The sequence below is a fragment of the Paenibacillus macerans genome (assembly GCF_900454495.1).
Classification (GTDB): Bacteria; Bacillota; Bacilli; order Paenibacillales; family Paenibacillaceae; genus Fontibacillus; species Fontibacillus macerans.
The window spans coordinates 1,614,350-1,729,692 of the sequence record NZ_UGSI01000001.1 but is presented as its reverse complement, the minus strand read 5'-3'; the positions used below and the strand labels follow the sequence as shown (position 1 = coordinate 1,729,692).

Annotated in this window: 99 protein-coding genes and 5 pseudogenes (2 of these 104 running past the window's edge); 75 read left to right on the top strand and 29 right to left on the bottom strand. The window is 45.3% G+C overall.

The annotated features are described in order from the left end of the window. The 3 genes from DYE26_RS07900 to DYE26_RS07895 all read left to right on the top strand — a co-directional run. Window positions 1–3,213: the 3' portion of an RCC1 domain-containing protein gene (locus DYE26_RS07900; protein ID WP_051985477.1), read on the top strand. 1,623 nt of this gene lie to the left of the window's left edge; the window shows 3,213 of its 4,836 coding nt (coding positions 1,624–4,836); its start codon lies off the left edge, out of view; its stop codon occupies window positions 3,211–3,213. Continuing rightward, window positions 3,214–3,339, top strand: a complete 126-nt coding sequence (locus DYE26_RS34510) for a hypothetical protein (RefSeq protein ID WP_255309993.1) — start codon at window positions 3,214–3,216, stop codon at window positions 3,337–3,339. 84 nt (window positions 3,340–3,423) lie between these two features. Next, entirely contained in the window at window positions 3,424–6,462 is a 3,039-nt protein-coding gene (locus tag DYE26_RS07895) for an S-layer homology domain-containing protein (RefSeq protein WP_051985476.1), read from the top strand. Between the two features lie 322 nt (window positions 6,463–6,784). Here the strand turns inward: DYE26_RS07895 and DYE26_RS07890 are convergent, their stop codons facing one another. Then, window positions 6,785–7,411: a TetR/AcrR family transcriptional regulator gene (locus DYE26_RS07890; protein WP_051985475.1), complete on the bottom strand. Its 627-nt coding sequence runs from the start codon at window positions 7,409–7,411 to the stop codon at window positions 6,785–6,787. 284 nt (window positions 7,412–7,695) lie between these two features. Between DYE26_RS07890 and DYE26_RS34105 the strand changes: the two genes are divergently transcribed. Next, window positions 7,696–12,066, top strand: coding sequence for an RCC1 domain-containing protein (locus DYE26_RS34105; protein ID WP_051985474.1), 4,371 nt, complete (start codon window positions 7,696–7,698; stop codon window positions 12,064–12,066). 34 nt (window positions 12,067–12,100) lie between these two features. On the opposite strand, the gene DYE26_RS07880 is transcribed toward DYE26_RS34105, so the two are convergent. The 5 genes from DYE26_RS07880 to DYE26_RS07860 form a co-directional block, all read right to left on the bottom strand. Beyond that, window positions 12,101–13,126 (bottom strand): ABC transporter substrate-binding protein, encoded by a 1,026-nt coding sequence (locus DYE26_RS07880; protein WP_036623429.1) that lies wholly within the window; start codon window positions 13,124–13,126, stop codon window positions 12,101–12,103. Between the two features lie 58 nt (window positions 13,127–13,184). Continuing rightward, window positions 13,185–14,204, bottom strand: a complete 1,020-nt coding sequence (locus tag DYE26_RS07875; protein ID WP_036623427.1) for a FecCD family ABC transporter permease — start codon at window positions 14,202–14,204, stop codon at window positions 13,185–13,187. 5 nt (window positions 14,205–14,209) lie between these two features. Next, window positions 14,210–15,250: a FecCD family ABC transporter permease gene (locus DYE26_RS07870; RefSeq protein WP_036623425.1), complete on the bottom strand. Its 1,041-nt coding sequence runs from the start codon at window positions 15,248–15,250 to the stop codon at window positions 14,210–14,212. Continuing rightward, window positions 15,222–15,431 carry a hypothetical protein gene (locus DYE26_RS07865; RefSeq protein WP_036623424.1) on the bottom strand — a complete coding sequence of 70 codons (210 nt, stop codon included), beginning with the start codon at window positions 15,429–15,431 and terminating at the stop codon, window positions 15,222–15,224. The genes DYE26_RS07870 and DYE26_RS07865 overlap by 29 nt, the downstream gene beginning before the upstream one ends. Before the next feature lie 113 nt (window positions 15,432–15,544). Further along, window positions 15,545–16,147: an ABC transporter substrate-binding protein gene (locus DYE26_RS07860; RefSeq protein WP_051985473.1), complete on the bottom strand. Its 603-nt coding sequence runs from the start codon at window positions 16,145–16,147 to the stop codon at window positions 15,545–15,547. Between the two features lie 292 nt (window positions 16,148–16,439). Here DYE26_RS07860 and DYE26_RS07855 point away from each other — a divergent pair, with 292 nt between their 5' ends. From DYE26_RS07855 to DYE26_RS33830, 4 genes are all read left to right on the top strand, one after another. Further along, window positions 16,440–17,000, top strand: a complete 561-nt coding sequence (locus DYE26_RS07855; protein WP_051985472.1) for a hypothetical protein — start codon at window positions 16,440–16,442, stop codon at window positions 16,998–17,000. A gap of 620 nt (window positions 17,001–17,620) precedes the next feature. Continuing rightward, entirely contained in the window at window positions 17,621–18,040 is a 420-nt protein-coding gene (locus DYE26_RS07845; RefSeq protein WP_036623422.1) for an RNA polymerase sigma factor, read from the top strand. Window positions 18,041–18,158: 118 nt separating this feature from the next. Continuing rightward, a complete protein-coding gene (locus tag DYE26_RS07840) occupies window positions 18,159–18,566 on the top strand; it encodes a DUF6075 family protein (protein ID WP_036628247.1) in 408 nt (135 codons plus the stop codon). A 32-nt stretch (window positions 18,567–18,598) separates the two neighbouring features. Next, complete coding sequence (locus DYE26_RS33830; protein WP_213509920.1) at window positions 18,599–20,584, top strand: C40 family peptidase; 1,986 nt, start codon at window positions 18,599–18,601, stop codon at window positions 20,582–20,584. 231 nt (window positions 20,585–20,815) lie between these two features. Here DYE26_RS33830 and DYE26_RS07830 read toward each other — a convergent pair whose 3' ends face one another. Genes DYE26_RS07830 through DYE26_RS07815 form a run of 4 tightly spaced genes read right to left on the bottom strand, consistent with a single transcriptional unit; the run spans window position 20,816 to window position 27,093 of the window. Next, complete coding sequence (locus DYE26_RS07830) at window positions 20,816–23,362, bottom strand: tetratricopeptide repeat protein (RefSeq protein WP_036623421.1); 2,547 nt, start codon at window positions 23,360–23,362, stop codon at window positions 20,816–20,818. Between the two features lie 29 nt (window positions 23,363–23,391). Continuing rightward, window positions 23,392–25,365 carry a DUF3732 domain-containing protein gene (locus tag DYE26_RS07825; protein WP_036623420.1) on the bottom strand — a complete coding sequence of 658 codons (1,974 nt, stop codon included), beginning with the start codon at window positions 25,363–25,365 and terminating at the stop codon, window positions 23,392–23,394. Between the two features lie 2 nt (window positions 25,366–25,367). Next, the gene (locus tag DYE26_RS07820) at window positions 25,368–25,865 is read right to left on the bottom strand and encodes a three component ABC system middle component (RefSeq protein ID WP_036623419.1); all 498 of its coding nucleotides are present in this window, start codon (window positions 25,863–25,865) and stop codon (window positions 25,368–25,370) included. Continuing rightward, on the bottom strand, window positions 25,849–27,093 hold the full coding sequence (locus tag DYE26_RS07815; protein ID WP_051985471.1) for an ABC-three component system protein: 1,245 nt from the start codon (window positions 27,091–27,093) through the stop codon (window positions 25,849–25,851). The genes DYE26_RS07820 and DYE26_RS07815 overlap by 17 nt, the downstream gene beginning before the upstream one ends. A gap of 727 nt (window positions 27,094–27,820) precedes the next feature. On the opposite strand from DYE26_RS07815, the gene DYE26_RS07810 reads away from it, so the two are divergent. Both DYE26_RS07810 and DYE26_RS07805 read left to right on the top strand, forming a co-directional pair. Beyond that, window positions 27,821–27,967 (top strand): hypothetical protein, encoded by a 147-nt coding sequence (locus DYE26_RS07810; protein WP_036628241.1) that lies wholly within the window; start codon window positions 27,821–27,823, stop codon window positions 27,965–27,967. Between the two features lie 71 nt (window positions 27,968–28,038). Next, on the top strand, window positions 28,039–29,157 hold the full coding sequence (locus tag DYE26_RS07805; protein WP_227872718.1) for a recombinase family protein: 1,119 nt from the start codon (window positions 28,039–28,041) through the stop codon (window positions 29,155–29,157). Window positions 29,158–29,233: 76 nt separating this feature from the next. Here the strand turns inward: DYE26_RS07805 and DYE26_RS34100 are convergent, their stop codons facing one another. From DYE26_RS34100 to DYE26_RS07795, 3 genes are all read right to left on the bottom strand, one after another. Further along, window positions 29,234–29,677 (bottom strand): hypothetical protein, encoded by a 444-nt coding sequence (locus tag DYE26_RS34100; protein WP_240534142.1) that lies wholly within the window; start codon window positions 29,675–29,677, stop codon window positions 29,234–29,236. A 102-nt stretch (window positions 29,678–29,779) separates the two neighbouring features. Next, window positions 29,780–30,100: a cupin domain-containing protein gene (locus DYE26_RS07800; RefSeq protein WP_036623409.1), complete on the bottom strand. Its 321-nt coding sequence runs from the start codon at window positions 30,098–30,100 to the stop codon at window positions 29,780–29,782. Next, window positions 30,097–32,856, bottom strand: a complete 2,760-nt coding sequence (locus DYE26_RS07795) for a heparinase II/III domain-containing protein (RefSeq protein WP_036623402.1) — start codon at window positions 32,854–32,856, stop codon at window positions 30,097–30,099. The genes DYE26_RS07800 and DYE26_RS07795 overlap by 4 nt, the downstream gene beginning before the upstream one ends. A 240-nt stretch (window positions 32,857–33,096) precedes the next feature. Here DYE26_RS07795 and DYE26_RS07790 point away from each other — a divergent pair. The 5 genes and pseudogenes from DYE26_RS07790 (at window position 33,097) to DYE26_RS07770 (ending at window position 40,117) form a co-directional block, all read left to right on the top strand. Beyond that, window positions 33,097–34,009 (top strand): annotated as a pseudogene (locus tag DYE26_RS07790) (carbohydrate ABC transporter permease). 18 nt (window positions 34,010–34,027) lie between these two features. Beyond that, on the top strand, window positions 34,028–34,855 hold the full coding sequence (locus DYE26_RS07785) for a carbohydrate ABC transporter permease (RefSeq protein ID WP_036623400.1): 828 nt from the start codon (window positions 34,028–34,030) through the stop codon (window positions 34,853–34,855). A 386-nt stretch (window positions 34,856–35,241) separates the two neighbouring features. Then, on the top strand, window positions 35,242–37,023 hold the full coding sequence (locus DYE26_RS07780) for a sensor histidine kinase (protein ID WP_036623398.1): 1,782 nt from the start codon (window positions 35,242–35,244) through the stop codon (window positions 37,021–37,023). Next, a complete protein-coding gene (locus tag DYE26_RS07775) occupies window positions 36,986–38,635 on the top strand; it encodes a response regulator transcription factor (protein ID WP_036623396.1) in 1,650 nt (549 codons plus the stop codon). The genes DYE26_RS07780 and DYE26_RS07775 overlap by 38 nt, the downstream gene beginning before the upstream one ends. Before the next feature lie 90 nt (window positions 38,636–38,725). Then, window positions 38,726–40,117 carry an ABC transporter substrate-binding protein gene (locus tag DYE26_RS07770; protein ID WP_036623394.1) on the top strand — a complete coding sequence of 464 codons (1,392 nt, stop codon included), beginning with the start codon at window positions 38,726–38,728 and terminating at the stop codon, window positions 40,115–40,117. Between the two features lie 441 nt (window positions 40,118–40,558). Here DYE26_RS07770 and DYE26_RS07760 read toward each other — a convergent pair whose 3' ends face one another. Continuing rightward, window positions 40,559–40,777 carry a helix-turn-helix domain-containing protein gene (locus DYE26_RS07760; RefSeq protein WP_082207799.1) on the bottom strand — a complete coding sequence of 73 codons (219 nt, stop codon included), beginning with the start codon at window positions 40,775–40,777 and terminating at the stop codon, window positions 40,559–40,561. 349 nt (window positions 40,778–41,126) lie between these two features. Next, complete coding sequence (locus tag DYE26_RS07755; RefSeq protein WP_036623392.1) at window positions 41,127–41,345, bottom strand: helix-turn-helix domain-containing protein; 219 nt, start codon at window positions 41,343–41,345, stop codon at window positions 41,127–41,129. 151 nt (window positions 41,346–41,496) lie between these two features. Here DYE26_RS07755 and DYE26_RS07750 point away from each other — a divergent pair, with 151 nt between their 5' ends. The 7 genes from DYE26_RS07750 (at window position 41,497) to DYE26_RS07720 (ending at window position 47,420) form a co-directional block, all read left to right on the top strand. After that, window positions 41,497–41,784, top strand: a complete 288-nt coding sequence (locus DYE26_RS07750; RefSeq protein WP_036623390.1) for a DUF6809 family protein — start codon at window positions 41,497–41,499, stop codon at window positions 41,782–41,784. A 276-nt stretch (window positions 41,785–42,060) separates the two neighbouring features. Next, window positions 42,061–42,909, top strand: coding sequence for an HNH endonuclease (locus tag DYE26_RS07745; protein WP_036623388.1), 849 nt, complete (start codon window positions 42,061–42,063; stop codon window positions 42,907–42,909). Between the two features lie 265 nt (window positions 42,910–43,174). Then, window positions 43,175–43,960: a hypothetical protein gene (locus tag DYE26_RS07740; protein WP_036623386.1), complete on the top strand. Its 786-nt coding sequence runs from the start codon at window positions 43,175–43,177 to the stop codon at window positions 43,958–43,960. A gap of 204 nt (window positions 43,961–44,164) precedes the next feature. Further along, window positions 44,165–44,785, top strand: a complete 621-nt coding sequence (locus tag DYE26_RS07735; protein WP_036623384.1) for a hypothetical protein — start codon at window positions 44,165–44,167, stop codon at window positions 44,783–44,785. A 378-nt stretch (window positions 44,786–45,163) separates the two neighbouring features. Continuing rightward, on the top strand, window positions 45,164–45,637 hold the full coding sequence (locus DYE26_RS07730) for a hypothetical protein (RefSeq protein WP_036623382.1): 474 nt from the start codon (window positions 45,164–45,166) through the stop codon (window positions 45,635–45,637). Further along, window positions 45,637–46,659: a serine/threonine-protein kinase gene (locus DYE26_RS07725; protein ID WP_036623380.1), complete on the top strand. Its 1,023-nt coding sequence runs from the start codon at window positions 45,637–45,639 to the stop codon at window positions 46,657–46,659. The genes DYE26_RS07730 and DYE26_RS07725 overlap by 1 nt, the downstream gene beginning before the upstream one ends. A 227-nt stretch (window positions 46,660–46,886) precedes the next feature. Then, window positions 46,887–47,420: a hypothetical protein gene (locus DYE26_RS07720; RefSeq protein ID WP_036623378.1), complete on the top strand. Its 534-nt coding sequence runs from the start codon at window positions 46,887–46,889 to the stop codon at window positions 47,418–47,420. A 354-nt stretch (window positions 47,421–47,774) separates the two neighbouring features. On the opposite strand, the gene DYE26_RS07715 is transcribed toward DYE26_RS07720, so the two are convergent. Beyond that, entirely contained in the window at window positions 47,775–48,002 is a 228-nt protein-coding gene (locus tag DYE26_RS07715) for a hypothetical protein (RefSeq protein WP_036623376.1), read from the bottom strand. Further along, complete coding sequence (locus DYE26_RS07710; RefSeq protein WP_036623374.1) at window positions 48,002–49,804, bottom strand: DEAD/DEAH box helicase; 1,803 nt, start codon at window positions 49,802–49,804, stop codon at window positions 48,002–48,004. The genes DYE26_RS07715 and DYE26_RS07710 overlap by 1 nt, the downstream gene beginning before the upstream one ends. Before the next feature lie 535 nt (window positions 49,805–50,339). Here DYE26_RS07710 and DYE26_RS07705 point away from each other — a divergent pair. The 5 genes from DYE26_RS07705 to DYE26_RS07685 all read left to right on the top strand — a co-directional run bounded on the left by DYE26_RS07705 (window position 50,340) and on the right by DYE26_RS07685 (window position 55,517). Next, window positions 50,340–50,891 carry a TIR domain-containing protein gene (locus DYE26_RS07705; protein ID WP_036623372.1) on the top strand — a complete coding sequence of 184 codons (552 nt, stop codon included), beginning with the start codon at window positions 50,340–50,342 and terminating at the stop codon, window positions 50,889–50,891. Between the two features lie 20 nt (window positions 50,892–50,911). Then, window positions 50,912–52,783, top strand: coding sequence for an SLOG domain-containing protein (locus DYE26_RS07700; RefSeq protein WP_036623370.1), 1,872 nt, complete (start codon window positions 50,912–50,914; stop codon window positions 52,781–52,783). A gap of 52 nt (window positions 52,784–52,835) precedes the next feature. Further along, entirely contained in the window at window positions 52,836–53,444 is a 609-nt protein-coding gene (locus DYE26_RS07695; RefSeq protein WP_036623369.1) for a TIR domain-containing protein, read from the top strand. A gap of 115 nt (window positions 53,445–53,559) precedes the next feature. Further along, window positions 53,560–54,969, top strand: a complete 1,410-nt coding sequence (locus DYE26_RS07690) for a hypothetical protein (RefSeq protein ID WP_036623368.1) — start codon at window positions 53,560–53,562, stop codon at window positions 54,967–54,969. A gap of 14 nt (window positions 54,970–54,983) precedes the next feature. Further along, window positions 54,984–55,517 carry a TIR domain-containing protein gene (locus tag DYE26_RS07685; RefSeq protein ID WP_051985469.1) on the top strand — a complete coding sequence of 178 codons (534 nt, stop codon included), beginning with the start codon at window positions 54,984–54,986 and terminating at the stop codon, window positions 55,515–55,517. 89 nt (window positions 55,518–55,606) lie between these two features. On the opposite strand, the gene DYE26_RS07680 is transcribed toward DYE26_RS07685, so the two are convergent. Together DYE26_RS07680 and DYE26_RS07675 are read right to left on the bottom strand one after the other, a co-directional pair. Further along, complete coding sequence (locus tag DYE26_RS07680; RefSeq protein WP_036623367.1) at window positions 55,607–56,005, bottom strand: retropepsin-like aspartic protease; 399 nt, start codon at window positions 56,003–56,005, stop codon at window positions 55,607–55,609. A gap of 1 nt (window position 56,006) precedes the next feature. Continuing rightward, window positions 56,007–56,249: a hypothetical protein gene (locus DYE26_RS07675; RefSeq protein WP_036623366.1), complete on the bottom strand. Its 243-nt coding sequence runs from the start codon at window positions 56,247–56,249 to the stop codon at window positions 56,007–56,009. A 350-nt stretch (window positions 56,250–56,599) separates the two neighbouring features. On the opposite strand from DYE26_RS07675, the gene DYE26_RS07670 reads away from it, so the two are divergent. Beyond that, the gene (locus tag DYE26_RS07670; RefSeq protein WP_036623365.1) at window positions 56,600–57,103 is read left to right on the top strand and encodes a hypothetical protein; all 504 of its coding nucleotides are present in this window, start codon (window positions 56,600–56,602) and stop codon (window positions 57,101–57,103) included. 378 nt (window positions 57,104–57,481) lie between these two features. Here DYE26_RS07670 and DYE26_RS34095 read toward each other — a convergent pair whose 3' ends face one another. Continuing rightward, window positions 57,482–57,772: a hypothetical protein gene (locus tag DYE26_RS34095; RefSeq protein WP_227872988.1), complete on the bottom strand. Its 291-nt coding sequence runs from the start codon at window positions 57,770–57,772 to the stop codon at window positions 57,482–57,484. A 701-nt stretch (window positions 57,773–58,473) separates the two neighbouring features. Here DYE26_RS34095 and DYE26_RS07650 point away from each other — a divergent pair. From DYE26_RS07650 to pgmB, 16 genes and pseudogenes are all read left to right on the top strand, one after another. Continuing rightward, on the top strand, window positions 58,474–58,713 hold the full coding sequence (locus DYE26_RS07650; RefSeq protein ID WP_036623350.1) for a hypothetical protein: 240 nt from the start codon (window positions 58,474–58,476) through the stop codon (window positions 58,711–58,713). 74 nt (window positions 58,714–58,787) lie between these two features. Then, a complete protein-coding gene (locus DYE26_RS07645) occupies window positions 58,788–59,108 on the top strand; it encodes an aspartyl protease family protein (RefSeq protein ID WP_240534141.1) in 321 nt (106 codons plus the stop codon). A gap of 197 nt (window positions 59,109–59,305) precedes the next feature. After that, the gene (locus DYE26_RS07640; RefSeq protein ID WP_036623348.1) at window positions 59,306–60,121 is read left to right on the top strand and encodes a hypothetical protein; all 816 of its coding nucleotides are present in this window, start codon (window positions 59,306–59,308) and stop codon (window positions 60,119–60,121) included. Beyond that, a complete protein-coding gene (locus DYE26_RS07635) occupies window positions 60,090–62,186 on the top strand; it encodes a restriction endonuclease fold toxin (RefSeq protein WP_036623347.1) in 2,097 nt (698 codons plus the stop codon). Before DYE26_RS07640 ends, DYE26_RS07635 begins: the two co-directional genes overlap by 32 nt. Window positions 62,187–62,209: 23 nt before the next feature. Then, window positions 62,210–62,614, top strand: coding sequence for an Imm7 family immunity protein (locus DYE26_RS07630; protein WP_036623346.1), 405 nt, complete (start codon window positions 62,210–62,212; stop codon window positions 62,612–62,614). Between the two features lie 249 nt (window positions 62,615–62,863). After that, window positions 62,864–63,115 carry a hypothetical protein gene (locus DYE26_RS07625; RefSeq protein WP_036628237.1) on the top strand — a complete coding sequence of 84 codons (252 nt, stop codon included), beginning with the start codon at window positions 62,864–62,866 and terminating at the stop codon, window positions 63,113–63,115. A gap of 112 nt (window positions 63,116–63,227) precedes the next feature. After that, window positions 63,228–64,121 carry a GIY-YIG nuclease family protein gene (locus DYE26_RS07620; protein ID WP_036623344.1) on the top strand — a complete coding sequence of 298 codons (894 nt, stop codon included), beginning with the start codon at window positions 63,228–63,230 and terminating at the stop codon, window positions 64,119–64,121. 309 nt (window positions 64,122–64,430) lie between these two features. Next, the gene (locus tag DYE26_RS07615; protein ID WP_036623342.1) at window positions 64,431–66,020 is read left to right on the top strand and encodes an N-6 DNA methylase; all 1,590 of its coding nucleotides are present in this window, start codon (window positions 64,431–64,433) and stop codon (window positions 66,018–66,020) included. 25 nt (window positions 66,021–66,045) lie between these two features. Next, window positions 66,046–67,569 (top strand): class I SAM-dependent DNA methyltransferase, encoded by a 1,524-nt coding sequence (locus DYE26_RS07610; RefSeq protein ID WP_036623340.1) that lies wholly within the window; start codon window positions 66,046–66,048, stop codon window positions 67,567–67,569. Further along, window positions 67,559–68,770, top strand: coding sequence for a restriction endonuclease subunit S (locus DYE26_RS07605; RefSeq protein WP_051985467.1), 1,212 nt, complete (start codon window positions 67,559–67,561; stop codon window positions 68,768–68,770). Before DYE26_RS07610 ends, DYE26_RS07605 begins: the two co-directional genes overlap by 11 nt. A gap of 44 nt (window positions 68,771–68,814) precedes the next feature. Beyond that, window positions 68,815–71,943: a type I restriction endonuclease subunit R gene (locus tag DYE26_RS07600; RefSeq protein WP_218032583.1), complete on the top strand. Its 3,129-nt coding sequence runs from the start codon at window positions 68,815–68,817 to the stop codon at window positions 71,941–71,943. Window positions 71,944–72,018: 75 nt separating this feature from the next. Then, complete coding sequence (locus DYE26_RS33785) at window positions 72,019–76,323, top strand: sigma factor-like helix-turn-helix DNA-binding protein (RefSeq protein WP_036623333.1); 4,305 nt, start codon at window positions 72,019–72,021, stop codon at window positions 76,321–76,323. 554 nt (window positions 76,324–76,877) lie between these two features. Then, window positions 76,878–77,741 (top strand): AraC family transcriptional regulator, encoded by an 864-nt coding sequence (locus tag DYE26_RS07585; RefSeq protein WP_036623328.1) that lies wholly within the window; start codon window positions 76,878–76,880, stop codon window positions 77,739–77,741. A gap of 152 nt (window positions 77,742–77,893) precedes the next feature. Continuing rightward, window positions 77,894–79,851, top strand: a pseudogene (locus DYE26_RS34805) (beta-glucoside-specific PTS transporter subunit IIABC). Between the two features lie 16 nt (window positions 79,852–79,867). Further along, window positions 79,868–81,565 carry a glycoside hydrolase family 3 protein gene (locus DYE26_RS07575; protein WP_036623326.1) on the top strand — a complete coding sequence of 566 codons (1,698 nt, stop codon included), beginning with the start codon at window positions 79,868–79,870 and terminating at the stop codon, window positions 81,563–81,565. A 2-nt stretch (window positions 81,566–81,567) separates the two neighbouring features. Then, window positions 81,568–82,218, top strand: coding sequence for a beta-phosphoglucomutase (pgmB, locus tag DYE26_RS07570; RefSeq protein WP_036623324.1), 651 nt, complete (start codon window positions 81,568–81,570; stop codon window positions 82,216–82,218). A gap of 742 nt (window positions 82,219–82,960) precedes the next feature. Here the strand turns inward: pgmB and DYE26_RS07565 are convergent. Beyond that, complete coding sequence (locus tag DYE26_RS07565) at window positions 82,961–83,539, bottom strand: NAD(P)H oxidoreductase (protein ID WP_036623322.1); 579 nt, start codon at window positions 83,537–83,539, stop codon at window positions 82,961–82,963. Window positions 83,540–83,778: 239 nt separating this feature from the next. Here DYE26_RS07565 and DYE26_RS07560 point away from each other — a divergent pair, with 239 nt between their 5' ends. The 13 genes from DYE26_RS07560 (at window position 83,779) to DYE26_RS34505 (ending at window position 92,904) form a co-directional block, all read left to right on the top strand. Continuing rightward, window positions 83,779–84,129 carry a winged helix-turn-helix transcriptional regulator gene (locus DYE26_RS07560; protein WP_036623320.1) on the top strand — a complete coding sequence of 117 codons (351 nt, stop codon included), beginning with the start codon at window positions 83,779–83,781 and terminating at the stop codon, window positions 84,127–84,129. 253 nt (window positions 84,130–84,382) lie between these two features. Next, entirely contained in the window at window positions 84,383–84,802 is a 420-nt protein-coding gene (locus DYE26_RS07555) for a hypothetical protein (protein WP_227872983.1), read from the top strand. A gap of 140 nt (window positions 84,803–84,942) precedes the next feature. Continuing rightward, window positions 84,943–85,038 (top strand): competence inhibitor ComI, encoded by a 96-nt coding sequence (comI, locus tag DYE26_RS34670; RefSeq protein WP_221928471.1) that lies wholly within the window; start codon window positions 84,943–84,945, stop codon window positions 85,036–85,038. A 459-nt stretch (window positions 85,039–85,497) separates the two neighbouring features. Next, complete coding sequence (locus DYE26_RS07550) at window positions 85,498–85,845, top strand: GNAT family N-acetyltransferase (RefSeq protein WP_051985465.1); 348 nt, start codon at window positions 85,498–85,500, stop codon at window positions 85,843–85,845. Continuing rightward, the gene (locus DYE26_RS07545; RefSeq protein ID WP_036623314.1) at window positions 85,823–86,599 is read left to right on the top strand and encodes a class I SAM-dependent methyltransferase; all 777 of its coding nucleotides are present in this window, start codon (window positions 85,823–85,825) and stop codon (window positions 86,597–86,599) included. The genes DYE26_RS07550 and DYE26_RS07545 overlap by 23 nt, the downstream gene beginning before the upstream one ends. A gap of 299 nt (window positions 86,600–86,898) precedes the next feature. After that, window positions 86,899–88,341, top strand: a complete 1,443-nt coding sequence (locus DYE26_RS07540) for a HAMP domain-containing sensor histidine kinase (protein ID WP_036623313.1) — start codon at window positions 86,899–86,901, stop codon at window positions 88,339–88,341. Further along, complete coding sequence (locus tag DYE26_RS07535; protein ID WP_036623312.1) at window positions 88,338–89,051, top strand: response regulator transcription factor; 714 nt, start codon at window positions 88,338–88,340, stop codon at window positions 89,049–89,051. Before DYE26_RS07540 ends, DYE26_RS07535 begins: the two co-directional genes overlap by 4 nt. A gap of 11 nt (window positions 89,052–89,062) precedes the next feature. Further along, entirely contained in the window at window positions 89,063–90,187 is a 1,125-nt protein-coding gene (locus DYE26_RS07530; RefSeq protein ID WP_036623311.1) for a glycosyltransferase family 4 protein, read from the top strand. After that, a complete protein-coding gene (locus DYE26_RS07525) occupies window positions 90,187–90,660 on the top strand; it encodes a GtrA family protein (RefSeq protein WP_036623310.1) in 474 nt (157 codons plus the stop codon). The genes DYE26_RS07530 and DYE26_RS07525 overlap by 1 nt, the downstream gene beginning before the upstream one ends. Window positions 90,661–90,688: 28 nt before the next feature. Then, window positions 90,689–90,973, top strand: a complete 285-nt coding sequence (locus DYE26_RS07520) for a patatin-like phospholipase family protein (RefSeq protein ID WP_082207794.1) — start codon at window positions 90,689–90,691, stop codon at window positions 90,971–90,973. Further along, window positions 90,970–91,509 (top strand): patatin-like phospholipase family protein, encoded by a 540-nt coding sequence (locus tag DYE26_RS34665; protein WP_082207793.1) that lies wholly within the window; start codon window positions 90,970–90,972, stop codon window positions 91,507–91,509. The genes DYE26_RS07520 and DYE26_RS34665 overlap by 4 nt, the downstream gene beginning before the upstream one ends. Window positions 91,510–91,526: 17 nt before the next feature. Then, window positions 91,527–92,759 carry an NAD-dependent epimerase/dehydratase family protein gene (locus tag DYE26_RS07510; RefSeq protein ID WP_036623309.1) on the top strand — a complete coding sequence of 411 codons (1,233 nt, stop codon included), beginning with the start codon at window positions 91,527–91,529 and terminating at the stop codon, window positions 92,757–92,759. 13 nt (window positions 92,760–92,772) lie between these two features. Continuing rightward, entirely contained in the window at window positions 92,773–92,904 is a 132-nt protein-coding gene (locus tag DYE26_RS34505) for a hypothetical protein (protein WP_255310033.1), read from the top strand. A gap of 178 nt (window positions 92,905–93,082) precedes the next feature. On the opposite strand, the gene DYE26_RS07505 is transcribed toward DYE26_RS34505, so the two are convergent. Continuing rightward, window positions 93,083–93,481, bottom strand: coding sequence for a nuclear transport factor 2-like protein (locus DYE26_RS07505; RefSeq protein WP_036623308.1), 399 nt, complete (start codon window positions 93,479–93,481; stop codon window positions 93,083–93,085). A 157-nt stretch (window positions 93,482–93,638) separates the two neighbouring features. Here DYE26_RS07505 and DYE26_RS07500 point away from each other — a divergent pair, with 157 nt between their 5' ends. Then, window positions 93,639–94,103: a MarR family transcriptional regulator gene (locus DYE26_RS07500; protein WP_036623307.1), complete on the top strand. Its 465-nt coding sequence runs from the start codon at window positions 93,639–93,641 to the stop codon at window positions 94,101–94,103. A gap of 356 nt (window positions 94,104–94,459) precedes the next feature. On the opposite strand, the gene DYE26_RS07495 is transcribed toward DYE26_RS07500, so the two are convergent. Then, window positions 94,460–95,908 carry a molybdopterin-dependent oxidoreductase gene (locus tag DYE26_RS07495; protein ID WP_144245270.1) on the bottom strand — a complete coding sequence of 483 codons (1,449 nt, stop codon included), beginning with the start codon at window positions 95,906–95,908 and terminating at the stop codon, window positions 94,460–94,462. Here DYE26_RS07495 and DYE26_RS07490 point away from each other — a divergent pair. Next, entirely contained in the window at window positions 95,885–96,544 is a 660-nt protein-coding gene (locus tag DYE26_RS07490; protein WP_036623305.1) for a PTS sugar transporter subunit IIA, read from the top strand. The two genes, DYE26_RS07495 and DYE26_RS07490, sit on opposite strands and share 24 nt — an antisense overlap. Before the next feature lie 201 nt (window positions 96,545–96,745). On the opposite strand, the gene DYE26_RS07485 is transcribed toward DYE26_RS07490, so the two are convergent. The 5 genes and pseudogenes from DYE26_RS07485 to DYE26_RS07465 all read right to left on the bottom strand — a co-directional run bounded on the left by DYE26_RS07485 (window position 96,746) and on the right by DYE26_RS07465 (window position 101,556). Then, entirely contained in the window at window positions 96,746–99,064 is a 2,319-nt protein-coding gene (locus DYE26_RS07485) for an ATP-binding cassette domain-containing protein (RefSeq protein ID WP_307719319.1), read from the bottom strand. Then, complete coding sequence (locus DYE26_RS07480; protein WP_036623304.1) at window positions 99,061–99,639, bottom strand: TetR/AcrR family transcriptional regulator; 579 nt, start codon at window positions 99,637–99,639, stop codon at window positions 99,061–99,063. The genes DYE26_RS07485 and DYE26_RS07480 overlap by 4 nt, the downstream gene beginning before the upstream one ends. 24 nt (window positions 99,640–99,663) lie before the next feature. Further along, a complete protein-coding gene (locus DYE26_RS07475) occupies window positions 99,664–99,978 on the bottom strand; it encodes a DMT family transporter (RefSeq protein ID WP_036623303.1) in 315 nt (104 codons plus the stop codon). Then, entirely contained in the window at window positions 99,979–100,320 is a 342-nt protein-coding gene (locus tag DYE26_RS07470) for a DMT family transporter (RefSeq protein WP_036623301.1), read from the bottom strand. Window positions 100,321–100,455: 135 nt separating this feature from the next. After that, window positions 100,456–101,556, bottom strand: a pseudogene (locus DYE26_RS07465) (MFS transporter). On the opposite strand from DYE26_RS07465, the pseudogene DYE26_RS07460 reads away from it, so the two are divergent. From DYE26_RS07460 to DYE26_RS34800, 8 genes and pseudogenes are all read left to right on the top strand, one after another. Then, a pseudogene (locus DYE26_RS07460) lies at window positions 101,528–102,105 on the top strand (TetR/AcrR family transcriptional regulator). The pseudogenes DYE26_RS07465 and DYE26_RS07460 sit on opposite strands and share 29 nt — an antisense overlap. Before the next feature lie 477 nt (window positions 102,106–102,582). Next, window positions 102,583–102,813 carry a DUF6933 domain-containing protein gene (locus DYE26_RS07455; RefSeq protein WP_371860983.1) on the top strand — a complete coding sequence of 77 codons (231 nt, stop codon included), beginning with the start codon at window positions 102,583–102,585 and terminating at the stop codon, window positions 102,811–102,813. 213 nt (window positions 102,814–103,026) lie between these two features. Beyond that, window positions 103,027–103,809, top strand: a complete 783-nt coding sequence (locus DYE26_RS07450; RefSeq protein WP_036623299.1) for an SDR family oxidoreductase — start codon at window positions 103,027–103,029, stop codon at window positions 103,807–103,809. A 38-nt stretch (window positions 103,810–103,847) separates the two neighbouring features. Continuing rightward, complete coding sequence (locus DYE26_RS07445; RefSeq protein WP_036623297.1) at window positions 103,848–104,528, top strand: serine/threonine protein kinase; 681 nt, start codon at window positions 103,848–103,850, stop codon at window positions 104,526–104,528. A gap of 86 nt (window positions 104,529–104,614) precedes the next feature. Beyond that, window positions 104,615–104,836 carry a DUF6756 family protein gene (locus DYE26_RS07440; protein WP_036623295.1) on the top strand — a complete coding sequence of 74 codons (222 nt, stop codon included), beginning with the start codon at window positions 104,615–104,617 and terminating at the stop codon, window positions 104,834–104,836. A gap of 101 nt (window positions 104,837–104,937) precedes the next feature. Then, a complete protein-coding gene (locus DYE26_RS07435) occupies window positions 104,938–105,600 on the top strand; it encodes a class I SAM-dependent methyltransferase (RefSeq protein ID WP_306308133.1) in 663 nt (220 codons plus the stop codon). Between the two features lie 390 nt (window positions 105,601–105,990). Beyond that, the gene (locus DYE26_RS33095; RefSeq protein WP_124332202.1) at window positions 105,991–106,263 is read left to right on the top strand and encodes a hypothetical protein; all 273 of its coding nucleotides are present in this window, start codon (window positions 105,991–105,993) and stop codon (window positions 106,261–106,263) included. A 249-nt stretch (window positions 106,264–106,512) separates the two neighbouring features. Next, window positions 106,513–106,650 (top strand): annotated as a pseudogene (locus tag DYE26_RS34800) (DUF5071 domain-containing protein); the annotation flags it as partial. Window positions 106,651–106,751: 101 nt separating this feature from the next. Here the strand turns inward: DYE26_RS34800 and DYE26_RS07425 are convergent. Continuing rightward, on the bottom strand, window positions 106,752–107,123 hold the full coding sequence (locus tag DYE26_RS07425) for a hypothetical protein (protein ID WP_240534138.1): 372 nt from the start codon (window positions 107,121–107,123) through the stop codon (window positions 106,752–106,754). Window positions 107,124–107,175: 52 nt separating this feature from the next. Here DYE26_RS07425 and DYE26_RS07420 point away from each other — a divergent pair, with 52 nt between their 5' ends. The 8 genes from DYE26_RS07420 to DYE26_RS07385 all read left to right on the top strand — a co-directional run. After that, complete coding sequence (locus DYE26_RS07420; RefSeq protein ID WP_218032582.1) at window positions 107,176–107,448, top strand: response regulator; 273 nt, start codon at window positions 107,176–107,178, stop codon at window positions 107,446–107,448. Then, window positions 107,420–108,457 (top strand): sensor histidine kinase, encoded by a 1,038-nt coding sequence (locus DYE26_RS07415; protein ID WP_036623292.1) that lies wholly within the window; start codon window positions 107,420–107,422, stop codon window positions 108,455–108,457. The genes DYE26_RS07420 and DYE26_RS07415 overlap by 29 nt, the downstream gene beginning before the upstream one ends. Window positions 108,458–108,521: 64 nt before the next feature. Then, window positions 108,522–109,205 (top strand): ABC transporter ATP-binding protein, encoded by a 684-nt coding sequence (locus tag DYE26_RS07410; protein ID WP_036623290.1) that lies wholly within the window; start codon window positions 108,522–108,524, stop codon window positions 109,203–109,205. Continuing rightward, entirely contained in the window at window positions 109,202–111,508 is a 2,307-nt protein-coding gene (locus DYE26_RS07405) for an ABC transporter permease (protein WP_036623288.1), read from the top strand. Before DYE26_RS07410 ends, DYE26_RS07405 begins: the two co-directional genes overlap by 4 nt. Window positions 111,509–111,603: 95 nt before the next feature. Further along, complete coding sequence (locus DYE26_RS07400) at window positions 111,604–112,470, top strand: AraC family transcriptional regulator (protein ID WP_036623287.1); 867 nt, start codon at window positions 111,604–111,606, stop codon at window positions 112,468–112,470. A gap of 161 nt (window positions 112,471–112,631) precedes the next feature. Then, the gene (locus DYE26_RS07395; RefSeq protein ID WP_036623285.1) at window positions 112,632–113,705 is read left to right on the top strand and encodes a Gfo/Idh/MocA family protein; all 1,074 of its coding nucleotides are present in this window, start codon (window positions 112,632–112,634) and stop codon (window positions 113,703–113,705) included. A gap of 30 nt (window positions 113,706–113,735) precedes the next feature. Beyond that, window positions 113,736–114,704, top strand: coding sequence for a sugar phosphate isomerase/epimerase family protein (locus tag DYE26_RS07390; RefSeq protein WP_036623283.1), 969 nt, complete (start codon window positions 113,736–113,738; stop codon window positions 114,702–114,704). Window positions 114,705–114,717: 13 nt separating this feature from the next. After that, window positions 114,718–115,343, top strand: the 5' portion of a protein-coding gene (locus DYE26_RS07385) for a Gfo/Idh/MocA family protein (RefSeq protein WP_036623282.1). The gene runs 412 nt beyond the window's last position; the window shows 626 of its 1,038 coding nt (coding positions 1–626); it begins with the start codon at window positions 114,718–114,720; its stop codon lies off the right edge, out of view.

Here is a 115,343-nt window from a genome sequence, read left to right as displayed (position 1 = left end):
CTTGCTTTAACGAAGTCAGGAGACGTATACTCGTTTGGACGCGGTATGTATGGCCGATTAGGACATGGCAATACGGAAAATCAACCCAAGCCAAAGAAAATCGAAGGTTTGTCAGACATTCAAGCGATTGCGGCTGGCGATTTCCATTCCCTTGCTTTAACGAAGTCAGGAGACGTGTACTCGTTTGGAAGGGGGAGGTATGGTCAATTAGGACATGGCGATACGGAAGATCAATACACGCCAAAGAAAATCGAGAGCTTGTCAGACATTCAGGCGATAGCTGCCGGGGATAATCATTCCCTTGCTTTAACGGTGTCAGGAGATGTGTATTCGTTTGGATATGGTAGGTATGGCCAATTAGGACATGGCAATACGGATAGTCAACTCATCACGCCAAAGAAAATCGAGGGTTTGTCGGACATTCAGGCGATAGCTGCCGGGGATAATCATTCCCTTGCCTTAACGAAGTCAGGAGACGTGTACTCGTTTGGACGCGGTATGTATGGCCAATTAGGGCATGGCGATAAGGAAAATCAACTCACGCCAAAGAAAATCGAGGGTTTGGCGGACATTCAGGCGATAGCTGCCGGGGAAGATCAGTCCCTTGCTTTAACGAAGTCAGGAGACGTGTACTCGTTTGGACGCGGTATGTATGGCCGATTAGGACATGGCAATACGGAAGATCAATCCACGCCAAAGAAAATCGAGAGCTTGTCGGACGTTCAGGCGATCGCTGCCGGGGGGAATCATTCCCTTGCTTTAACGAAGTCAGGAGATGTGTATTCGTTTGGATATGGTAGGTATGGCCAATTAGGGCATGGCGATACGGAAGATCAACCCACGCCAAAGAAAATCGAGGGCTTGTCAGACATTCAGTTGATTGCGGGTGGCGATTACCATTCCCTGGCGCTTATCGTTGAAGCCCCCCCAACCGGCCTGCAGGCGACAGCGGGAGACGGGGAAGTGGAGCTAAGTTGGACGGCAACCGATGCGGTCGATGGCTATAACGTCTATAGGCAAGAAGCTGACGAAGGTACGACTCCCGTTGTCGACCGATGGATGGTTGACAATGATGAGGGACCGGTAACAGGAACGTCCTATACGGTCGACGATTTGACTGCCGGAAAGTTGTATTGGTTTGCTGTAACGACCGTGAAGGATGAGAGCGAAAGCGGCTATTCGGATCCAACATCCGAAACGCCGTATACAACGGTTGCGGCTGTCGCATCTCCCGTTGCGATCGGGGTTGGCAAGGGAGTTGCACCAGAAATGCTGGAGGCATACCTTCCCGAACATATTCCAATTCAATTATCGAGCTTGCCTGGCACGATGGATGCAGATGTGAAATGGGATCTGAAGCATGCCGATTATAACCCGGATCAAGCCGGAACGTACGAGATTACAGGGGAGTTGCAATTGCCGGGATATGTTCGCAATCCACAACAGTTGCAAGCCAAAATCGCTGTTCATGTATGGCCGAATACGAATGCGAGCCTGAGCGGCATTACTCTGAACGGAGAACCGTTGGCACATTTTGATCCGGATATTTATACCTACGATGTTGTGGTTCCTTATGCAACGGAGCAAGTGACCGTAACAGCGGCACCTTACGATCCGGCTGCGAACTATGAAGTCGTCGGCGAGGTTGTGCGTGGCGGAGTACAACCGCTGCAGGTCGGCTCAAATCGAATTGACATCCTGGTAACGGCAGAGGATCAACAAGAGCAAGCCACCTATACCCTTCATGTGAAGCGTCTCTTACAAGCAGAACAGCCAGAGCAAGTATCGAAGCCGGCGGCAAGTCCTGCGGGCGGTGCGGTTCCGTCTGGCACAAGGGTGACATTGAGCACGGCGACCGAGGGAGCAACAATCTACTACACGACGGACGGCAGCGAACCAGCGAGCAGCAGCACCGAATATTCCGTGCCCATCGAAGTGACAACAGAGATGACGCTCAAGGCAATTGCCGCGAAGGACGGTATGCTCGACAGTGATGTAATGGAAGAGCAATATACGATTGCAACGATACCTGCACCGGCGAATTTAACAGCTTCGTCGGCTGATCGTTCCGTTACATTAAAGTGGGAGGCTGTCACGGGAACAGGCAGCGTGACTTATGCGGTTTACCAAGCGGAAGGCACATCAGCTCCGGTCGATCCGGCGAACTGGAAGCTCATTCAATCGAATGTTCCAGCGAACTCCTATATCGTCACCGGATTGACGAACGGAACAACGTATGTATTCGCAGTGAAGGCTGTCTCTGCAGAAGGAGCCAGCGATTTCTCCAACGCAGCGACAGCGACACCAAGAGCACCAGGAGGTAACAGAGGTTCCGGTGGTGGCGGGGGCGGTCGTATGTTATCCAACAATGCGGATCTTGCGGATCTGCAAGTATGGGCGGGGGGCAAACAGTTGAAGCTCAGTCCCTCATTTGCGTCGGAAACAACGGAATATACCGCTCGTACAGAAAGCGAACGAATTGAGATGGTGATCAAAGAAGCCCACTCCGCGGCGAAAGTGGTATGGAAGGACAAGGTGGTTGCGGATAGAATTCAGGTCGATCTGGAGGAAGGCGACAATAAAATTGTGCTCACGGTACAAGCAGAAGACGGCACGAAGAAAACCTATACGCTGACCGTATATCGTGAAATGCCAAAGACAACCGAACCGGTTATTGCATTTACAGACATCGCCGGACACTGGGCGGAGGACTACATCAAGCGCGCCACAGCGAAAGGGATCGTCAGCGGTTATCCGGATGGCACCTTCAAGCCGAATAACCCGGTCACTCGCGCCGAGTTTACTGTGATGCTGGCAGGCGCGATGAAACTGGAAGGTACCGGTGCTGCGCTAACATTCACGGATCATGACCAGATTGGCAGATGGGCCAGGCAAGCCGTTGCGCAGGCCGCACAAGCGGGCATCGTGATCGGATACAGCGATGGCAGCTTCCGGCCAAATGCGCAGATTACCCGTGCGGAGATGGCGATGATGATCGCTCGGGCGTTAAAGCAGCAGCTTAACGATAATGCGTCAACCGGTTTTGCCGATGATGAAGCGATTCCGCAGTGGGCGAAAGGGGCGGTTGAAGCCATCCGCAAACTTGGCATTGTCGATGGCCGCGGCGCAAACCGTTTCGTACCGGACGAAAAGGCCAGCCGCGCAGAAGCGGTTGTAATGCTGGTCAGAATGTTGGATAGGTGGGAAATATAAATGGAGAAAAAGAAAACATTCAATCTGTTATTCGCTATTTTTTGTTGTATGGCCATTATGCTTGTCGATGGCGGCGTTGAAGTATCTGCAGTTGAGCCGTTTAAACAAGGCTCTGGATATGAGTAAGGGAAATATGACCTGGAAGCGATTCAACCGACGGCGTTTAACTGGACGAGACAGTCGAGGTTTTCCGGCAGCGAAGCGTTTGATATGAAATGGTCATTTAAAACTGAAGGTCGTGTACGTTCATCACCGGCGATCGCTGCAGACGGTACAATTTATGTCGGCTCAGACGACGGGCATTTGTATGCGTTGACGGCGAGTGGCGAGCAGAAATGGAAATTTGCGATCCATGGCAGTGATTTTGGCAACCCCGGCATTTATTCGTCGCCATCCATCGGAGCCGACGGGACGATCTATGTCGGGGGGGATGACAGTTATTTATATGCGATTCATCCAGACGGTACTTTGAAATGGGATTTGAAAATGGGGTCACCGGTTTTCGTGTCCCCTTCACCAGCCATCGGGGCGGACGGGACGATTTATGTCGCAACCCAGGGCGGTACTTTTCATGCAATTTCCGACGATGGAGACACGGGAAGGGAAAAGTGGGCATACAAAATATCAGCATTTTGGCCGATGATCAGGTCGTCCCCGGTAATTGCAGCTGATGGCAAGATCTATGTGGCGGATTCCGACGGTATTCTCTATGCATTTGAACCGGAGCAAGATGCGGATGATGTCAAGCCGAAATGGACCTTTGAAACTGAAACGGGCAGCGGGATCAGAGCGACACCGGCAATCGGAACTGATGGGACGATCTACCTGGGTTCAGAGGATGGGAATTTATATGTACTGGATTCGTCGGGTCAATTACAATGGAGGTTTGATGCAAAAGATTCTATCTACAGCACTCCGGTTATCGGAGCTGACGGTACGATCTATTTAAAGACTGGTTTGGCGCTCTATGCATTTGCGCCGCAACAAGCGGCGGATGACGTTAGCCCCGAATGGTCAGCGGAATTTGGATATGTTACTTATGCTACGCCGATTGTCGATGCCAATGGCATCCTTTATGTCGGAACTCACGACAGCAATTTGTACGCGATAGATTCAGCGGGCAATTTGCGTTGGTCATTTCAGGCTGAAGGTTCGATTACTTCATCAGCGGCCATCGGTGCCGATGGTACGATTTATGTGGGCTCTTACGATGGACATTTATATGCGATCGGGCAGGTTGATATAGATGCTCCGACTAACGTAACGGCAAATGCTGGAGAAGGGTCTGTGCAGCTTGAGTGGGAGGCGGTTTCTGATGCCTCCGCTTACGCAATCTATATGGCTACAGGATCAGAGCCGCCGGATACGAAGGATTTATCGAACTGGAAGCCATTAAATGACGAGCCGCTTAAGGACACATCATGGCTGGCCGATGAGTTAAAGGCAGGGACAACATATTGGTTTGCTGTGCAAGCCGTTACCGAAGGGAATAGCAGAAGCCAGTTGTCAGAACCGGTTAGCGCAACGCCGTATGCTGTGGTAAAAGCGGTGAATGATCTCAATACGCTTGAAGTAAGCAAGCATATCACGAGCGAGCAACTAGCGCAATATTTGCCAACCGAGGTTTCTTTACAACTGCACAACGAGACATTGGAGCCGGATGTGGGAGTCAATTGGGAAATAGAGAATTCTGATTACAATCCGGATCAATCCGGGACATATTGGATATCTGGAAGCTTGCAATTGCCCGAATATTATCTGAACCCGGATAAATTGAAGGTAAAGCTGCAGGTTCGTGTTTTGCCGGGGTCGAATGCCAAGTTGTCTGAGATTCGAATCAATGGTAAAATTTTAGAAAATTTCAATCCGGATCTGTTTACTTATTATTTGACGGTACCTTATTCAATGGATCGCGTGACAGTAACAGCTTCGACTTACGACTCATCGGCATCGTATGAGGTGATTGGCGGGCAAGAAGCGGTGCTCGAGATTGGTGACAATTCGATTTATATCCAAGTCATATCAGAAAATGAACAGGAGGAGCGCACTTATTCTTTATACATTGAGCGCCTGCTAACGATTGCGGAAATTCAAAGGCCAGATACGATATATGTGCCTTATAACACGAAGTTGCAGGATGTTTCCGTACCCGATTCGGTGTATGTTACGTTGGACGATCTTCGCACGATTGAGGTGCAAGTGAGCTGGAATGAAGTTCACCCTGAATACAATGGCAAGGTGGCTGGTCGTTATGAATTTATAGGCACCTTGCAATTGACTGAGTGGGTGAACAATCCGCTGAATATCAAGGCGAAGGTAAGTGTGATCGTGCTGGACGAGCGCAAGCGAAGATCATCGTCATCATCGTCTTCCCGTACGGATCGTGTTTCCAACGATGCCACGCTTTCATCACTGGAAATAGTGGCAAACGGTCGGATGTTAACTTTACAACCTTCGTTTGTTCCTGATGTGTATGATTACACCGTATTTACAGATGCAGAGGAAATGGTATTTACTGCTCAAGCAGCGCACGATGCGGCCGAAGTGTACGTTGATGGTGTACGTTTGTCACGCTCGGCGCCGATCAGCAAGAAGCTGGCAAGCGGCAACAATGAGTTCACGTTTGTCGTTCGTGCGGAAGACGGTACCGAGAAGCGATATACGCTGACCGTGATTCGAGAGACGGCTGCTCATGAATCGTCGATGCCATTTTCTGATATTGCCGGGCATTGGGCAGAAAGCGCGATTCGACGCGCTGTGGAACTGGGGTTCATCAACGGATATCCGGATGGAACCTTTCGCCCTGATCGTTCCGTTACGCGAGAGGAATTTATCGTTATGGTGATCAACGCGTTGCAGCTTAACGGAGAGAACAAGGACAACAATTCCCTTTCGTACAGCGACCGGGAGCAAATCGGAGAATGGGCCAAACGGGCTATCGCTATAGCGACTGAGGCAAACATCGTGAAAGGTTTTGCAGATGGCAGCTTTCGGCCACAGCGACTGATGTCCCGCGTGGAGATGGCGGCGGTGCTTGCACGAATGATCGATGAAGACTTGCCGGTAACGGAACGAACGAGCTTTGCCGATGATCATCTGATTGCCGATTGGGCGAAACAAGCTGTTGAAACGCTTCATTCGCACGGCATCCTGATCGGCCGGAGTAACAACTATTTTGCACCGAATGAGCCAGTGACGCGTGCAGAAGCAGTGGTCAGCCTGTTAAGATTGTTAGATCAACAAACATAACATTGGTATTCATGGTTGACAGGAGCCGCGCCCACCAAGGCATCTTATTGGTGAGTGCGGCTATTATGTATGTCAGGCACTTCAATGAACGCTCTGCTGAACTATCTCAGGCTATTCCTCGTACTCCATCATAGCCAAGGTAGTTGAAGCTATGGTCATCCAACAACAGAAAACCGCAAGATCGTACGATTTTATTGATGTTATTTACTACGGCCGGAGCATGTATGATACATCCGTACCATCATCATGCGATCCCCGTTGAAATTGAGAAGCGGAGGAAGCGATCGAGAGAAGCGCAGGAGATGCTTCCCCGCGCAACGAATCAAGTAACAGACTCCGCATAAATTCGGCACAGCCGCTTCAGATCCTCCTCCGGCATAGGCTCTGGCGCGGAAGCGCCGCCGAGCAGTCCAACGAAGAAGGCATGGCCGATCATCGGCCCAATGAACATTCGCATCGACATTTCCACATCTCCGTCTTCCAGCTTCACCAACCCCGTTTCCTTGCACTTCTTCAGCAGGTCCGTCAATATTCCGGTGCTTTTAGGAAAGGAATCAAGGAGCAGCTCCCCGAGCTCGGGGAAGCGGACCGATTCCGCGAAAACAATGCGAAGAATCGATAGATACAGCGGGTCGCTCAGCTTTATGGCGATGACCCGGGCCATCATCAGCAGAATATCGAAGAGCTGTTCCCGGTTTTCGGGCAGGGGCAAGCTCGCCAGCGACGGCTGCTTCTCCTCCGTAAGCTCGTGGATCACCTGGCTCAGCAGGTCGGAGAACAGCGCTTCTTTGGTGGCGTAATAGCGATACAGCGTCTGCTTGGATATACCGGCTTCCAGGGTGACGAGATCCATGCTCGTTCCGGCGTATCCCCGGGTCAGGAACAGGCTGCGGGCAGCCGTCAAAATTTGTTTGCGCTTTGCCGCTTCCCGCGGCGACAGATTTGCCATAGGGTCCAGATCACTCCTCCCTGTTTTGTTTGGCTTGTTCAAATTATTCCACATCGCACAAGTCAGGTCAATGCGGCGCGCTAATGCTGTCGTCTTGACAGAAAGTGTAACTCCATTTATAGTGATAATCAAACCGTACCGTACAGTATGATTTTGTTCCCGACGGCACGCGGAGTCTGCTTCAAAACCGCTATACTGGATTGATACGATGCACAGGGAATGGACCAGAAAAATCCGGAAGAATGATACAAGCTAACCGGTATACAGAATGCGGGGTGTCGATTATGTTGTTTTTTAAAAGTCGAAAGCTCATTTCTCTTATTCTATCTTTCATGTTGCTGCTGATTTCGGCGATTCCCTACGGTGTCGGGGCGGCGCAAGCGGGCAAGGGAAGCCCGTATGTGAAAGTCTCGGGGGGACTCGGGCATTCACTCGCGCTGAAATCTAACGGCACTGTCGTCGCCTGGGGATATAATAACTTTGGTCAGTTGAACGTGCCGGCCGCGCTTGACGGAGTGACGTCAATTGCCGCGGGATATTATCATTCACTGGCTTTAAAGTCGGACGGATCCATTGTTGCTTGGGGATATAATAACTCTGGTCAGTCGAACGTGCCGGCCGGGCTTGACGGGGTTGTAGCCATCGCGGCCGGATTGGATCATTCGCTGGCGCTTAGAGCGGACGGCACCGTCGTCGTCTGGGGATCGAATACCGATGGTCAATTGAATGTGCCGATCGGGCTCGACGGGGTTGTGGCAATCGCGGCGGGATCTCATCATTCACTGGCTTTAAAGTCGGACGGATCCATTGTTGCCTGGGGACGTAATAACACTGGTCAGTTGAACGTGCCGGCCGGGCTTGACGGGGTTGTAGCAATCGCGGCGGGAATGAATCATTCGCTGGCGCTGAAATCTGACGGCACCGTCGTCGTCTGGGGATCGAATGTTAATGGTCAGACGAGCGTGCCGGCCGGGCTTGACGGGGTGACGGCCATCGCGGCGGGCGGGTATCATTCGCTGGCGCTGAAATCGGACGGAACCGTCGTCGCCTGGGGACGCAATGCCTATGGTCAATCGAACGTGCCGACCGAACTTGACGGGGTGGCGGCGATCGCAGCGGGAGATCAGCATTCATTGGCTTTAAAGTCAGATGGAACTATCGTCGCTTGGGGATATAATAGCTATGGTCAGTCGAACGTTCCGGCCGGGCTTGCCAAGCCTGTCAAGGGAACCGGGATTGCGGCGGGATACTCTCATTCGCTGGCTTTAAAGTCGGACGGAACCGTCGTCGCTTGGGGATACAATTATTATGGTCAGACGAACGTCCCGGCCGGGCTTGAAGGGGTGACGGCGATCGCGGCTGGAGTGGATCATTCGCTGGCGCTGAAAGCGGACGGCACCGTCGTTGTCTGGGGAGATAACAGCCGGGGGCAGAGGAACGTGCCGGCCGGTCTTGACGGGGTTGTGGCGATCGCGGCGAATGGGTGGCATTCGCTGGCGCTGAAATCGGACGGCACGGTCGTCGCCTGGGGATATAATAACTCTGATCAGTCGAACGTGCCGGCCGGTCTTGAAGGGGTGACGGCGATCGCAGCGGGCATGCATCATTCGCTGGCTTTAAAGTCGGACGGCACCATCGTCTCCTGGGGATCGAATTCCTATGGACAGAGGAACGCGCCGGCCGGTCTTGACGGGGTGGTGGCCATCGCGGCGGGGGAGAGACATTCTTTGGCGCTGAAATCGGACGGCACCGTCGTCGCCTGGGGCGAGAATTTCCTCGGCCAGGCGAACGTGCCGGCAGGGCTTAACGGGGTGGCGGCGATCGCGGCGGGAGAGGTTCATTCGCTGGCGCTGAAATCGGACGGCACCATCGTCGGTTGGGGCGACAATAATTTCGGCCAGGCGAACGTGCCGGCCGGTCTTGACGGGGTGGTGGCCATCGCGGCGGGCATGCGGAATTCGATGGCGCTGAAAGCGGATGGCACGGTCGTCGCCTGGGGATCTGGTAACTATGGTCAGTTGAACATACCGGGCGATGACCGTCTGAGCGGGCTGACGGTGCAGCACGGAGGTCTGAATCCCGCATTTTCCCCTTCGGTCACCGCTTATACCTGTTACATCGATCCGTCTGTATCGAGCGTGCAGATGACGGCAACGCTGGCGGATACGGCTCATGCCGAGTTATACGTCGTCAACCAGCCGCATGCCAGCGGGACTGCGGCAACGGTCAACGTCCCGGGAGCGTCGACGGTCATTCCTGTTCGGGTTGAGCCGTATTTGAAGCCGCCTCGGACGTATACGATCACGGTGTTGCGGGACGATACGCCTCCCGACGTTCAGATCGTCGCGAACGGCAATGCGACGCCTGCTCAAAACGCGGAAAGCACCGTAACCGTGAATGATGCGGAGAGCGGTGTTGACGCGGCCTCGCTGCAATACGCGTGGTCGCAAAGCACGGCCCCTCCCGCAGACGGCTGGAACGTCTTTGCGAACGGCGACACGTTAAGGCAGACAAGCGGAGACGGCAACTGGTATTTGCATATCCGCGCGCAGGATCTGGTTGGGAATGTCACTTACACGGTATCAGACGTGTTCGTGCTGGACAACACGGCGCCGGTCGTCACGCTGAACGGCAGTAATCCGATGCATATCCCGCAAGGCGGGACATATGCAGAACCGGGCGCGTCTGCGCTTGATGTGATCGACGGCGCGATTCCGAGCTCAAGTATCATGATCTCGGGCACCGTGGATACGGCGCGCCTCGGAAATTACACTGTTCAATATACGGCTGCGGACCGCGCCGGGAATACCGCCACGGTGACCCGTGACGTGTACGTGTACGACGGAGACGAACCGGCGATTGAATTAATCGGGCCGAATCCGATGACGGTGGAAGCGAACAGTCCGTTTGCCGATCCCGGCGCAACGGCGTACGATGTGCAGGATGGCGATCTGACCGCGTCGATTCAGGTGACCGGAGCGGTGGAGACATCGGTACTTGGCACTTATTCACTCTCTTATGACGTTTCAGATACTGCGGGTAACGCAGCCGCGACCGTGACGCGCACGGTCTATGTGCAAGATACGCAGCCTCCTGTCCTCACGCTGCTCGGCGATCCCGTCATGAGCGTGCCGTTCGGCGCAGCGTTTGCCGATCCCGGAGCGCAGGCGACCGATGCCTATTACGGGGATGTCTCTCATCTCATTGTCGTGATCGGAATGGTGGATACCGGCAAAGCGGGGGTGTATACGCTACGGTACAGTGTGGAAGATCCATCCGGCAATGCCGCCGAGGAAGTGACGCGCACGGTGACGGTCACGGCTCCTGAAGACGGCTCCAGCGGCTCCGACGACTCCGGAAATCCGGGGGACCCGGGAACGGACGAATCTTCGGGAAGCGGTGGGTCAGCGGGCATTTTCCAGGTGAATGTCAGGATCAACGGTGTGGTCAAATGGGTCGACGCATCGTATGAAACGGCCGGAGGGCAGCGCGTAATCCGGATTTTCCCGACGGCGGAGCAGGTGTCCGAAGCTTTCGCAGCCGATCCCGAAGGCATCCTGATCGAAGCGCAAGACATTGGAGATGCGGTTGAAATGGATCTTCCAGCGGCCCCGCTGCTCAATGCGGTGAAACTTCGTCAGGACGCACGATTGGAATGGAGCGTCAACGGGAACGGCCTGCGCATTCCGCTCCATGTCCTGCAAGGCGTTTCGGAGGAGGAGACCGTTACCTTCATGATCGCGGCGGCTGAGGGTTTCGCCGGAGTCGATTGGAACGATCCGATCGCGAGGGTCGAAGGAGAGTTGCTGCTCCCGCATCCGATCGTTTATATGCTTCAGGCCAAACACGGAGACAGCATCGATTGGACCCCGACGTACGCGCTTCTGACGGCTCATCTGCCCGAACCCGCCAATCCGTACCAGGCGACGGCCGTGCGCATCGACGAAAACGGGCGCATCCGATTTGTCCCGTCCATTTTCTCGAACAACGGTCTGGTGACGATCCGATCGCCTTACGACGGAGCTTATGCGGTGATTGAAACAGATCATTCGTTTGCGGATGTGAACGGGCATTGGGCGCAAGAGGATATCGTCCTGATGGCGAACAAGCTGCTTATTGAAGGGAGAGGGCAAGGCCTGTTTGTGCCGGACGATTCTGTCAGCCGCGCCGAATTTGCCGCTATGCTCGTGCGGGCTCTCGGTCTGGACGATGAACCGAACGGAGCGGCGCCTTTCCGGGACGTGGCTCCTGGTGCATGGTATGCGGGAGCCGTCCGGGCGGCTCATGAGGCGCAGCTGATCGACGGCTTCGAGGACGGGACCTTCCGATCGATGGAACCCATTACCCGCGAACAGGCAGCGGTTATGATCGTCAGGGCGATGGTGTATGCCGGAGCTGCACCGGTTGCGGACGTGACGCCGAAAACGTTCGCCGACGCTGCGGACATCGCGCCGTGGGCGCGGGACGCGGTGAAGCGGCTGGCCGAAGCTTCCGTTATTCACGGTTTGAGTGAGAGGACGTTCGGTCCCCGGGAACATGTGACCCGCGCGCAAAGCGCCGCCCTGCTAAAGCGGACGCTGCAGGCGATGCAATTTATTAATCCGCAGGATCGTGCGACGATCCAGGTTTACAGGAGCTTTCTCCAACCTGGTTGACCAGGGGAGAAGCTCCTTTTCTCGGCTATGTCGTCTATTGTCCCAAGTGTTCGATGATGGCTTGCAGACCAGCGATTTGTCCGAGGAAGAATGTGTCACCGACCAGCGTGTCGACGGAGTACACCTGGCCTTTCTCGACGGCATCAAGATTTTTCCAGACTGGATGATCCACCCAGATGTTGATGAGGCCGTCTTTATCTTCGGGATTCATCTGTCTGCGGTTTTCCGCAATGAAGATGTGATCGGGATTAAATTCGCTCAATGCCTCGATACCGATCCGGCCGCCGATTTTACCGTCCTCCGGCAGTCCCGGCACTGGTGTCAGACCGACACCCTCGTAGAAGAAGGGAAAGTTCACGGGGTGGATAACGGTGAAGTCTTTCCCATTGGAAATCAGAAAAATGACCGTTTCGTCCTTGTGATTTGCTGCCACTGCCGTCGCCTGCTCCTTCAGTTGATTGAACTCGTCAATCACTCCTCGAGCCTTCTCTTCTTTGCCGACGAGTTCAGCAAACTTCATCAGCCGCTCGGTGGGTTCCAGGGAAAAATCAATTACTACAGTGTCAGCTATCTTATTGAATTCATCGAAACGTTCTAACTTGTTGCTTGTACTTCCAAACACAATCAGGTCAGGTTCCATTTCCAACAGCGTTTCCATGTTCATCTTGCCCCCAAGATCAACCACTTCCTTGCCTTTTGCATACTTGCCGAAGATTGGAGACCGCTCCTTCGTGCTGAATCCTTCGGATACGATCGGGGCGATATCAAGAACCAGCAGATAGTCGGTGGACATAATATCGACGCTGGCGATGCGTTTAGGCGGATTCTCCAGCAGAAGTTCTCCCTTCACATGTTGAATGGTTCGCGGAAATGCTGGTGTGTCTGATTCTTCGGCTACGTTTGAAGTTTCTGCATCGGGAACTTCTGTCTGCTTGGCCTCGTACTGGTTTTCAGCAGAGATATCAGAAGGTTCCACCTGAATGTTACTGCCACATGCGGCAAGCGCCAGAATCAGTAAGAACATTGCGGCAATGAAAGATATTTTCTTGAATGTTAGCATAGGTGTAAGCCACTCCTTTTCTTTCGTTACTAATGATGGGCATTCTGAATCGAACGGATTACGTTTTGATTCGCATTAATAGATAGATAAAGTACGGGCCGCCTAACAGCGAAATCACAACCCCTGCAGGAATTTCGGTTGTTTCCATGAAGCTGCGTCCAATTGTGTCACCAACGAGCACCAATAGTGCACCCACTCCGGCTGTAATCGGCAGCATGAATTGGTGCTGTGGCCCTACCAAGCGTCTGGCGATATGCGGACCGAGCAAACCGACGAAGCCTATGCTTCCTCCTATTGCAACACTGGAAGCTGCAAGTCCGACTGCCGCCGCCAGCAGAGTCAGTCTCTCCCTGTTGATCGACACGCCGAGACTCGCGGCAATTTGTTCATTAAGGTTCAGCATATTGAGTGTTCTGGAGCGCCAGTAGACGAACGGCAACAGGATAATCAGCCATGGAAGCAGAGCAAGTACGAACTGCCAATTCGCCCCCCAAAGCGATCCCATCTGCCAGGTGGCGACAAATTCCAGGTTTCGCGGATTCAGCTGCAACGTTAGGATGATGGTGATCGCACTAAGCCCTGCTCCTACGGCTATGCCATTAAGAAGCAACCTGGTAGGGGAGATTCCATGACCTCTCTTGTACGATAGGACATAGATTAGAACGGCTGTTATACCTGCTCCGATAAGTGCCAGGAACGGCATTAAAAAAGGAGACGCGATTTTCGTAGATGGGTAATACAAAACATACATCAACACTGCTAATCCCGCACCAGAATTGATGCCAAGAATGCCGGGATCCGACAGACCGTTGCGTGAAATACCTTGTAGAATCGCTCCCGATACAGCTAACCCAGCTCCCATTAAGATGGCAATGACCATCCTTGGCAATCTTAGATCGAACATCACGATGTTTTGCCTTTTCGAGCCATTTCCTATCAGTGTCTGCAACACTTCAAGCGGATTCATACTGTAGCGGCCGATATTCATGCTGATGATGAAGCTGATAACGAGCAAGGCCAGGAATAACAAAGCCAGCTTGACGCTGCGTTTATGCCTGCGTTGATGGAAGATGTCCATACCGCTTACAATTCCCTCCCTTCCTTACGAGCAAGATACAGGAAGAAGGGGACGCCAATCACGGCGATGATAGATCCAAGCGGCGTTTCATACGGCACGGCAATCATCTTCGCGCCAATATCTGCGAATACGACCAGTATACCGCCCAAGACAGCAGAACAGGGGATAATCCAACGATAATCAACACCTACCAGAAAACGAACAATGTGGGGGACGATTAAGCCGATGAAACCTACGCCGCCTACCGTAGCTACAGATGATCCGACCAGCATCATAACGATGATGACGCCAGCTCCTTTAATGAGCTTCGTACGCTGCCCCAGTCCAGCTGCCACGTCTTCTCCCAAACTCAATATGGTGATTGAGCGGGAGATTATCAGGGCAGCGATCAACCCGACGATTATCCATGGCATCATAACAGAAACTTGAAACCAATCAGCTGTTGAGATGCCTCCTGCGGACCAGAATGTCAGGTCATAATGAATCTGGAACAGCACCGTTAATGCCTGGCTAAGTCCAGAGATAAGGGAACTGACAACTGCACCGGCGAGTACCAACTTTAGTGGTGTCATTACGCCTTTCGACATATAGGCGATGCCATATACAAGCCCTGCTCCCAGTCCTGCACCTATGAAAGAAAATAAAATTAGAAACTTGAAGGGCAACGTCGGAAAGAAGGAAAATACAAGCACAAGTACAAAACCTGAACCGGCATTGATGCCGAGCAGGCCAGTATCGGCAATAGGATTGCGCGTCATCCCTTGCATGATTGCCCCCGCCACAGCGAATGCGGAGCCGACGAAAATTCCGGCTAAGGCACGCGGCAAGCGAAGTTGCTGGATAATAACGTGATGATCGTTATTTGGATTAAACGTTACTATGGAGTCCCATACTGTCCGCAACGAAATATCCGCGACGCCAGTTGCAATGGAAGAGGCTGTGCCCCATATGATAGCAATCAATCCTATCAAAATAATAGGAATTGCCGCCCAAGGACGTGATCGGACAGGCTTTGTGTTACTGGTTTGAGTTTGAACGCTGGTCATGTCGTATCGCTTCCCCTATAGACGTGTCGGATACAAAATAAATGTCAGTTGCTTCTCTTTCTTGTCTGGCCTGTGCGGCCGTTTGATTACTTTCCATGTTCCCGAGATAAGGCAACGGGTCTGGTGCATCATCCTGTTGCTGTACATTACGGATGAAAGTCGGGAACACGATTTCTAACATAGGTACACCCTCCCTTATATATGAAAATGAGAATCAATATCATCAACAAGTATAACATTCGCTTCTACTGATAGAAATGGGCGTTCCTTACTTATAATTTGTACATTTCTGCATTAACGGGCGAAGAGCATGAGTGCCTCCGATACTGCCCGAGCATGGCCAATCGCTGAATAGTGCAGCCATGGATAGGTATGGGCATAGTATAATTTTGCATTAAGCGAGCGGAAACGTTTCTTGTCGATCGGGCAAGAAAAATCATGCAACAGCAAGATGTGATCGGGATTAAAATCGTTTAGTTCCTCTATATTATCAACGTCAACAAATGAGAATGATTCCAGTCCTTTTGGAGCGCGTATTTGTAGATCGCGATAGATCAATTTCCCGACTTTTCGCCGATTCGCGCCAAAGACGCGGGCACTATGACGGTTCAACTTTGCGACAAGCAAAGTTTCGTTCTCCAGATTGATGCTTATTTTGTGCTGAGCCGCCTTAACTTTCAACTCGTAGTAATGAAGCCATCGCTCGGCTACCGCTTGCAGTTCGAGCGCTTCGGCAAGCGCCATGAGATGCATCTGCCATGAGAGTGGTTTGAACGGCAGGAGTAACATTGGGGCGATACTGAATAATGGCTCGTAGTGTTCTTTCTCATGATCCGATCCGATGATCAGGTCCGGCTTATATCGCGAAAGTTTATCCGGATCATAAACCGTTGTCATTTCCTCTTGATAAACTTCTTTCTGCCTTTGTTGGTTCCAGCATGGGATGAGCCGATGATGCGGGAATCCAAGGGATTCGAGTTATTTTGTGTTTATTCGACACTTTATGAGCTGATCGCGTGATGAAAATTTCACCCTCCATATTTAAGCGCTTTATAGGTAAAATGGTAGATGAAGATGGAGGTTTTTAGGAGAATACGACCGGGGGTGAGTGTCGCAAAAAGGGGAACGAAGACTATGAAAATAGTACCTTGTCAACTTTGGCGAATCTAGAAAAGAAGGGTAGATGACGATGGAAATGGAGCGTGAACAATGTACAACGAAGTCGATTGACGGGCCAAACTGGCGGAGGAATACGTTAAGAAAGCATGCACAGCAAGGAGGGATTTGTGATGTCGCAGATCTGGCCCCTGTTCCCTTTGAAAAGGTTGAATCGTGGCTGAAGTCCTATAACGACTGGAAAGTGAGATTGAAGTATGTTCAATCCGAACTCGCTCACATCCCAGAATTGACGCGCACCCTTCATATGGTTGCGGCTCATAGCAGAGGCAGAAAACAGGAAACGGTATTACGAACGGTCATTCGACGCATACAGATCACTGAACATGAAATTCCATTATTGCTATCCAGAATCAGTCTTATCGACTACGCTCTTACGTCGCTCACCTCGGAAGAAGGCTTATTTGTTCGATTGAGATATATTGATAATATTGCGTCCTCAGATGCCATAAGTCGTCTGGCACTTTCCCGCCGCGCGTACTTTTATCATCGAAAGCGAATTTTACGCAAAATTTACATGAAAATTAAAGATAGGGCGTTTTTGCTGGATTTGGAGTCGGCTCAAGCAGATTGAATGAATTCAGAAGACGCATTGCACATAGATTTGACCCCCGTATTCAACTTTGAGGGTCGGAGTGCCGGCGCCGCATGGAACATGTTCCGAATGCTGCACTGGTTTTGCCCTTTTTATGCACTAACTATGCACGCCATATGCACATGTTTCGTGTTATGTTGATAATGTGGACAGACAGTGCCACGGTAGCAACAAGAAAAATCAGTGATTACTTTTTTACAAGCGTCGTTTCTTTCCCTGATGCCCAGCGGAAGGAAGTATGGCGCTTTTTTATATTGCTAATGCAGTTGTCGGCTAAATATCAGATGCCAAGGAGTTGAACGGCACAAGGGCAGCGCCATGCATCATAGCCCGCTTAATTTCTCACACGGTGTTGCCAGGTGAGAAAGAGGGTGAAGGCGATGTATGCTTATTGCTCATAACTGCAATCGGCGAAAATATCGGCAAGAATATAATTCAATTTCACAATCGGACCTAGTCGCAATCGAGCGTGGACGCGCTCTCCGGCAAGGTCCTTTTTGTTTTCTACAGCTGTTATACAAAGGCACAAAAGGTAGCGTTGGCTGTCGTTCTCCCCCCTCTGTTTTGGTTTGCCAACAAACCAAAATGGAGGGACATGAATGAAAAAGATGAATTTGCGGGATATGTATCCTTTTATAAAGTCGGATGTATGGGTTGATGTAGATGAAGAAGTTGCCCACGAAATGCGGCGATTCGACTTGGAAGAAGGTGCTTACAGACTTCGAACATATCGCCATCGGGCCTATTATTCGCTTGATCGCAACGATGGGATTGAGCAGCATGTTTTATTTCTTTCGATTTCACCGGAGGAGTATTACGAGCGCAAACTTTCAAGGCAGCAACTTTATGAAGCAATGTGCCTTTTGCCGGAGAAATCTGCCAGGCGGATTTACGCCCATTATTTCTTGGGTATGAGCAAAGTCGATATTGCCAGAGCCGAGCATGTCGATGAGCGGGCGGTTCGTAAATCGATTCAACGGGGCTTGAAACAAATGGAATCCTTGCTCAAAAACATGTAATCGTTTCGTGGGAGGGTCCGATTTTCCTGCCAAAATGAACGGTTATATAGAGGACCATGTTCAGACAGCGGCTGGTTGCAACCAGCCGCTGCATTCTATACGAAAGGGGTATGTGACGATGCAACAGGTTCGGTTTCGAGATGATGAACACGAGAGGTTTTATGTTCAGATGATGGATGAAAGGAAATACAACGACGGCTATCACCGAGCATTGTTCTATACATTGGGCATTTCCCGAGAAACCAGAAGTCATATCCGTGATTTGTATGATTTTGCTAATGGCGGCATTAAGCCCGAAGGCCTTTCGGCCCCTTGGCAAACCGGCAGTTCCACTCGGGTATGCCGGCTCGCCTTTAATTTGTGGAATGGCTGGACCGAAGCGGGGGGCGAACATCACTCCACTCCCCATGAATTATTTGATTGCAGCTATGCCCCCTACTTTTTTGAAGCGATTCGTCTTCGTTACCCCGAATATTGCCGAAGTCACGAGAGAACGTTCAAACGGCTGGCCGAACAAACCCGCTGAATGGCTGCCAACATTGGGAGTTGATTGGGACTATGAAAGAGATTAAAACGAGAGATGTTGTGAAAGACATCAAACGTTTGGATAGATTCCTGAACGTGTTGCCTCGTGTAAAGCGTTCAAACGGTCGTGTCAAACGGCAGGTTGAGAATGACAAGAAGACCTCTCAGTCTCCAGTTGAATATGCGCAGCGACAGTTCGCAGCGGCTACGAAAAAAACGACACGCGTCCAAATGGGAGTGAGTCTGCGCATTAACAAGAGATTAATCCGACACATTCTAAAAAGGCGGCTGTTGCCAGAGGGTGATTCTGTCGCAAGTGATAGCTCGCTTGATGTTAATGAGGAGCCTTCGCTTACGCGTACACCGCGACTTGCCCTTAGCTTACATCTCCGTAAGCCGGTTGATGGAAAATACGTCTTGTCTTCTGGTTCGCATTCAGGAAAACAACGATTTATACGGAGCCGGGTCAATGCCCGGCTTCTGTATCGTTCTCGAACAGGTGGCTTTCCTGAGCGGATGCAGAAAAGGGATATCGGCCCTCCAAAACCGGTCGGGAAGAAGGAAACATTCTCCGCCGCGGTATCTCGTTCAGCAAATGGACGCGTGAAACCGTTAACCCGAGTCCCTTCTACTATAACGAAACACTCAGGTCATACGATCAAACGGAAAGTGCAAAATTTTAAGACATTATCGCCATTTATAAAAAATGGGCATCTGCTAGAGCACGCTAACAATCATTCGGATGCTCAAACTGAAGGGAAAATGAATGCCGTCAAGGAAGCACAGCGGGCTACGCAGATGGCGATGTCTGCCCGCCGGTCCATTCAAACCGCGCGAGCTGCCGCGAGATTGAATCGCCTTATCGTTAAAATGGTTGTAAGAGCCACCGCCCTGCTTGTCAAGGGATTGACGGCGCTTTTGGGGATCAGCGGTTCGGTAATTGTAGTTTTGTGCATTGTCATGGCGAGTGCCGCCGTCATTTCCTCTCCTTTCGGTATCTTTGTGTCCGGTGAAAATACGGATGCCGATGTAAAGCCGCTTTCTCGAATCGTTCAGGAAATAGACGATGAATTTGCCGCCCGACTGGTAGATATACAGCAATCCGCTGGCAATGTAGACCGGGTGGAATATCATTATCCCGGCAGCGCGGACAATACGCGGATCGATAACTGGATGGAAATTATCGCCGTCTTTGCCGTGAAGACCGTCACGGATGCGGAAAACGGAATGGATGTGGCCACACTTGATGCAACAAGAAACGGTATCATCCGATCGGTGTTTTGGGATATGAATTCGCTGGAATCTCGTGTTGAAACGATAGAACATAAGGAAACGGTTACGGTTGAACATGAGGACGGGAGCACCAGCGAAGAGACGATTACCCGACATGAACGCATTTTGCATATTACCGTCACTAGCCATACTGCGGAGCAACAGGCAGATACTTACCGCTTTACAAGTGAACAGATGGAACTTATGAAGGAAATGCTGTCCGAGGAGTTTCGCCCGCTTATGTTTGCGATACTTGGTAAAGATGCGGATATTGGCTTGACGCCGGAGCAGCTTGATTTGGTTCAACAGCAATTGCCCGAAGGTGAACTGGGCAGTGAAGCCGTCAAGTTGGCGCTGACTCGTCTAGGCGATCCGTACAGCCAGCCGAAGGCCGGGCAGGGTAATTATACGGATTGCAGCTATCTCGTCCAATGGGTTTACCGTCAGCTAGGTATTAACTTGCCGCGAACCGCAGCGGAGCAGGCCAGATTTTGCGTGGAGAATGGCCTGACAGTAGGCGCGGCCGACTTGGTTCCTGGCGATCTCGTGTTTTGGAGCTACGAGAGTAATGGCAGATTTATGAATATTACTCACGTTGGGATTTATGCGGGAGATGGCAAAGTAGTGGACGCTTCCTCAAGTCGGGGGCAGGTGGTGTATCGCAATCTGTTCGATTCGGACAAACAAGTGTTGTTTGGCAGACCTGAAATTTTGGACATTGAGGCTGCCTTCAATACCTTCAATTAGTGGTAACGAGAGAGTGAAAAGACACAAAACATTAGGTTGAGAGATTCAACTCGATTGTTTGAACAATCAAGAATATATTCTGGGCGAAGAGGGATTATAATTGAACACAAATAAATTTCAATAGTAGACAACACGACAAAGAGTAAATTAAATTTTCCATTGTTGTTGAAACAAACAGGCATTCCCTGAGGATTGCCTGTTTGTAGCAATTTATGTTATTGCTCGGTCTTTTTATTGCCCCCTCTGAATAGGACGAGTAGGAAGAGATTCATATAATTTCACATATGTCAATCCCGCTTCATCTAACAGTTTATTTAATGTAGCTGTGTAAGTGGCACTGTCACTTGTTGTATAAGCATCAAACACTAAAGATGAAATGCGATGGGCTAATGAAGAAATTTCTGACGGTGTCCAAATATGCATTTGTTCTCCAGGACTCGCTGTTGGGTGAGCCGGTATTATGGGACCGACAATCATTAATTTAATATTTCGGGCAGAGTTCGGGAATTCTTCTTTATACCATTCACTATGATTTAGAGCTTGACCAACATCTCTTTTTGAGTAAAAAGAAGTATCTTTCTTCTCCTCTTTACTTTCAATTAATATATCAACCTCTGGGGAAGTCCAAAATATATCAGGGCCACGTCCCCCTGTTTCTGAATCAGGTCTGTTTGATGCAAAGCCCAAATATCTCCCCAACCAAGATAAAGCTTCTTCGTATTGATTAGTCGTATTTTTTTCAGTGAAAAGAGGAGATAGACGATCCTGCATTTCACTAAAAGATCCGTAATTGAAGTCACCGCGCGCACTGAGAACACTCGCGATTCTTTCTCCTTGCGAATCGCCAAATATTACGGGAGGTGCGTAAGTAGTGACTGATTCAGGATTAATTCGACCCAGGACTCGATAAGCATTAGAAGACCTATTAAAATATCTCTCGGCTGCGGAGGTATTGCCACCTAATAAGTAAGCATAACCTATCAAGTGTGCATGCCAAGCCGCAAGTGCTTTGTCTTGATTAAAAATAGGATCTAAATGTTGTTCCAAGGCGCGTGCTGCTTGTTGATATTCACGATCCCATAAATGTTCTATAAATTTTCGTTCAGCAAATGCAACTTGTATACTGTGTTCTTCAAGTTCTCTCACAGAATCTTCTGATGCCTTTTCGTTTGCAACAGAATGAGGTTGTATTCTTGCTCTGTGTACAGAAGTCCATCCGGGATCACGTGGTACGGCTACAACGGACATAACTAATTTGTGCAAACTCTGGAAGTCGGAGATACTCTTTGTGAGTTGCTCGCCCAGTTCTAATTGAGCACGTGTATATGGAGGTATCACTTTGCGATTGCTTCCTCTTGTGATCCAATCGCCTATGTCATCTCCAAGTAGAAAAACGACACCAAAATCATCATTTCCTCTTGAAATCCTACCCATTGCTTGAATTAACCTAGAAGCAACTGTTCCTTGAAGAAATTTGTTTTCCCCCAAATTGTTCCATAAGAACTTTTCCATATTACCAGTACCAGAAGGGAGGCCATCAATAACGAGAAACCTACATGTGTCTCCAGGGAAATCCATTCCTTCAAATCTAGCAGGGGCAACTAATATACCTGTTTGTGCATTTTTGAATTCTTCCACTTTCAACGTAAAATCATCTGACGAAAAAGTCATTTCATGCTCACGCCAACGTTTAGCCCTGGGCTCGCTTTTAGGAATAATAAGTATCTTGAAGTATTGTGATAAGAAAATGATGTAATCAAACATCCCATTTTTCAGTCCAGGATTAACATATGGAGTCACTATAAGACGCTCAGATTCTCCTGCACTTGTTTTAGGCTCGATATACGCATCAGGCAAGAAGCCAAAAGTACGAACAAATTCAGGTTTGTTTTGCATAGTAGCGGATAAGAACACTTTAGTTACTGATGAAGACATAAAAGGTAAAGTATTAACTGGTGGTAAGAAAGGCGATATCTCAATTCCATCTGAACTTAGAAATGCTACACATAGATCCAAATTATTTCGTAAGTGTTCCCAAGCAAACATAGAGATCCTTTTAGTTGTAACACCCTCATTTGTAAGTGACTCAATAACGCGACTTACTACTTGCCTCCAAACAAAAAGAGGAATAAAAAGAACACTTGGGTCATCTTTAAAAGTAACTACTTGATCGAATTCAGGTCCCCGGTGAATGGACTCAAAATATTGTCTGACTTGTCCAACCAACGTGGAGTAGGTTGTAGGGAATTCTGATTCAGGAAGATGAAGAGTGAAATTTTCCCTAACAATGTGGGAGGCAACATGGGCATCATCAAAAATTATCCCTTCAATATCTGTCCTAAAACGAGTGTTCTTCCCATTAAATAAGGTTTGATAGTTGGTTAAACATTGAATTTCGCCAGTATTAAATTCAAGCTCATTGACCATATTTCTATTAAAATATGTGGCTACGGATAGTCCCAGTCTTTCTGCAGCCTGAGCCGTTTGAACAATAAGTTGATTTGATCCACACAGGTAAAAAACTCTATCTAAAGAACGATTAGTAATTGATTGCCCTTCTAAGAGTCCAATTACCGTTTTTCCGCCTCCAGTATTAAGAATTACAACAACATGCTTTTTTCCTTGATCTAATACATGATGTATTTCCTCAAGTGCTAAGTACTGCCCTCGCCAGAGGTCATTAACCTTTCCTTTTGGTAAGTTATCATATATTTTTATCGGGTGTTGTTCCCTAGGACCAGTTGTTTTGTTAAAAAATTGGCTAAAGTCAAAAGACATATCTCCACCCCGTTCTGTTACAATGTTTTTTATTTAATCCATTCTTCAGGAATGAGTTTATTATTGTCGCCGCGCCATTCACAAACTTCATTAACGTTATGAATGTCGCCCCAAATACTGCTGTCAGCATGTTCTAATACGATAATTTGGAATTTTGATTGAGATATTTTTAATGCTTCTGACATTGTTTCAAAGATTTTTTTGACTGCAATCCTATCCTCGTCATTTTCAAGCTTTGGATCTAATTCTTGTTCATTTTCTCTGGCTGCTATTTTTTTAGGAAAATAAACTTGGCTAGGTTGGTCATAAACAATAAATCCCGGTACTGGTGAATGACTTTGTTGATTGAAAAATAATTGGAATGCGAGTGTCACTGAGATGTGATAAGCAAGCCAATTCGAACCGCTGCCTATTTCCCAAAGGTAATCGTCACGCCCATCTTGTCCACTGACAACAACAGTTAAATTTTGATAATCAATCCGAATGGGATCATTTGGGCGTTCTGAATCTAGCAACGGCAAGAGTCTTATTGCATAGCCCCCAATTTTATTTATTGCTGAATTGACCCTTTGTATTACTGCACTTTCATTTACCTGTGCCCTTAAATTTGATAGTGTATTATTGATGGTTTCTATCTCATGAATTAATTCACTATCTGTACCTAATGATTTAAATGTTTCGTTTGCATATTGAACTTGGCCTATAAATCTGGAGATATTTTCAACAGTATATTTTTCATGCTCGGCAGAATTTCTTATTTGACTTTGCAATTTAATTCTTTTTTGTACAGCCGTAATCTGCTCAGATAGTATACTGATTTCTGATTTTACATTATCAAATTCGCGCTCGAATGCTGCTGGGATTTTATTTGTAAATCCCGTTTCATCTTCAAGTTTAATTAAATTGGTGTAAAATTTATCGATTTGTTCTTTTGGATGATTCTTAGTTCCGAATATTGGACAGGTTTCATTGTCTTCTGTCAGGCTTTTTAACCATTTAGATATATTTAAGCGTTCAACCTGAATGGTCAAAGATTCCCGATACCCGTCTAGACTATTCATCAATTGACGCATTTCTGTATAACGATTTTTTAAGGATGAGAGTTTTAGAGAGAGCTCGCTTTCTTCCTTTCTTAATGCGACAATTTCTTGAGAGGAAGCTTCAATATTTTTATTAAGAATGCTCGAATCCGATGCTCGTTTCTCCGATATTAATGTCAGCATCTCAATTTGTTCCTCAAACGAAAGGTCATTCAATGCATCCAATTTAATAAGGCCAAACTCTTGTGCTATAGCAAGCCAGCCATTTACTTCGGTTTTCCATTTCTCGGATACCTCTTTGAGCTTTAATAATTCTTTTTCTTTGCGCTTAAGTACTCTAGTTAGATTATTAATTTCTTGTCGTTTCGCAAGAATATCAGGGGTAACTGCACCAAGTATATATGGGAATATATTTATAAGCTTTGTTCTATGTTCTGTAGTATCCGCTTTATAAAACAATGTGTTTGCATTTGCTACAATATTCTGAGGTTGAAAGCAGAATGCCATTAAATCTCTAAAGGATGGTCTACCTAGGTAGTTGCTTGAATTCTCATCGTCGATGTCTAAGAAAGTTAAAGATGACAATTCATCTAAAAACTTTTTTACTGAATCTCTATTCGTATTTTTTATAGGGATATCAGGGATTTCTACTTCAATACCGGATGCGATGTACATATTATCAGTAGACTTCTGTAGCCCAGGTTCTTGTCTTGCTAGAAGCACTTGTTTTTGATTGACTTCAATGACTATTCCAAACCAACTACAAGCATTTCTGATTGTTTTAACAGGTATGTAACAAGAATCCGAGGCTAAGCAATAATCAATGATCGGAATAATTGCAGATTTCCCAGTTCGAGATGCACCAGTTATTATATTTACAGAATTAGTCTTAAACTCAATCTCCTTTGGTTTGAATTGAGGTTCTCTTGACCAGAGGATAAGTTTTTTTATTTGGAAATCCATTGTTAAAACCTCACTTTTAGTATTTGAGATATTTCATGAAGAGTCAGTTGGGAACACCAAAATCCCAACTTTTCTGAAGCTTTTCCAAGTTTAACTATAGATTTAGGTTCTTGTTTTCGTTCAGTTGTTGTAAAAGGAAAAGCCAGGGCTTCCTCATAATCTAATGCGATGAGGGAAGAGTAGAGAGCTATTTGGATCGACCGAAGTGATAGTTCTTTCATGTTTGATGCACTTATATGAATATTTGATACAAGATCATTTTTATGCACTTTTGTTGAAAGAAATTTATTAGCAAAGGTTCGTAGGCCCGAGGGCTTGTTAGTGGAAGACAACAATTCAGAGATATCTTCACGAAATATTACTGGTAAAACAATAAATAATAGAGGGAATGGGACTAAGGATTTATTGTTACTATAATAGCCTCTTACAAAGTTCCATATAATAAATGCACCGAATGCAGGATTCTGAACGTTTTGAATTTCCTTATTTAAGTTGGACACTTAATCCACTCCCTGGCATGAAAATATCTTTATAATTTGGATGCCAGCCAATTTCCACATCATCAGATAAGGCATGATAACATCCGGCAGTAAAAAAGTCTGGCACATAAAGATGATCAATATTAACTGGATCATTCTTACATTCAAGATACAATAGCTTCCCCAATTCTTCAGGTGAAAGGTTCAGATGCTTATTCTGAAGAGAGAGAATTTTTCTTTTAGTATCCCATTTTCTTACTAGTGTTTCTTGATAGCTTGTCAGATTTCCATCACTGATGTCCCCGCGCTTAGCCCAAATTGTTCGGTTAGTAGAGGCCCGGAGATAGTCATTTATCGCTTCGATTTTTTCCGTATAGTCGCATTCCACAACGTCTAATTGTTCTACATATCTTCTTAATGCATTCATCTCTTCCTGAACTTCTTGCGCGGTGGGTCTTGGAGCTAATTCTTTTAGACTTTGTTTTTGGTTATATTCACGTCTGATCGCAATAAGTTCTGTTCTGTATTCTTGATACGATATGCACATCGGTTGTTTATTTTCAACCAATTCCGATAATCTTTTATCAATCCATCCCAACATATACGTAAATAAAATGTCTCCTAAATCTTCTTCTAGCATAGCCCTTTCGCAGAATGTTTCGTAAAGAAGAGCTGTATGGTTTGTTTGTATAGTTTTCAAACAAAATTTTTGAATGATTTGACTTGCAAATAATTTATTCCCAGGTTTAAAAAAACTTCTTATATACAGTGCATACTCGTCAGAAAGTTCTTTTTCTTCCCCTGTATCTTTATAAAACTCTTGTTTTGCAGATTCCCAAGCTGCTTGTGCTTTCTCTAATGTATCTGCATCTTGAAAGGAGCTCGCAATTGATCCTTTTCTATCTGCTGTTACAAAAAGGATGAATTTTGTGTTGTGAACATCAAGTTCATGATTTGTTACAGATAACAACCAATTATAAAGAGTTTTCCATAGATCTTTCGCGCGATTCGAAATGGGATTGTTGTTTGAAAGAACACTTTTTAGCTGTATTGCATCTACAGTTCCATCGGATTTTTCAACAGCCACATCTTCAAGAACCTCTACACTTACTATATCGTTAGATGAACAACTCTGAAGTTCGTATAATGCGTGTCGTACTTGTAACGAATAGGCGTAGACTTTATCGGGAACATGTGTGTTAGCTAATTTAACTTCTTCTTTTGGTGTATCTCTTTTAGTTTTGCCCACTGACTTCAACTTCTGGTTCAAAGATAAAAGAGCTATCAGCAGCAAGGTTAGCTAGTTTAGTCATGTTAATATAATTCTGAAGTACCTTGCGTTTACGCATCAATATAATGGTAGCATTAAACTCTTGTATCCTCAACCAAACTCTTCATTCACTACCTATTACCTCCATCGCAGTTTTGGCGACTTTTTTGCATCCATTCTGGGAGTAGCGATCCATAAGCCATCGGCAACAGCAACTCGCAAGGTCCGATTTTGCATTAAAAATGAAATGAATAATAGAGGGACATGTTCCGTTCCTCTCAATGAACTTTGACAACCGAATACAATCTTATCCGGTACGTTCCCCGCATGGCCTAGAAGGATAGCCAAATTGCGGGCGCGCCACGACCGTTTTGCCGGTTCTTGTTTTTGCATGTCTTGTAGCGGAACCGTCAGAAAGCGAGCGATTTTGCCCATGCAATCCATAAATGGTGGTTCCATTTAAGGCGAAGATCCATGCGGAGGGATAATGATACTTTCGTCCAGCCATAGCTCATCGCAATGGGGGCGGCTTGCAGCGATCCTGGAAGAGGTTTGAAGCCTATGAGGACGGCTAACCACTGTCCGCCGGATAGGGTTAATGGAAGAGAAGCAACCAAAACAGAGGCGGAAACAGAGATGCGCACAAGCGGTAATGTTTGTCGCGCATCTCTGTTTTTCAGCTTTGCTGGATTATTGGGAGGTTTTTATGAACCATAAACTCATCCGGTACAGCATGCAAATCGCTATGATAAAACAATTACTGGCATTATCTTTGATTACCGAAAACGAATTTCATTTGATAAAGAACAAAACGATGCGGGATTACGGCATCATTTCGGACCTTACTTCTTGATTCGCACATTTGTCGGTCCGCCCATCTCTTATTAAACTGATGGCAAGTAAATAAGAATGGAGGACAACACCATGGCTCTCGAAGTAGAAGTAATTAAAGCAAGTAGGAAAATATCCGATCGCAACGCCGGAAAGTTATCGGATGTCCTTCGCGTCGCCCCTTATGCCCGCGTAAGTACCGACACCGAGGAGCAATTGAGCAGCTACAAGTCGCAAGTCGCCTATTACACCGATCTCGTTAGCAAACGAAGCGACTGGGTGCTGGTTGATATTTATGCAGATGAAGCCATAACCGGTACTCAGGTAACGAAGCGCGAGGATTTCCAACGCATGATTAACGATTGTATGGATGGGAAAATTGATATGATCATCACGAAGTCTATCTCCAGATTTGCAAGAAATACGCTGGACACGTTGAAATACGTCCGAATGTTGAAGGAAAAGAACATCGCCGTACATTTTGAAGATGAGAATATCAATACGCTGACGATGGACGGCGAATTGCTGCTCGTCATTCTAAGCTCAGTAGCGCAGCAGGAAGTGGAGAACATCTCCGCCAACGTAAAAAAAGGGTTGAAGATGAAAATGAAGCGCGGTGAACTGGTGGGCTTCCAAAGTTGTCTGGGCTATGATTACGATGTGAATACGAAACAGATCACCGTTAATCAAGAAGAAGCCGAAATCGTCCGCTATATTTTTGAACGATATACATCGGGGATCGGCGCTTACGTAATTGCTAAGGAACTGACTGAGGCGGGACATAAGACCAAATACGGAAGAGTCGAATGGCAGGACACAACCGTTCTTGGTATCATAAAGAATGAGAAGTACAAAGGCGATTTGCTGCAAGGAAAGACATTTACCGTCGATCCCATTTCCAAGAGAAGATTGGACAATTACGGCGAGGAAGATCAGTTTTATGTCAAAAATCATCATGAGCCGATTGTCAGCGAGGAAGTATTTGAGAAGGCGCAGGATATATTGCATCGAAGAGGTGAAAATCGCCGCCGCGGCGCAATAGGCAAGCGGGACAAGTACAGCAGAAAATTTGCTTTCAGCAGCAAGTTGGAATGTGCTTTCTGCGGAAGCAATCTCTCGCGACGGAACTGGCACAGCGGCACTCCACAAGAAGGTGATTTGGCAGTGCGTGACAGCCACGAAAAAGGGGAAGAAATACTGCTCTCACAGTAAAGCCTTGGAGGAAAAGCTGATCGAAGGTGCTTTTGTCGAATCATACAAAATGGTGTGCCGCAATAATTCGGACGTGCTAGACGAGCTTATGAAAAGAATGGAATCGGTGTTTAGCGACCAGAATCATCAAAAGCGATTGAACAAAATTATCAGCGACATTCAGGCCATGGAGCAAAAACGTTGCAGACTGATTGATTTGTGCCTGGATGAGAAAATAGATAGGGCTACCTACGAACAGAAGTATGTGGAACTCGATACTTCGCTCACTAAACTGCTCGAAGAAAAGGAACAACTGGAGCAATCCGCACAAGATGAAATTGATTTGGGAAAGCGGCTTGAGCATTTCCGCAAAGTGCTTCAAACAAATGAGGTTCTGACCGCATTCGACCGAAACGTATTCGAAAGCATTGTCGATAAAGTGATTATTGGGGAGAACTCCAATCAGGAAAGTCCCGAGCCGTACAAACTGACCTTCGTCTATAAAACCGGCTTTCATAACAGCATCCAAAGCAAGATGCATAAGCAAAAAAAGTCCTTGCGAAGTGAAAGGGGGAGAGTGCCTTCCTATTCCGAGAACAACACACTTTGTATGGGTCATTTTTGTTGTTTGTTCAATAAAATTCTATTTCTTCACCAAATCCTCGCGAATCGGCGTAAACACGTCCAGCAGGGCGGAGTCTTCCTCCAGCGCGGTGACGCCATGTTTCGCGTTTCCGGGAATATTGATTGTGTCTCCGGCTCCGATGCAGTATTCCCGGCCATCGATGCGGAAAATAAAGCTTCCGCGCAGGCAGTAGCTCATTTGCTGGTGGGGGTGGCTATGCTCGTAGCCTTCGGCCCCTTTGGCAAAATGCACTTCCATCATCATCAGGCTGTCCTCGGCTCTTAAAATGCAGCGTTTCACGCCCGGTTCGGCATTTTCCCATACTCCAATATTGCTCATAGATTTAACTCCTCCCGTATATTTTTGGATTGCGGCAGCAGGACGCAAAGGCGGTTGGCTTCTATATGCAGCGATTGTCCGATTAGTTCGCCGCCGTTTCCTCCATTTCCGCCGTTTTCGCTATTCGCCTGATTCTGCCCGCCCAATAATCTCAATGATCCCAAGGCTGCTAGATTTAAAGTTTGCGTCCGCTTCGACCCATTCACTACAACGATACACCATACCCCGTCAGGTTTGGCGATCTTGTAGCAGCGCACTTGCGGCGGCCGAGGATCGGAATGGAGGGTTGCTTCGGTTTGGTTCGACGGCCGGCTATCCAAATGGGCAGCTTGGGCTAGCAGCTGATCATCCATATGGGCAGTTTGGGCTGACAGCTGATCCTCCAATGGGGCGAATTCGGTTCGAGCCGGATTGTCCAATGGGATAGCTTCGATACGAGCGCTCAGTTCCCCTTCTTCATGGGGATGCAGCAGCACCAAATAATCATCGCTTGCCCGGCCGTATACTTTAAAATGCTGCTGCACCGGCAGAGGGTAGTTGCCGGCGACGGCGCCTTGATCCGTGACGATCACAGGCCGCTTCGGTTCGGCGATGACGGCGCTTAAACGCATTCCGCCCAGACCGCGGGCTGCGATGTGCTGTTCCCCGATGTCCGCGTCGGTGCTCAGCGTGTGCAGGTTCCATACCCGTCCCGACTCGCCGGCGATACGGTCCCAGACCAGGTAAACTTCCAATCCGGCTTTGATAAAAGCGAAATGCCGATGGTATTCGCGGATGTTCGGATCGGGGATTTTACTTCGCACATAATCCATTTCCGCGGAGAAAAGCACCTGTTCGCATTGACTGCGCAGCGGGACTTCCTGCCACTCGCCCGCAGGGCCGGCAAACTGCACGACATTGTGGGCCGCGCTGGATACGTACCAATGCCTGTCGCCATTGTAGTAGCCGCCGGTTCCCGAATCGAGCGTCAAAGGCACGCGGTTGCTCCAGATCGAGAAATGCCCTTCATCGTGATGGGCATGGTACGTAAGCGGCGAAGCCTCGTAGATTGCATAATGTTCATATCGGTTCGGACCCTGCGGATTGCGGAAAATGACGTAGCCCATGCCGGGATAATGAATCGAACCTAATTCGGGAGCTTCTTCCGGCAAGTCCAGCCGGGGGAACAGCAAGGCCGCAAGCGGGTAGGGGAAAGCCCCGGTATCCCGAACGGGCGCACCTCCGCGCCGCCAGGCCCACATCATTTCTTTGGCCAACTTGGGGTCATTCTCCACGAATGAGGGAGCCGCATAACCCAGCAGCCGGAACCAGTGCTCCTGTACATTGGCATCGCCCACCGCAGGCGTCAGCATGACGGCGGGGCCGTCCGGCCCGGCTTGCATCCGATCCGCGGGCACGGCCGTTCCGATCAGGAAGCGGTACATCCCTTTGACCTTCTCATGCTGAAAATAATCCGCTCCCTTGAGCCGTTTCAGCAGGACAAAGAACAGAAAATAGCGATGGAGCACCGCGCCATGGTAGCGGATATTTTCCGGCCAGGCTCCGCAATCGTCCACGACATGATCGAGCTGCCAATCCACCACCGACAAGGCATGCTCCAAATATTCCTCCGCCTTCGGCTCCTGCGGGAACAGCAGGGCATACACCCCCAGGCCCGCGGCCCGGTCCGCGTTCCAGTTGCTTCTCATCCCGCCTTTTTCGTCCGGGAATTCCACAAGGTCGTAGCGGTAATACCCCGTATCCATCATCAAATTGGCAATGTAGCGGAAAAACGCCAACAACATCGCTTCCTCGTCCCGGTCAAACACGCCGGAAGGGGCAATTTGACGATAGACGACCGCGAGCACGGCCAAACCTCTGCCGATATGGACCGCTCCATAAATATCATCGTCATGCCAACCTGTAGCTTTAAAAATCTCCATACCCTTGATCATATCGCACAGCATGTACAGCAGTTTTTGCTTACAGCGCTCGGCACTGGCGAAATCGCCTTCTACCATAAACCGGTTGGCATCCGCTCCGGCCGCTTCCAGGAAGTAAGCCCAAGGGCTTGGCGTGGCCCTGTTGAAAGGAGGGGAACAGAGGGAAGTTTCGCGCACCAGCGGACCTTCGTTCCCCCGGAAACGAACTTCCGTATAAACGCCAACCGTTAAGGGAGCTTCCAAACTCAGCGTAATCTGCACACTGTAGTGTTCGCCGGCCCGCGCAGGAATCGGCGCGCTGTAATGCAGCACGGTGTCCGCATCTGCGACGGCATTCGTGATGCAAACACACTGGGCTTTTGCCGCGGTGTCCACGCCGCTTGCCGTGGTGATCCCGGAAGGCTGCAAAGCCGCCGCGCCCAAGGGCAGGGGAAGCAGCCGCAGCTCGCTGCCTTCCGCCACTTCCGCCTCCCAATAGGCCAAATCCTGCGCAAAATTCGCGTTCTCCAGCTCCATGGGCAGCCCACGCTGCGAATGCGTGAGTCTCATGCCGCTGATGCGGGCGATCCCTTTTCCGGCGACATGAATCGATATGAGCGCATGCCGGACTCCTTTAGGCACCTTAAACACAAACGGATACGTGCGGAAATTGGCTTGCTCCTCAAGCGGAGCGGTCATGGCTTGGGCGGCATAACGCTCCGAGAGCTCCTTTTGCCGCAGATACTCCCCCTGCAGCGCGGGATTCGCCCTGATGCGGTTTCGCACGGCTTTCAGTTCATCCGCATCGTACAAGCCGTAAGAGGCTGCTGCCTCCTCGCCGTTGATAGGCTTCATCGTCCTCGTCAACCTCCTGAAAGTTGAACTTCGAATGGTACGGGGATCGTTCTAGTTCAACGATGATCATCTCTCGTCTTAATTCTAATTGAATATAGGCCGCTGCCGGGATGGAGAAACAAGCGCAGGACAGGGGACAAATCGACTGAAAAGTGATTTTCCCCCCTTAACACAGTGGGTTTCTCCCTAACCGCTTCCGTCTGCGGGCTTTTATCTTAGGATTAAGAAAGGCAACGCTTGATGACAGGAGGAAAAACAGTGAACAACGCAAAACGCCAAATCCATGCCTGGACGTTCGTCGCGCCGAGTTTGATTTTGACGCTGGTGTTTGGGGTGTACCCGATTTTTTGGGCGCTTAAGTACATGTTTTACGATTAAGGGGTACGGTGAACCTTTGTTTATCGGCCTGGATAACTTCGCGAGGCTGATGCGCGATACGGAGTTTTGGCAGTCGGTGGTCAATACGCTGGTGTATGCCGGCGGGAAACTGCTGGTGACGATTCCTTTGTCTTTTGTGCTGGCGGTGATCTTGAACCGGGCGTTCGCGGGCAGGCAGCTATTGCGGGCGGTATATTTCCTGCCCACCATTGTAAGCGCCTCCGTGATGGCGATCGTATTCTATGTCGTGTTCAACTCGTACAACGGGACGATCAATCAGATGCTGCTGGCCTCCGGCATCATTTCGGCCCCCATCGACTGGCTGGGCCCCAAATACGCCTTGCTGACCTCGATTATCATCGCGATTTGGGGGGCGATCGGCAACTATATGCTGCTGTTCCTGGCCGGGCTGCAAAATATCCCCGAAGATCTGTACGAAGCCGCTTCGCTGGATGGGGCCGGACCGATCCGCAAAATGTGGAGCATTACCGTGCCGATGCTGGGACCGGTGCTGCAAATGATCATTATGCTGGCGATTACCGTTTCGCTCAAAGGGTACGAGAGCATCATGGTGCTGACGGAAGGCGGACCTTACGGCAAAACCAATGTCATGTACCTCTATCTGTATAAATTGTTTTTCCCGGTATCCAGCGGAGGGACCAGCGCCCAGCAGTTCGGATACGGCAGCGCGGTCGGTTTTGCCACGGCGGTCATTGTCGGAGTGATCACACTACTATATTTCCGTCTTTCCAAAAAACTGAACGAAATCTACTGACAGAGAGGAGTCTGGCCGATGAATAAGATATCAAGCACATTATTATGGATATTTCTCTTGATCGTCGCCGCATTTACTTTATTTCCGATTTTGCTCGCTTTTTTCGGATCGTTGAAGTCGAATCTGGAGCTGACCACGGGTTCCACCTTGCTGCCAAAAGAATGGAAATTCAGCAATTACGCGCAAGCCTGGGAGGTCGCCAATTTCGCCCGGTTTACCTGGAACAGCGTGTTTACCAGCTTTTTTACGACGGTCGGCACGCTGCTGATCGGGACTATGGCCGCGTATGCCGTGGCGCGAATCGATTTTATCGGGAAAAAGTTTTACGTGCTGCTGCAATCCTGCACGCTGTTTATTTCCATCGGCGCGGTGGTGCTCCGGCCGCAATTCGATCTGATGGTGGCGCTGCACCTGCAAAAATCGCTATGGGGCGTGATCATCTTGCTGATCAGCGCTCATGCCACGGTCTTTTTTATGCTGATCGGGTTTGTGCGCGCCATTCCGAAGGAATTGGATGAAGCGGCTTATATTGACGGCTGTAATTTTTACAGCACGTATTACCGGATCGTTCTGCCTTTGCTGGCCCCGGCGTTGGGCGTGGCCGGCCTGTGGAGTTTCCGCGGGGCGTGGAACGAATATATTTTGCCTTTGGTGTTTACGATGACCCAGCCCGAATTGCAAACGTTGACGGTGGGGCTGGCCAGCCTGAAATACGGCGTGGGCGACGCCGCGCAGCCGCAGCTGATGCTGGCCGGCGCCTGCTTGTCCATCCTGCCGATGTTGGTGGTGTACGTGTTCGCCAATAAATCGTTTATGCAAATGACGGCGGGATCGGTGAAGGGCTGACCGAGGCCGGCCGGCGGCCATGGATGTTGAACTAGAGACCGGGTCGGAGAAAGGCAAGTGGGCGCTACTGTTGCTGTTGCATTAAAGTTAACAAGATGTACCTGTTTCCATTCTTACGGTTGCCACAGCGGCTATTTGCGTGAGCAACGCCGATTTCAAATTCTAACGGTTGCGATGGCGCTTATTTCGCTCAAACCCAGCTATTTTGCTCAAATTAAGGCAAATAACAACGCTCACAACCGTTAAAATCCAGAAAAGGTCTTTTTTCGCAAAATAGCGGCTGCTGCAACCGTTAGATTCCCGGCGGGCGCGGGCCCCCATTCCGGTACAATTATTAGTTCAACCTTTATCATGGCGGGCAGACATTACGAGGGAGCGTGACGGCATTGAAATCCTGGATCTACCGAACTTCGCTGCAAAAAAGGATATGGATCTCTTTTGCCGTGCTGACGGTGCTTTGTATCGCGGTGACGGGCCTGTGTTCCTATTTGATCGCGGCCCGCGCGATGGAGCGCAATTCCGTGGAGCTGAACCGCAGCGTGCTCAACCAGTCCGTCAACGTGCTGGACCAGAAGCTGAAGCAGATCGTCGTGGCTTCGTCCACGATGACCCTAAGCGAAACTTACAAACAAACGATTCGCGATATTCAGGCTGACAACCGCAGCCGGTATTTCGCGAATTTTTCGCTGCTTCAAGGCCCTTTTTCGCAAGCCGAGCTGACGGAAAACTCGATCGATTCGATCCTGATCACTACGCCCGGCGGCGACTTCTATTCCAGCGGCAAAATCCGCAAATCTGGCGTGCCGTTTACCTCCACCGCCATTTACCAGCGGATCAAAGAGCATCCCGATACCCGGTGGATCGAGAGCCACGAGGATGAGTTGTTTGCCGGAAAACACCGGGTCGTCACTTTGGTTTTGCAACCGCTAACAGAAAGTAATGTTCCGGACGTGTTCTTGATCGTCAATGTCGATGAGAAGATGCTGGGCCAGGTGGTACGTGAAGGGCTGAATCCCGGCGCGGCGCATTTTTTGCTGATCAACACCGCCGGGGCCAGTGTGCTGGGGGATCAGGGACGGCCGGAATGGACGCGCTCGCCGCAATTTATCGATCAACTACGGGAAAATAAGGCCGGGAACTTCGAATATAAAAGTTCGGAAGGCACGATGCTGGTCAGTTACGCTTCCTCCGCGTTTGCCACGGACTGGATTTTGGTCAGCTATTTGTCCAAAACGGATCTGCTTGGCCCCGTGCTCCAGATCAAGTGGCTGGTGCCGGCGATCATGGCCTGCTGCATCTTGATGGCGCTGCTGCTGGCCCGGTACTTGTCGAGACTGCTGCTATCCCCGCTGCTGAAGCTGCAAAGAACGATGAAACGGGTCGAGCAGGAGGATTTGCGGGCGCGCTTCGTAAGTCCGTTCCAGGATGAGATCGGCGAGGCCGGACGGAAGTTCAATCAGATGCTCGACCGTATCGGGCAGCTCATCACCGAAGTGAAGGAGACGGAGAAAGAGAAGCGGAAGGCGGAAATTAAAGCGCTGCAGGCGCAAATCGACCCGCATTTTTTATATAACACGTTAAATACGATTTTCTGGAAATGCGAGATGAACGAATATGAGGATGTCAAAGAGATGGTGCTTTCGTTATCCGCGTTGTTCAAGTTGGGGCTGAACCAGGGACAGGAAATCACGACCTTGGGCCGGGAGCTGGAGCATGTTCGCCAATATTTGAACCTGCAGCAGCAATGTTACGAGGGATTGTTCCAATACGCCATCCATGCGCCGCCCGAACTGCTAAACTTACCCGTGTTAAAAATCATCATTCAGCCGCTCGTCGAGAACTCCATCCTGCACGGTTTGCAGGACAAACGGGATTCCGGCATGATCCGGATCGCGGCGGAGGCGAGGGGCGGCAGCTTAATCATTACGGTAACGGATAACGGGGTTGGATTTGATGCCGAGCAAATGAACGAGAAACTGCAGCTCCCCGCGGGCGGCAAAGGGTATGCGTTATTCAATATTTGCAATCGGTTAAATCTGTACTACGGCAAGGAGGCCGGGCTGCGCTTTGCCAGCCGCCCCGAGGAAACGGTGGCCGTCATTACCATTCCAATGGAAAGCGGGTTAAGCCATGAATCGAAACGAACCGATGAAAATCTGCATTATTGACGATATTCCGGCGGTCGTGCGCGGACTGTCCACACGGATTCCCTGGGAGGAGCACGGCCTGACGGTTGCTGCAACGGCCGCCAATGGCTTAGAGGGGCTGGAGTGCCTGCGCCGGGAGCGTCCCGACATCGTGCTGACGGATATCCGCATGCCGCTGATGGACGGGCTGGAGATGATGCGGACGATTGTGCCGGAGCTGCCGGAGGTCAAAGTGATCTTTTTTACCGCGTATACCGATTTTGCCTATGCCCAGGATGCTGTCAAGTTGGGCGCGTTCGATTTTATCGTCAAGCCCTTTACCCCCGCGAACGTGCTGGATGTGGTGCTGAAAGCGAAGGAAGCGCTGGAGCGGGAGCGGAGCAAAACCGAGTATATGCAGGGCATGGAGCGGAAGTTAAGGGAAAGTTTGCCGTATCTGCGCCAGGAGTTTATGCGTTTGCTCATCCGTTACGGCACCCGGCAGCAGAGCCAAAGCCGGCAGTGGGATTTTTACGGGATCACGATGGAGCCAAGCGGTTTTTGGGTGATGGTGGCGGAAATGGACGGGTTTTCACAGCGGACGGCGGATTTGCCGGTGAACGAGGTGGAGCTGATCCGGTTTGCCGTGCAGAATATTTTGGAGGAGACCGTCACTTCCTATACCAGGGGCATTGTGTTCCGCGAAAATATCAACCAATTCGTTATCGTCGCCAATCCGGCGGCCTCCCTGGATGCCGGGCAGCTGGCGGAGAAATGCCGCGAAAATGTCGGCAAACATACCGATTACACCGTGTCGATCGGCTTGGGCGGCGAAGTGCAGGAGACGGCGCAGTTGTCCGCTGCGTACGCGCAAGCGCTGGCTGCGTTGGCCAACACTTTTTTGTCCGGCGGCAACAGTGTGTATCTGTACGGGGAAGGCGATGCCCGGGGCGCGGCCTGGCCGCAGTATTCCTATGACAAGGAGAAGGAGCTGTTGTTCTGCTTGCGTTCCGCGAATGTGGACAAGGCGGAGGAGCAGCTCCACAGCATCTGGGACGAATGGATTTCGGCCAGCAAGCATCCGAACCCTGCGCTTTTACAAACGTTATGCCTGGAGCTGGCGCATTCGATGCACCGGGTGTTTGCCGAAAAAGGTTCGGCCGAGGAGATTCAGGAGCTGGAGAGCCAGCTGGCGGAGATGAACAAGGCGGCCACGTTTGAAGCGCTGTGCGGCTTGATCCGGGATTTCTGCCGGCAGGGCTGCGCCCAATTGCGGAAGCGGCAGGTGAGCGAATCGCGGCGGCTGGTCGAGCGGGGCGTAACCTATATTCAGAACCATCTGCAGCAAAATTTGTCCGTGGCGGACTGCGCCAAAGCGGTGCATTTGAGCCCGAGCTATTTTTCCAACTTGTTCAAAAAAGAAATGGGCGTCACCTTGGCTCAGTATATTACCCATTGCCGGATGGAGAAAGCGAAGGAACTGGTGCTGGAGGGGATGCAGGTGCAGGATATCGCCGGCTCGCTGGGCTATGAGGATCGTCCGTATTTTACCGAATTGTTCAAAAAGCATACCGGGATGACGCCGACGGAGTTTCGGATGAAATATGCGGCGTGCGCCGAAACGGAAAAAAGTGGTTTTATCTCCCTTGAATAGTTGTTTTTTCCTTCACGAGATGGGCGGACGTTGATTTATATTTTTATTGAGAAATGAATGCGATTACATATCTTAAAGGGGGAAATTTGTATGAGACGTAAAAAGTGGTTCGTATCCGGACTGGCCTTGCTGATGGCGGGAGCCTTGGCGGCCTGTTCAGCGGGGGGCGAGAAGGAGGATCCAGCCGCGAACGCTGGGGCCGAAGGAAGCAAGACGAAGCTCACGTATTGGACGATCGACCGTCACGACACCGATTTTATCGAGCAAAAAATCAAAGAATACGAGGAGCAAAATCCCGACATCGACATTGAAATGAAGGTCATGGCGGATAACTACGTGCAGTCCGTGGAAATCGCTTTTGCCAGCAACCAGGCGCCGGACATTTTGCGGGTGGACACGGGGAATGTGCCGACTTGGGTGAAGCGCGGCTACCTGGAATCGTTCGATGAGTACATCTCGCCGGAAATGAAGGAGAACTTCAAAAACGTCCTGATCGAAGAGAAAAACATGGTTGGCGGAAAAATCTACACGCTGCCGAATATCGGCCAATTCTGGAGGCTGATCTACAACGTCGATCTGTTTGAAAAAGCGGGGATCGATGGGCCGCCGGCGACGCTCGCGGAAATGGTCGAGGACGCCAAAAAGATCACGGAAGCGGGCAAGGACATCGGCGCTTACGGGTTTGCCGGCAACTTCAAAAGCGCCAGCGGCTTTGAGCGGATCGCTTATCCGATCGTGTCGCTGAGCACGAACACGGGCAACGAAGGCTTCAACTTCCAAACCGGCCAGTTCGATTTTACCGTGTATAAAGAAGTGCTGCAGGCCCTGCATCAAATCAAAGCGGACGGCAGCATGCTGCCCGGCTCCGAATCGCTCGACATCGACCCGCTGCGCGCCCAGTTCGCGCAAGGCAAGATCGGCATGTACTTCAACCATTCGGTTGAGCCAAGCGTGTACAAGACGCAATTCCCGACGGAAATCCGCTGGGCCGCGGCGATGCCGCCAACGCTCGACGGTAAGCAAAACGGGGCCGATCAAGTCATCGCCGGCAGCTATTTGGCCATGAGCAAAAATTCCGAGCATAAAGAAGAAGCCTGGAAATTTATCGAATGGATGTACAGCGACGACGTGCAGGTCGCTTACCAGGAAGGCGGCTACGGCGTCTCCGTCATCCCGTCCGTGGCGGCCAAAGCCAAAGCCCCGGACATCGCCGGCATCGAAAACTTCCTGCCGACCTCGCTGGACGGCATCTACCCCGCCACCCCGCTGGTCGCCACCGAAGGCCGCGTCGAAGGCGCCAAGAAGGTCGATGTCTTCAACAAATTCATCTTCGACGGCCAGGACCTGGACAAAGTATTGAACGATTTGAACACCCGCTACAATGCCGCGCTTGACAAGGCTAAAGCAGCGGGGGATACAACGATTGAAGCTGATCCGAACTTCAATGCGGCGAATTTGCAGGGGTCGTTGGTGGAGAAGTAGGATAGGGAATACGAAGGCAAGCCCATTGTACACATTTTGGGCTTGTCTTTTTTCGTACAATCAAAGGCGCTTCGCTTATTCGGTAACTGCTTTTCTTCTCAAAATGTAAATCAGATAATCCGCAACAAGCCCCACGAATAAGAAGCTCCCAAAGTGTATCAAATAAGCCGGAAATCGCAGGGGGATTAAAGTACTATTCGTCACCCATTTGGGATTATAGGTATCGATAATCCAACTTGTGAAAGGCTCAGTGAACTTAATAGAATCTATCAGTGGATTGAATTTTATTAATAGGATATTGGCTAGGCCGCTTCCTAGGTAGTCGCTTAAGCATATTAAGATGCTTATGATAGAGAGCCAAAGGGTGGTTCTTTTTAATAGAGATATGGGGATCACCCCTCTATTGTAATCATTTAACCTAACACCTTTTGCCGCCCAGGGTTATTTTCCATTAGGACGTTTGGAGATATTCGTCTGACCTAGAATATAGTCAATACTTACGTTGTAAAATTCGGATAACTTAATCAACACAGAACTTGGCACATCCAAGTTCCCGCTTTCGTATCGGGAATAAGTTGCTTGAGAGATGTTCAGATAATCTGCCAATTGTTGTTGCGTCAAATCCCGGTCTTCACGCAAATCGCGTATTCTTTTGTACATCTTTCTTCACCCAAGCTAAGTTTAAATTATGCGAAAAATGCATATTGAGTTTTATGCAGTTTTCGCATAAAATTGATTTATACGGAAAGTGTTAGCTGTTTTTTAGGTTTTTAACGATACTGTTCACAATTCTTAAGGAGGAGAGTGAAATGAAAAGTATTCTTAATAGAGTCGATTACGGAATGAATCTTATCAATAGGATATTGGCCAGGCTGCTCCCTAAGTAGTCGCTTAGGCATATCAAGATGTTTATGATAGAAAGCTAAAGGGTGGTTCTATTTAATAGGGACATGGGGATCACCCCTCTATTGTAATCATCAAACCTGACACTCTTTGTCGCCAGTGCTATTTATTTTCCATTGTGACGTTTGGAGTTATTCGTCTGACCCAGAATATAGTCAATACTTACGTCGTAAAATTCGGACAACATAATCAACACAGAGCTTGGCACATCCAAGTTCCCGCTTTCGTATCGGGAATAAGTTGCTTGAGAGATGTTCAGAAAATCTGCCAATTGTTGTTGCGTCAAATCCCTGTCTTCACGCAAATCGCGTATTCTTTTGTACATTGTTCATCACCCAAGCTAAGTTTAAATTATGCGAAAACTGCATATTGAGTTTTATGCAGTTTTCGCATAAAATTGATTTATACGGAAAGTGCTGGCTGTTTTTTTAGGTTTTTAACGATACTGTTCACAATTCTTAAAGGAGGAGAGTGGAATGAAAAGTATTTTGGAGGAACTTTACAAAGGAAACCTTAACCCTGAATCGCGAACGGTCCCCACAGATCCCGAATATCGTTCGCTCAATGGAGAAATTTCTGATTTGATGTTGGAAGTCAAACAAAGATTTTCGGAGAACGACTTCAGAGCCCTTGAGGAAATCTTGGACTTGAACGGTGATACTAGTTCCATGCTCACAAGCACCGCTTTTGTCCAGGGATTTAGGATGGGGGCTTTGATGATGGTGGAGGTGTTTTGTGGGGAGGGGAAGGGTTTTGGGAAGTGATTGTTGGGAGGTTGACTAGAAAAACTATTAAAATTGTTTTTTGTGTAATTATTATAGATACAGGCTTCCGCTGCTTTAGCGGGAGTTTTTTTATTTTAGAGCAGAAAATTATTCATTCGTAATATTATTCCAATTTGTTGTAAAATATGACTATAGGTAATCTGGACTAATCTAAAAGAGTATTCGTATATTCAACTTAATGCAGAAAATATACGAATTCGTGGATACTATGTTATATGACAGTGCAGAAGAATAATTATACAATGAGGTATTTTAATGAAGAATGTAAAACATACAAAGATTGGTTATCATGATGCTACAATACTGGCTGGACGTATCATTAGTGAATTTTATGGAGATAGCGCCACAGATTATGATTATATGAATGATTTTATTGAGGATAACTTCGATGAAATAATAGTAAAGTTTGTTAATCCTCAAAAATTTACTGTTCTTCATATGCTTATAAAATATTTTGATGATTTAATCTATGGTGACGGCATCAGAGAGATTTTGAAGAATGTGGATTGGGATGATTATGAAATGTTCCTTGAATATATGAGTAATATGATTTCAAATACAGGAATTGACATAGGAATTAGGTTTCCTGATTTTAAAATTATAGATGAAGCAGAAGTATTAGATGAATGTGATGAGTTCAATTATGTCGATTATTACATAAATACTTTAGAAGTTAAACGCATTGAGGCTCAACCATTACTTATTAATTCGACTTTTCATGTTTTAATGATTAATAAGATATTTTTACGTGATTTAAATGAATTTTTCGCAACATACATACAGAAGCACATTGATAGGGTACCGCTTGAATACTTAGATAAAGATAGAAAACTATTAAGAACTTCGTATTGGAATTCCTGGTTGAAGAGGGGGATTTTCTTCAGAGATAAAGGAGTATGTACGCTGTGTAGAAAGGACCTAACAGGTAGTTATAATCTAGGGATTAATTTTGAGATAGATCATATAGTCCCGTTATCTAAATATGGGAACAATGATCCTTCTAACTTACAAATACTCTGTAACGAATGTAATTTATTAAAATTAAACCGTAGCAGTGAAACTTCACAATATGACATACCATTATGGAATATGGTAAATGAATAAGAATCTTTTTAGGGCCTACTCAAAGACACCGTCATATAACAAAGTATATAAGTTGAGGGCTTTACCCTTGGTTTGCTAGAAGAGGGAGGCAGAAAAGTAGATTCAGCTTACAACCCTGCGAGGTGTAGTCCGCCGTACCCAGTCGCTTCTCTCCTTTAAGCCTCGCAGACAACCCTCACCGACTAAGATAGGAGCTATCTAAGTTGGTGAGGGTTCGTGAATACAAGAACGACGACATCATCCTTTATATTCTGGGGGTAGAAACATGGATGCTAATGATCTAGAGCAACATATACATCAACTTGAACGGATTCGAATGCATTTCTCACCCGAGAAATACCTTAAGAAATTCGTGAATACAACAGCAGATATATTCACTGAACGCCATCTGTTAAAGGCTGTTTCATTCGATAACAAGTCAATTGAGTACATCGTAGGTATTATAGTTGAGGATATCGCTGCTAACAGAAGATTTCGCAGAGTCGAATGTTTGAAGGTTCTAAAAAGAATAATTAAAAATCGAAGTTCTGATGAGGCTTACAGTAAAGAGTTACTAGAGAATTTATTCTATCTATATCGGCATTTTATTCTGGTTGGAAGTGAAGAGGTACAATGGGCTGTAAGCACATACATAAAAGATCACATATTGAATGATGAGTGTATAAAGTGGTTAATTGACAACTATCAAGAGTCCGAACATATTGCTAATAGATTACTAAGGTACCCAGTAAGAAATGAACGGGTGAGCAATTGGGCACGTAATGTTCTAAAGTCTGGTGAACTTCGAGATCGAATTTCTGAGATCATTGGAATATTAATTGAAGAGGAAGTTCCTAGCTTTGTTCAAGAAGATAATACAACTATTATGTGGGCGATATATTATTCTAAATGTTCAAAGACTCAAAAGAGAAAATTAATACTAGAACATCTTGATTATGAGAACTATTTACCAGCAATAGTAGTTGCTAATAGGTTAGAAATTGGAGAGATTTCTAAAGATTTATTACAACACTATCGAGGACTTCTCGTAAGAAGGGATGACATCGTATAACAACGTATTCACGCTGCGGGCTATTTAGCTCTTGGATTGCCAAAAGATAAGAAGATAGGAAGTGGAATCAGGTGATCAACCTTGCAAAGCTAAGTCTTCTACCCAGTAACTTTAGGCCTTCTGGGTTTGTCAATATTTGAAGTAAGCGAAAGTTAAATTACTTTTTTGAGTAAACAATATATCTGTGAAAGAATAGGTGATACCATGTGGCCACTAGGGCAATATGAAAGATTAGTCTATGAAATTAAACGTCGTGAGAATAATGAAATCCCGGTTATCTTTGGTTTATTGGTGGCTGACTTTCATCAGCAGAAATGTAAAGAATATATCTTGAATTATATCGAAAGATTTGATTATAAATCAGATCAATATATTAATTTTTATTTACCTGGATATTTAGAGGAGGATCTCTTCAACAATGATGAAAAAATAACAATAAAACAAAAAGATTTTTATTTTAATAGAGATACCTATCTAAATTTCCTAGATAAATTAGAGGTAGATTTTAAAATAGACTACCCGTATAATCCAGTGCTAATTTTAATGGAATATGATAGAGGGAATTTTAATAGGACAAAAAGGATAATAATAGAACTAGATTCGAATGGGTCTGATATAAAGCAAGTAGGTGAGATGTTTGAAAGAATTTTCGAGATCGCAAAAGAAGTAGTTTCTATCAATGATTTTTCAAAGTCATTAATGAAGGATGGCTTAAAGAAAGGACTACTCGATAAAATTATTGAAGGGATCGATATTAGCTACATAACTGCTATTTATAAAAACACAAAAGAGATTAATAAGTACAGAATAAAGAGTGTTAATTGAATCTATAAGTATAGAGTTAACTGATACATTAAAAAACTAAGGGGCTAAAGCCACTTGGTTTTTTAATGTATAGTCATGAGAAAAACTCATAAAAAACTGCCTAAGAAGGTATGCCGTGGAGAAACCGCATATCGTAGAATCGAAACATATTCAGCTTCATTTTGATTTCTAAGGCCGGAAGTACGGAAGTGAGTATCCTTGAGGAGCCCGGGCGGAAAATACGCACGCCGGGATCTGTGTGGGGGGTGTCGGGCAACGGATATCTCTACCGTGACTCCGTAAAAATCAATCCATAAATAATAAAGCATAGTATTTCTCTAAAAGAAAATACATGGTACATTAGGACTAGGATAAAATAACGTGAGGGAGGAAATAACATTGCCCGCATTTGGTGTTAGATGCACAAAAGATGAAATATACGTAGCAATTCTGGAAGGTTCCATAGATTCCCCTGTTATTACTGATGAGGCAAGGGTGAAAATCATTTTGAGTTCTCCTAAAACTGCCGAAAGTAGAGCAGAGGCGTTATATAATTTAAAACGAGATTTTGAACAATTACTTTTAAAATATAAGCCAGACGTTGTTTTAGTCAAAGATCAGGAAACTAGTAGACATAAAATTCCTGTACAAGCATCGGCTCAAAGAGGTGAGATCGAAGGTGTTGTACTGGAGACTTGTTTCGTTAACAAATTTTATGTTGATAAAGTGCTCTACGCACATACAAAAACTAGACTAAGAATGGAACAAAAAAGTAAGAGTTTCCAATTTGAGAAGATTGATGAATTATTTGGATTGACATTAAAAGATGATAATATTAAAGATGCTATCCTTTGTGCTTGGGCGGGATTGTAATGAAGGACATTGGTGACAAATATGAGGAATTAGGAAAACTTGGAAATGGAAATTTTGGTAGTGTATTTAAAGCGCATAACAAAATTGTAGATAGGGTAGAGGCAGTTAAGATTGTTAACGATATTAGTAAGTTGGGGGATAAAGCAAACCTTGAGGCTCGCGTTCAACATAAATTGGAGCATGCAAATGTTACAGAAATTTACGATGCTTTTATAAAAAATAATAAACTATATATCACTATGGAATTCCTTATCGGGGGCTCCGTTCAAAAGATAATTGATGATAAAGGTAGATTACCAATTAAAAAGGCAATAAAAATTACTGTTGATGCGTTACATGGTTTGCAATATATACATAATAAAAACTTTATACATCGTGATATTAAACCAAGTAACATTCTTCTTGATAGTTCCGGTACAGCTAAGCTCTCAGATTTTGGATTAACAACAGAGCTGGATGAATTAGGTAAATATAGTTCGGGATTTGGCTATGTTTATCATAAGGCACCAGAAGTACTTAGAAATAAAGAATTTACGAAAAGGTCAGACATTTTTGCGATAGGGTTAACGTTGTATCGGCTAGTAAACGGTGATAATTTTATAAGTTCCTTTGATAGGCATACAATTGGGTACAGTATTTTGGCAGGTGATTTCCCACCAAGGGATATGTATTCACCAGATGTACCAAAGAAATTAAGATTAATCATTAATAAAGCACTCGATGTTGACCCAAATTCTAGATACCAGACTGCACATGCACTTAGAGCTGACCTTAATAGTTTAATAATACCCATTGATTGGGAGATACAAAGCAGTAATACTAGGAAACAAATATGGGAAGGAAAGGATAGTACTTATAAATATCGTGTTGAAGTTTCAAAAAGCATATTTAGTAATGAATATACAATAATTACTTTTAAGGGAATAAATAAGTTAAGAAAAATTACAAAATTATGTTCTGACAAAGTTTCTGCCAAAGAGATGAACAAACGTCTCAGTAAAATATTAACTTCTGAGTTGTAATTTAACGTAGGATTAGATTTTAGCTATAGTTATTTCTCAGTAGTCAATTATTTCGAATAATGTGTATTCACATTGTGAGGTAACCCCCCTTTGGTGTGAGATGGTTAATCATAGGGGGAGAGTGCAGACACTAAACGACCCAGTCTAAGATAGAGCTATCTAAGGCTGGGTTATTTAGTGAATACCAGAACGATAATGTGAAATCATCGAAAGGAATGAAATCATAAATGAAAACTGAAATTCTCACTTCAATAATTGGTATTGGAGGTACTATATTAGGATTTATCTTAAGCGAGGTCTCGTCATACTTTAAAAGAAAGAAGGACGAAACCGAAAGATATCTGATGGCTAACTATACCCAGAGGCAAAGCGTTTACGCCATAATATATAAAGCATTAATTCAATATCAAAGTTACTTTAGAAAATTTGTTGAATATGGAAATGAATTCGTTGAGCATGAAGATACACAGAATTTTGGACCATTAACTGAACTTGAGAAGTTTAATCAAATCTTCGAAGAAAATGAAATATGGTTGCATAATAAGACAATAGAAGAGCTGAAAGAAGTTTTATCAATTTCTTCCTCTGCAATCAATGTTGCCCTCTTTGTTACAGGAGAAGAAGACATTTGGCTTTCTCAAGTTGAGAAAATATCTAACTCTATAATTAATAAAATTGAAGAAGTCAAACATCATATTAAAAGTATAACAGGTATGAATTTAATAGATAACTATCAAAGCAAGCTTAATTCTAGCGGATGAAATATAAATGTTATTTCAAGAGGTAGGTCGAATAAAAGAGGTTATTAGAGCTAGTGTAGCGTGGGCTGAAGAATACCTTAGAGAACAAAACTTAAATTCAATCTATCCTTTTCGTAGGTAAAGTGGAAAACCTTAAATATTATTTAGAGGACGATGAAGTTTTTTCCTATATTAATATTGCCTTCAGTAGATAATTACAAAAGAAGCAAAATATTATTAAATAATATACTTTGCTTACAACAAGCGAGCCTCCGTCGTTTCCGTACTTTTAAACTGTTTATAACAACCAGTAACAAAAGCGCCTCAGCGATGAGGCGCTTTAAACATAATAAATTTGATTTTTAATTCATTAGCTTATTCTTTTTGTGTTATTTGTTCCTTAATGCTTTGAAGTTTTTCAATGTCAGAATCAATCATTTTTAGAGCGCACTCAGTACAAAAGTGCTCATATGTTCTATCTACTTTTAGTTTTAAACGCTTCTCACCACTTAGAATACGGTGTGAAGGAACATGCTGACAGCTATGCGCCCTTTTCGCCATATCAACTTCAATGGATTTAACTAATGATTTAGGTCGGGGCATTATAAAACCTCCTGAAGCGCTTCATAGATAATACTTTCAAGATTACTTCTAATAGAATCTAGTTCTTCTCTAGAAAACTCATGGCGCTTTCCAGTGCTCTTGCCGACAAATTTGTTTATTTTCTTATCTACAGCAGATTTAAGTATTACAAAGTTGGATTTGCCAAGTCGCTTACGGTCTAAATCACGACCTTGAGGATTCAAATTTTGCTGTCTCAGGACAAATCCAATTTCATTTCGTACTGTTTCATCTAATGCCAGTCTTGCAGCTTGACGCTCTCGTTGTCTGGTTGTATATATTGGCTGATGTTCATAGGCAACTTGAATATCTTCAAGTGTTACACCCTTAGATTTTAAAAGTTTCAAAGCTCTTTTTACTTCATCATCCTCTAGAATTAAAGGTACCTCTAGAACAGAAATCCCTTCTTGACCTCTAATTTCAACTTGATTTACTCGTCTATCTTTAAGGACAGTTTCTGGTTCAATAACAATCTCATCAGAGCTTGTAAAGTCTAGGCCTTCCATAGGTAATAGCTGATCAAAAAATTCACGATCGGCTTGACTAAAATCTTGAAAATCCCCCCAGAGACGTGCGACATTTGATCCTGCATGGAAAACAACCGTCCCTTGATTATTTAAACTTTCAGGTGCATTTTGGTCGATCGCCCGCATAATTCTTCCGACAAACTGTATAAAAGGCGATAGTTCATTAAAGACACTGAATATTGCAGCGACGCTCAGAAATGGATGGTCAAACCCTTCTCCCAACTTTCTTACTTGAACAATTACATCTAACTGATTATTTTTTAATTGGTTAAGCACACGGTCGTTTTCTGCTTTGTCTTGTAAACTATGAACGTACGCTGCTCGCATACCCCTTGCACGGTAAGCTTCCATGATTTGAATACAGTGCTGTCGGTTAAGTGCGGAAGCAATGATTTTGTGATTCATACTACCAGATTGTTCTCTATTACGGTTAAGGGCTCGAATTGATGCATCAACAATTGTATACAAAGTTTCTTGAGATGTAACAATACTACGTCTAAAATCAGAATCTGTTTCGCCTAAACGTTTAACTTCTTCAAGGTTTACTTCTATCTCTTGCTCGTCTTCCTGACGGACATATTTTAATGTTTTTGGGTTAAGCACAATTGCTTTCAAACGCTTAACATAGCCTTCTTCAATTGCTCTGACTAAAGGAAATGTATAAATTATCTGTCCAGACATTATCTGTCCATCAGCTCGTCTCGGTGTTGCACTATAGTTTACAATTTTGGCTTCAGGGAATGTATGGCGAAGAATGTTCCAGCTTTCTGCTACGTTATGATGAGCCTCATCAACTAAGATCAAATCAAAGAAATCAGATGGAAGTGATGTTAGCCACCGATTATTTGAGCCTTGGAGTTGCTGGATATTAGTGATGACAACTTCTGCCTCGTCTAAGTCTGATCGATTTGTTGAGTTACCTCGTATTTCGGCTGGTTCTGGATATGGAGCTCCATTCAGCACAAGACATTTAGCGTAAAACATTCCTTCCTGAGTAGGATCGAAATCTTTATATAATTGAGATGCAATATTTAAACCAGGGGCAATAACCAGTGTTTTTTTAGATTTAACTGCAAATGGTGTTAATGTTATAAGTCCTGATTTACCACAACCTACTGGTAAGATTATCGCAGATTCTCTATCATAACCGTCTTGGGAATAATACTCTTCAATACTTTCAAAAGCTTCTCTCTGAGGAATCCTTAGACAATTATTACTTGAGATATTAGGTTCTCTTGTTTCAAATATACTCGGCAAATTTACTCCCTCCTCGTATTAACTTTTATTCAAAAAAACGACTAAATAAACCAGTATTCGTTCAATCTCTTTTATTTCCCTTATTATACAGGAAAATATTCCTATAATCTATTCACTAGATAGAGATGTGAAAAGTTTTGGTTTTGGGAAAAAAGTGATTGAAGTGACAGTGTAGGAAAGGGCCGGCTGGGGGAGACATGCCATTTCCACGTGCGTGGTTATTTGAAGCCTTTTGGTGAATAACGTTATTACTGACCTATTTATCATGGGCTCTCATTGTATCCATACCTTTTCGCATTCCACGCAATAAACAGCAAAATAAACAGACACATGGAAAAAGACTATACATCCTCAAGCTCCTATAAGGCACCACCTACAATGCTTTCGCCAGCAATGGCCAGATTGCTAGGTTAATTATTAAATATTTGAAGAGGACATAAAGTAACAACATTCGACATATATAGGGAATTATAATAATCATGTAATTTGTCCTAGTTACATAGAACCAATAATCTAACGGAAGTGAGGAGTTTATATGGCGCTTTTTACAAGAGACGCACTTATCAGTCGTGCCAATTTGGAACTACAAAAAAGTTATAATTCAAAAACTCCTGGAAATATATTGAGTGAAAGTTACCTTGCCTTTAGTTCTGTAAAAATATATGACATTTTTTTATCTCATAGTTTTCTTGATGCAAAAGTGATCTTAGGATTAAAAAAGACTCTTGAAGATATGAATTATGCAGTTTATGTTGATTGGATTGATGATAGACAACTAAGTAGAAATAATGTGAATGCAGCAACAGCAAACCAACTAAGACAAAGAATGAAGAATTGCAAAAGTTTATTTTTTGCAACTTCTGATAATTCGTCCGAATCTAAATGGATGCCCTGGGAACTGGGTTATTTCGATGAATTGAAAAATAAAGTAGCCATCTTACCTATTACAACTTCAACAGCTAAAAACGGATATGAAGGGCAAGAATATTTGGGTTTATATGACTATGCTGATAATGTGAATGGTCAAATTTTCATTAGATGCTTAAATCGCACATATAAAACCTATAAGTCATGGCTGGAAAATTAATCTTATAATGGAGGGTTTATATGGGAGCAGTATTAATCAATCCAAATCTTACAATCGGTGATGATACGCTAGCAGATACATTTTACTATTTGTTGCGTTCCGAACTAGAAGATTATATAGATGTTCGAAGTCTCAAAACTGCAATGCATCTTCATGAAGTTTCATTGCAATCAGATGATGTACTGGTTATCTTCAACAACCAAGGTCAGGAGTATTCAGAAAATATTTTGCTTCTTCTAAGTAATGCCTTGGAAATAGGATGTGAGATCATTGCAGTATCATTATATGAGCAAACAAGAACACCTGCCTCACTGATTTCTCACCTTCAGAGTTTTGAGGTGGTTGATCAATTAAGGCAAAGAAGACTGACTGATAAGAATATAGATACAGTTGCTTTTGCTCTTGTTCGGTTAATCATGTCTAAAATCCAGCCAACTATGTCGGTAGAGCGAATGAATCTTTTCATTAGTCATCGACGCATTGATGGCGAAGAAATAGCTTCAGAATTTTATAATGAGTTTAGAAGACGTGCTAATGAAGTAGAGGTTTTTAGAGATTTAATTAGTATAAGTGTAGGACAAGATGCCCAGGAAGAAATAGAAAAGAACCTGTACAACAGCGATGCTGTTATATTCATTGATACTCCTCGATGTGGTGAATCAAAGTGGGTAAAGAGAGAATTACAAATTGCCTTAGGTTTGAATATACCTATAGTTTGGGTTAAGTTAGGGCCCAACTCTGAAAGAGCTTATCTGGATGTTCTACCGGGAGAGAGCCCTCATTTTAGTTTAGAGAATTTGGATAAAATTGATCTAGAAGGGTCTCATAATATTATTGATGATATAATTCATAAAGCTTTTCAGATTAGCAGAAATAACGGTATGACTGTTATAGATCATTTTAATCGCCTACAACAAATTGCCAGTTCTAAAAGGATCAAACTAATCCCTATTCACAAAAAAAATATGGTCTATCAAGTGGAGATTCCTAGGAAGTTAAAAGAATTTCAGTATTATCAGCGTCCATTAAGTCATATTTTTCAATTATTTGGCCGTAATCCTAAAGATGTGGACAAAAACGCTTTTGAACCATTACTTTCAGAATTAGGTTATCAACCACACCCCGCTTTAGGTTATCACTTTGATTCTGGTTTACTTTTAGGGCCGAATAAATCTTTTGATTCTTTTACTGTTAGTGGGCCAATCTGTGTTGATTCAATAGATGAATATGTAACGTCTCTTCAAAAATATTTTTTATCAGACAAAATACAAGCACCAAAAAAAGGAATTATTATTTCGGGAGCATTCCCGGATTATGAGCCAGAATTCCAGAAACAATTGACTGATGCGGTATACTCCTTTGCTAAAGCTGTATTAGATAAGGATGGAACTATTATTTTCGGAAGCCACCCAACTTTTCAACATATGATTCTTGAATTGGCAAGAAGACATCGCCCGAATGACTATATAAATGCTGTACATATGTATATTTCGAAATATTTTGTTACTCAAGCTACAGTCAATGAGTTAACTAGTCAAGCAACCGTATTTGCAACTGAGAATATAAACGATGATCGAGCAGAGAGTCTAACCGCTATGCGGCAAGCAATGATTTCAGATGAAGATGCAGCTGGTATTGTTTTAATTGGCGGTAAGCAACACAAACATATTAAGCCAGGAATCGATGAGGAATTGGAAATGGCTCAGCAGAAAGGGATACCTGTATTTATCATCGGTTCTGTAGGTGGACGTTCCTCAGAATTGGCTAAAGAAATGATCGAAAAAGGACATAATTCAATTAATAGTTTAACTGAAGAACAGAATAAAAAGTTACTTACAAGTTTAGATTACAGATCGTTAGCAGATGAGATTCTTCAATCATTAGGTTTTTGATTTTTGTTGGAAGAGCTTTTAACTTTTCTTTTTAAGAAAGAGAGGTAGAAATATGGCATATAAAACTTTTATCTCATATAAATACTCTGAGGCTAGTGATCTTAGGGACCGAATTGTAGAGTCTTTGGGAGAAGACGCAAGATACTATCAAGGTGAAACCAGTGAGTCCCCTGATATTTCTGATCAAACTACTGATTATATTAAAGAGAAGTTAAAGGATATGATTTATTCTACATCAGTAACAATAGTTGTAATTTCTCCTAATATCAAAAAGAGTAAATGGATTGACTGGGAGATAGAATATTCATTAAAGCAAATCAAGCGAGGGGACAGAACATCAGGAACAAATGGCGTTCTCGGGGTTGTTATGAGATTTAATGGAGACTATTCTTGGCTTAGGCCAACGGTTGTAAATTACGATGGGCATAGATCAACTCAAACGAATGATCAATATCTCTATGACATTATTATTAATAATCGATTTAATCAAAATCCAAAGGAGTATGTATGTGAAATATGCCAAACTATAGATGCTCTTACTGGTTCATACATTTCATTAATTAATGAAGAGGTTTTCTTGGCAGCTCCTAATAAATATATTGATAATGCGTATGAAAAAAGTAAAAGGCTTGGAAATTATAAGATTACAAGAACAAGATAATGGGGAAAGAGACTTACAACCATTACACAATATAAAATTATAACCTTCAGTCATTTTATGTTGTGTTAACTTGAGAAACATTTAAGAAGATCACAGAAAGAGTGGAGGATTCATATTGAAAAAACCACACTATGATATCACAAGATACTTATGTGCAGCAGCGCAAATTAGTTCTAAATTCAGAACAAAAGTATTTGAACAAATTATTGACAATACCATTCGGTATATAGCACCTTCATATGGAGTTGACGTTCCTCTTGTTGCCAGACACTGTTTAAGAGCGCAGATGAGGGATTTTATAGTGGAAACTTCATTGTCTCTTGTCCTTCTGTGGACTCTATTTTTCTCTATTAAATCCTTTGGTGTTTTATTTGGAATTTTACACTTTGTGCTGGCACTTTTTACGTTTCCTTGGCTAATATCGTTTTTACTAAGATGGGCTAATTTATTTATAGGATATCGAATCGTCGCGAAAGATTTGAAAAAATTTGATAATCAGAGCGAGGCTAAATCCCTGATTGAATCCAAATACGAAAATCGTATTCAAGACTTGGAAAAACTTCAAGATGGTAATGTTGTATATTATAGTGGATACAATCCATTTGTAGGTTCGGGAAACCAAGTGGATGGGTGGTCGTTTGTTTGCAGCATTGAAAAAAAAGAAGACGCAGGAACAGACCAGGGAATCTTCTCTTTATACACTTTATACGATCATATTCGCAGGAATATGGAGTCGCTGCTAATTCCGAATCTCACGGTTAAAGATATGCTTTATGTAAATGGGAGAGAAATACGGGAAGATGGCCGATTTCTTTTCGACCCCTATCGTTCCCCTCATTCTGATGTAACGGAATCGCTGATCGACGAGTACAAAGAATTGCAGGATGAAAATGTTCGTTATTATCAGACGGTTCAAGTGGTTGGGTGGCAAGGAAATCTCGTATTTTCCTCATTTTTTAGAGTGAGTAAAAATGATAAGCATCTGTTTGTAGAAGCTAATTATTACGCTTTACCGCCACTGAAATCTGAATATTATGAGATTGATAAGTTTAGTTCCTCGATTCCATTTGGACGCATTCTTAAAATGGGGCTTACATCGATATTACCGGCTCTTTTTCATTTACCCTTTGCTCCTTATCGAGCTGTTCGGAGCGGCATGGCTTTTTTAGCAGGCTGGAAGGATAAGAAAGATCTAGTTAAGCAGGTAGACGATAATCAAAAATTTGATTATGGCGCTATTGAAAGTATTAGGGAAATGGCTGCAGATGAAAAAATGCAAAATTTCTTTCAAAAATCTGATATGGATATGTATAAAAAGCAGATTGAACGTTGTTTTACAGATAGCATAGTGGAATATCTGGAGAGCGTAGGCGTTGATATATCGGAGTTTGTACAACGTAAAGAAACGGTTATAAACAAAGGAGTTACGATAAATGGCGGTGAGTTCTACGGAAATGTAGTTGCTGTCGGGAGCCAAACCAACAAATTCATAAATCAGGTGAAAAATGCATTTCAAAATAGCTAAGAACAGGAGGGCATATGAACACGAACAAAGGGGTTGTAATTAATGGCGGAAAATTTCATGGAAATGTAGTATCGATAGGAAATATGAACGTAAATAATTATCATAGCGAACAAGAAACTTCAGATAAAGTCAACAGTCAAAAGCATAAATATGACGTTGCTTTATCCTATGCCGGAGAAGATCGAAGCTATGTGGAGATCATTGCAAAAGAATTAAAAGCTAGAGACATTAAGGTATTTTATGATGAGTTTGAAGAAGCATCCCTATGGGGAAAAGATTTATCTGTGTACTTGGATCAATTGTTTAGTGAACACGCCGCTTTTTGCGTAATGTTTATTTCCGAAATTTACACAAAAAAGGTTTGGTGCAATCTCGAACGCAATAGCGCTATGCACCGGCAATACAGGGATGGCGAATACATATTGCCCGTTTGTTTGGATCAGACATCAATTCCGGGAATTACGGACAGATATGGATTCTTGGAAGCAAAAGACTATAGTCCTGTTCAATTGGCTGATGTGATCGTTAAGAAGTTGAATGAGGTCTAAACTAAATATTGATAGAGGCTGGTATTTTCTAATGGTCTGATCAAATTATTCTTAAATAAAAGGGGCGCGGGAGAACTCGCGTCCCCTTTTTAATCGGAACTAAGTGTTGCAGGATGCATTTCCATCTGATGCAGGTCAATAATCATTTTGCCGCTCTTCAAAACATCCAACCCAATAAGGCCATTGATTTGATCGATATCCTCATGAAATACACCAAAATCAATATATGCATTGTTCATAATGTAATCACCTAATTGAACTTGATCGATAAGCTTCCGGAAAGAGTACTCGCCTCCGCCGATTCCAATACTGTGCACAAGCTTGTCTCCATTTTCAAAGTGAATCCCGATTTGTGCCGCAATATCGGAAGAGAGGAGAGAATGGGCAGCTCCGGTATCAATGACTAAACGACCGACGGTCAGAGAGTGTCCTTTATAGTGAAGCGTCATAGAGGTTTGCAGCAGATTATCGATATATTCAATCCGCATTTTATCGGCCTCTATAGAATGGTGGTTTTCTCAGCTCGATAGCGATTTCTTCTTGGCCCGTATGGTAAACGATGCTGTTATCTTTGCATTTTAAGAGCTCTTTGGTTGCCTCAGAAGGGTCCTGAATGGCTCGAACAATAGCCACATCTTTAACGTATTGTATGTTATCTTCAGTGTGGGAATCGAGAATTTCAAGCAGAACATATTGATCGGGAAAGATCGTGCGAACTTCTTGCCACTGCATTTAAAATTCACCCCGTTCTTAGTATTTCATTTATAAAAATTATATCATGTTTTGAGAAATAGTAGATAATGGGACGCCTGGTTCAAGAAGAAATAGGATTAACCATTTCTTATTTCGATTGATTTTCACTCACGTCGCCTAGGCAACCTCAAACACTTTAAGCTTTATGGACCGCATCATAAAAAGACCCCATCGGCAAAAAGGGATTCGGAGGCACTGCGTCTAATATACCATTATGGAAGATTATATGAGTGCAGAGATTTACTCAATTATGGATATGAGGGGTTTCGTGGAAAAAAACGTTAGATGAAAGAGCCGAAATTATAAGTACATATGAGAGGGGATCATAGATGGTTTCTATTAGTGAAAGTCAGATCAATAAGATAATTAAATTTCTAAACAATGATGAGGTTACAGAAGAAGCTTATTATTTTGATCTTGGTATTGGCCTAATGTATGAATATGCTCCAGAGGGTGTTCACTTCTCAGCGGATTATATAGGTATGGGAATTGAATTATGGGAAGCCTTTAAGTATGAGTTATTTGATCTTTGTTGTGATACAAGCTCGCTAGAACCCAAGTCTTGGATGAGTGAATTGATTGAAGGTAATATTCGAGATCTTATTGTTGGAATTACTACTGCAATAACGTCTAAATATAGTGTCTCACTTGGAATTGCTGTTCCAATTACTTCTATGGTCTTAAAAAAGGGAATAGTGAATTATTGTAGTAAGAAACCAGTAAAACCTAAAAAAACTCTTAATGAAATTCTGTTTAGTAAAAAAGAAGAAATGGAACAGTTAAAGAAGGAATTTGCTGAAGAAATTTTAAAAGATGAAATAAATAACAAATGAGTTCATGTAATTCAAGATGCCGGTTCCTTCGTCCAACACTGTATTCACGCAGCGGGGCATTCGCCACTTGCTTTGCCCGAGGGATCACGTAGAAGTGAATTCAGGCGAACAACCCTGTAAGGCTAAGTGGCGGAGCCGCCCGGCGACTTTTTCGCCTTAAGCCTCTCGGGTTCGTGATATTAACTTACTGAAATTCCAGTAAGAACTTGTTTGAGCGCATTATCTAAGGAGGCCCCATTTGCCTAAACTAATAGATTGGAGCAGCGGTTGGCGGAATATTTAGCGGAAGCCTCAGCGCTTGAGCTGCAGCCTTGCAAAACGAAGGTCTACACGTTGGTTAGCGTTTTTTCGGGCATTTTGTTGTCCGATTTCAAACATTTACAAGCGGCAGCCGCCGCCGGTGAGGCCCTGAATCCCGGGCACATCCTTGAAATTCAGACCGTCCCGGAGCTGTTGGCCTGAGCCAAAGAAAAATGCCGTGAATTTGTAAACTTGTTTGTTCGCTGACTGGACGAGCAGCGGGACAATGTGGTGGTCAAGGCCAAGCAATACATTGAGGGGAATTATCAACAAACGTGCTCTTTGCAGACGGTTGCCGCCTATGTCCACGTGACGCCCAATTATTTTAGCAATTTGTTTAAAAAAGAAACCGGCATCAGCTTTACGCATTATGTCAGCCAACTGCGAATTTGGAAAAGGAATAAATATGAGAACTTTATTTTACGTTATTATTCTTGCCATTATTTTTGGAGTCTGCTTTGTAGTAGGGAAAAAATGTATTGAAAATATCAAGAAAAAGAAATAATTTGTTGCCTATCCCATATGTTGTCTGTGCCGCTTTATAAAATAGATGAATCGTATTATTGGATACGCAATACGATGAGTTATGTTGATGTTGAGAATCAATTATTTATCGATGAAGGTGTTGAAGTGCCTTATCAAAAAGTGAATTGATATATCATAAAAGTTGTGCTTGTAATAAAGGGCGATCTATTTCCAGAGAAGTCATTGGAGGTTCAGGTGCAACCACTGATTTGAACCCCGCATCGTCTAGTGCGGGCAACTTGCCTTGCTTCCGGCGAACCCTGGGCTTTTCGGCTGGATCGGGTTTTGGTCTGTGTTCTGGTTGAACATCGGGGACATGATGCTTCTTAACCTAGATTAGTAAATTAGCCTTATGAACATGATCGGGGCAGTTCTCCAAATTCATAATATACGTTCGAGATGATGCAATCGGATTAGTGTTAACAAATATGATAGGGTAGGAGCCTTGGCCTTCCGGTGTTTTTCAACTGTTCATACTGCATAGCATGCTTTAGGGGGAAGTGTTATCATGGAGATACAAAATAAGTTGGTTGGAGGTGTAAACGTTGAAGTGGGAGGAAGTTCGTAGGCTGTACCCAAACCGTTTTGTTAAACTCCGTATCTTGGAGGGGCGCATTGAAAATCAAGTGCGCTATGTTGACGATATGGCAATCATTCAGGCTTTTGATGATAATGTAGAAGCCACACGAGAGTTAGTTCGAGCAAAAGACGACATTCTCGTCTACCATACGGGTAAAGAGAAAATTGAAGTCCCCATCAAACAATTGTTCGGACTAAGGGGTTAGCTAATATAAACGTCGTGTCTGAAAACGGCCTTTTGTTCACGTCAGTAGAGATTTTATTTCGAGGAAGATCTACGGTGATCGACCGGATTGTTTTAGATACTGGAGCTGCTGAAACGATCATTTCCCCCGACGCGGTCGAAACAATCGGTATCGCTGCTGAACTTGATGATTATATCCATTCTTCCTATGGTATTGGTGGAAGTTTGCATAACTTTTACATGAAACAGGTTGACGGGGTAAGGCTAGGGGCAGTAGGCCTGAACGATGTAAAGCTGGATTTTGGCGTTATTGACCCTCAGGGGCATATCAACGGACTGCTCGGACTTGATCTTCTTATGAAATTAAATGCCGTTATCGATTTGAAGCTTCTAACTTTATCACTGGATGTTTCTTAACCTAGATTAGTAAATTATCCTCATAAATGTGTCCGGGGCAGCCCCATGCTGCTCCGGACTTTTTGTTCATTTATATAGGTGAAACGGATCATTCGTGAGATATTATGCCAACTAAGGAATTGTGAGGCCGGCGGCGGGTTGATAGAATGTAGTGAAGTATTTTTTCCATAAAATATCTATATGGCCAGGGATGTGGAATGAATAGGACAAACTATGTGCTGTCGCAAGATGAATGGTTTTATCTATGCCTGCTTTCCGGAGCCACTACCTTGTTCGGTTTGGAAAATGCGCTGGAAGGCCTTGATTTGCTGGAGACCCGCCAACGATGGGAAAAGGTGTCCGGCTGGCTGAAGAGCAAACATATTTTGACGGAAGAAGATGAGGACCAACTATACATAGAGCATGATTATGCCGCGATTGCGGAAATTTTGTCTTTCCCGGACCAGGTGTTTGCTTGCTTGGTGGAAAAAAACGGGGCAGTCTCCATGGAATTTATCCATTGCCGGGCGGGGATGTTCACGCGCTTAACTGGGGAAGAGACTTGCGAGGTCCAGCTTTGCACCGGGCGGGAAGAAGCGATTGCCATGCTCCGGAAGCAGTTTTTGCTTAGCGATTGTGAGCAGGAGGCATTTTACCCTCTACCCGCGACGGAGGCCAATTATGCTCTAGCGCTTGCAGGGGCTGGAGAACAAGGAGCGGCAACGGTTCTTTGGCAAAAGCTTGGGATAGATCGTCAGACCTCGGAAGACTTAGCGGAAGCCTTTGGGCCACAGTCTGATTGCCGGGTCATTGCCGGATACCACTTGGCTTTTGGAGAGGAGGCCGAAGCGCTGTTTACCTGCGTGCGAACAGAAAAAGGAACCTGGATGCTGGGGATGATGCCGGAGCGAAGTCAGGCCCTTTTGTTTCGGCGCAAACCGCTTTCCGCCCTTGAACAACTTTTTGCGTTTCCAAGTATGTTGGGGAAAGGAGGGGAACGTCTTGGAACTGAAGGTCGATCCGGCCCGCATTAACGGGCTCGCAGACGAAGTACGCCGGTTGGAGCAACAGTTCGGGGATCAAGTCACAGTTACGCTAAAAAGGGTATCCGAGTTAGCCAGTAGAACAAGTTCGGCTTATTCCGAGCCGGGAGTCCGCTCCGCAATATCTGAAGTGGAGCGGCGGATGGAGCGGATTCGGCAGCTGTCCCGGGAGATCGGCGACGAATTGCGCACGAAAGAGAAAACGCTGCGCTGGGCGGCGAACGAGTATACTCGCCAAGAGCAGGAGTCCTTTTTGAAGGCGAAGCGGGTGAAACTTCCGGTTACCTTAAACCCATTTGACGCGTTCCCCACGACTTCAGGGAATAAAACGAGCGTCTTTCCTTTGCCGTTTTCGGCGTTTTCCTTATTCTCCCGGGCTGCGGTTTATCTTCCTATCACCGTGGAGCCGCTTACGAAAGAACTGACCCTTGACCCGGAGAATTACAGCGACGAAGTGCTAAAACTGCAGGAAAGATTGCAAGAGCTGGGATATGAGCTGGAAGCGAGCGGGTATTTTGACTCGGCTACGCTGGCAACTGTTAATCGGTACAAAGAAAAATACGGACTGGACAATGCTGGCGATCGGCAAGGAATCGTGGATGAAAACGTTTGGCGGACCTTGTTTGGGACACTGAGCGGGCTGCTGACGGTGCAAATGCACGGTCAGACCTATTCCGAGCCGGTGAAAATGGCGCAGCTGCGGTTGCAAGAACTCGGTTTTGAAGTCGAGGCGAACGGCTATTTTGATGAAGCTACCGTACGTGCGTTGGAGGGATTCCGGGAGGTTTACGAGAAGGATCAAAACGGGCTCAAGGGCGTAATCGGGCCGGCAACCTGGCAGGCGCTGTTTAATATTCCGAAAGTGGAACCGGTTGAGGAATCCAAGAGCGAGCCGCAATACTATATCACGTCGGTAGATCCGCGAAGCTATTCGATGGACGACGTACTAAGCCGCGATGATCCGGAAGTTCGGGAGCGGCTGAAGCAGACCTATTGGGCAGATTTGACCAAGGAAGAACAAGACAGGATATATAACGAGCTAAAAGAGCTTGAGAAAAAAGAAGAAAACGAGATGCGGCAAAAACAAAGCGGCATCGGCAATCCTTTTTTCGCGAACCTAATGGTCGGCGGGTCGAATGCTGTGGTGAACGCAATCAACACGGCCTCGGCAGGATTGCCGGAGCTGCTTGCCGAATGGATTATGGGACCGGAACCGGAAGGTTACGTAAATCCGCTGGATGATCCGTACGGCAAAGGAGTTGGCGAAGCTGCCGGGAATGTGGTCGGGTTCTTTTTGCCCTTTAAATATTTGAAGGCAGTGAAAACCCCGGCGGCTCTCTCCAAGCTATCGCCGACGGTGGTCAGATCCATGACGGCGGGAGCGATCTTCGGCACGGCCACCGAAGCGTCTGACGCGGTAACCGACTTCAAGAATGACGGCGACCAAGACCTAACAGGCCGCGCCCAAAATATCGCCCTGGATACCGCTATGGCCGGAGCCGGGGACGTGACCTTCACTTATGCGTTTAAGCTCGTTTCCAGCGCGCTCAAGAGCACCGCGGGACAAAAGCTGACCGAGTGGTTGAAGCGTTCGGAAGTGGATGAGGTGCCGGCAACGCAAAGAAAGTTGGAGACGCCGGCTTCGAATAATGTGGCTGAGGGAGCGGGTGATGCTGCTTCTAGATTAGTTAGTGGTAAAGGTATCTATACCCAGTATTCAGGGGGACTAAAGCAGTCTGCTAAAGAAGATGCAGGTGCGGATTTGCTTGCAGAAAAACTTGGTGGACAGTCTCGAATGATATTTAATAATGACCCAAAAGGTCGAGAGTTTGATGTAGTTTCTGACCAGTACATTGGTCAAACTAAGACTTCAATGAATAGTCTAAGTTCTCAATTTAGGGAACAGGCAAAAGCAACCATTGAGGCTGCTATTGAAACAGGTCGAAAGGCATACTTTCACTTTGAGACAGCACCTGTTGATAATGTAATTAGACAATTAAGAGAATATGAGAAGAGATACGACGTTGAGATTATTATTGACATCTCGCCATTTTAATGAAGGACTAGAGAGGTGAAAGTATGTATCAATACCATGGTTGGGCGGTCGTTTTAGAAAGTACTGGTGATGAGGCAAATAATGAAAGAGAAATAAATATTGTTGAAACAGTTAAAAAGTATATTGAAGATTTGCAGCCGAATGTAGATGTGTTAGACATAAAGGCGATAAATGGACAATATCATCTTTGGATGACGGGATTATGGAATCATGAGCCTTCATCAAAATTTAGTCCAGTGGAAATAATGAAGAATATAGGGATTATTGCACCCGGCTCATATGGTATGCTCTATGTTTTTAATGATGAGCACCCAAAACATTTTAATGAGTTTAAAGTATATGTTCTTGCGAGAGGGAACGTTGAAGAAAAACATGACCCGTTTTTGTCGCCATTAATACCGGTTGTATCTGATGACTCCGAATTTTAGAATTAAGAACAATTTTAGAAAGTAGTTAGGATGGATGGCTGTCATTTCTTTTTGGTGGGGCAACTCGTAGCCATGATAGTTTGGAACAGGGACATTGCCTTTTATAAAATTGATGTAGTGAAATGTACACCAGTTGAGGGGACGGGTAATGTTCAGACGGGTGGTAGAGAACTCTCAGTCGATGAATACTTAAGACGGTTAGACAAGGCAGAAGAAATGTATGAATCCTTTAGAAAGTCAGGAATAATATTGGCTTCATATGTACTATTACTTAAAGAATTTGAAAACGATGAAACTGTTGTCTACAAATTTGGACCAAATGAAAATGTAATGGGAAGAATCGAGTTAAACAAATTAACCAGAAAATTTTCTGAGTTAGAAGGTATACCCAACCCAAGTATTCCATCAAAGTTCTATTTTGACAGAGCGGCACAGCGATTGGCAGTTTGTCTAGTTAGAGAAGGTGGAGAGTTTCCGGAAAGAACAGCGTTCGAGTCTTAATAAAGTCAAAGCAGCTTAAGGTCCTAGGATTCGTGAATACGAGAGACGTTAGATGAAACCCTGTGAAAGATATATAACATGAAGCATATTTTATAATCATGGAGGCTACTTGATGAGAGGTAAATCAATTAAGTTATATATTATGGGTGAAAAATATAAAAATTTAAAAACAGCAGAACTAAGTAATTGGACAGGTAAGGCATACATTGGGCAAAGAAAACACGTTCAAATGCTTCAAAATATAGAAGAGTTAGCTTCTCCCGGTATCTATTTATTGATTTCTGAACTTGAAGATTCCTATCAAAAGAGAATATACATTGGGGAAGCGGACGAAGTAAATGGAAGACTATCTGAGCAGTTTAAAAAGAAGGATTGGTGGAGCGACTTTGTAATATTTATTAGTAAAGACACTAATTTAACCAAGTCACACGTCAGATATCTTGAAAGAGAACTATATGAAATTGCAATAGAAAATAAGACCACTATTGAGACAACTAACGGAAATACTCCGCCAGGATCGAAACTACCTACTTCTGAATGTGATGACATGGATGATTTTAATGAGAATATTATATTTGTCTTGAGCAATTTAGGTATTTTAGATTTTACTAAAACTCAAGTAACTGATGAAGATATCAATAACAGGAGAAAGCAAGAAAGTGACATTTTTTATTTGAACGTACCAGGAGCTAAAGGTGAGGTTACAAAAGAGGCAAAGCTAATAATCGTAGAAGGAACATACAGGCTCCTAAGCGGTTCCTATATTCGAAAGGATCATGTTAATAGTTTTGCTAGCCATAACTACGCAAAATTAAGAAAGCAACTTGAAGAGGAAGGGTTTTTTGAGCCTTCAGAAAGTGAGAGTTATTTTAAATTGTGTAGGCATGTTGACTTTAAATCTCCATCTGCAGCAGCTGCTATTGTAAGAAACAGCTCAATGAATGGTAGGAAAGAGTGGAGATTAAAAGGTGGAGTAAGTTTAGATGAGTATGAAAATAGATTGTAGTTACTAAGTCCAGCATTTAATTTAGTTGTTTCTATGGTCTTGCGAAGGAAAAGAGGAAGTGAACTAGCAAGACACATCCGACTTTGTCGGAAGTCGTGAATACATAAATGTTAGGTGAAATGATCTGCTAGATTGATTCCCCACCTCCAAATGAAACGATCTAATCAGCTCTCCTCTCGTATAAAACTATAGTAATAAAAAAAGATGTCGAACCCAATTCGTTCGGCATCTTTTTTCTAGTATTGTAATACTAAATTAAATTATGGTATAGTTTTCCTAATACGATATAACTGCAAAGGAGGTGTTTGATTGATTGAAACCTTTTGGAATATCTGTTTAAACCATGATTTGAAAACTCGTGACCACTTGTTGCGTGAGGCGGTCCGGGTGGTCAAGATGAAACAATACATAGATCAAGTCTCAACAGAGAGGGAAGTACTCGAAAACGACCCGGAAAAGTTGTTCATAAAGATGAAAGATAAACTTGGCACCATGGAGCTAGGGCATTTTCCGGGTGACCGTGAATTATTTTTCAAGCTTTATCATGCTGGTAAAGATATGGATTTACTGGAATACGGATTGCAGACGATCCGGCAGGATCGGGTCATTGCTTCCTTACAGGTACACTCCAGTGTCTTTGGCGCTTTTATAGATCATGCGACCAGGCCCGCTTCTCAAAGTTGGCTTATTGCTGAAGCGGAAAAATTTCTGGATGGCTTGTCCCGATACACGCCCCGGGTCACATCCAATCGGCTGACTCTACTAACCGAAAACTATGTGTTAGGCAGACTGTTGAAAACATATTTTGCGGATAGGGAGCATATTCAGGTGGTTCAAGGCTCCATCTACCAGCCGCTACCGCTGTCTGAATCTTATGATGCGATTCTGGCGGTCCCCAATTTTGGTTTGAAACTGGACGACAGCGATATGGAACTGCGGGAAGCGGAAGGAGCAGCTTTGCAGCATTTATCTCCACTGCTGGCTTCGGGAGGAACGTTGACGGCTGTTCTGCCGGCACGGATGATGTTTCAGTCCGGTGCTATCGGGGCCTGGCGGCAGCGAATGAATGAGCTTACTCCTGTCCAAGCGATCTATAGTCTTCCGGACGGGTTATTCAGGCCTTATACTTCGGTGAAAACGTATTTTGCCATATTCGGGAACACTTCTCCGGACACAGAAGTTAAGTTGGGACGTTATGCATTAAAGTCTTCTTTATTAAAAGAAGAGAAGGCTATCGCTCTGAAAGCCGCGGCGTTTAAAGAATTGACGGATTGGCGGATTGAACTGCTGCTGGAGCAGGACAGCCGCATGTTGGCCGCCTTTCAGCAGGCGGCGGTGCCTAAGCTGAAGCTGAAGGCCGTGGCCGATATTTTTCGGGGAAAGTCGATTCTGAAGCAGGACCTGCGCCCAGGCTCCATCTACGTCCTGAATATCTCTAATCTGGAAGACGGTGAAGTTATGTTGGAGCATCTGGAGACCATTCAGGAAGAAGAGCGGAAAGTGAAACGTTATGAAGTTCAGCCGGGAGATGTTGTGATGACCTGCCGCGGGACGCAGGCGAAGCTGGCGGTATTCCCACAGCATACCCGGATGGTCATCGCTTCCGCAAATATCATTGTCATTCGTTTCCGGGAGCAAATTCACAGCTTGTATGCGAAAATATTTCTGGAAAGCCCGGCAGGCATGGCCCTGATTCAAAGCTTCCAACGGGGAACTACGGTAATGAACCTGAATCCGGCGGATGTCGGTGAAATCGAGATTCCCTTGTTGTCTATGGACAGACAACTGGCAGTCAGCGAGCAGTATATGAAAGAAAAAAAACTGTATAAGGAGACTTTGCAAGCTGCCACCAAGCGTTGGGAGCAGCAGCGAGAACAGATCTATACAGCACTATATTGAGAAATATTTAGGAGGACATTACAGCATGGCAACGGCTAATATCGGATTTGAAGAGAAACTGTGGACACTCGCGGACAAGCTGCGCGGCAGCATGGATGCCGCGGAATACAAGCATGTCGCGCTTGGATTACTATTTTTGAAATACGTATCGGACGCATTTGAAGAGAGATACAAGGAATTGGAAAATGAACCTTACGCGGATGTCGAGGACCGGGACGAATATCTTGCGGAGAATATTTTCTGGGTGCCAAAGGAAGCGCGCTGGAGCCATATTCAGGCCAACGCCAAGAAGCCGGAAATCGGGCAAATCATAGACCAAGCGATGATCGCCATTGAGAAGGAAAACCCTTCCCTAAAAGGTGTACTCCCAAAAGATTTCGCTCGTCCAGCATTGGATAAGACCCGTTTGGGTGAAGTCATTGACCTCTTTTCATTCAAAGTAGGGGACAAAGACAGCCGCTCCAAAGATGTGCTTGGCCGTGTATATGAATACTTCCTGAGTAAATTTGCCAGCGCGGAAGGCAAGAATGGTGGCGAGTTTTATACACCATCCAGTGTTGTTCGTCTTCTGGTTGAAATGATCGAACCGTTTAAAGGCAGAGTATATGACCCCTGCTGCGGTTCAGGCGGTATGTTTGTGCAAAGCGAGAAGTTCGTTGAAGAGCATAATGGTAAAATTGGCGATATTGCCGTCTATGGACAGGAATCCAACCCAACCACCTGGCGCCTGTGCAAAATGAATCTGGCGATCCGTGGAATTGATGGCAACTTGGGTGAGTACAACGCGGATACGTTTCATAATGATCTGCACAAAAATGTAAAGGCTGACTTTATTTTGGCGAATCCGCCGTTTAACATCAGCGATTGGGGCGGACAGCGGCTGGTTGATGATCCGCGCTGGAGTTATGGTGTTCCGCCTGTGGGTAATGCCAACTATGCTTGGATTCAGCATATTGTATCTAAGCTATCGCCAAACGGCGTTGCCGGGTTTGTCCTGGCGAACGGCTCCATGTCCACCAGTACGACAAGCGAACTGGAAATTCGTAGTAAGCTCGTTGATGCTGATCGGGTAGACTGTATTGTAACTTTGCCTGGGCAGTTGTTTTATTCTACACAAATTCCGGTATGCCTCTGGTTTATAGCGAAAAATAAAGCGCCAAAAGGTCTGCGTGATCGCCGTGGAGAAGTCCTATTCATCGATGCTCGTAAAATGGGGCATATGGTAGATCGTACCCACAGGGAACTTAGCTCGGAGGATATCAGAAAGATTGCGGATACGTACCACGCATGGCGCGGCCAGGCTGAAGCGGGAGAGTACGAGGATGTTAAAGGCTTTTGCAAAGCAGCCAAGCAGAGTGAAGTGCAGGAACATGAATATATTTTGACGCCTGGTCGTTATGTTGGGATTGAGGATGCCGAAGAGGATAGCGAGCCTTTCGAAGATAAGATGGTACGCCTGACAAGTGAACTGGCTGAGCAATTTGCAAAATCCCGTCAGTTGGAGGATGAGATTCGGAAGCAGTTGGGGGGGATTGGGTTTGAGTTTTGATAATTTAATGTGGGAGAAAACAAAGTGGGGAGAAATTGCAAGCTTAGAGTACGGGAAAGCACTAAAAGACTATAAAAATAAAACTACAGGCTATCCTGTTTTTGGGACTAATGGTCCGATTGGATACACGGATAAGATGATGTCAAGGGGACCAGGGGTAATTATTGGAAGAAAAGGAGCCTACAGAGGTGTTCATTATACAGATAGTGCATTTTACGTCATTGATACTGCATACTTCCTCAAGCCCATAAAAAATAACTTAGATTTAAAGTGGGCCTACTATAATCTAAAAAATACGGATATAAACAATCTTGATTCTGGTTCAGCAATACCATCTACAAGCAGAAGTGATTTTTATGCTCTTGATACTTTATTACCTAGCATAAAAGAGCAAATAAAAATCAGAGATTTGTTGAGCTCTTTAGATAATAAAATCGAACTCAACAACGCCATCAACAAAAATCTAGAAGAAATGGCCCAAGCTCTCTTTAAACGCTGGTTTATTGATTTTGAATTTCCAAATGAAAGTGGTGAACCTTACAAGTCCGATGGGGGAGAGTTTGAGGAAAGTGAACTGGGATTGATTCCGAAAGGCTGGAAAGTTAAAAAACTTGAATATATATGTAGAATTGATACCACATCGGTCACTCCTTCAGCTACACCAGATGAGACTTTTGAGCTTTATAGTATTCCAGCTTACGATGAAGGGAAATTCCCTGTTTTCGAAGCAGGATCTACTATAAAAAGTAATAAGTACAAGGTGAATAAAGGATCTGTTTTAATTTCAAAATTAAATCCACAAACAAAAAGAGTATGGGCCCCCCTGTGTCTTACACCAGATGCTGTGTCTTCTACAGAATTCATTAATTTTTTGTCTCTAAATTCTGGAAACAGGGGTTTTTTATATTCTTTGTTGGATAGTGAGTCATTCTACACATACCTCTGTTCAAATACTACTGGTTCTACTAATAGTAGGCAGCGAGTATTACCAAAAAGTACTTTGGATTTTCGTTTCGTATTTCCTGACAATGAAGAAGTCGTTTATCAATTTAGTAAGATGATAGAAAATTATTTAAATTTAATGCAAACTCTGATTTATGAAAATCGGAAACTTGCAATTTTACGTGACACCCTTCTCCCCAAACTCATGTCCGGAGAAATTCGTGTCCCGCTGGTTGAGCAGGAGCAAGTAACGGGCTAGTAAGGATTATATCCTACCAAAAGCTTAGGAGGTGTGCCGTGTATATTACATCTTATGCAGAGAGCGACCTGGAGCAAGCGGCGATAGAATGGTTTGAAGAATTGAACTACAGCAAGGCGTACGGGCCGGAGATTTCGCCGGAAGGCGAATATCCGGAGCGCCTATTATACAGTGATGTGATCCTGACGGATCGGCTGCGGGATGCATTAACCCGCATCAACCCGGGCGTGCCGTGTGAAGCGATTGAAGAAGCGATCCGCATCGTGGAGGTTCCGCAGAGCCCCAGCCTGCTCGTGAACAACCGCGCTTTCCAGCGGATGATTACCGACGGGATCGATGCGGAGTACCGTACGCCGGCGGGCGAGAACCGTGTCGCCAAAGTGTGGCTTTTTGCCACTGAACCTGGCCGGGTGGAAGAGAACGACTTTCTTGTCGTCAATCAGTTTACAGTGATTGAAACCAGCGAGAAACGTCCGGATATCGTCATATTCGTGAACGGCATACCGCTGGTGGTCATGGAGCTGAAGAGCGCCTCGAACGAAGAAGTGGGGATCAGTGAAGCCTACAATCAAATTCAGACATACAAGAGCAGCATTCCTTCTCTATTTACATATAACTCGTTTATGGTCATTAGCGATGGCGTAAATGCTAGGGCAGGCACACTTACGGCGGATGCCGAGCGATTCATGATGTGGCGGACGATTGACGGGAGCGATGTCGCTCCTTCCTCCGTACCTCAGCTCGAAGTACTGATTAAAGGCATGTTTGACAAACAGCGGCTGATGGACCTGATCAAGCATTTTGTGCTGTTTCAGACGGATGGGGAGCAGGTTACCAAAATACTGGCCGGGTATCATCAATTCCATGCGACAAACAAAGCGATAGCAAGTACGGAGCGGGCGACGGAGACGGAAGGCGACCGCAAGATCGGCGTCATCTGGCACACCCAGGGCTCGGGGAAAAGCTTGTCCATGGTGTTTTATGCCGGCAAGCTGGTGCTGACCATGGACAATCCGACGATCGTTGTGGTAACCGATCGCAACGACCTGGACGATCAGTTATTCGCCACCTTCAGCAAGTCGCAGGATCTGCTGCGCCAGACCCCCAAGCAGGCGGAGAACCGTAAGCATCTGCGCGAACTGCTGGCGGTAGAGTCGGGGGGCGTTATTTTCACAACCGTTCATAAGTTTAGCACCGAAGGGGATGAGGATACCTTTCCCGAGCTGACGGCGCGTAAAAACGTAATCGTTATTGCCGATGAAGCGCATCGCAGCCAGTACGGATTTCAGGCTGAGATGGTGGTGAGCGAGCAGACCGGCGAAGCGAACATCAAATACGGCTATGCCAAATATATGCGTGACGCCCTGCCCAATGCCTCCTACATCGGATTTACGGGAACGCCGGTTGAGCTTTCGGACAAGAACACACCGGCCGTTTTTGGGGATTACATTGATATTTACGATATGAACCGCGCCGTTGAGGACGGCACAACGGTCAAAATTTATTATGAAAGCCGTGTAGCCCGCCTGAACTTGTCCGAGGCCGAACGTCCGGTCATCGACAGTACCTATGAGGAAATTACCGAGTATCAGGAGATCACGCAGAAGGAAAAGCTCAAATCCAAATGGGCCCGGCTGGAAGCGTTGGCCGGTGCGGAGAAACGGATCAAAGCGATTGCCAAGGATATGGTTGCCCACTACGAACAGCGCCAGGAAGGCATGTTTGGTAAAGCGATGATCGTTGTCATGTCGCGCCGCATTGCAATCGATCTGTATAAAGCGATTGTGGAGCTGCGTCCCGACTGGCACAGCGATGATGATAGCAAGGGCAAGATCAAAATCGTGATGACCGGTACATCCAGCGACCCGGAAGAATGGCAGAAATTTATCGGGACGAAGCGGCGGCGGGAGTATTTTGCCAAACGAATGAAGGATCTGAATGACCCGCTGCAGATCGTCATTGTGCGTGATATGTGGCTGACCGGCTTCGATGTGCCGTCCATGAGTACGATGTACATCGACAAACCGATGAAAGGTCATAACTTGATGCAGGCGATTGCGCGGGTGAATCGTGTCTTCCGCGATAAGCCGGGCGGATTGATTGTGGACTATATCGGGATTGCCGATATGCTGAAGTCGGCTCTGCAGCAGTATACCGAGCTGGATCGCCGGACAGCGGGCATTGATACGGACGAGGCTGTTGATGTCATGCTTGAGAGGCTCGACTTGCTGCATGATCTGCTTCATGGGCATGATTACGGCAAGTTCAATTCGCCTAAAGCGTCGGACCGGATGAAAGCGATTGTAGAGACGGTGGATTATGTGCTTGGGCTGGGGGAAGAAGGGAAGCGGAATTTCGCCAAGTGGGTTACGGAGCTGGCCAAAGCTTATGCTTTATGCGCGACGACACCGGCGGCAGAAGCGGTGAATGTGGAAATCAGCTTCCTGAAAGCGGTCAAGTCGGGGATGTTCAAACTCATTACGACCGACAACCGAAAAAAGACGACGGCCGAACTGGATGCCGAGCTGAATCAGCTGATCTCCAAATCGATCATATCCGAAGAAGTGGTCGATATCCTCGAGGCGGTCGGTTTACAGAAACCGAATATTGCGATCCTTTCGGATGAGTTTCTTGAAAGCGTACGTGGACTAAAGCAAAAGAATCTGGCAGTTGAGCTGCTTCGCCGACTCCTGCAGGATAAAGTGAAGTCTTTCCAGAGGGTGAGCATTGTTCAGTCCCGCAAGTTTTCAGAAATGCTGGATGAGTCGATTCGCAAATACAACAACCGCACGATTGAGACTACCCAGATCATTGAAGAGCTCATTCAGATGGCAAAAGACGTAAACCAGGCTGTGAAGCGCGGAGAAGATATGGGGATGATTCAGGAGGAACTGGCCTTTTACGATGCGCTCGCCTCCAATCAATCGGCCAAGGAATTAATGGGTGATCTGATGCTCAAACAGATTGCGCATGAATTGACACAGTCGATCAAGAACAATATTACCGTGGACTGGACACTGCGCCAGAACGTACGCGCCCAGATGAGAGTAACGGTAAGGCGGCTGTTGAAGAAATACGGTTATCCGCCGGATCTGGAACAGCTTGCTATCGACATGGTGCTAAAACAGGCGGAAGTGATGAGCACGATGGCAGCGGAAGAGTTCCGTTATTAGCTTATGCTTCCGAAGCGAGTTTTGCTCGAAGTCTACTCAGGAAGTAAAGCTTACAAAACTTTTAGGGGAATCGCTATGGAACGATCGAATTTTATATTTTTGCAAGAACTCCATCCCGAGTTGGCGACCTTGGCACAGCAAGCGGAGAACAGCATTTGGCTCAATCCGCGCGGCACGCTTACACAGGGGAGACTTTTCGGAGAATTGCTGGCAAAAACGATATCGGTCCAGGAAAAGGTCGAGCCTGTTTTCTCGATTAGCCAGTCGGAGCGTCTCCATAAGATGGCGCGCGAAGGGCTGTTATCCGAGGAGATACGGGACAAATTTGAATGGCTGCGCCGCAGCGGCAACACCGCTGCCCATAGCAGCCGCGAAATTCACGCAGACCTGGCTCTCACTGCCCATCGCCACATGTTTGAATTGGCGTCATGGTATGTCGAAGTGTACGGTCCGGTGGCAATGGAGTTACCCGTCTATCAGATGCCGTTGCAGCAGCAGGAACCGGTTGTGCAGCCGGTTGAAATAATCAAGCCCGCAATGGATCCGGAGCTGGTAGAGAAAGTGGTCTCGGACCAGTTGGAATCGAGACTGCTGCCCGCGTTGGATGAAAAGTTCCGGAGCATCGAGGAAGCGCTGCTGCGTATGACTGAAGTACGGTCAGCGGGGCCGCTGAATGAACCGGAAGCGAGCGCTCCCGCTCAGACGGCTGCAGCTCGTCAGCAACCGGTCAAGGAGGCAAGCCTTTCAAGCGAATACAGTGCAGACAAGGTGGAAATTGCCGATATCCTGCAGAAACGAGGCTTCAATCTAGTAGATAAGCGACCTTTCGGCGGTGCGTTATGGGTTGTTGGCGGCTGGGAGTTAAAGCAGGCGCTTGGGGAATGGCATGGGCAAGGCATTTATTTCCGGTTTGCTCGTAATGGCAGCAATTCGACGAAGCGGCAGCCCGCCTGGTTTCTGCTCGGCAAAAATCCTTCGGCAGAACGTTGGATTATCCCATTTAGCGAAGGGGGCAAGCAGGCAGCCCGTTCACCGGCATCCGCCAAGATGCAGTCTGAGGAAAATACGCCGGCCGAGGCGGCAGAAGTTGTAGCGGAAATGCCTGTTCAAACTCAGGCCGCAACCGAGCAGCCTGTAGAGAGTCCTATTCAGCAGGAAACTGCCGAAACGGGAGGGGAGCCGAAGACGGATTCCGTTTCGATTCCGCAACATCTGCGGGGACAAACTCTTCAAGGCTATGTGTCTGCCCGCTTGGCTGATTTATCCGCTTCTATGGGGGCAACTGTATTTGGAGATTGGAACGAAGAACGTTTGCTGCAGCTGTATGAGCAGCAGCCGAAGCTGCTCCATGACGTCATGGTTCAGTTATGGTTCTTCGGCTTCCAATTTACAGGGAAGCTTGGACGGTTTCTGAAGTTGCAGCATGATCCGGACGAACCGCATATCGGTGAACTGCAGGAAGGTATCTTATTGGATCTGCTGCTTACCCCGGATGTATGCCGGCTGCTTCAGCGGTTTGGGATTATAAAGTCTTATCAGCTTAGCGGTATTCCGGTGTCGTCGCTGGCCTGGCTTCTTCGCGGCAGGCATGAAGAAACCGTCGCCCGGCTTGAGGGAATCAAGCGTGTGGAGCAACCAGCCGGTAAGGATGAGGTAGACGAAGAAAATGACCCATCCGATAAGCAGAATTTATTGTTATTTAGAGTAAATGGGCAAGAGCTCGTACTTCCGGATCATTTTCGTGAAATGAGGATTGCTGATCTGCAATTTCAGGGTTGCAATGCCCTGCTGCGCGGCATTCAGGAGCAGTGGCACATCACCGCCATTGGAGAGCTTCCGGAGGCGCTGTCCGTTTTACCAACAAAAATTAAAGGTGTAGGCACTACGGCTGTGATGAAGTTTTTTGAGCAGCTGAAAGATTTTGCTGTTGAGGGAACCATTAGATCTGTAGCTGTTGAGGCACTCCCCGCAACGCACGAACCGGTTAGGACCGCAGGCAGCATTAAATGGCAAACTAAAAGTTTTAACGTAAGCGATGCGGATATGGAAATGTCCTTGGAAGAGGCATTTGTCAACGATAAGCTCAAGTTTATCTCACGACTTAATGCTTCCGGCATCCGAACTGTAGGGCAGCTGCCTTCACGATTGGAGCAGCTTCTTAGCTATCCGGGGGTCAGGGGGCCCGCCGTTGCGAAATTTTACGATCAGCTATGCGAGATACTGAATAAATTGAGGCTGCAACGGGAGCGGGAACAGACATGGAGCCGATTAAGCATGGAGGAACGGATGACGCAGGCCATTCATGAGACATTGCAATCTTGGCAGCTCTGGTTGGCCGGTCAGGACTCCAAACGAGGCACAGTACGCAACCTGGAAATTCTCAAATTTCGCTGGAATAGTCAAAAATCCGGCCGCAAAGCTACGCTTGAAGAAACGGGTCAGCAATTTGGCCTGACTCGTGAACGAATCCGCCAAATCGTGCTCAAACAGCATGAAAAATTAAAGAAAGATCTTCTTCAGGTCGCGCGGGCGCTGAAGGAGGCTTTTGCAGCAGGGTGCGGGTTTTTCTACTTTCCAATGGATATTAAGGGATCGTTTGAGCATGATCTGATCGTCGATATTTTGGATGCAGAAGGTTTTACCTATCTAGATGCCTACGGCTGGTGGAGCAAGAAATTCCGGAGTGAACTGGAAACTTTACAACGGCAGTTGAGACAGGATTTGAAGAGTCTGTACAAAGGTGTACTGGTAGCGGAGCATGAGTATCGTTCCAAAATAGACGAGTTATCCGTACAATACCAAGTTCCGCCTCCATTGCTTATGCGTCTGGCGGAGCATTTCATCACTCCGGTTCTTGAAAATTTTGTCATGCTGAGCGGCAGCACAAAGGCGGATATGGTGGAGGTGCTGCTGCGCAGATATCCGGATGGTGTTGAAGTCTATAAGAAAGCTGATGAACTTCTACAGGCTGCGGAAACGATTTGGCCCGGGGAATTTGAGAAAGAACGAGAGATTTACTCAGTACTTACCCGGGACGAATTTTCAGATATCGCTTATTTATGGGGAAGAGGCACATATATTCATCAGTCTTTTGTGACACCCGACATCGGTCTAATACAGGAAATCTCGTCCGCTGTTGAAGCGCTTCTTGTGCAGCGGAGTCCGATTTCGGTGGGCCACATCTTTGAAAAATATGAAGACGTCTTGCAGGCGGCACGTATTCCCAATGAATACGCACTGTATGCAATGCTGCGAAAATATGGCTCGTCAGCGCTTCAACTAAGAAAGTTTCCTCATATTTGGCATGAAAGCGACGGATTCCAGCTGAATAATGCGGAAATGATCAAAAGCTATATTCGAGAAATCAATCAGCCTGTTTCAAGAGAGCAGTTGAAAGAAGAATTTGTATCCCGTCGTGGGTGGAAGTATTTTACTGTTGACTTTAATTTAGCATCGGATCCGGATTTTGTTCGAGCGGATTTCGGTATCATTGGTTTGAAAGAGTTTTACCCATTGGGAGAATCTGAATTTCAACCCCTGTTTACAAAGCTGCAAAATTTGATTTCAGGAAGCGCTGTTGTTCATATTGGTCGTCTATTTGATGAAATGCGGGATTATTGCCGTTCATTCGGTATCGAATCCACTTATACATTATATGACCTCCTGCAGCTCGAAGCGGATGAGAGATTTATTTTTGCCCGGTATCCGCTTGTTGCCCTTGCTGGACAGGAATGGGGAGACCTGAACCTCCAGGCTTTGACGGAACAATATGTACTTGAACAAGGCACCCTTGTGCCGAGGGAGCAGCTATGGCAGTGGCTGACGGAAGAACTTGGCGCCCGTGAGAGTACCCTAGATCTGGTACTGTCCAATTCCAGAAGCATTATTTACTATACCCGCGGTCAATATGGTGAATACGTCCATAGAGACACTATTGGCTGGACGCCGGAAAAAGAGAACGCACTTGTTGACTGGGCCAACCTCAATTTAATAACCGCATCCGCAAACGGTAAACCGTTTATTTTGGCAGAACAGCTGCTGCTGCAAGAAAAACTTCCTGAGCTGCTTAATGGGCTGTCTTGGAGTGAAGATTTGCTCATTGATTTACTCAAAAAAAGCGACAAGGTGCGTCTGACCGGTTCATATGATGCAATAATTCTGGCGAAAGAGCAAAGTCAAATCCAGACGGAAGCTGATTTCGTGGCTTATATCCTGAAGTCATTCTTCAACGGCAAGGCCTTGGCAACTGAATTGTACCGTAAATTGGCGGAATTAAGGTATTCAAAAGACGGGAAATTTCTATATGCGACGTTGAAAATGATGGAAGAAGGAAATGCCCCCTTCAGATTTGAAGATGAGTATGTCGTCCTTAATGAGTGATATACTCTGATAAAAGGAATGTACATAGTCCTCAAGTTCCGTCAAAATACCGATCGCCTCAACAATATTACGTGAAATAATCATTAGTGTAGCTCCCGTGTCAATGACTATATTGTCAATGACACGGGAGTTTCCCCTAAAGAAAACCTCCAATGACGTGAATAAAAGCCCATCACTATACTGTTTGATCGAATTTCGATCTTTTCTTTACCCATGTAGTAAATGAAAATGTCGTCCCTAGAACGAACAAGTTCTCGGGTGACTTCCTTCTCACTATCAGAACCCAGGATCACGGCCACCTCCTAAACATACAGCTCCTGATTTTCAATCCGCGAGTTTAACCTGACAGTGTTGTCCTTGCGAAAGAAAGTTTGAAAATCTTTTCCACGGATTTACAGCAGAATGCCGGTTGGTGGATTGTCCCGAAAAAGGTTAGGACAACTCATCTTGTGTATTGAATCTATAGATGTTTAAATAACATATAATTAGGGAATCAACATTAAAGTATCCGCGGGAGACACTGGGTTAAGGTTAACACATATCAGAGGAGAGTCATGGCCGAAATGGATAGAGGTTATTATGAAGTAAATAAAATGTCCAAGAACTACCCGGTAAAGGTTGTACCACATCAGGATATCATAAGGGAGGCAGGGTATACCAATATACATATAGAGAAGCACTGGCACAGAAGTCTGGAAATTGTTCTAATGTATAACGGCAATTTTGTGTTATGGAAGAACGGCACAACCCTAAAAATGAAGACTGGCGATATTGTTATCATCAATAGTGAAGAACCGCACGAATTTTATGATTTTATAGGCAGGAAACAAGGAGGCTGCTCGATTTTAATTTCGTATAGATTTTTGAAAGAGACTTTTCGTGATATTGATAATATATATTTTGAACTTGATAAGAATCACCCGGCCTACAAGGACTTGATGGAAATGATGCTGCGGATGCAAGAGAATTATTACGGAAATGATGAATGGTACAATCTGCAAATTAGAAGTGTTATGTATGAATTACTCTATCTGCTGATGAAATTTTTCAGGAAGGAAAAGAGCAAGGTTATAGACGCAAGGACTCAAAAGTATGAAAAAAGGTACAAGGAAATAATAACTTATCTAAATGAACACTATACGGATAATCTACTATTACAAGATGTTTCCAATCTATTTGGTTATAATCCTGAATATTTTTCGCGAAGCTTCAAAAAGTACATGGGTGTAAATTTCAAAACTTACATTGTGAAATTGCGGTTGAACGCAGGCAAGCGATTTTTGATGGATACGGATAAGACGATTACGGATATCGCGTTGGAGATTGGTGCGCCTGATGCGAAATCCTTTATAAGAGACTTCAAAAAAAATTTCGAAGTGACCCCTGCCAAATTCAGAAAAATGAATAGTGCCAAGTAAACCAAAAGACAGTCTGCATGATAGCAGTCTGTCTTTTGGCTTTAGAAATCAATTTTTGCCTATAATTGAATCAAATAAAGAAATTCTTATCAAAAAAATATACGTTATCATTAACTTGTGCACAGGTAGTAATCGTTTTAGGAGGAGTGGAAATGGCTAGCAAGTATGATGGCTTAGCAAGAATCATTATTCAAAATGTCGGAGGGAAGGAGAATGTAGACTCAGTTGAACATTGCATGACAAGACTGAGATTTGAACTCAAGGACGAGAGTAAAGCCAATACAGAGATGTTGAAAAATACTGACGGAATTGTAAACGTTATCAGTAGTGGCGGACAGTATCAAGTGATTATTGGAAATCATGTGGGACAAGCGTATCAGGGATTAGTTGAGAAGGGACACTTTGACAAGCAAGCAGATGATGAGGAAACCGGTAAACAGGGAAAAAAAGGACTGTTTAATGCTTTTGTAAGTACAATCTCCGGAATCTTCGTTCCTGTCATTGGATTGCTGTGTGCCTGCGGTATAATCAAGGGTGTATTGATACTGCTTTCAACATTCGGAGTTTTATCCGCTACAGATGGAACCTATATTATATTGTCTGCCGTTGGAGATTGTATCTTTTACTTCTTCCCGATTTTTATAGGTTACACAGCCGCCAAAAAATTCAAAGTTAATGAATTTATAGGCCTTGCGATCGGAACCAGCATGATTTACCCTACGCTTATTGCTCTTATGAACGGTGATGCTATCAATGTATTGTTTAGTGGTACTGCTTTAGAGTCAAACGTGTATTTAACATTCTTAAAAATTCCAGTTATTTTAAATAACTATACCTCCACAGTTATTCCGGTTATTTTGGCCGTTTGGTTTGCTTCAAAGGTAGAGCGATTCTCTAAAAAGGTTGTTCCGAATGTAATCAAATCATTTGGTGTTCCTCTGTTAACGTTGATAATCGCAGTCCCGATTACCTTTATGGTGATTGGACCTGTCGCAACATGGATCTCGGGTTTAATCGGCATGCTGGTCTCAACACTTTATCAGCTTAGTCCAATTGTCTTCGGGGCGTTTGTCGGCGGATTCTGGCAAGTTTTTGTAATGTTCGGCATCCATCAAGGGCTTATACCGATTGTAATCAATAATTTGGCCACATTGAAATATGACACGATCTTTGCAGCTACAGCTACTGCTTCCTTTACTCAGGTAGCTATTCTGTTAGCCATTATGATTAGAACCAAAAATAAGAAGTTGAAGACAACTTCATTTTCGGCATTTTTTCGAGTCTATTCGGCATCACGGAACCGGCTATTTATGGTGTTACTTTACCGCTCAAGACTCCCTTCATTATCAGCTGCATTACATCCGCGGTTGGCGGCGGTTTAGCGATGTTCCTTGGAGTAAAGTTCTACAATATGGGCGGACAAGGCATCTTTGCTTTCCCGACTTATGTCAATCCCAATGGCAATGCATTACACGATATTCTGATGGTAGGGATTGCAATGGCGGTTGCCATGGTCTTGGCCTTTATTCTAACTCTGATCTTTTTCAAGGATAAAGCCGAAGCGTCAACAGTAACGGCAGGTGTTGATCTCAACCCTACAAATGCCGAATTGGCCAGTCCTCTAGGATCAACTCAAATGCCGGCATCGGATAGTCCGATCGCGTTAGGAAGTCCGATCGCTGGAAGAATTGTACCGCTCTCTGAAGTGAAAGATGAAGCTTTCTCCCAAGGTTATATGGGGAATGGAATCGCCATTGAACCAACCGAAGGGAAAATTGTAGCTCCGGCGGATGGTATATTAACTAGTCTATATCCTACAGGCCATGCCATGGGAATTACGACGGACAGTGGCCTTGAATTATTAATCCATGTTGGAAAAGATACGGTGAAGTTAAAAGGAAAGTATTTCAAAGTTCACGTCAAACAAGGCGATGCGATTAAAAAAGGTCAGCTGTTAGGTGAATTTGAGATTGATTCTATCATAAATGCCGGATATTCAACGCTTACTCCTTTCATTGTCACCAACAATAATGATTATGAGCAATTTGCGGTAACTGACCAGGCGCTGGTTGGCACAGGCGACATCATTATTACGCTTAATAAATATTAAATAGGAGAAGATCACATTGATTAAATATAAAGAGAATCCGTTTTTCTTGTCGGATCAGGATATCGAGTGGGTTGAACGTACTATGCAACAGATGAGCGAAGAAGAAAAAATCGGCCAACTGTTCTGTCTGCATGGTGATTCGGATGATTTTGGAGTCCTTGAGGAGATTATCCGGAAATATAATCCGGGTGGAATGATGTATCGTCCAAGTGAAAGTGAAAAGATATATGGGATTCATAAATTCATACAGGATACAAGTGCCATTCCTATGCTTTTGGCCGCCAATTTGGAATCCGGGGGCGACGGTATCGGCAACGAGGGTACATTCTATGGCAGACAGATACAGGTAGCTGCAAGCAATAATGTAGATAATGCATACCGGCTTGGCGTGATTGCCGGGCGGGAGGGAAGCGCAGTAGGCTGTAACTGGTCTTTCGCTCCTGTAATTGACATTGATATGAATCATTCAAATCCGATTACAAATGTTAGAACCTTTGGATCCGACGAAAACAGAGTACTGGCAATGGCGGAAGCTTATATGAGGGGTTGTCATGAGAATGATGTCGCCGTATCCATCAAACACTTTCCCGGTGATGGAGTTGACGACAGGGACCAGCATCTTGTTGCTTCAGTGAATTCGCTATCCGTTGAAGAATGGAACGATACTTTCGGAATGGTATACAAAGGGATGATTGAGGGCGGTGCCAAAACCGTTATGGCCGGACATATTCTTCAACCTGCTCTAACCCGATATATTTCACCTGAAATTAAGGATGAAGATATAATGCCGGCATCATTATCGCCGGAATTACTGCAAGGGATATTGAGAGATAAACTGAACTTTAATGGAATGATTGTTACGGATGCAACTTCTATGGTAGGATTTGCTGCTCAAGGACGGAGAGTGGATTTGATTCCTAAAGCCATCGCCTCGGGTTGTGACATGATTCTATTTGCACGAAATCTGGAAGAAGATTATGAAGCAGCCATAAGCGGCGTTAAGAATGGGATAATATCCAGAGAAAGACTGGATGAGGCAGTTGCCCGGATCTTGGCTACCAAAGCATCCTTGAAGCTTCATACGAAAAAGGAAACCAATACGCTAATGCCGCCTAAAGAAGGCCTCCGTATTCTTAAATGCGAAGAGCATAAGAAATGGGCTTATGAGTTGTCCGACCAATCCATTACCTTAGTCAAAAACAAGCAAGGCCTTATTCCATTGGATGTTCAAAAGTACAAAAGAGCTTTAGTCATCGTGCTGGGCGATTTGGTAAGTGCAAGCGGTAAGCCTGCTGTGAGCGGCATGTTCATGGAAGAACTGAAGGCGGCAGGATTTGAAGTAGAGAAATTTGACGAGCAGGAGCATAAAGAATTATTTCTAACGGCAGCAAGCAGCGAAATCCGCGAGAAATACGATGTGGTTTTCTATTTTGCCAACATCAAAACGGCTAGCAACCAAACCACTGTACGCATTAATTGGAAGGCACCTATGGGGCTGGACGCTCCTTGGTTTGTAAATGAAGTGCCTACCGTTTTTATTTCCATAGCTAACCCCTATCATTTACAAGATGTGCCTATGATTAAAACATATATTAATGCTTACACGGCAAATGAATTCAATCCTAAAGTATTGGTAGAAAAAATTATAGGCAAAAGTCCATTTAAAGGAATTAACCCAATTGATCCCTACTGTGGATACTGGGATGCGAGGTAATTATGATAAAAGGTCTATTATTTGATTTGGATGGGGTTATTGTGGATACGGCGAAATATCATTATTATGCCTGGAAGCAAATCGCGGATGAGTTGAGTATTGAATTCACTCTTCAAGATAATGAACGGTTAAAGGGAGTTAGTAGAGCACGTTCTTTTCAAATTATTTTAGAGCTGGGCGGCAGAACGATGTCGGAGGCAGAACAAGAAGAATATTGCGAAAAAAAGAATCAAATATATTTGGACTATATTAACAAAATGACAGAGGATGAAATATTGCCGGGCGTAAAACCTTTTCTGACTGATGCCAAGAATAAGGGCTACCGGATAGCCTTGGGTTCTGCGAGTCAAAATGCTCAAAGTATTTTGACTCTGACTAATTTGAAAGATTACTTTGATGTCATCGTTGATGGAAAAACAGTTTCGGCAGCCAAGCCGAATCCGGAAGTATTTATCAAAGGGGCAAATGAATTGGGATTGAAAAACGAAGAATGTATTGTGTTTGAAGACTCCGTATCGGGAATAGAAGCGGCTCATCATGCCAATATGTTAGCGGTTGGGATTGGTGCGGAAAAAGACCTGCCTATGGCAGATATGCATTTAGACGGATTTTGCTTAGTTACCATTGAAAAAATCATTGGCGAATTGAAGTGAAGGGTGTTTTTACGCATCGGAGCCATTGAATTCAGCGGACAACCCTCGCCGACTAACCGGGGCGGGGCCGGACCTTCGGCCCTAAAGTCGGTGAGGGTTCTTTTGCATGATTATCCCGTTTGATCAGGCAGCAGAGAAACAGACAAAAGAGAAACAGTCCCGCTCGAAAGAATATTCGGGAGGAGAGTATTCAGAAGAAAAATATGTTCGCAGAAGTGGATCTATTCGAGATCGTGAGACGGTCTGAGGAAAAGGACTCAGGTTTAAAGGACAGGTTTCGGAGAAGTGAAACATGGACGGGGGAACGAAAAGAGCGTGATGTTCCTCCAGCCTGAACCCTTCCATCTGCAACAACGCCCAAACTATTCATGCGAACTCCCACTCATCAAGTTGATCCGCAGCCATCTAATCCCCACCGTTCCAGCCTCTCGTTCAGGCTACAGTTGAAGGGGCTGATTCGGTTGGACCGCGATCAGACGACGGTGGGAAAGTACCGGTATTGCCATACACATCTGCAGCAACTTCTGCCGCTCTTTTTTCTTGAACCCTTACCCTAGCTTCCACCCCCGCCCACTTCTCCCTGAACGAAAGGGATAATCATGCAAAGGCAGCAGGAAGGGACACTAAGACACACCCCCTTTGGACAGCCCCTTGCTGGCCGGAAGAGTTCGGACGGTAGTGTGCAATTCTGATCTTGATTGGTTAGCTTCTTAAGCGTTAGAACTTTTCACTGTCCAGTAGCTCAATGATCCTTGGCAAAATTCAAACCTAGGCGATAAGCTTGGTCCAGCAGCATTTCGTAATGATCGGGATTTGAATCCAGGGTCTCATATAAGAATTCAACCTTGGAATTGGAAACACCGCAATAATCTGCAATTCCCACATTCAGCAGATGAGTAATCATTTTGTCATAGTTGCGCTTTTGCATCTGTTCTTTCGAAACGCCCGCCAAACCAAGCCACAAGACATGCTGATGATGAAGGTGGTTCGAACCGTACGCAAACCCATTGTTCCATACACGGTCAATATACCCCTTTAGCATAGCCGGCAAATGCCACCACCAAAGCGGAAAAATAAATGCCAAAGCATCATGCTCCTTCATCCGCCTTATTTCCATTTCCACTTCAGGGGAAAAGGTCTGTTCCGCAGCTGACCAATCGGGTTCATCCGCTCCTTTTAAAACAGGATCAAAACCAATCCCGTGCAAATCCAATATCTCATACTCGTGGCCAGCCTCGGCGAGACCTTGTACGAAACGATCGGTTACCTCAAAGGTCAAGGAATCTTTTCTCGGGTGTGAAACAACGGTTAACACGTTCATGCTTGTATTTTCACTACCTTTCTTGAGCAGCTCATTTCTAGCCATGAGGAGTGGCTGATGCTATTATAAACAGTAGGAAAATGAACTGGAAGTACGCACTTTTAAGTTCTATAGGAAGATACAGGTGCCATAGGAACATGGAAGTACCCTAGCTGCATTCCCTGAAAACTGGCCTGAGTAACGGATGGAAGTGATTGGTTGTTCTAAGCAAACTTATCCTTTTAACGGAGGATTAAGCGATGACTGAACAGATGAAAAATAGCGTTCAAAAGAAGTATCAACTTGGAGTGGAGGCGGCATTAGAAGTAATGGGAGGGAAATGGAAGCCTTTAATCATCTATCATTTGATGACTGGACGGAAACGAACTTCTGAGCTTCGTCGGTTAATGCCCGGCATTACGCAAAAAATGCTGATCACTCAGCTTAGAGGCCTGGAAAAGGATGAGATCGTTACACGAAAGGTTTATAATGAGATTCCCCCTAAAGTGGAGTATGAGTTAACAGCTTACGGCTGGGGATTAAAACCCGCGCTAGACCATTTATGCTATTGGGGAGAGGATCACCTGGAAAAGATTCATGGCGAAAAGTAGTTGAATGGAAAATTAGCCCAGTATGAAGCATATTTAACTGGTAATTGGTTAAATTTACAAACTACCCTGAATATGATTACTATACTATTTTAAGCTATTAATACAGCTTCTCCGATAAAAGTGATGATTATATTCAAGTGGGTGAATACTAACTTATCATCTGTAGCGAGCCGTCAAACGCTTTTATAAGGTTTGACGGTTTTTCGATGATATCATAATTTTGCTGTTCTTAAAAATTTAATGGAGGGAAATTATGACGAGAATGAGTTTCGCTGGTATATGCCTTTTATTCACTTTACTGTTATCTGCATGTAACAATCACCAAAACGTATCAGAAGAATCTCAAGTCATGGACGAGAAGGCCAAGATTTTGGAGGTATCCACGGATTTGCCCAAGAATGCCGGTTGGTGGATTATCCCGAAAGATGTGAATACGATGACCATTGACGTGAAGGCTAAAAACATCGATACCGTTCTATTTTGGATTACTCCGACAGGTACGGAAACATGGGGGGAAAGAGAGCTTATTGGTTATGATAAAGATGGAAGTGACGGCTGGTCTTTGACATGGAACTTCGGCAGCCGGACTTTTCACGACCGCATTGCTATTCAAACCTTAGGCAGCGATGGTACTACGCAAGATAATGAGACCATTAAAGTCATTTCAGAATGAATATAGGCAAGGCTCAAATTTAGCTGTATAAAGAGAAAGGCGAACGAACATTCTATCAATTGTTGGGACATTATGGTAGAATGAGGAAGTACAATTGAATCTTGGGTGGGCATGGTTTCCCTTCGAAAGGAGGTGAGACCATGGAGGTTAAAGATGCATTGCATATCATGTTTCTATTCGGAATGTTTATCCTTGCACTTTTAACGTACATCAACTCGAACAACAAGAGAAAGTAAAAACCCACCCAAAGGTTAGCGCCAGAGGTGGGTTTTTATTGCCTGGACTTAGAAGGGAATAACCCATCCAAGCCAATTGTATAGCCGAGTGTTCACCGCACTCGGTTTTCTTATACAAATGATACCATATCTATAGGGCTAGGAAAAGATTAAACAAAGAAATTATAAAAACATTTCAGGAAGCGAACTGTATACAAACCGCTGGAGGAGTTACAACATCAATTGATTTAGGACTATTTATTGTTGAATTGTTTGCTGGAACGGAAGCGGCCAATGTTGTGAAGAAGCAGATTGATTATCCATATACCGCAGTTGGAATAGTAGAAGTGTAGGGCAATTCAAGTGGGCAGGTACATCCTATAACACCGTATTCTCGCATCGGGATTACTGTCCCCTCGGTTCTCAGATGTATAATCATGGAAGAAGCTCTGGGCATAATCTATTTTATGAGGTGAATTCATGCGGATAGAAGATTATTTTGAAAACTTCCCGATTCTTGAAACGGATAGGATATTGTTGAGGCCTATAACTTACTTAGATATTGAAGACATGTATGAATATTGTTCCGTGCCAGAAGTATCAAGGTATACAACATGGGAATACCACAAAAGTAAGGATGATACGAAGGGATTTATTGATTTTATTCTTAACCGATATGCATCAGAGAAAGTCGGTCCATGGGGGATTGAATATAAAGAATCTGCGCAAGCGCAGTTAGTCTGGCCGTTTCGTGAATACAAGAACGTTATCAGAAATCAAATTTATATTTTGAGGGGGGTAATAGATGGATTTACGCCTAACGTTTAATGAAGATGTGTTAAATTATGACAAAATGCGGCCAACGTATATAGAAGAACTGTTTCATGATGTGATTCAGTTTTCAAACTTAGATAATAGTAAAACAGCTCTTGAAATAGGTATAGGGACAGGCCAGGCCACTTTACCTTTTTTGAATACCGGATGCAAGGTTACGGCCGTAGAACTTGGGGAAGATTTAGCGAAATTTTCAGATCAGAAGTTTTCAAAATTTGCTAATTTCAATGTTATAAATCATGATTTTGAAAGTGTCGTTCTTGACAAGAATCACTTTGATTTAATTTATTCTGCAACCGCTTTTCATTGGATACCGGAAGAAATAGGATATACAAAAGTCTATCAACTTTTGAGAAATGGCGGAGTATTGGCACTATTTTGGAATCGTCCGTTCCCAGCCAAAGAAAATGACCTTCATATAGCAATGCAAAAAATCTATGACAAATATAGACCATCATCTAAAAAGCTACCGGTAGTACACAGCGAAGAACACTGTTTGGAAATGGTCAATACAATTAAACGATATGGTTTTATTGATGTGAATTATAAGCTATATCATCAAACAAGAACATTTGATGCTCAAAACTACGTTTCACTTCTTAGAACTTATTCAGACCATAGGGCATTACAGGAAGATAAACGAATACTTTTTGAAGAAGAATTGATAGAAACAATTAACGATTACGGTGGACAGATTAATTTAAACGATACTATTGATTTATATTTGGCAAGAAAGCCGATTTATTGAAAGATATGAAGACAACTGCAGTTGAGGTCAGTGATGGGCCACCGTTTTTAAGTTGGCATGTGTCCCTTGGTAGTGGTGTATAATCATGGAAGGAGCTCTGACAACAAACGCCCCAGCCTAAGATAAGAGTTATCTAAGGTTGGGGTATTTTCGTGAATACCAATATTATCTGAAAGGAACGACGATTGTTTATGAAATGTTTATATCTTTTACCTTTGGAATTTAGATCTGTATTTTATCCTTGATTTATTAAAGTATTACTGGATTATTGGCCGATTTTACATAAGGGAGATCATTAAGTGACGATAAAGAAGAGATTATTCAATTACAATCTGTTGATGGTTGTGATTCCGCTTGTCGCCATGCTGATTATCGGCTCCATATTCGTCTTCATTGTGAAGGCACTCTTCTCTACGGATTCTAAAGAGATTGGTCCGATGAACGAAACCTTTCTCGAAATGATGAGCATTATGGATGGAGTCGACATGAACGGGATTTCGGAACAGGCGGAGGTTCAGAACGAGTTGATGAATCGATTCGCCGACAAGAAATATTTTGTTTATGCCAAACAGGGCGGACAAACGCTGTTTACGAACATGAGAGATAAGGAATATTCACATATTTCCAAATACCTTTCCCAGGACCATCTATATACGGCCAATCAATCGCTTTGGGTTCCGGATGACGACTTATATCTTTGGTGGAATAGGATAGAGACCGATACGACGCCGGTTACATTGGTCATAGCGCGGTTCTTCGATCGGGAAGACGGAGCTGGCCATACGGTCGCATTTGCAATGATGTCAATTCTCATCATTTCGGCCATCGTCATTATGGTCATACTGGTAAGCTTGTATTTTGCCAATAAGATGATCGAGAAAATTATGGTTCCGCTTAACCACCTTTGTGACGGTGCGCAGCGCATTCAGGAGGGGGACCTCAGTCAGGATATTTCCTGTCAAGGCGCCGAGGAATTGGAAAAGGTCTGCGACTCCTTTAATCAAATGCAACATCAGTTGAAAGCGAATTTGAAGAAGAACGAGAAATATGAACGGGACAGAAACGAAATGCTTGCCGGGATTTCCCACGATCTTCGGACGCCGCTTACCTCCATCAAAAGCTATGTTAAGGGATTGTTAGATGATATTGCCAAAACCCCCGATAAGCAAAAGGAATATTTGAACGTGGTTTATCGCAAAGCTTGCGTAATCGAAAGCCTGATCAATTCCTTGTTTTTATTCTCAAGGCTTGAAACCGACACGTTCCCTTATACGTTCAAATCGGTTTCCATTCAGAATTTCATCGTTACGCTGCTGGATTCGCTGGAATACGACTTGGAGAAAGGCAATGCCGTTCTGACCCTGAATAGCAGCTGTACCGATCAGAAAGTGTGGATGGACGGAGAGCAGATGACACGCGCCATCACGAATATACTCGATAACAGCATCAAGCACAATTCGAACCAAAAGCTCCACATTACCGTTACGATGTTCGAGCAGGACGGTCAAGTGATCATTTGTATACAGGACGACGGGGCAGGAGTATCTGCGGAACAGCTGAATCGGCTGTTTGACAGCTTTTACCGGGGAGATGAGTCGCGCAATCCTGCCACGCAGGGAAGCGGACTTGGGCTGGCGATTGCGAAAAGAATCGTGGTTGCCAATGGCGGAAGCATCTCAGCTGAGAGTAAGAATGGACTGGCGATTATCATTGAACTTCCGGTGGAGGAGGTGAACCCATGAAGTGTGTGTTAATTGTTGAAGATGACAAAGAGATAGCCGCTATCGAAAGGGATTATCTGGAGATCCATCATATTAAGGCGGAAATTGCTCCCGACGGCGTTACGGCCCTTGATATGATGAAAGCCAAGCGATACGATTTGCTGTTGTTGGACGTCATGATGCCGTTTAAAGATGGATTTGAATTATGCAAGGAAATTCGCAATGTTTACGATGTGCCCATCTTATTGGTGACGGCCAAAACTGAATCTGTAGATCGCATCAGGGGATTGGGGCTGGGCGCGGATGATTATATATCGAAGCCATTCGATCCGGCAGAACTTGTGGCGAGAGTAAAATCACATCTTGCTCGCTATGAACGGTTGACAAGCGGAAGCAAAGAAAGGGGGGCTTTACCAAAAGAAACTGAGGAAGTCATTGCGGTAGAGGATCTGTACATCGTACCACAGGGTTACAAAGTATTTGTCCGAGGGGAAGAGGTGAAGCTTACCACCCGGGAATTTGAGCTGCTGCTGTTTCTTTCCAGTCATCCCAATATCGTGTTCTCCAAGGAGAAGCTCTTCGAACGAATCTGGGGAGGCGATTATATTGGCGACAATGCGACCGTCACGGTGCACATCAACCGAATCAGGTCGAAAATCGAGAAGGATAGCAGCAATCCGCAATATATCGATACCGTGTGGGGCGCCGGCTATCGCTTCAACAAAACCTGAGGAGGGGCTGGATGAGAATTGCAATCGTGACAGAAACCTTTCTTCCATCGACCGATGGAATTGTTACACGCTTAACGGCGTCCATACAGCATTACCTGGAAGCCGGACATGAGGTAACGATTATAGCGCCTGATTTAGGCGTATCGCGATTCGGCGCTGCCCGCATTCAGGGACTGCCGACAAGCACGCTTCCTTTTTATCGCACCAAAAAATTCGCATTGCCTAGCCGTAAAGTCGGCATGCTGCTGAAGGAATACGGTCCTGATATCGTACACGTCGTCAATCCGGCGTTGCTTGGCGCTGCCGGCGTATATTACGCGAAGAAATTGGGCATTCCCTTGCTGGCTTCTTACCATACGAATCTTTCACGGTATCTGGACTTTTACGGGCTTCCTTTCATGAGAGGGCTTCTATGGCTGTACTTGCGTCTGCTGCACAACCGGGCATCGATCAATTTGTGCACATCCCGAACGGTTCGTGAAGAGTTGATGAAACGCAAATTTCGCAATGTGAAGTTATGGGGCCGCGGTGTGGACAGCCAATTATTTCACCCCGAACGGTACGATGCAAGCGTGCGGGAACGATTGTCCCAAGGATTTCCTGACAAGAAAATTTTGCTATATGTGGGCAGACTTGCGGCAGAAAAGGAAATCGAAAAATTACGGGATATATTCGATGCCTCCGATCAATTCGTGTTGGTGATCGTTGGCGACGGGCCGCACCGCAGCGCTCTGGAAAAACATTTTTCCGGTACCGATACGCTTTTCACAGGTTTCTTGTACGGTCAGGAGCTTGCCGCAGTGTTTGCTTCCTCCGATGTTTTCGTTTTTCCGTCCACCACCGAAACGTTGGGGCTGGTTCTGCTTGAAGCGATGGCGTCCGGTCTGCCTGTCGTTGCAGCGAGAAGCGGACCGACCTGCGAGCAGATCAATCACGAAAGCACCGGTCTTTTGTTCGACCCGGGCGATCATGATGGATTTATTGCCGCAGTATGCCGGTTTGAAGACAAGATGACGAGAGACGCCATGTCAGCTGCGGCTTATCAAGCGAGTATGGGGAAAGGATGGAAGGAAGTCGCAGAGCAGGCTCTGGACTATTATCGGCAAACGGCAAAGAAGGGAAACGAACGGGGCTGATGGAGAATGCGATAAAGCGGCGGAATATTAAGCAATTCGTTCAGTTTGCATGCATCGCCTTGCTGAATACGGCAGTAGCGGTAGCAACGATGAACAGCCTGCTCTTTATTCAACCGGACCCAAGCGAAGTCTTGTTGGGGATGTTTAATGCGGTCTCCTATGTCATGGCCGTGCTGAACAGCTACTTCTGGAACTCAAGAGTCACGTTCAAAGGCTTAGCGAGAGGAACGAAGAGGCAGCGATTTAGATTTTTTATCCAGTCGCTTGCAAGTCTGGGAATTAACTATTTTGCTTTCCTGACCGTGAACGATCTGCTCGCCCCCCTCGGTTTGCCGAATTGGATTCGCTACAATGCGGCATTGGGAATCGCGGGGGCGATCTCCTCGATTTCCAGCTTTATGTTTATCAAATATCTAGTATTCAGCGAAATGAACACTCAGGGGAGAGGTGCCGTTGACAAGAATAGAGAATGACGTAGGCCTCATTCTGGAAGGTGGGGGGATGAGAGGCATGTATACGGCGGGAGTCCTGGATTGCTTAAGCGATTGGGGCTTGAAGTTTCCGCTGGTCGCCTCGACTTCCTCCAGCGCATTGATCGGCAGTTATTTTATTTCTGAACAGAGAGGTCAGATTTACGAGGCCTACAACTATTTGGCGGACAACTACCGGATTATCTCGTTCAAGCGGATGATGACCCATAAAGAATTGTTTCGAATGGACTTGCTGTTTCAACTCGTTCCGGAGAAGGCGGCGCCCTTTGATTTCCGCGCGGAGTCAAACTTCTGATCAGCACCACAGACATTCTAACGGGATCGGCCGTCTATCATGACGCCTTTCCATCGCCTGAAATTCTGTTCACGCTCGTCCGCGCTTCAAGCAGTTTGCCTGTTCTTGCTCCAAGCGTTGCCTTTGAAGGCAAGCTTCTGGTTGATGGAGGCGTAGCCGATCCGATCCCCATCAAGCCGTCCATCGAGCGGGGATACAGGAGAAATGTTGTCATTTTGACAAGAAACCGGGGATACATCAAGAAACCCAGCTGCCTCGGATGGGTATACCGCCGATTATTCAGGCAGTATCCGGAGTTAATCAAATTGCTGAAGAACAGGCATGAAATATATAATCGGACAACTCAGGATATTCAAAAAATGGATATGAATCGGGATGTTTTTCTCATTTGCCCCGAGAAACCGCTAATCGCCGGGAGAATGGAACGCAACAAGCAGGTTCTTGAGGAATTGTATATGCAAGGCTATAAAGAAATGCAACAAAAGAAAGAAGCTTTGCGCAGCTTTCTGCTTGGACAAGAATCAGAAAAAACATGAGCAAAGGATGATGGAATATGACAAACGCAAAGGTTCGCAAAAAGATAATCGTTCTGGGGGGAGACGGTTTTTGCGGCTGGCCGACGAGCCTTCGCTTGTCCGGATTGGGACACGAAGTTATCATCATCGACAATCTCTCCAGGAGGAGAATTGACGAAGAATGCGGAACAAATTCATTAACCCCCATTCAGTCCATCGATGTTCGTTTAAGGGCATGGGAAGAAGTATCGGGGAATCGGATACGGTTTTATCGTATCGATATCGCGGAGGAGTACGATCGGTTGTTGTCCGCCATTCGTGAGGAGAAGCCGGATGTCATTATTCATTTTGCCGAGCAGCGGTCTGCGCCATACTCCATGAAGTCGTCCCTGCTCAAACGCTATACCGTCAACAATAACGTTAAAGCTACTCATCATGTTCTGTGTGCGATCGTTGAAAGCGGGCTGGATATCCACCTGATCCATTTGGGAACGATGGGGGTATACGGATACGGTTCGGCAGGAATTCGGATACCCGAAGGATATCTGGATATCGAGGTGAAGACGGATAACGGTGACAGGGTCAATCAACAAATTCTTTATCCGACAAATCCCGGTTCTATCTATCATATGACCAAATCGCTGGATCAGCTATTGTTCCATTATTACAACAAAAACGACCGGCTGCGAATAACCGATCTCCATCAGGGCATCGTCTGGGGAACGAATACTCCCGAAACGCAAGCCGATGAACGGCTGATCAACCGGTTTGATTATGATGGGGACTACGGGACGGTTCTGAACCGCTTTCTGATGCAGGGTGCCGTCGGCCATCCGATTACCGTGCACGGTACGGGGGGGCAAACAAGAGCATTCATTCATATTCAGGATACGGTGCGTTGTTTACAGCTTGCCGTCGACCATCCTCCGGAACTTGGCGAGCGCGTTCTGATCATGAATCAAATGACGGAGACCCGGCGGGTAATCGATCAGGCTCGGATTGTCAGCAGGCTGACGGGAAGCGAAATTGCCTTTGTTCCCAATCCGCGGAACGAGGCCGCCGAAAATGAGCTTCATGTGGATAACAGCCATTTTATATCCATAGGACTTGTTCCCGTTACGCTGAACGAAGGGCTGATGATGGAAGTCAGCGAAATCGCCAAAAAATACGCATATCGCACTGATTATTCCAAGATTCCCGCGATGAGCACATGGACAAAGGAGCAGCGTCCAGGGAATGTTCATCCTCGATACGCGGACTATTGCATCTAGGAGGCAAAAAATCATGTTCAATTCCCAAAAGCATGCAAACTGCAATCGTCTCGAAATGTATTTTGCAGGTAATAAATCTGCGATGAAGGCATTTTTCAAAGGCTATGGACTTGAAGGGCTGAAGGAAAAGAATATACAAATATAAATTTAATGAACTGGCCGTTACAAGCTCATAGTTCCTGAAAAGTTCAACGGTAAAAAGGCAATATTACGTTTGCTGGATGGCTGCAAAAAGCGACGGTTCCAGGAACCACCGCTTTTCCAAGTCATCTTTTTTTATAGTCATCCTTCGCTAGTGCTAATAAGTAGGCCGTAGTCTTTAATTAAGTTCTGGAACCTAAATCCCTGTCCGCCGCATCGCCTTGTACAAGATGAGTCAACTCATCGGTGTTTATAAATAGCCCGTTCTCGTCCACTTCGAAACAAGCGATAACCTTCATCGTGAGCTGGGAATCATCCTGTTTCACGGCATCTACGTAGTGAACGCTAACCATGACCTGGCCGTCCACAAACATTTTGTCGATTCTGACCTTGCCGCTTTTCAGCGTCGATTTAAGCGCCCGAGCATGATCTACAAAACCTTTATGATCAAGAACAACTCCGTTGGCGTCCTGAACGTATCGCGGATTGAAGTATGATCCCACCTCTTCTGCAGTGACATTAGGATCGAATAAGGCTTCCATAACCTGCTGTACCTTTTGTCTAGCTTCCTCGTTTGTCATTTCCCCACACCTCTTTTATAAAATAGTTTCCCAAGAAACTATAACCACAATATCACTAAAACATTTGACTGTCAAAAAGTATCTATTGTAAATTAAATAAACGCAATCAATAAAAATAGATCAAAGTTTCATAAGAAACTTTGTGAGGTGAACCTAGATGTCAAGGATGAAACCGGAATTGTTGGACCAGATTGAAGCGTTAATCCATCAAATTAGCGAGGATGACCATGAAGAAGAGGAATGGCATGAGATTTTAACGGGCGAGGATTGGAAGTATCAGAATAAAGTGAACGTTACGGAATGTCACGTTATCGATTATATCGGGAAGAATAGACTGACCAATGCCGTTGGGATCGCCACAGCCTTAAATATGACGAAAGGAAGTATTTCCAAAATAACGACCCGCTTACTGGAGAAAGGGTTTATTGAGTCCCATCGGATGGAGGGGAATCGGAAGGAGCTCTTTTTCACCCTCACTCGGAGCGGAGGAGAAGTTTACAAGCTTCACGAAAAGCTGCATGAACAAGCTCGCAACAAGCTGGATGCGGCGATAAGCACCTTCACGCAGGAAGAACTGATTGTAATTCACCGGTTTATTCATATTCTCAGAGATACAATTTAGACGATGTGTCTTGAACTGCTAAGATTCTGATGGCCGCATTGATCAACTGCCTCAACGTAAGTTTTTTTACGAAGGGAACCTGATTCTTGTGGAAGAAGCAGCTGTTATCAACCCGATCCCATGGAAGAAGCTCAGACAACAACGGCCCAGCCTAAGATAAGAGCGATCTAAGGTTGGGTTATTTCGTGTGTACAAGAACGTTATGCGAAACTCCGTAAAGACATATATAAAAACGTAAAACCCGTTAAGTGGAGGGAGTATGGTATGCGAAATTCCTTTCGGATTCTTATTATTTCTATTATGTTTGTTTTTTATGTGCTGTAAAATAAGGATTTGTGAGAGATTTTAAACATACTTTATTTCAAAGCTGCGACAGTAACAAATGTATCGAACATTTCAGTTTCACCGGGCAACCGAACAGTCTCTGTCCTTTTGTCTGGAGTCCACTTTGCCATAGGGTCTAGCTTTCTTTCTATGCCAGAATTCGTTCCTGCATGAAACAGCAGAATATCCGATGGGACTTTGTCGCTATAGACGGCCTTGACCAGCAGGCAAAACTGATCATTATAGATTTTTACGATTTCCCCGTTAGAAATGCGATGTTCCGCTCCAGCTTTTGGATGGATGCTTATAAACGCTTCTTCCTCATCAAATAAATGTTGAAGATGATGCGAGTGAAAAGTATATGCATTTCGTGAGGTAAGCAATAGGAACGGATAGCTTTCAAATCCCTTATTTTCTTTTGTGTGAGGCGTGGCCAATTGCAGCTCAATTTGCTCTGCATCGAACGCGTAAAACGGATACTTTTCTGCAGGTTTCTTCACCATAATGTTATCGCAGACATGTGCGGGAGAGTCGGGAGTAGCTATTTTCCCCCGTAAATCCGAGATTGATCGTATCCGATAATGCTCGAAAACTTCTTGATTAAACTGGGCATTTAAGTATTCTTCTTCACTGGCATGCAAGGGAAAAGAGCATAAATCCGGATGCTCTTTTTGTAATCTGGCAGCTAAATTTCGCATCATCGTCCATTCACTTTTACTTTGAAAGTAGGGAGCAATGGCCTGTTCATTCAACGCAATGCTATCATGCCAAAAACTTGGCACGATATCCAATTCTTCAAAGTGTGTCGTTGTGGGCAAGATAAGATTGGACATTTTGGTTGTCGCCGTAAAGTATTGATCCACAGTGACGACAACCGGTACGGTCCCAAGGTAATTTGCAAATCGTTTAGAGTAGGCTGCTTGATGCATTGGATTAGCGCTGGTTATCCAAAGCAGATCAATTGGCGGCGCTAGGGACACACTTTCATTGAAAAGATCCGTGATTCTCAGGAGGCGATGCCGAGTGCCATTTTGGCCTGCATTAAAAATCATTTGATTATTAAAAAGCCTGCTTTTGCGGCTGCGAAGCAAAATTCCGCCGCCTTGTTTCCCGAGATCACCGCGAGCAGCGGCCAAGGATGCGATGGATTGTATATGTTGTTTTCCAATAGGATGTCGTTGTAAACCAGAGCCGACAATATGTGCGGCAGACTTGGCATGTTGCAACCATCCTGCCAATATTTCTATGGATCGTTCTTGAATTCCACAGGCATCAAGGCATTGTTGTTTGTCCAATCGGTTTACGGAGTCCATAAAATCCGGGAAGCCTACAGTGTGCTTTTCAATAAATGAAGGATCAAGTGCATGCTTCTCATTTAGCAGCTTTACTAGCAACATGGCAAGGACACCATCGGTACGGGGTTTGATTTGTATATATAGATCGGCCAATTCGGCGGTTTGGGAGTAAATAGGATCAATCACAACCAGCTCGGCGGCGCGATTGCCGGCGGTTATCACGCGTCCGCGGTGGCGCTCGTCCCCAAAAGCCTCCTGACCTTTCCAGCTTTTGTCGGCCCGGGTTTTATCGGCTACGCGGTCGGGTTTGGGGCAGCTTTTGTCCTCAGTGTGATTTTGACGTATTTGGTTGGCTTCGACGATCCTGTGGAAGAGAATGCGGATAAGGTACCGGCAGGATCAACCGCTCGGGGAGCTGCAGCTATTGAACGGCAACAAGCGTCGGATTTGCAAATCTATGACAAGCAAGAAATCCTCAGCCCGTTAAAAGGGCGGATCGTCCCCTTAACCGAAATGGAGGATGAGGCTTTCGCTTCGTTGGCGATGGGGAAAGGGGCGGCCATCCTTCCTTCCGAAGGCAAGCTGTATGCGCCGGCAGACGGCACCGTGGCGCTTGTCTTCCGAACGGGGCACGCGTACAGCGTGGTGACGGAGGATGGAGCTGAGCTGCTGATTCATATCGGGGTTAATACCGTAAAGCTGAAAGGCCAGTATTTCATCTCGCATGTCAAACAAGGCGATACGGTCAAAGCGGGCGATCTATTGGCGGAATTGGTGGAAAGTGTACAGGCCATTTTTGCTGAATTGGCAAAAGAAAATTAAGTTAAATAATGGATTTATAAAAAAGTTTGGCTCAAGCACGAAAAGCCTGGCTGTAGGTATTGCCATCTATGGTGCATTATAAAGGTGCAATTGTATTCGCTATTATTTTTTTAAAACGAAAAGGCTGCAATTTCTGGCGCATGGTCGACAGTTGATAGCGGCGGACAACTTTACCGCCCTCATCTGAGGGCGGCACCTATTTTACGTATTATTTACTGCTGATCTTAGATAATGTGCCGTAACCGACTCATTGCATTCCATTAAATCGACGGGTGTTCCGCTGAATACGACTCGTCCCCCTTCATTTCCGCCATAAGGCCCTAAATCGATGACCCAATCAGCCAATGCGATCATCTCCAACCGGTGCTCCACGATGATTACGGTATTTCCTTGATTTACGAGCTGATCAAATAACGCCACCAACCGCTTGATATCCTGATGATGCAGCCCTGTTGACGGTTCATCAAGCACATAAATGTTCCCTTTTTTGTGAAGCTCGCTGGCCAGTTTTAATCTCTGGTTTTCTCCGCCGGAAAAGGTGCTCGTAGACTGACCGAGCGTCATATAGCCTAGACCAACGTCTTGTAGACTTTTTAATCGGGTTATGATTTTTTTCTCTGAGAAAAAGTTTAGGGCCTGATCAATGGTGAGCGCCAGCACCTCTTGAATATTTTTCCCAAAATATCTAAAGCTCAAAGCTTCGGGATTAAAACGACCTCCACCGCATTCTTCACAGATAATGGCTACGGCATCCGCAAACGCAACGTCAGGCTTTATTTCACCTGTACCATTACATACGGGACATGCCCCTTTTGAGTTTGAGCTGAACCATTCCGGGCCGACCCCATTTTCCTTTGCAAATAATTTACGGATCTCATCCATGATTCCGGTATAGGTTGCCGGAGTAGACCGAGATGAGGTACCGATAGGTTTTTGATCAATAACAACGGATTCCGGATAACGTGTAACAAATTCCTTGCGAATTAAGCTGCTTTTACCGGAGCCTGCTACACCGCTAACAACCGTTAATACACCTTTGGGGATGGAAACGGATATTTGCTTTAAATTGTTCATCGTGGCATTTTCGATCCGGAATGCATCTTTCCATGATCGAGGTGACCGGTTTAGAATGACTGGCTCCCGCAATGCTTGGGCGGTTTGCGTATCCGCCATTTTGAGAGATTCAACGCTTCCCTGAAAAACAAGATGCCCGCCATGATAACCTGCTTGCGGCCCCAGCTCTACAACCTCATCCGCGAGTTCGATCATGCTTCGGCTGTGCTCAACGACAAGAACGGAGTTATGTTTATCGCGCAGCTTTAAAAGTAATGCAGCAATCCGTTTGGCATCGTCAGGGTGAAGTCCGGCAGTAGGCTCATCAAAAATATAAGTGATGTTGCTTAAATTGCTTCCTAAATGACGTATCATTTTCAGACGTTGAATTTCCCCGCCGGATAGCGTGTCTGTTCTTCGCGACAGGGTCAGATATCCTAACCCCACCTCAACCATGTGGCTTAAGCTATCCGCGATTTGCTTGGCGATTGAAGCACCTACCGGGGTATTGATTTTTCGCAGGATCGGAAGCAAATCACTTACTTGCATATCATAGTAATCCGCAATATTATAGTTATTAATTTTGGATGCCAGAGCATTTGGATTCAGTCCTGTACCTTTACAGTCCGTGCAAGGACGCGTTTGCACAAAGGACATAATTTCATTTTGCAGACTCTTTTTTAAGGTGGAAATATCCCGATTGAGATAGAGTCTGCGAAAACGGGGGATCACTCCCTCATAGTCCACTTTGTCTGATTTACCGGTATTGTTGGAGGTCAACTCTATTTTTAATGGTTCTTTTGTGCCGTATCGAAGGATCTCCCACTCTTCATCATTAAAGTCCTTCAGTTTTTTATCTTGATCCAGAAATGGATTGCCTAAGTATAATCGACTTTGCCAACCAGCAGAAAATTGGCTGAAACGGATTCCGCCTTGTCGAATCGTTCTCTCTTGGTCAAAAAGGCTGTCCTCATGGAGTTCCAAACATGCTCCAAGACCCGTACATGTAGGACACATGCCTAATGGGTGATTAAAAGAATAAGCTGTAGCCCCCCCTGCACTTGGATGTCCTACACGCGAGAACAGAAGGCGGATTAAGGGAGCTACATCCGTAGCCGTTCCTACTGTAGAACGGGCGTTTGTACCTAATGGTTTTTGGTCCACAACGATAGACGGAGTAAGGTTATGAATATATTCTACTGCAGGACGCTCATATTGCGGCATTTTATTTCTCAAATAAAGAGGATAGGATGCCTGCCATTGCCGGCTGCTCTCCACTGCGATCGTATCAAAAGCCAGAGAACTTTTTCCCGAACCGGATACGCCTACGAAAACCACTAATTTTTCTTTGGGTATGGTCAGATCAATATGCTTCAAGTTATTTTCGGATGCACCCACAATTTCAATGGCATCATCTGTTTTTTTCTGTATCATTTTCTTTTCACCCTGCCTTAAATTCAAAATCACTTTTGAATTCCTCGCCAAAACACTTGCCAGATTTCTTCCAGTCTTTTTTCGTAATGCTCTCGAGAGTAATTCACTCTATAGAGAAGCATTCCATCCAGGTTGCAGAAAAAAGAGGCTAAAATGAAGTCTATGGGTATAAATTTTTCAGCATCAGTGCTTAAAATTTTTAATAGCACTTTTTTAATTTCTTCTTCACTTTCTAGATAAAGTTGAACTAATTTCTCTTTAAATTGTTCAGGTGGTAAAGTAAAACACCTATTTATGAAGCGTCCAAACTCATTTTCGGAAAAGTAATCGCTTAAAGATTTCATGAAGTCATATAATTTCTTTTCAACGGATTGATCTTCCATGATGAAGGAATGATCCTGTACAAAAATGGTATATTCCTTCATTGCAAAATGACTTACATTAATAAATAACTCTTCTTTACTTAAGAAATAGGCATATATGGAAGGGGCTTTAATATTTACTTCTATGGCGATATCTCGGATAGACGTTTGTTCATAACCTCTAGTAGAGAATAAGTTTAGAGCACTCTTTAGTATTTTTTTTCTTGTTTCTTCACCTTTGCCCACCAAATTACACCTCGATAAATATTTTTAAGATACTAATTTTAATCCAACTATGCTTATAATAATACCAGCAACTAATAATAATCTCTTCATGTCTTTCGTTTCTTTGAATAAAAACATCCCTGTTAAGACGCTTCCGGCTGCTCCAATACCTGTCCAAATCCCATAACCGATACTAATTGGAATTTCTTTTAGGGACAAGGAGAGGAGAAAGAGACTTAGTGACATAAAGCCAATAAAAGCTAATGTAGGTTTTAATCTTGTAAATCCTTCAGCGTACTTCAAGGATATAACGACTCCAATTTCCATTAATCCCGCGATAACGATAAAAATCCAACTCATTTACTTACTTCCTCCAGTTTCGGTCTCTTTAGATACAAATTTCAATCCGATAATGCAGCTTATTAAGGATATGATAAATAAGATTTTGAACACACTCACAGAATCACCCAGGAATACCATCCCAATAATTGCAGTTCCGAGAGATCCAAGACCTGTAAAAACGGCATACGCGGTAGATACGGGGATCTCCTTCAAAGCTTTCGAAAAAAAGTAAAAGCTGACCACAAATAAGATTAACGTTGGTATAACTACTCCTAATCTTGTAAACCCATTAGAATAGGCCAAGCCTAAAGCCCAACCTACCTCCGCAACTCCTCCAATAATGAGAAATAACCAAGCCATAATAACTCTCCTTTAATGTTAATATAGAATCTAACTAATGTTAGTTAGATTTTAATGCGCGTTTTATTATATCATGATCAGGCGAACCTCATCCATTCAACTTTCATTTAAAAACGAGCCATTATTTCCGTTTATTTAGGAAGGTTGACGAACTGAAGCAAACATATATCTTCTAAAAAAAATGGATACAAAGCCTAGAACTAAGAACATGATTCCTGCTAACATCACATAAGCTGTTCCCAATTGGGATATAAATACCCCTCCTACAGCTGTACCCACGGTTGTTCCTACATTACAAGCGGATATAAACAATCCATTGGCAAAATCAGGGGCTTGGGGGGCTGCGGACATAATCAAATACTGATTAATGTTTGTCATGATTCCACCGGCCACGATTCCCCAGAATATAGTTGTAATGATCATAGGTACAGCAAATTGACCAGTGAAGAATAAAACGGTATAGACGGCTACCAATAATAAAGGAAACATGAACACAGCTTTGGAGGGGCTATGAGTAAGCAGCCTTCCTACGACAATGTTTCCAATGATATTAGCACTCCCGTAGATAAATAACGTCAAACTTATGGTGTTAGGTGAAATAATAGACACCGTTCCAAGATACTCGCTAAGGTAACTATAGACTCCGAAAATCGATGCGTTTATCAAAATGACAGATACGATAGAAATCCATAGAACGGGCCTCTTTAATACGGAAAATTGCGCACCATAAGTTAATCTCTCCTTCACAGGCATAGAAGGAACAAATAGTAATGTAGCTATGAAAACAAGGGCATTTACGATCAAAAAGAATGCCATGGCCCATTCATATGAAAATGTACTATCCATAAAGCTTGCAATAGGTACTCCGACGATCATCCCGGCCGAAATTCCGATAAAAACTTTGGACACGGCCTTTGGAGCTTCTTTTTCACTTACTGAGGACGCAGCCACTGTAAAGGCCAAAGAACATTAGATGGGATGAAGAAAAGCCGGGATAATGCGAGCCACCAATAACATATTAAAGCTGCTTGTAACTAAGGGTACAATGTTTGATAGCACAAATACGCCCAATACGAGCAGCATTACCTTCTTCCGATTAAATCTTGAGAATATTAAAGGCATGACAGGCCCGGATATGGCAATGCCTAAGGCAAAAAGGCTTACCAGCAGCCCGGCTTGAGTTATACTGACATCGAAGCGTTCAGCTATGGAAGGCAATAAACCGATTACCCCCATTTCAGTATTTAAGATACCGAAAAGAATTGCTAAAACCCAAGAAGCTTTGAAAAAGCTATTCTTGAATTGATGAATGAAAAAAATTTCGATGAGATTACAATTCAAGATATCGCAGATCGGGCAAATCTTAATCGAGGAACGATCTACCTGCATTACCAGGACAAATATGATTTGTTAGATAAACTAATCGAGTCCCATATGGAAGAATTAGGCGAAATGGACGAATGGGCATGCAACATGGATTGGAAAAGTGGGCTTACCTATTCTTTTGAGTATTTTGAGAAAAATTATTTATTTTTTTCGACAATGTTAGCCAGTAAAGGTGCAGATGCTTTCCGGACTCGGCTTCTTAAATATGTTAAGGGAGGATTGGTTGTTCAGATTGATCGAGAAAGCGGAAGAAACGAAGATATAAAAGAGGATGTAATGTTGCAGTATACGGGTACCGCTTATGTAGGAGTAATTGAATGGTGGATCAAAAATTCGATGCCTTATCCGCCACATGTCATAGCTGAACAAGTTGCTGCCTTGTTGAAGAGAAGTTTATAAGTTCCTCAATCATACATCACTCTACGATCCTATGTTGCTCCACTTCGGGCCAATTTGGCCCGAAGTGGAGCTTTGTATGATCTATTAGAAGTATTTTCAATTTTGATATTAGCTCACCTTAATAATACGCCCATCTTGAGGAAAACAAATATTGAAGGATTATTGTTAAGTAAATTCGAAGAAGTCGCTGACATGGCGGATAAACTTGTTGCAGGCGCTGACATCATATAACATGTAGTAATAGGCATCGACAATGATTTAACCCCTGTACTCTATATGAATTCTGAACTGATTCAATTTGCAAACGAAATTAATGTAGAATTCGATATCGATCTGAATGCTAATCCATTTGAATTGGAATTTAATGATTACAGTAGTCCTTCGAAGGCGCGGACATCAGATAACACCACATATACGCTTGGGCATTCGCCCCTTGATTCGCCCGAGGCATTTCGGAGAATTGCGATTTATTGAAAGATTAATACGTACTTAGAGTTTGGTGCAGAAATTGTTATATCCAAAACAAACAGTAGAAGCGTATTAGGAACGATGAAGGAAGTTGCGTTTTTTACTGATGATGATTTTAAAGACGGTATTGAGCGAATGAAGTGGCTGAACAGAATGATTCATAAACCAATAGATTACAAGAATCCGATAGCTTTTTTTAATGAAGCAATCCAAGATCATAAAAACTACAACACGGTGTGAAAGCAAGCTCAGGGAGTATTGGCACCGCATAAAACTGCATTACGCTTCCGGCCTTATGGCCCTCGGTGCAGGGGGAGCCGGTCAGCCGGACACACCCGCATCAACTAACTGAATTGAGGCCAGTCCTTCGGACCTTAGTCGGAGAGGGTTAGTGAAGCATAAACAAACATTATTCGCAATTACTCGAAAAACAAAAAGGAGTGCTCTAAATAGATGTCAGAATTGTCTAGTAACCATAGAATAGCTATAGTAACTGGAGCGTCAAGGCTCAATGGTATTGGAGCAGCGATATGTAAAGAACTCGCTAGCAAAGGTGTGGATATATTCTTTACATACTGGAGTGCCTACGATATGGAAATGCCATGGGGGATGAACTCGCATGAACCCAGCATTTTACAAGAAATGATACAAAAATACGGAGTACGTTGCGAGAAGCTTGAAATTGACCTTTCAGACTCAAATTCACCTGTGAATTTGATGAATGCAGTTGAAGAAAAGCTTGGAAAGCCTTCAATTTTAATTAATAATGCGGCCTATTCCGTTGATGTCAGTTATGAAGATTTATCCGTTGAGATTCTTACTAAACATTATCAGGTTAATATCCAGGGAACGATGTTATTAAGTGCAGAATTTGCCCGTCGTTTCGACCGCTCTGGAGGAGGTAGAATAATAAATCTAACGTCGGGACAATCGCTTGGGCCGATGGCGGGAAATATAGCATATGCCTCCACAAAAGGGGCAATAGATGCCTTTACTTTAACAATGTCCGCAGAGGTTGCATCTAAAGGTATTACCGTAAACGCGGTGAATCCTGGACCAACGGATACAGGGTGGATGAATGATGAGCTCAAAGCGTATATTTTGACTAAATCGCCGATGGGAAGAGTTGGATTGCCTCAAGATGCGGCGCGTTTAGTTTCTTTCCTTGCCAGTGAAGAAGCTGAATGGGTAACGGGACAAATTATGCACTCGGAAGGCGGGTTTCAGCGAGGATAGCTTGTATTTCGGTTGGCGAAACAAAGGAGTGGGTGGCCATGAATTCGGATTGGAAACGAGCGGAAGAAGCATTAAGGCTCGTTGAGGTGGTAGGCCATGAAAACAATAAGCCAGTTTCCGTTATTCGGTTTCCGGAAAATTTACGCTGCATCGGTATCGGTACGGATGCTGCCGTTTTTTATGATCCATCCACCCCTGATTACGCGTATAAAGTGTATGCCGCTCAGGCTTTAGAAAAAAAGGATGTCGAGGCAAAGATTTATGAGCGGTTAGAAGGGTCGCGTTATTTTCCTCGATGTTACGGTGTTGGTCCTAACTATTTAGTTTTAAGTTTAGAACAAGGTATGACGTTGTACGACTGTCTTCTGCACGGTGTGCCGGTTCCCGAGCAAGCCATCCAGGACGTGGAGGAAGCCCGGCGGTTCGTGCGAAGTCTAGGGCTGAACCCAAGGGATATTCATCTTAAGAATGTTCTCCTGCAGGAGGGAAGGGGAAAGGTCCTTGATGTTTCGGAATATATCAAAGAGGGCAACGACAACAGGTGGGAGCACCTGGTCTGGGCGTATCAGCACGTTTATCCGCTCATTAGCGGGGTAAAGGTTCCATTATGGATGCTGGAAACTGTAACCAACTGGTATAAGCGGATCGATACGGCCGCCTTCAATATCGAAGAGTTCGCTAAGCGAGTGAGTGGGTTATTCTTTGGCAAGCGCAAATAGAGATTCACCTGATGCGGAGATATGGGGGATTTCGTGAAAGAATGTTAAATAAAATACGAGTTGAATAAATCAAGGTGGTGATAGTAGTGGATACCTTATCGATAAGGGATGAAATTGAGGTCTTATTAAAGCAGTTTCCCGAGTACCGTCCGCATTTTTGTGAGGTCGGGAAATATGATTGGGAACAAATTAAAAATAAAGTTGAAGAAAGATTTGTTCAGAAGAAACATTATAAATATGATTTACACTGGGCTTGGCTACGATTTAAAGAACCGCAGTACGCAGCATCTTTTGTAAAAGCAATTTGATTGGATCCTTTGCGAAAATCATCATAATGTCTTATGTATTTCTGGCGGAGTGATGGTAGACAGGATAACTAAGTTTATAGAAGCAAATAGAGACGAAATTCGTGAAGGTACCTCAAAATAAATTAAGGGTGATCGATGTGGAGGATTATTGGGAGAAGAGGTATCGAGATGAAGGTATGATATGGGGGAGTGAACCAAGCCCCACAGCTTACCATGCCCTCTATATATTTAGGAAACAAAATGTTAAAACTCTTTTAGTTCCTGGGTCAGGCTACGGAAGAAACACAAAAGCTTTTTCCTCGATTTTTCAAGTAGATGGAATTGAATTATCGAATGATGCGATTCAAATTGCATCAAATTGGGATCAGAACACAAATTTTATTCAAGGATCTATTTTGAGTGATTTAGAAGTTAGCAAGAAATATGATGCAATCTATTGCTTTGATTTATTACATCTATTTTTACAGCAAGATCGAAATAAATTAGTACAGAATTGCCTGAAACAGTTGAACCATCCGGGACTAATGTACTTTACTTGTTTCTCAGATGAAGATCGAAATAATAGGAGAGGCCGACAATTGGAAGAAGGCACCTACGAATATAAGGCTAATAAATATGCACATTTCTTTAGCGATGAGGATTTACGGAGACATTTTGTAGAGTTCGATATTATTGAAACAGGATCAACAATAGAGACATTATATTACAAAGACAACCAAATAAAAGAGTACGCATTAAGGTATATCATTGTAAAGACGAGTTAGTTTTTCGATAAATTAGCGACCTCAGGTAACACTGTATTCACGCAGCGGGCAGGCTTGGTTGTTCCTTGGTCTGTCCGAAGATATTAAACAATGGGGTGAACTCAGACAGACAACCATGCGAGGCTAAGTTTTCCCGGCGGATCGATCGCTGCAACTGGATCTGCCGAAAGCTTAGGCCGGTGAGGGTTCGAGAATGCACAAACATTAACTGGAATCAACGCAATATTAGAAACATAGAACTGTGAGGATATGCTTTGAAGAAATATAGAGGATTAAGAAGAAGGTACAAACTTATACAAAGAAGACTCGATGATTTAGTTCTTTATTTTGAGGATCACTTTATCAAATGCTCAAGAAGTACGATATGATTGCCTCGGATGGGGCAGTAAAGTGAATCAAAGGCAAATGATAGATTACTTTTTATTAAAGCAACTACACCCATATTTGTTCTACAGATATCCACTAACGGTATGTCCTTGGTGCGGGGACGAAGAGTGTGGTTTTATTTCAGTTTTTATAGAAAGAGAAGAAGATCTTGTTATATGGAAGGATTTCAAACTTGAGCCTGATAATAAACCTATTCATTTAGGGCCTTTTTATTTTAAGTGGCGAGACTATGAAAGCGCGATAAATAATACATATGGAACTGCAGGGATCCAATAACATACTATAAAGCTTTCTCGGAGCAGGGATTTACCTAACCAATACATTCAAGCTGCAGGCCATTCGGTCATTGGTCTGCCAGGAGCTTTCCAAGGAAGCGGATTAGGGACAACCCTTGAGGGGTTCGATGCTCGCACAATTTAAAATCCAAAATTCATTAAGGGATTTAGGTGAATCCATGTGGATATTCGCGAATTAATTCCAAAACATAACCAGGACTATGAAAGAGTAGAATAATTAAAAACAAAATCACTTGAAGAAATGAAGCCAGTATTACCTGAATTACTTCAATGGTTGCAGGATATGAATTGGCCAATTGCTGAAGACATAGAAAATATTGTAATAAACTATCAAGAAGATCTGTTGCCACATTTAAAGAAAATATGACCGGACATTGGTTTATTCCGCCTAATATTTTTAATTATATTGATAAGGCTGTTTTTGAAAAGCAAGGTTCTGATGCATTACAAAGGGCGTTTGAAGATTGTTTAAAGAGAATAGATGAAAAAGATTTTGTAGTCACTCGCCAAAGGATTACCGCCTTCGCCTAAACCGCCGAGCAGGTACGGGTGAGGATCCGCTAGCATCCCCTTTGCTCCGTAACTCATGACAATGGCGCATCCCCAGCGATCAGCCAATTCCCGGATCGCATCACAGGCAAGCCTTGGCCGGTTGCCGGCAAGGATCACGGGGCGTTTCGCTTTCAGCATAAGATTCGCCGCTTGCCGGATCTGACTCTGTCCAGCGATTTGATTTGCGATTCGCATCGGTTCGAACACGCGTAAAATATTGAGTTTGATGAGCCACTGCACGTACATCGGTCCATCTTTCTTTTCAACGAAGTGCTTGAATTTTCCCACAATCTCGAATCATAATAGGATATTCCTAAGATAAACAAGGGGAAGTGAAAAAATGAACAAGCTGCTGCTGCTTGAAGATGATTTAAGCCTGATTGACGGACTTTCGTATTCACTAAACAAGCAGGGGTTTCATTTGGATATTGCCCGGACGATAAGGGAGGCGGAGGTTCTTTTTGCGGACGGAACTTATGATTTGCTGATATTGGATGTGTCCTTGCCGGACGGTTCCGGCTTTGAGGTTTGCCGGAAGGTCCGGCAGGTTTCGAAGGTCCCGATTGTCTTTCTAAGGTGGGACGATGCGCATTTTTACCAACCAAGATATTAAAAAGCTGTTTATTTCATTAGCCTGTATCTTGTTTTCGTTTATGGGTTTGTCCCAGCTGTTGATCTGGCCGTCCAGCGGCTCTCTTCATCTGGGCCTTTTCTTGCTCTCGCTGTTGATCGCCGCAGGTGTATTGGCTAGCTGCTTCTTGTATTTTAGAAGACAGGACCGCTTGATGGAGGAGGCCATCTCTCAAATCTCCCGTTTCCTAACGGGCCATACCCATGCACGGATCGAATGCGACAGCGAAGGAAGCCTGTATAAGCTGTTTCACGCGGTGAACACGCTGGCTACGACACTGGACGCGCATGCCGCCAAGGAGCAGAAGACCAAAGAGTTTTTGAAAGACACAATCTCGGATATTTCCCACCAGTTAAAAACGCCCCTTGCCGCCCTCAACATCTACAACGGACTTTTACAGGACGATAGCGAGGATCCGGCCGCCATACGCGAATTTGCGATCAAGTCGGAACGGGAAATCGACCGGATTGAAACGCTGGTCCAGAGCCTTTTGAAGATTACCAAATGGGATGCCGGTTCGATTCAGATTGAAAAGTCCCCCGAAAATATCGCCGATATGCTGAATGACCTCCGGCTGCATTTTGAAACACGCGTCAATCTGGAGCGGAAGACCGTGACCTTGTCGGGGCCGCCGCAGGCCGAGCTGGTTTGTGACCGGGGCTGGATCTTGGAAGCCGTAAGCAATGTGGTGAAAAACGCCCTCGACCATACGGAAGCAGGCGGTCATATCACCATCGAGTGGAACGAGTTGCCTTCAATGACGCAAATCACGGTCAAAGATAACGGAAGCGGCATCCACCCGGAAGATATCCACCATATTTTCAAGCGGTTTTATCGCAGCCGTTTTTCCAAAAATACGCAAGGCATCGGCCTGGGCCTGCCGCTGACCAAGGCTATTGTTGAAGCGCATGACGGCACCATCACAGTGGCTAGTGCTTTTGGGAATGGCGCCGCTTTTGAGATGAGTTTTCTCAACCTTACGAAACCGTAAGCCGGAATTCATGGGAGCGTAAGCCGCGGATAGTAAACTCCGTGATAGAAAGGAGTGAGCGAATTTGAATTTGCTTGAAGTGAATTCCGTATGCAAAACCTATGGAACCGGCGAAACGGCCGTGAACGCTTTGAAAAATGTAAGTTTTACCGTGCCCAAAGGCGAGTTTGTTGCGGTTGTCGGGGAGTCCGGTTCCGGAAAGAGTACGCTGCTGAACATGATCGGGGCCCTGGATACGCCCTCGTCCGGCACGGTATGGATCGACGGCAACGATATTTTTCGTATGCAGGACGAAAAACTGACCATTTTCCGCCGCAGGAATATCGGCTTTATCTTTCAGGCGTTTAACCTGATCCCGGAACTGAATGTGGAGCAGAATATCACCTTTCCCTTGCTGCTCGATTATAAAAAAACGGATCAAGCGTATGTGGAGGAAATCCTGGCCGTTTTGTCCTTAACGGACCGGCGCAAGCATCTGCCCCGCCAGTTATCCGGCGGCCAGCAACAGCGCGTGGCGATCGGCCGCGCCTTGGTTACCCGCCCCATGCTGATCCTCGCGGACGAACCTACCGGCAATTTGGACAGCAAAAACAGCAGCGAAGTCATTTCCCTGCTAAAAACGGCGTCCAAACGCTATCAGCAGACGATTATCATGATTACGCATAACCGGAGCATGGCTGCGACGGCGGATCGGGTGCTGCAAGTGTCGGACGGCGTGCTTACCGATTTAGGGGTGTATGCCGAATGAAAAGCTATCTGGGGCTGGTTGCGGAATATGCCAAAGCCCATAAGCAGAAAAACCGGCTTACCGTGGTTTGCATCGCCATCTCGGTGATGTTGGTCGCGGCCGTCTTCGGGATGGCCGACATGAGCGTGAAAGCGCAAATCAACGAGAACATCCGGCAAAAAGGGAATTACCACGCCGCGATTACGGGGATATCGGACAGCACCGCCGGGCAAATCGCAAACCGGAACGATGTGAAAGTAGCGGGTTGGATCGGGATGGCCGAGGATACGGTTTTTCAAGGAAAAAGGCTGTCTATTCTTGGGGGTGAACAGGATATCGCCGAACAGATGAATCTGGTCGTGCAAGAGGGAGCTTATCCGGCTTCCGAACGGGAGGCTCTGCTGGACCGGCCGGCCCTTGAGCAATTCGGTCTGTCCATTGGGGATACGATAGATATTGCTTTGAGCGACGGGCAGAAGCGGGAATATAAGATTACCGGGACGTACAACAATTTCTCCAGTTTGAAAGGGACGGACTCCCACGGCCTGTATCTGTCAACTAAGGGGATTCGTGCGCTTCCACCGTCCAAGGAGTACTATTTTATCCAGTTTAAAAGCAATGTGAACATTAACCGGGCGCTATCCGAGATCAAAGCGGAGTATGGCCTGGGCGATCAACAGGTCTCCACGAACCTGATCCTGCTTGGCTTGCTGGGACAAAGCGACGACAGTGCGATGATCGATCTCTACCTTACGGCAGGAATTCTTTTTGTTCTGATTACGATGGCCGCTACGTTTATGATCGCCAGCAGCTTTAACATGAGCGTGCTGGAACGGACGCAATTTTTCGGCCTGCTGCGTTGTCTTGGCGCCACGAAAAAGCAAATCAAACGGTATATCCGGCGAGAGGGTCTGCTGTATTGCCTAAAAGGGATTCCGATCGGGCTATTGGCCGGTTGCTGCGTGATGTGGGCGGCGGTTTTATCCCTGAATGCCTTGAATTATAAGTACTTGCCGGAAATGCCGGTGTTTCAAGTCAGTTGGCCCGCTATGACTGCCGGTACGGCGATCGGGTTTTTAGTGGTCATGCTCGCTTCCAGGTCGCCCGCCCAAAAGGCGGCGCAGGTATCTCCGCAAGCGGCCGTAACCGGGAATATCAATCATGCGAATCATCAACCCGTCAACCGAGCGGCGAACACCAAATGGTTTCGCGTGGATACGGCGATGGGGTTCCAGCACGCTTTTTCCAATAAAAAGAGTATGGTGCTGATATCGGGTTCTTTTGCGCTAAGTATCGTTCTGTTCTTGTGTTTCTCGGTTTTGATCGCCTTCATGGGTCATGCTTTACGGCCTTTGAAGCCTTACGCGCCTGATCTTTCCATTGTGGGCGTGAAGGATTCCATCTTGCTTGACCGTACCCTGATGGAAGAAGTCAAGGCGCTTCCGCATATCAAAAATATATATGGACGGATGGTGTACCGTGATATTCCGCCTAGCCAGAAGCAGGGCGACAATACGGCCACGTTGATTTCGTATGACGACCCGCAATTTAAATGGGCAGAAGACAAGCTGATTTCCGGCAGCAGGGGTGAGGTGCAAAACGGCAACGGGGTGTTCGTCAGTTACTCGGAAGAGTTGAAATGGAAGGTAGGGGACACGATCACCCTTCAGCTGCCCAGTGGAGCTTATGAGGTGCAGGTTGCCGGGATCCTCTCCGACACGCCGTTTGTGGCAGCGAAAGGCGAATCGATGATCATTTGCTCCGAAGCTACCTTTACTGCGCTGACCGGCATCTCGGACTACACCATTATCGATATGCAGGTCGATGCAGATATTTCCGAGCAGGTCAGAAGCCTGATCACGCCGCAAATGCGGCTGCTCGATAAGCAGCAGGCCAACCGCGAAACCCGCGCGGCCTATTACGCCATGGCGGTATTCGTTTACGGATTCTTGATAGTGATTGCGCTGGTTGCGCTGATTAACATCCTGAATACGGTAAACGCCAGCGTTTCCAGCCGCATGGCCAACTATGGCGTGATGCGTGCGGTAGGTATGTCCGGCAAGCAGCTGAAAAGGATGGTTGCGGCCGAATCCGCCGCTTATGCGATATCGGGCAGTCTGACAGGCGGTGTTTTGGGATTGCTGCTGCATCGTTTCTTTTTCGGGCTGATGATCACCTCCAACTGGGGCGATCCTTGGCAGCCGCCGATCACGGTTTTGGCGGTCACCATTTTAGCGGCAACTCTTACGACGTTTGCGGCGGTGATCTCACCGGCCAAAAAAGTGAAAAAAACGAGCATCGTCAATGTGGTAAATGCGCAGTGAAAATCCGTTAAAGACTCCGCTGCTGCATTTATTCGATTTTCCCGTTATGATAATAGGGGCGGCAGCTTATCCGACATATAGGGAGTCAATTGGTTATGAGTTATTATCTGGAATTTCCGGAGTTCGAGGATTCAATCCCGTTCAGAGCGTTCCTAAACGACGGCATGACTATCGTGTATCCTCATTGGCATAAAGAAATTGAAATCATCTATTCCCGAAAAGGCAAGGTCAACATCGGCATTAATGAAGATATCGTTCAACTGGAGGAAGGGGAAATCTTCTTCTTCCCAAGCGGAGAAGCGCATTATTTCCTGGCTTCCCCGGATAGTGAACGCTATGTCTTCCAGTTTAACCTGAAGCTGTTTGACGAGAAAATTTTGCGGACTTCCGAAGACTCTTTGTTAAGTCTGTTTGAATCCGGGGAACGGCATAGCCGCAATTGGCCTAAGACGCTGGCTCGGAAGGCCACGGAGCTGTTGGTTCATCTTTATGGGATCGAACAGAGTAAACCCGCTGGCATGAATTATTTGACACTAGGTTATCTGTATCAATTGATTGGGGAATTCTACTTGTATTTGCCGCGGCGCAAAGAAAGAAAAGCGCCGACCAAACGATCTGCCATTCAACATAAAGAAACTTTAGATCTGCTCAATCAAGTATTCGAATACGTGGAAGATCGATACCGGGAAGTCATTGCGCTGGAGGATGTTGCCAAATTTGTGGGCTTCAGCCCTTACTACTTTACCCGTTTCTTCAAAACCAATACAGGACAAACGTTTATGCAGTTCTTGACGGAATACCGTATTAATCAAGCCAAGTTTATTTTAGCGAACGAAAAGATACCGATGGTTGAAGTTGCGGAAAAGGCCGGATTTGCCAGCGTGAAAACATTCCATCATGTTTTTAAGGAGGCGGTTGGACAATCGCCGCTGCAATACCGGAAGAATTTGAATAACCATTAAGCAAAATGGGCTTGGACAAGGAGTTCTTGTTTAAAGCCCTTTTTTAGTTCTCGATGAAGGCGCAATATTCGGGAGTTTTTTGCGGGAAAAGCGGGAAGAAAGAAGTTTCGGATTTGGCTATAATGAACTCGACAAATAGAAACGTTTTCAGGAGGATGGTTATGACATTAAAAGTAGGAATTATCGGCTGCGGCGGGATTGCAAATGGCAAGCACATGCCTGCGCTTTCAAATGTAGAAGAAGTAGAAATGGTGGCATTCTGCGACATCATCGTGGAACGCGCAGAAGCAGCAAAAGAAAAATTCGGAACCAAAGATGCGCAGGTTTTTGATGATTACAAGAAAATGTTAGCGGGTGCCGATTTGGACGTTATCCATGTTTGTACCCCTAACTCCTCGCATGCCGAATTATCCATTGCAGCCATGGAAGCGGGCTGCCATGTGATGTGCGAGAAACCGATGGCGAAAACCTCCGAAGAAGCCAGAAGCATGATTGAAGCGTCCAAGCGTACCGGCAAAAAATTAACGATCGGTTATCAAAACCGCTTCCGCACCGATTCGAGATATTTGCATGAAATTTGCAAAGAGGGCGGATTGGGAGAGATTTATTTCGGAAAAGCCCATGCGATTCGCCGTCGTGCGGTGCCAACTTGGGGCGTTTTCCTGGATGAAGAAGCCCAAGGCGGAGGTCCATTGATCGATATCGGCACGCACGCCTTAGACCTGACGCTCTGGATGATGAACAATTACAAGCCTAAATACGTGGTTGGGAAAACCTATCATGCCTTATCCCAAACCCCCAATGCCGCCAACGCTTGGGGACCGTGGGATCCGGAAAAATTCACCGTGGAAGACTCCGCTTTCGGTTTTGTTGTGATGGAAAACGGCGCAACGATCTTCCTGGAATCAAGCTGGGCCTTAAATAGCTTGGATGTGAAAGAAGCCAAAACCACCCTGTGCGGCACCAAAGCGGGCGCCGATATGAACAACGGTTTGACCATCAATGGCGAAGACCACAGCTTACTGTATGAGAAGAAAATTGAACTAAAAACGGGCGGCGTCGACTTCTACGACGGCGCGGGCGAGAAACCGGAAATTCTTGAAGCGAAATCTTGGGTAAGTGCCATCCTCAATGATACTGAACCTGTAGTGAAACCGGAGGAAGCCTTGGTGGTTACGGAAATTTTAGAAGCGATCTATAAATCTTCGCAGACCGGCGAGCCGGTATATCTATAAGCACGTGAAAAATAAAAGGAGTGATCGAAAGTGAAACTAGGTGTGTTTACCCCATTGTTTAACCATCTCAGCTTTGAAGAGATGATTGAGGAAGTGGCCAAAAAAGGATTGCAAACGGTTGAAATCGGTACCGGCGGCTCTCCGGGCAACGCTCATTTGGATATTGATCAATTGCTGGCAAGCAGCGAGGCAAGAAAAGAATACCTGGCTAAATTGGCGGACAAGGGCTTGGAAATTTCCGCGCTCAGTTGCCATAATAACCCGATTTCGCCGATAAAAGAAGTGGCTGCGGAAGCGGATGAATTACTGCGCAAAACCATCAAATTGGCAAGCTTGCTGAACGTTCCGGTTGTAAATGGTTTCTCCGGCGTATCGGGCGGGAATGCATCGGACACCCAAGTGAACTGGCCTGTATTGCCTTGGCCAACCGAATATGAGGACAGCTATACTTATCAATGGGAACAAAAGTTGATCCCTTACTGGAAGGGAATTAATTCGGAAGCGGAAGCGGCTGGCGTGAAGATCGGAATTGAGCTTCATGGCGGCTTCTTGGCCCATACGCCTTATACCATGTTGAAATTGCGGGAAGCGACCGGCAAAGCCATCGGCTGCAACCTGGATCCAAGCCACTTATGGTGGCAGGGGATCGATCCGGTGGCTGCCGTCAAGATTCTTGGCGAGGCCGGCGCGATCCACCATTTCCACGCCAAAGACACCTATTTGGATCAAGACAACATCAATATGTACGGATTAACGGATATGCAGCCCTACGGCAATGTAAAGACCCGTGCATGGACCTTCCGCTCCGTAGGCTGCGGCCATGACTTGAAGGTATGGTCGGACATCATTTCCGCATTGCGCGTTTACGGCTATGATTATGTCTTAAGTATTGAGCATGAAGATCCGATAATGTCTATTGACGAAGGATTGAGCCGTGCCATTACCAACTTAAAATCGATCATGATTCATGAACAACCCTCGGCGATGTGGTGGGCGTAAAGGAGCAAGAAGGATGTCAATCATAAATTTTGCCGTAATAGGCTATGGCGGCATGGGTTCCTACCATGCCCACAATCTTATACCTGCGGAAAGTACTCGAGTTCAAGCCGTGGGGACCTATGATATTTCCGGAGAAAGACAGCAAATATCCCAAGGCAAGGGCCTGCGGATTTATGAAAGCCTGGAAGAAGTGTTGAATGACGGAAACATCGAAGCCGTACTTATCGCAACGCCCAACGATTCTCATAAAGAAATAGCGATCAAAGCTTTACGGGCGGGGAAGCATGTGGTTTGCGAAAAGCCGGTGGCGATGAACACCCGCGAACTCGATGAGATTTTGGCGGTTGCCGAAGCGACCGGAAACGTCTTTATGGTTCACCAGAATCGCCGTTGGGACCCGGATTTTCTCATAATTCGGCAGCTGTATCAAAAAAAGACGATAGGGGATATATTCCAAATCGAATCTCGCGTTCAAGGCGCCAACGGCATTCCGGGAGACTGGCGTCATTTGCGGAAACATGGGGGCGGCATGCTGTTGGATTGGGGGGTCCATTTACTGGATCAACTGCTATGGCTGGTAGACAGTCCGATTAAGAGCGTGCAGGCGGATTTGAGCTATATCTTAGGCGATGAAGTCGA

Coding starts and splice junctions, on each gene's coding strand:
- DYE26_RS34510 (WP_255309993.1), top strand. CDS start 3,214: ATGGAGAAAAAGAAAACATTCAATCTGTTATTCGCTATTTTTTGTTGT.
- DYE26_RS07895 (WP_051985476.1), top strand. CDS start 3,424: ATGAAATGGTCATTTAAAACTGAAGGTCGTGTACGTTCATCACCGGCG.
- DYE26_RS07890 (WP_051985475.1), bottom strand. CDS start 7,411: ATGGCAAATCTGTCGCCGCGGGAAGCGGCAAAGCGCAAACAAATTTTG.
- DYE26_RS34105 (WP_051985474.1), top strand. CDS start 7,696: ATGTTGTTTTTTAAAAGTCGAAAGCTCATTTCTCTTATTCTATCTTTC.
- DYE26_RS07880 (WP_036623429.1), bottom strand. CDS start 13,126: ATGCTAACATTCAAGAAAATATCTTTCATTGCCGCAATGTTCTTACTG.
- DYE26_RS07875 (WP_036623427.1), bottom strand. CDS start 14,204: ATGGACATCTTCCATCAACGCAGGCATAAACGCAGCGTCAAGCTGGCT.
- DYE26_RS07870 (WP_036623425.1), bottom strand. CDS start 15,250: ATGACCAGCGTTCAAACTCAAACCAGTAACACAAAGCCTGTCCGATCA.
- DYE26_RS07865 (WP_036623424.1), bottom strand. CDS start 15,431: ATGTTAGAAATCGTGTTCCCGACTTTCATCCGTAATGTACAGCAACAG.
- DYE26_RS07860 (WP_051985473.1), bottom strand. CDS start 16,147: ATGACAACGGTTTATGATCCGGATAAACTTTCGCGATATAAGCCGGAC.
- DYE26_RS07855 (WP_051985472.1), top strand. CDS start 16,440: ATGGAAATGGAGCGTGAACAATGTACAACGAAGTCGATTGACGGGCCA.
- DYE26_RS07845 (WP_036623422.1), top strand. CDS start 17,621: ATGAAAAAGATGAATTTGCGGGATATGTATCCTTTTATAAAGTCGGAT.
- DYE26_RS07840 (WP_036628247.1), top strand. CDS start 18,159: ATGCAACAGGTTCGGTTTCGAGATGATGAACACGAGAGGTTTTATGTT.
- DYE26_RS33830 (WP_213509920.1), top strand. CDS start 18,599: ATGAAAGAGATTAAAACGAGAGATGTTGTGAAAGACATCAAACGTTTG.
- DYE26_RS07830 (WP_036623421.1), bottom strand. CDS start 23,362: ATGTCTTTTGACTTTAGCCAATTTTTTAACAAAACAACTGGTCCTAGG.
- DYE26_RS07825 (WP_036623420.1), bottom strand. CDS start 25,365: ATGGATTTCCAAATAAAAAAACTTATCCTCTGGTCAAGAGAACCTCAA.
- DYE26_RS07810 (WP_036628241.1), top strand. CDS start 27,821: ATGAACCATAAACTCATCCGGTACAGCATGCAAATCGCTATGATAAAA.
- DYE26_RS07805 (WP_227872718.1), top strand. CDS start 28,039: ATGGCTCTCGAAGTAGAAGTAATTAAAGCAAGTAGGAAAATATCCGAT.
- DYE26_RS34100 (WP_240534142.1), bottom strand. CDS start 29,677: ATGCATCTTGCTTTGGATGCTGTTATGAAAGCCGGTTTTATAGACGAA.
- DYE26_RS07800 (WP_036623409.1), bottom strand. CDS start 30,100: ATGAGCAATATTGGAGTATGGGAAAATGCCGAACCGGGCGTGAAACGC.
- DYE26_RS07795 (WP_036623402.1), bottom strand. CDS start 32,856: ATGAAGCCTATCAACGGCGAGGAGGCAGCAGCCTCTTACGGCTTGTAC.
- DYE26_RS07785 (WP_036623400.1), top strand. CDS start 34,028: ATGAATAAGATATCAAGCACATTATTATGGATATTTCTCTTGATCGTC.
- DYE26_RS07775 (WP_036623396.1), top strand. CDS start 36,986: ATGAATCGAAACGAACCGATGAAAATCTGCATTATTGACGATATTCCG.
- DYE26_RS07770 (WP_036623394.1), top strand. CDS start 38,726: ATGAGACGTAAAAAGTGGTTCGTATCCGGACTGGCCTTGCTGATGGCG.
- DYE26_RS07760 (WP_082207799.1), bottom strand. CDS start 40,777: ATGTACAAAAGAATACGCGATTTGCGTGAAGACCGGGATTTGACGCAA.
- DYE26_RS07755 (WP_036623392.1), bottom strand. CDS start 41,345: ATGTACAAAAGAATACGCGATTTGCGTGAAGACAGGGATTTGACGCAA.
- DYE26_RS07750 (WP_036623390.1), top strand. CDS start 41,497: ATGAAAAGTATTTTGGAGGAACTTTACAAAGGAAACCTTAACCCTGAA.
- DYE26_RS07745 (WP_036623388.1), top strand. CDS start 42,061: ATGAAGAATGTAAAACATACAAAGATTGGTTATCATGATGCTACAATA.
- DYE26_RS07740 (WP_036623386.1), top strand. CDS start 43,175: ATGGATGCTAATGATCTAGAGCAACATATACATCAACTTGAACGGATT.
- DYE26_RS07735 (WP_036623384.1), top strand. CDS start 44,165: ATGTGGCCACTAGGGCAATATGAAAGATTAGTCTATGAAATTAAACGT.
- DYE26_RS07725 (WP_036623380.1), top strand. CDS start 45,637: ATGAAGGACATTGGTGACAAATATGAGGAATTAGGAAAACTTGGAAAT.
- DYE26_RS07720 (WP_036623378.1), top strand. CDS start 46,887: ATGAAAACTGAAATTCTCACTTCAATAATTGGTATTGGAGGTACTATA.
- DYE26_RS07715 (WP_036623376.1), bottom strand. CDS start 48,002: ATGCCCCGACCTAAATCATTAGTTAAATCCATTGAAGTTGATATGGCG.
- DYE26_RS07705 (WP_036623372.1), top strand. CDS start 50,340: ATGGCGCTTTTTACAAGAGACGCACTTATCAGTCGTGCCAATTTGGAA.
- DYE26_RS07700 (WP_036623370.1), top strand. CDS start 50,912: ATGGGAGCAGTATTAATCAATCCAAATCTTACAATCGGTGATGATACG.
- DYE26_RS07695 (WP_036623369.1), top strand. CDS start 52,836: ATGGCATATAAAACTTTTATCTCATATAAATACTCTGAGGCTAGTGAT.
- DYE26_RS07685 (WP_051985469.1), top strand. CDS start 54,984: ATGAACACGAACAAAGGGGTTGTAATTAATGGCGGAAAATTTCATGGA.
- DYE26_RS07680 (WP_036623367.1), bottom strand. CDS start 56,005: ATGCGGATTGAATATATCGATAATCTGCTGCAAACCTCTATGACGCTT.
- DYE26_RS07675 (WP_036623366.1), bottom strand. CDS start 56,249: ATGCAGTGGCAAGAAGTTCGCACGATCTTTCCCGATCAATATGTTCTG.
- DYE26_RS07670 (WP_036623365.1), top strand. CDS start 56,600: ATGGTTTCTATTAGTGAAAGTCAGATCAATAAGATAATTAAATTTCTA.
- DYE26_RS34095 (WP_227872988.1), bottom strand. CDS start 57,772: ATGCGTAAAGCTGATGCCGGTTTCTTTTTTAAACAAATTGCTAAAATA.
- DYE26_RS07640 (WP_036623348.1), top strand. CDS start 59,306: ATGAATAGGACAAACTATGTGCTGTCGCAAGATGAATGGTTTTATCTA.
- DYE26_RS07630 (WP_036623346.1), top strand. CDS start 62,210: ATGTATCAATACCATGGTTGGGCGGTCGTTTTAGAAAGTACTGGTGAT.
- DYE26_RS07620 (WP_036623344.1), top strand. CDS start 63,228: ATGAGAGGTAAATCAATTAAGTTATATATTATGGGTGAAAAATATAAA.
- DYE26_RS07610 (WP_036623340.1), top strand. CDS start 66,046: ATGGCAACGGCTAATATCGGATTTGAAGAGAAACTGTGGACACTCGCG.
- DYE26_RS33785 (WP_036623333.1), top strand. CDS start 72,019: ATGGAACGATCGAATTTTATATTTTTGCAAGAACTCCATCCCGAGTTG.
- DYE26_RS07585 (WP_036623328.1), top strand. CDS start 76,878: ATGGCCGAAATGGATAGAGGTTATTATGAAGTAAATAAAATGTCCAAG.
- pgmB (WP_036623324.1), top strand. CDS start 81,568: ATGATAAAAGGTCTATTATTTGATTTGGATGGGGTTATTGTGGATACG.
- DYE26_RS07565 (WP_036623322.1), bottom strand. CDS start 83,539: ATGAACGTGTTAACCGTTGTTTCACACCCGAGAAAAGATTCCTTGACC.
- DYE26_RS07560 (WP_036623320.1), top strand. CDS start 83,779: ATGACTGAACAGATGAAAAATAGCGTTCAAAAGAAGTATCAACTTGGA.
- DYE26_RS07555 (WP_227872983.1), top strand. CDS start 84,383: ATGACGAGAATGAGTTTCGCTGGTATATGCCTTTTATTCACTTTACTG.
- comI (WP_221928471.1), top strand. CDS start 84,943: ATGGAGGTTAAAGATGCATTGCATATCATGTTTCTATTCGGAATGTTT.
- DYE26_RS07550 (WP_051985465.1), top strand. CDS start 85,498: ATGCGGATAGAAGATTATTTTGAAAACTTCCCGATTCTTGAAACGGAT.
- DYE26_RS07545 (WP_036623314.1), top strand. CDS start 85,823: ATGGATTTACGCCTAACGTTTAATGAAGATGTGTTAAATTATGACAAA.
- DYE26_RS07535 (WP_036623312.1), top strand. CDS start 88,338: ATGAAGTGTGTGTTAATTGTTGAAGATGACAAAGAGATAGCCGCTATC.
- DYE26_RS07530 (WP_036623311.1), top strand. CDS start 89,063: ATGAGAATTGCAATCGTGACAGAAACCTTTCTTCCATCGACCGATGGA.
- DYE26_RS07525 (WP_036623310.1), top strand. CDS start 90,187: ATGGAGAATGCGATAAAGCGGCGGAATATTAAGCAATTCGTTCAGTTT.
- DYE26_RS07520 (WP_082207794.1), top strand. CDS start 90,689: ATGAGAGGCATGTATACGGCGGGAGTCCTGGATTGCTTAAGCGATTGG.
- DYE26_RS07510 (WP_036623309.1), top strand. CDS start 91,527: ATGACAAACGCAAAGGTTCGCAAAAAGATAATCGTTCTGGGGGGAGAC.
- DYE26_RS34505 (WP_255310033.1), top strand. CDS start 92,773: ATGTTCAATTCCCAAAAGCATGCAAACTGCAATCGTCTCGAAATGTAT.
- DYE26_RS07505 (WP_036623308.1), bottom strand. CDS start 93,481: ATGACAAACGAGGAAGCTAGACAAAAGGTACAGCAGGTTATGGAAGCC.
- DYE26_RS07500 (WP_036623307.1), top strand. CDS start 93,639: ATGTCAAGGATGAAACCGGAATTGTTGGACCAGATTGAAGCGTTAATC.
- DYE26_RS07475 (WP_036623303.1), bottom strand. CDS start 99,978: ATGAGTTGGATTTTTATCGTTATCGCGGGATTAATGGAAATTGGAGTC.
- DYE26_RS07470 (WP_036623301.1), bottom strand. CDS start 100,320: ATGGCTTGGTTATTTCTCATTATTGGAGGAGTTGCGGAGGTAGGTTGG.
- DYE26_RS07450 (WP_036623299.1), top strand. CDS start 103,027: ATGTCAGAATTGTCTAGTAACCATAGAATAGCTATAGTAACTGGAGCG.
- DYE26_RS07445 (WP_036623297.1), top strand. CDS start 103,848: ATGAATTCGGATTGGAAACGAGCGGAAGAAGCATTAAGGCTCGTTGAG.
- DYE26_RS07420 (WP_218032582.1), top strand. CDS start 107,176: ATGAACAAGCTGCTGCTGCTTGAAGATGATTTAAGCCTGATTGACGGA.
- DYE26_RS07415 (WP_036623292.1), top strand. CDS start 107,420: ATGCGCATTTTTACCAACCAAGATATTAAAAAGCTGTTTATTTCATTA.
- DYE26_RS07405 (WP_036623288.1), top strand. CDS start 109,202: ATGAAAAGCTATCTGGGGCTGGTTGCGGAATATGCCAAAGCCCATAAG.
- DYE26_RS07400 (WP_036623287.1), top strand. CDS start 111,604: ATGAGTTATTATCTGGAATTTCCGGAGTTCGAGGATTCAATCCCGTTC.
- DYE26_RS07395 (WP_036623285.1), top strand. CDS start 112,632: ATGACATTAAAAGTAGGAATTATCGGCTGCGGCGGGATTGCAAATGGC.